This window comes from Cellulomonas xylanilytica (assembly GCF_007989805.1).
GTDB lineage: Bacteria > Actinomycetota > Actinomycetes > Actinomycetales > Cellulomonadaceae > Cellulomonas > Cellulomonas xylanilytica.
On sequence record NZ_BJUB01000001.1, the window covers coordinates 171,937 to 286,207 of the forward strand.

Annotated in this window: 102 protein-coding genes and 1 other RNA gene (2 of these 103 running past the window's edge); 51 read left to right on the forward strand and 52 right to left on the reverse strand. The window is 72.3% G+C overall.

Going from position 1 to position 114,271, the window contains the following annotated elements; genetic code table 11:
* Together CXY01_RS00755 and CXY01_RS00760 are read right to left on the reverse strand one after the other, a co-directional pair.
* On the reverse strand, positions 1–947 hold the 5' portion of the coding sequence (locus tag CXY01_RS00755) for an SLC13 family permease (protein WP_146925159.1). Its footprint begins 223 nt before the window's first position; 947 of the gene's 1,170 nt are visible here — the first part of the coding sequence; its start codon is at positions 945–947; its stop codon lies off the left edge, out of view.
* On the reverse strand, positions 948–1,727 hold the full coding sequence (locus tag CXY01_RS00760) for a YaaA family protein (RefSeq protein WP_146925160.1): 780 nt from the start codon (positions 1,725–1,727) through the stop codon (positions 948–950).
* Positions 1,728–1,775: 48 nt separating this feature from the next.
* On the opposite strand from CXY01_RS00760, the gene CXY01_RS00765 reads away from it, so the two are divergent.
* Positions 1,776–2,159, forward strand: a complete 384-nt coding sequence (locus CXY01_RS00765) for a tautomerase family protein (RefSeq protein WP_146925161.1) — start codon at positions 1,776–1,778, stop codon at positions 2,157–2,159.
* On the opposite strand, the gene CXY01_RS21365 is transcribed toward CXY01_RS00765, so the two are convergent.
* Positions 2,141–2,431: a LuxR C-terminal-related transcriptional regulator gene (locus CXY01_RS21365; RefSeq protein ID WP_146925162.1), complete on the reverse strand. Its 291-nt coding sequence runs from the start codon at positions 2,429–2,431 to the stop codon at positions 2,141–2,143. The genes CXY01_RS00765 and CXY01_RS21365 overlap by 19 nt on opposite strands.
* Before the next feature lie 67 nt (positions 2,432–2,498).
* Here CXY01_RS21365 and rnpB point away from each other — a divergent pair.
* The 5 genes from rnpB to CXY01_RS00800 all read left to right on the forward strand — a co-directional run bounded on the left by rnpB (position 2,499) and on the right by CXY01_RS00800 (position 6,274).
* An RNA gene (gene rnpB / locus CXY01_RS00775) (RNase P RNA component class A) lies at positions 2,499–2,880 on the forward strand.
* A 417-nt stretch (positions 2,881–3,297) separates the two neighbouring features.
* Positions 3,298–3,765 (forward strand): ParB/RepB/Spo0J family partition protein, encoded by a 468-nt coding sequence (locus CXY01_RS00785; protein WP_146925163.1) that lies wholly within the window; start codon positions 3,298–3,300, stop codon positions 3,763–3,765.
* A 72-nt stretch (positions 3,766–3,837) separates the two neighbouring features.
* A complete protein-coding gene (locus tag CXY01_RS00790; protein ID WP_146925164.1) occupies positions 3,838–4,527 on the forward strand; it encodes a hypothetical protein in 690 nt (229 codons plus the stop codon).
* A gap of 546 nt (positions 4,528–5,073) precedes the next feature.
* Positions 5,074–5,769 carry an excalibur calcium-binding domain-containing protein gene (locus CXY01_RS20730; RefSeq protein ID WP_186813245.1) on the forward strand — a complete coding sequence of 232 codons (696 nt, stop codon included), beginning with the start codon at positions 5,074–5,076 and terminating at the stop codon, positions 5,767–5,769.
* A gap of 55 nt (positions 5,770–5,824) precedes the next feature.
* Complete coding sequence (locus CXY01_RS00800; protein WP_146925165.1) at positions 5,825–6,274, forward strand: GatB/YqeY domain-containing protein; 450 nt, start codon at positions 5,825–5,827, stop codon at positions 6,272–6,274.
* Here CXY01_RS00800 and CXY01_RS00805 read toward each other — a convergent pair.
* The 6 genes from CXY01_RS00805 to map form a co-directional block, all read right to left on the reverse strand.
* Complete coding sequence (locus CXY01_RS00805; protein ID WP_146925166.1) at positions 6,267–7,151, reverse strand: hypothetical protein; 885 nt, start codon at positions 7,149–7,151, stop codon at positions 6,267–6,269. The two genes, CXY01_RS00800 and CXY01_RS00805, sit on opposite strands and share 8 nt — an antisense overlap.
* Before the next feature lie 71 nt (positions 7,152–7,222).
* Positions 7,223–7,633, reverse strand: coding sequence for a VOC family protein (locus CXY01_RS00810; RefSeq protein ID WP_146925167.1), 411 nt, complete (start codon positions 7,631–7,633; stop codon positions 7,223–7,225).
* Positions 7,634–7,673: 40 nt separating this feature from the next.
* Entirely contained in the window at positions 7,674–7,961 is a 288-nt protein-coding gene (locus CXY01_RS00815; protein ID WP_146925168.1) for a DUF6191 domain-containing protein, read from the reverse strand.
* A gap of 5 nt (positions 7,962–7,966) precedes the next feature.
* A complete protein-coding gene (locus CXY01_RS00820; RefSeq protein WP_146925169.1) occupies positions 7,967–8,704 on the reverse strand; it encodes an MBL fold metallo-hydrolase in 738 nt (245 codons plus the stop codon).
* 34 nt (positions 8,705–8,738) lie between these two features.
* Entirely contained in the window at positions 8,739–9,515 is a 777-nt protein-coding gene (gene ppgK, locus CXY01_RS00825) for a polyphosphate--glucose phosphotransferase (protein ID WP_146925170.1), read from the reverse strand.
* A complete protein-coding gene (map, locus tag CXY01_RS00830; protein WP_146925171.1) occupies positions 9,512–10,384 on the reverse strand; it encodes a type I methionyl aminopeptidase in 873 nt (290 codons plus the stop codon). The genes ppgK and map overlap by 4 nt, the downstream gene beginning before the upstream one ends.
* 80 nt (positions 10,385–10,464) lie before the next feature.
* Here map and CXY01_RS00835 point away from each other — a divergent pair, with 80 nt between their 5' ends.
* Together CXY01_RS00835 and CXY01_RS00840 are read left to right on the forward strand one after the other, a co-directional pair.
* Positions 10,465–10,638 carry an SPOR domain-containing protein gene (locus CXY01_RS00835; protein ID WP_146925172.1) on the forward strand — a complete coding sequence of 58 codons (174 nt, stop codon included), beginning with the start codon at positions 10,465–10,467 and terminating at the stop codon, positions 10,636–10,638.
* Between the two features lie 161 nt (positions 10,639–10,799).
* Positions 10,800–14,870: an eCIS core domain-containing protein gene (locus tag CXY01_RS00840; RefSeq protein ID WP_146925173.1), complete on the forward strand. Its 4,071-nt coding sequence runs from the start codon at positions 10,800–10,802 to the stop codon at positions 14,868–14,870.
* A gap of 5 nt (positions 14,871–14,875) precedes the next feature.
* On the opposite strand, the gene CXY01_RS00845 is transcribed toward CXY01_RS00840, so the two are convergent.
* The 3 genes from CXY01_RS00845 to CXY01_RS00855 are packed head-to-tail and all read right to left on the reverse strand — an operon-like array spanning position 14,876 to position 18,386.
* Positions 14,876–15,850, reverse strand: coding sequence for an endonuclease/exonuclease/phosphatase family protein (locus CXY01_RS00845; protein ID WP_146925174.1), 975 nt, complete (start codon positions 15,848–15,850; stop codon positions 14,876–14,878).
* Positions 15,847–16,662 (reverse strand): 3-methyl-2-oxobutanoate hydroxymethyltransferase, encoded by an 816-nt coding sequence (gene panB, locus CXY01_RS00850; RefSeq protein WP_146925175.1) that lies wholly within the window; start codon positions 16,660–16,662, stop codon positions 15,847–15,849. The genes CXY01_RS00845 and panB overlap by 4 nt, the downstream gene beginning before the upstream one ends.
* A 35-nt stretch (positions 16,663–16,697) precedes the next feature.
* Positions 16,698–18,386, reverse strand: a complete 1,689-nt coding sequence (locus tag CXY01_RS00855; RefSeq protein WP_146925176.1) for an NAD+ synthase — start codon at positions 18,384–18,386, stop codon at positions 16,698–16,700.
* 81 nt (positions 18,387–18,467) lie between these two features.
* Here CXY01_RS00855 and glnA (CXY01_RS00860) point away from each other — a divergent pair, with 81 nt between their 5' ends.
* Both glnA (CXY01_RS00860) and CXY01_RS00865 read left to right on the forward strand, forming a co-directional pair.
* The gene (glnA, locus tag CXY01_RS00860; RefSeq protein ID WP_146925177.1) at positions 18,468–19,805 is read left to right on the forward strand and encodes a type I glutamate--ammonia ligase; all 1,338 of its coding nucleotides are present in this window, start codon (positions 18,468–18,470) and stop codon (positions 19,803–19,805) included.
* A 2-nt stretch (positions 19,806–19,807) separates the two neighbouring features.
* On the forward strand, positions 19,808–22,855 hold the full coding sequence (locus tag CXY01_RS00865) for a bifunctional [glutamine synthetase] adenylyltransferase/[glutamine synthetase]-adenylyl-L-tyrosine phosphorylase (RefSeq protein ID WP_146925178.1): 3,048 nt from the start codon (positions 19,808–19,810) through the stop codon (positions 22,853–22,855).
* Here CXY01_RS00865 and CXY01_RS00870 read toward each other — a convergent pair.
* Complete coding sequence (locus CXY01_RS00870; protein WP_246124900.1) at positions 22,846–23,991, reverse strand: AI-2E family transporter; 1,146 nt, start codon at positions 23,989–23,991, stop codon at positions 22,846–22,848. The genes CXY01_RS00865 and CXY01_RS00870 overlap by 10 nt on opposite strands.
* A 222-nt stretch (positions 23,992–24,213) precedes the next feature.
* On the opposite strand from CXY01_RS00870, the gene CXY01_RS00875 reads away from it, so the two are divergent.
* Complete coding sequence (locus CXY01_RS00875; RefSeq protein ID WP_246124902.1) at positions 24,214–25,851, forward strand: hypothetical protein; 1,638 nt, start codon at positions 24,214–24,216, stop codon at positions 25,849–25,851.
* 7 nt (positions 25,852–25,858) lie between these two features.
* On the opposite strand, the gene CXY01_RS00880 is transcribed toward CXY01_RS00875, so the two are convergent.
* The gene (locus CXY01_RS00880; protein ID WP_146925179.1) at positions 25,859–27,403 is read right to left on the reverse strand and encodes a DUF4153 domain-containing protein; all 1,545 of its coding nucleotides are present in this window, start codon (positions 27,401–27,403) and stop codon (positions 25,859–25,861) included.
* Between the two features lie 116 nt (positions 27,404–27,519).
* Positions 27,520–29,502: a pectate lyase family protein gene (locus tag CXY01_RS00885; RefSeq protein ID WP_146925180.1), complete on the reverse strand. Its 1,983-nt coding sequence runs from the start codon at positions 29,500–29,502 to the stop codon at positions 27,520–27,522.
* Between the two features lie 106 nt (positions 29,503–29,608).
* On the opposite strand from CXY01_RS00885, the gene CXY01_RS00890 reads away from it, so the two are divergent.
* Complete coding sequence (locus CXY01_RS00890; RefSeq protein ID WP_146925181.1) at positions 29,609–30,151, forward strand: NUDIX domain-containing protein; 543 nt, start codon at positions 29,609–29,611, stop codon at positions 30,149–30,151.
* A gap of 6 nt (positions 30,152–30,157) precedes the next feature.
* Here the strand turns inward: CXY01_RS00890 and CXY01_RS00895 are convergent, their stop codons facing one another.
* Together CXY01_RS00895 and CXY01_RS00900 are read right to left on the reverse strand one after the other, a co-directional pair.
* Complete coding sequence (locus CXY01_RS00895; RefSeq protein ID WP_146925182.1) at positions 30,158–30,355, reverse strand: chemotaxis protein CheW; 198 nt, start codon at positions 30,353–30,355, stop codon at positions 30,158–30,160.
* Between the two features lie 103 nt (positions 30,356–30,458).
* Entirely contained in the window at positions 30,459–32,792 is a 2,334-nt protein-coding gene (locus CXY01_RS00900; protein ID WP_146925183.1) for a glycoside hydrolase family 43 protein, read from the reverse strand.
* A gap of 223 nt (positions 32,793–33,015) precedes the next feature.
* Between CXY01_RS00900 and CXY01_RS00905 the strand changes: the two genes are divergently transcribed.
* Positions 33,016–33,309 (forward strand): trypco2 family protein, encoded by a 294-nt coding sequence (locus CXY01_RS00905; RefSeq protein ID WP_186813247.1) that lies wholly within the window; start codon positions 33,016–33,018, stop codon positions 33,307–33,309.
* A gap of 25 nt (positions 33,310–33,334) precedes the next feature.
* On the forward strand, positions 33,335–39,844 hold the full coding sequence (locus CXY01_RS00910) for a tetratricopeptide repeat protein (RefSeq protein ID WP_146925184.1): 6,510 nt from the start codon (positions 33,335–33,337) through the stop codon (positions 39,842–39,844).
* Between the two features lie 133 nt (positions 39,845–39,977).
* Here CXY01_RS00910 and glnA (CXY01_RS00915) read toward each other — a convergent pair whose 3' ends face one another.
* The gene (gene glnA, locus CXY01_RS00915) at positions 39,978–41,402 is read right to left on the reverse strand and encodes a type I glutamate--ammonia ligase (RefSeq protein WP_146925185.1); all 1,425 of its coding nucleotides are present in this window, start codon (positions 41,400–41,402) and stop codon (positions 39,978–39,980) included.
* Between the two features lie 197 nt (positions 41,403–41,599).
* On the opposite strand from glnA (CXY01_RS00915), the gene CXY01_RS00920 reads away from it, so the two are divergent.
* The gene (locus CXY01_RS00920; RefSeq protein ID WP_146925186.1) at positions 41,600–42,100 is read left to right on the forward strand and encodes an RDD family protein; all 501 of its coding nucleotides are present in this window, start codon (positions 41,600–41,602) and stop codon (positions 42,098–42,100) included.
* 4 nt (positions 42,101–42,104) lie between these two features.
* Here the strand turns inward: CXY01_RS00920 and CXY01_RS00925 are convergent, their stop codons facing one another.
* From CXY01_RS00925 to CXY01_RS00945, 5 genes are read right to left on the reverse strand one after another with little or no spacing between them, the layout of a single operon-like run.
* Positions 42,105–42,698 (reverse strand): class I SAM-dependent methyltransferase, encoded by a 594-nt coding sequence (locus CXY01_RS00925; RefSeq protein WP_146925187.1) that lies wholly within the window; start codon positions 42,696–42,698, stop codon positions 42,105–42,107.
* Complete coding sequence (locus CXY01_RS00930; RefSeq protein ID WP_146925188.1) at positions 42,699–43,415, reverse strand: DUF4191 domain-containing protein; 717 nt, start codon at positions 43,413–43,415, stop codon at positions 42,699–42,701.
* Between the two features lie 41 nt (positions 43,416–43,456).
* A complete protein-coding gene (lipA, locus tag CXY01_RS00935) occupies positions 43,457–44,458 on the reverse strand; it encodes a lipoyl synthase (RefSeq protein ID WP_146925189.1) in 1,002 nt (333 codons plus the stop codon).
* A gap of 51 nt (positions 44,459–44,509) precedes the next feature.
* On the reverse strand, positions 44,510–45,175 hold the full coding sequence (gene lipB, locus CXY01_RS00940) for a lipoyl(octanoyl) transferase LipB (RefSeq protein WP_146925190.1): 666 nt from the start codon (positions 45,173–45,175) through the stop codon (positions 44,510–44,512).
* 9 nt (positions 45,176–45,184) lie between these two features.
* Positions 45,185–45,694 (reverse strand): MarR family winged helix-turn-helix transcriptional regulator, encoded by a 510-nt coding sequence (locus tag CXY01_RS00945; RefSeq protein ID WP_246124903.1) that lies wholly within the window; start codon positions 45,692–45,694, stop codon positions 45,185–45,187.
* Between the two features lie 51 nt (positions 45,695–45,745).
* Between CXY01_RS00945 and CXY01_RS00950 the strand changes: the two genes are divergently transcribed.
* Genes CXY01_RS00950 through CXY01_RS20735 form a run of 3 tightly spaced genes read left to right on the forward strand, consistent with a single transcriptional unit; the run spans position 45,746 to position 50,395 of the window.
* On the forward strand, positions 45,746–48,037 hold the full coding sequence (locus CXY01_RS00950; protein ID WP_246124904.1) for an MMPL family transporter: 2,292 nt from the start codon (positions 45,746–45,748) through the stop codon (positions 48,035–48,037).
* Positions 48,038–48,042: 5 nt separating this feature from the next.
* Positions 48,043–49,068, forward strand: coding sequence for a Gfo/Idh/MocA family protein (locus tag CXY01_RS00955; protein WP_146925192.1), 1,026 nt, complete (start codon positions 48,043–48,045; stop codon positions 49,066–49,068).
* A 55-nt stretch (positions 49,069–49,123) separates the two neighbouring features.
* On the forward strand, positions 49,124–50,395 hold the full coding sequence (locus CXY01_RS20735; RefSeq protein WP_186813248.1) for a protein kinase family protein: 1,272 nt from the start codon (positions 49,124–49,126) through the stop codon (positions 50,393–50,395).
* Positions 50,396–50,397: 2 nt separating this feature from the next.
* On the opposite strand, the gene CXY01_RS00965 is transcribed toward CXY01_RS20735, so the two are convergent.
* From CXY01_RS00965 to lpdA, 3 genes are all read right to left on the reverse strand, one after another.
* On the reverse strand, positions 50,398–51,288 hold the full coding sequence (locus tag CXY01_RS00965; RefSeq protein WP_146925193.1) for a TIGR01777 family oxidoreductase: 891 nt from the start codon (positions 51,286–51,288) through the stop codon (positions 50,398–50,400).
* 216 nt (positions 51,289–51,504) lie between these two features.
* Positions 51,505–53,382 (reverse strand): 2-oxoglutarate dehydrogenase, E2 component, dihydrolipoamide succinyltransferase, encoded by a 1,878-nt coding sequence (sucB, locus tag CXY01_RS00970; RefSeq protein ID WP_146925194.1) that lies wholly within the window; start codon positions 53,380–53,382, stop codon positions 51,505–51,507.
* Positions 53,383–53,412: 30 nt separating this feature from the next.
* Positions 53,413–54,798: a dihydrolipoyl dehydrogenase gene (gene lpdA / locus CXY01_RS00975; RefSeq protein WP_146925195.1), complete on the reverse strand. Its 1,386-nt coding sequence runs from the start codon at positions 54,796–54,798 to the stop codon at positions 53,413–53,415.
* A 201-nt stretch (positions 54,799–54,999) separates the two neighbouring features.
* Here lpdA and CXY01_RS00980 point away from each other — a divergent pair, with 201 nt between their 5' ends.
* Complete coding sequence (locus CXY01_RS00980) at positions 55,000–55,338, forward strand: oxidoreductase (RefSeq protein ID WP_146925196.1); 339 nt, start codon at positions 55,000–55,002, stop codon at positions 55,336–55,338.
* 5 nt (positions 55,339–55,343) lie between these two features.
* Here the strand turns inward: CXY01_RS00980 and CXY01_RS00985 are convergent, their stop codons facing one another.
* Positions 55,344–56,828 (reverse strand): leucyl aminopeptidase, encoded by a 1,485-nt coding sequence (locus CXY01_RS00985; RefSeq protein WP_146925197.1) that lies wholly within the window; start codon positions 56,826–56,828, stop codon positions 55,344–55,346.
* 72 nt (positions 56,829–56,900) lie between these two features.
* Here CXY01_RS00985 and CXY01_RS00990 point away from each other — a divergent pair, with 72 nt between their 5' ends.
* The 4 genes from CXY01_RS00990 to CXY01_RS01005 are packed head-to-tail and all read left to right on the forward strand — an operon-like array spanning position 56,901 to position 58,973.
* Positions 56,901–57,260: a hypothetical protein gene (locus CXY01_RS00990; RefSeq protein ID WP_146925198.1), complete on the forward strand. Its 360-nt coding sequence runs from the start codon at positions 56,901–56,903 to the stop codon at positions 57,258–57,260.
* Positions 57,245–57,691 (forward strand): hypothetical protein, encoded by a 447-nt coding sequence (locus CXY01_RS00995; protein ID WP_371862744.1) that lies wholly within the window; start codon positions 57,245–57,247, stop codon positions 57,689–57,691. Before CXY01_RS00990 ends, CXY01_RS00995 begins: the two co-directional genes overlap by 16 nt.
* Before the next feature lie 5 nt (positions 57,692–57,696).
* Complete coding sequence (locus CXY01_RS01000) at positions 57,697–58,761, forward strand: quinone-dependent dihydroorotate dehydrogenase (protein WP_146925200.1); 1,065 nt, start codon at positions 57,697–57,699, stop codon at positions 58,759–58,761.
* Positions 58,761–58,973 carry a hypothetical protein gene (locus tag CXY01_RS01005; RefSeq protein ID WP_146925201.1) on the forward strand — a complete coding sequence of 71 codons (213 nt, stop codon included), beginning with the start codon at positions 58,761–58,763 and terminating at the stop codon, positions 58,971–58,973. Before CXY01_RS01000 ends, CXY01_RS01005 begins: the two co-directional genes overlap by 1 nt.
* Before the next feature lie 3 nt (positions 58,974–58,976).
* Here the strand turns inward: CXY01_RS01005 and yczR are convergent, their stop codons facing one another.
* A complete protein-coding gene (gene yczR, locus CXY01_RS01010) occupies positions 58,977–60,437 on the reverse strand; it encodes a MocR-like transcription factor YczR (RefSeq protein ID WP_146925202.1) in 1,461 nt (486 codons plus the stop codon).
* Between the two features lie 64 nt (positions 60,438–60,501).
* Here yczR and CXY01_RS20740 point away from each other — a divergent pair, with 64 nt between their 5' ends.
* Both CXY01_RS20740 and yczE read left to right on the forward strand, forming a co-directional pair.
* Entirely contained in the window at positions 60,502–60,651 is a 150-nt protein-coding gene (locus CXY01_RS20740) for a hypothetical protein (RefSeq protein WP_186813276.1), read from the forward strand.
* Positions 60,652–60,695: 44 nt separating this feature from the next.
* A complete protein-coding gene (gene yczE, locus CXY01_RS01015) occupies positions 60,696–61,316 on the forward strand; it encodes a membrane protein YczE (protein WP_146925529.1) in 621 nt (206 codons plus the stop codon).
* 18 nt (positions 61,317–61,334) lie between these two features.
* Here the strand turns inward: yczE and CXY01_RS01020 are convergent, their stop codons facing one another.
* Both CXY01_RS01020 and CXY01_RS01025 read right to left on the reverse strand, forming a co-directional pair.
* Complete coding sequence (locus CXY01_RS01020) at positions 61,335–62,345, reverse strand: aldo/keto reductase family protein (RefSeq protein ID WP_146925203.1); 1,011 nt, start codon at positions 62,343–62,345, stop codon at positions 61,335–61,337.
* Between the two features lie 21 nt (positions 62,346–62,366).
* The gene (locus CXY01_RS01025) at positions 62,367–62,948 is read right to left on the reverse strand and encodes a DUF3043 domain-containing protein (protein WP_146925204.1); all 582 of its coding nucleotides are present in this window, start codon (positions 62,946–62,948) and stop codon (positions 62,367–62,369) included.
* 26 nt (positions 62,949–62,974) lie between these two features.
* On the opposite strand from CXY01_RS01025, the gene CXY01_RS01030 reads away from it, so the two are divergent.
* A complete protein-coding gene (locus CXY01_RS01030; RefSeq protein WP_371862740.1) occupies positions 62,975–64,363 on the forward strand; it encodes a dipeptidase in 1,389 nt (462 codons plus the stop codon).
* Positions 64,364–64,381: 18 nt separating this feature from the next.
* Here CXY01_RS01030 and CXY01_RS01035 read toward each other — a convergent pair whose 3' ends face one another.
* From CXY01_RS01035 to nadA, 4 genes are read right to left on the reverse strand one after another with little or no spacing between them, the layout of a single operon-like run.
* On the reverse strand, positions 64,382–64,924 hold the full coding sequence (locus CXY01_RS01035) for an acyl-CoA thioesterase (protein WP_146925206.1): 543 nt from the start codon (positions 64,922–64,924) through the stop codon (positions 64,382–64,384).
* A 10-nt stretch (positions 64,925–64,934) separates the two neighbouring features.
* Positions 64,935–65,264: an antibiotic biosynthesis monooxygenase family protein gene (locus tag CXY01_RS01040; protein ID WP_146925207.1), complete on the reverse strand. Its 330-nt coding sequence runs from the start codon at positions 65,262–65,264 to the stop codon at positions 64,935–64,937.
* On the reverse strand, positions 65,261–65,860 hold the full coding sequence (locus CXY01_RS01045; RefSeq protein WP_146925208.1) for a DJ-1/PfpI family protein: 600 nt from the start codon (positions 65,858–65,860) through the stop codon (positions 65,261–65,263). The genes CXY01_RS01040 and CXY01_RS01045 overlap by 4 nt, the downstream gene beginning before the upstream one ends.
* Before the next feature lie 2 nt (positions 65,861–65,862).
* A complete protein-coding gene (gene nadA / locus CXY01_RS01050) occupies positions 65,863–67,053 on the reverse strand; it encodes a quinolinate synthase NadA (protein ID WP_146925209.1) in 1,191 nt (396 codons plus the stop codon).
* Positions 67,054–67,116: 63 nt separating this feature from the next.
* Between nadA and CXY01_RS01055 the strand changes: the two genes are divergently transcribed.
* Positions 67,117–68,298, forward strand: coding sequence for a glycerate kinase family protein (locus CXY01_RS01055; RefSeq protein ID WP_186813250.1), 1,182 nt, complete (start codon positions 67,117–67,119; stop codon positions 68,296–68,298).
* Between the two features lie 103 nt (positions 68,299–68,401).
* Positions 68,402–68,764, forward strand: coding sequence for an iron-sulfur cluster insertion protein ErpA (gene erpA / locus CXY01_RS01060; RefSeq protein WP_146925210.1), 363 nt, complete (start codon positions 68,402–68,404; stop codon positions 68,762–68,764).
* Positions 68,765–68,809: 45 nt separating this feature from the next.
* Here erpA and CXY01_RS01065 read toward each other — a convergent pair whose 3' ends face one another.
* Both CXY01_RS01065 and CXY01_RS01070 read right to left on the reverse strand, forming a co-directional pair.
* Positions 68,810–69,031 (reverse strand): sulfurtransferase TusA family protein, encoded by a 222-nt coding sequence (locus CXY01_RS01065; RefSeq protein WP_246124906.1) that lies wholly within the window; start codon positions 69,029–69,031, stop codon positions 68,810–68,812.
* Complete coding sequence (locus CXY01_RS01070; protein ID WP_307724377.1) at positions 69,028–70,221, reverse strand: cysteine desulfurase family protein; 1,194 nt, start codon at positions 70,219–70,221, stop codon at positions 69,028–69,030. The genes CXY01_RS01065 and CXY01_RS01070 overlap by 4 nt, the downstream gene beginning before the upstream one ends.
* Before the next feature lie 247 nt (positions 70,222–70,468).
* Between CXY01_RS01070 and ctaC the strand changes: the two genes are divergently transcribed.
* The 5 genes from ctaC (at position 70,469) to CXY01_RS01095 (ending at position 74,404) form a co-directional block, all read left to right on the forward strand.
* Positions 70,469–71,350 (forward strand): aa3-type cytochrome oxidase subunit II, encoded by an 882-nt coding sequence (gene ctaC / locus CXY01_RS01075; RefSeq protein ID WP_146925211.1) that lies wholly within the window; start codon positions 70,469–70,471, stop codon positions 71,348–71,350.
* Positions 71,350–73,158 carry an aa3-type cytochrome oxidase subunit I gene (ctaD, locus tag CXY01_RS01080; protein WP_146925212.1) on the forward strand — a complete coding sequence of 603 codons (1,809 nt, stop codon included), beginning with the start codon at positions 71,350–71,352 and terminating at the stop codon, positions 73,156–73,158. The genes ctaC and ctaD overlap by 1 nt, the downstream gene beginning before the upstream one ends.
* Entirely contained in the window at positions 73,155–73,553 is a 399-nt protein-coding gene (locus CXY01_RS01085) for a cytochrome c oxidase subunit 4 (protein WP_146925213.1), read from the forward strand. Before ctaD ends, CXY01_RS01085 begins: the two co-directional genes overlap by 4 nt.
* A 69-nt stretch (positions 73,554–73,622) precedes the next feature.
* The gene (locus CXY01_RS01090) at positions 73,623–74,021 is read left to right on the forward strand and encodes an META domain-containing protein (protein WP_146925214.1); all 399 of its coding nucleotides are present in this window, start codon (positions 73,623–73,625) and stop codon (positions 74,019–74,021) included.
* Complete coding sequence (locus CXY01_RS01095) at positions 74,018–74,404, forward strand: META domain-containing protein (protein ID WP_146925215.1); 387 nt, start codon at positions 74,018–74,020, stop codon at positions 74,402–74,404. Before CXY01_RS01090 ends, CXY01_RS01095 begins: the two co-directional genes overlap by 4 nt.
* Positions 74,405–74,506: 102 nt before the next feature.
* Here CXY01_RS01095 and CXY01_RS01100 read toward each other — a convergent pair whose 3' ends face one another.
* The 5 genes from CXY01_RS01100 to ctaE form a co-directional block, all read right to left on the reverse strand.
* Positions 74,507–75,133, reverse strand: a complete 627-nt coding sequence (locus CXY01_RS01100) for a superoxide dismutase (RefSeq protein WP_146925216.1) — start codon at positions 75,131–75,133, stop codon at positions 74,507–74,509.
* Positions 75,134–75,250: 117 nt separating this feature from the next.
* Positions 75,251–77,002, reverse strand: a complete 1,752-nt coding sequence (qcrB, locus tag CXY01_RS01105) for a cytochrome bc1 complex cytochrome b subunit (protein ID WP_146925217.1) — start codon at positions 77,000–77,002, stop codon at positions 75,251–75,253.
* Entirely contained in the window at positions 76,999–78,039 is a 1,041-nt protein-coding gene (gene qcrA, locus CXY01_RS01110; RefSeq protein ID WP_146925218.1) for a cytochrome bc1 complex Rieske iron-sulfur subunit, read from the reverse strand. The genes qcrB and qcrA overlap by 4 nt, the downstream gene beginning before the upstream one ends.
* A complete protein-coding gene (gene qcrC, locus CXY01_RS01115; protein WP_146925219.1) occupies positions 78,036–78,821 on the reverse strand; it encodes a cytochrome bc1 complex diheme cytochrome c subunit in 786 nt (261 codons plus the stop codon). The genes qcrA and qcrC overlap by 4 nt, the downstream gene beginning before the upstream one ends.
* Positions 78,822–78,888: 67 nt before the next feature.
* Complete coding sequence (ctaE, locus tag CXY01_RS01120; protein WP_146925533.1) at positions 78,889–79,536, reverse strand: aa3-type cytochrome oxidase subunit III; 648 nt, start codon at positions 79,534–79,536, stop codon at positions 78,889–78,891.
* A gap of 300 nt (positions 79,537–79,836) precedes the next feature.
* Here ctaE and CXY01_RS01125 point away from each other — a divergent pair, with 300 nt between their 5' ends.
* Positions 79,837–80,268, forward strand: a complete 432-nt coding sequence (locus CXY01_RS01125) for a response regulator transcription factor (RefSeq protein WP_146925220.1) — start codon at positions 79,837–79,839, stop codon at positions 80,266–80,268.
* Complete coding sequence (trpD, locus tag CXY01_RS01130; RefSeq protein WP_146925221.1) at positions 80,265–81,332, forward strand: anthranilate phosphoribosyltransferase; 1,068 nt, start codon at positions 80,265–80,267, stop codon at positions 81,330–81,332. The genes CXY01_RS01125 and trpD overlap by 4 nt, the downstream gene beginning before the upstream one ends.
* A gap of 75 nt (positions 81,333–81,407) precedes the next feature.
* Here the strand turns inward: trpD and CXY01_RS01135 are convergent, their stop codons facing one another.
* On the reverse strand, positions 81,408–81,689 hold the full coding sequence (locus CXY01_RS01135; protein WP_146925222.1) for an Lrp/AsnC family transcriptional regulator: 282 nt from the start codon (positions 81,687–81,689) through the stop codon (positions 81,408–81,410).
* Between the two features lie 8 nt (positions 81,690–81,697).
* Positions 81,698–83,623 (reverse strand): DEDD exonuclease domain-containing protein, encoded by a 1,926-nt coding sequence (locus tag CXY01_RS01140; RefSeq protein WP_146925223.1) that lies wholly within the window; start codon positions 83,621–83,623, stop codon positions 81,698–81,700.
* Between the two features lie 97 nt (positions 83,624–83,720).
* Here CXY01_RS01140 and CXY01_RS01145 point away from each other — a divergent pair, with 97 nt between their 5' ends.
* From CXY01_RS01145 to CXY01_RS01160, 4 genes are all read left to right on the forward strand, one after another.
* On the forward strand, positions 83,721–84,659 hold the full coding sequence (locus CXY01_RS01145; RefSeq protein ID WP_146925224.1) for a LysR family transcriptional regulator: 939 nt from the start codon (positions 83,721–83,723) through the stop codon (positions 84,657–84,659).
* A gap of 102 nt (positions 84,660–84,761) precedes the next feature.
* Entirely contained in the window at positions 84,762–86,258 is a 1,497-nt protein-coding gene (locus tag CXY01_RS01150; protein WP_146925225.1) for a S1 family peptidase, read from the forward strand.
* Positions 86,259–86,348: 90 nt separating this feature from the next.
* Complete coding sequence (locus CXY01_RS01155; protein ID WP_146925226.1) at positions 86,349–87,653, forward strand: NYN domain-containing protein; 1,305 nt, start codon at positions 86,349–86,351, stop codon at positions 87,651–87,653.
* Positions 87,654–87,688: 35 nt separating this feature from the next.
* Positions 87,689–87,943, forward strand: coding sequence for a hypothetical protein (locus CXY01_RS01160; RefSeq protein WP_146925227.1), 255 nt, complete (start codon positions 87,689–87,691; stop codon positions 87,941–87,943).
* Between the two features lie 4 nt (positions 87,944–87,947).
* Here the strand turns inward: CXY01_RS01160 and CXY01_RS01165 are convergent, their stop codons facing one another.
* The gene (locus CXY01_RS01165; protein ID WP_146925228.1) at positions 87,948–89,762 is read right to left on the reverse strand and encodes an AMP-dependent synthetase/ligase; all 1,815 of its coding nucleotides are present in this window, start codon (positions 89,760–89,762) and stop codon (positions 87,948–87,950) included.
* 209 nt (positions 89,763–89,971) lie between these two features.
* Between CXY01_RS01165 and CXY01_RS01170 the strand changes: the two genes are divergently transcribed.
* A complete protein-coding gene (locus tag CXY01_RS01170; protein ID WP_146925229.1) occupies positions 89,972–90,919 on the forward strand; it encodes an ROK family glucokinase in 948 nt (315 codons plus the stop codon).
* A gap of 36 nt (positions 90,920–90,955) precedes the next feature.
* Here the strand turns inward: CXY01_RS01170 and CXY01_RS01175 are convergent, their stop codons facing one another.
* Positions 90,956–91,582, reverse strand: coding sequence for a hypothetical protein (locus tag CXY01_RS01175; RefSeq protein ID WP_146925230.1), 627 nt, complete (start codon positions 91,580–91,582; stop codon positions 90,956–90,958).
* A gap of 133 nt (positions 91,583–91,715) precedes the next feature.
* Between CXY01_RS01175 and CXY01_RS01180 the strand changes: the two genes are divergently transcribed.
* From CXY01_RS01180 to CXY01_RS01190, 3 genes are all read left to right on the forward strand, one after another.
* Positions 91,716–92,516: a lysophospholipid acyltransferase family protein gene (locus tag CXY01_RS01180; RefSeq protein WP_246124908.1), complete on the forward strand. Its 801-nt coding sequence runs from the start codon at positions 91,716–91,718 to the stop codon at positions 92,514–92,516.
* Between the two features lie 80 nt (positions 92,517–92,596).
* On the forward strand, positions 92,597–93,817 hold the full coding sequence (locus CXY01_RS01185) for a pyrophosphate--fructose-6-phosphate 1-phosphotransferase (protein ID WP_146925231.1): 1,221 nt from the start codon (positions 92,597–92,599) through the stop codon (positions 93,815–93,817).
* Positions 93,814–95,166 carry a class II 3-deoxy-7-phosphoheptulonate synthase gene (locus CXY01_RS01190; RefSeq protein WP_146925232.1) on the forward strand — a complete coding sequence of 451 codons (1,353 nt, stop codon included), beginning with the start codon at positions 93,814–93,816 and terminating at the stop codon, positions 95,164–95,166. The genes CXY01_RS01185 and CXY01_RS01190 overlap by 4 nt, the downstream gene beginning before the upstream one ends.
* 67 nt (positions 95,167–95,233) lie before the next feature.
* Here the strand turns inward: CXY01_RS01190 and pknB are convergent, their stop codons facing one another.
* Both pknB and CXY01_RS01200 read right to left on the reverse strand, forming a co-directional pair.
* Positions 95,234–97,264, reverse strand: coding sequence for a Stk1 family PASTA domain-containing Ser/Thr kinase (gene pknB, locus CXY01_RS01195; protein ID WP_146925233.1), 2,031 nt, complete (start codon positions 97,262–97,264; stop codon positions 95,234–95,236).
* 48 nt (positions 97,265–97,312) lie between these two features.
* On the reverse strand, positions 97,313–98,458 hold the full coding sequence (locus CXY01_RS01200; protein ID WP_146925234.1) for a LysM peptidoglycan-binding domain-containing protein: 1,146 nt from the start codon (positions 98,456–98,458) through the stop codon (positions 97,313–97,315).
* A 144-nt stretch (positions 98,459–98,602) separates the two neighbouring features.
* On the opposite strand from CXY01_RS01200, the gene CXY01_RS01205 reads away from it, so the two are divergent.
* On the forward strand, positions 98,603–99,016 hold the full coding sequence (locus tag CXY01_RS01205; protein ID WP_146925235.1) for an Rv2175c family DNA-binding protein: 414 nt from the start codon (positions 98,603–98,605) through the stop codon (positions 99,014–99,016).
* A gap of 35 nt (positions 99,017–99,051) precedes the next feature.
* Here CXY01_RS01205 and CXY01_RS01210 read toward each other — a convergent pair whose 3' ends face one another.
* The gene (locus CXY01_RS01210; protein WP_246124910.1) at positions 99,052–100,173 is read right to left on the reverse strand and encodes a polyprenyl synthetase family protein; all 1,122 of its coding nucleotides are present in this window, start codon (positions 100,171–100,173) and stop codon (positions 99,052–99,054) included.
* Between the two features lie 9 nt (positions 100,174–100,182).
* Positions 100,183–100,737 carry a hypothetical protein gene (locus tag CXY01_RS01215; protein WP_146925236.1) on the reverse strand — a complete coding sequence of 185 codons (555 nt, stop codon included), beginning with the start codon at positions 100,735–100,737 and terminating at the stop codon, positions 100,183–100,185.
* A 122-nt stretch (positions 100,738–100,859) separates the two neighbouring features.
* Here CXY01_RS01215 and CXY01_RS01220 point away from each other — a divergent pair, with 122 nt between their 5' ends.
* From CXY01_RS01220 to CXY01_RS01230, 3 genes are all read left to right on the forward strand, one after another.
* Positions 100,860–101,990: a DUF4192 domain-containing protein gene (locus CXY01_RS01220; protein WP_146925237.1), complete on the forward strand. Its 1,131-nt coding sequence runs from the start codon at positions 100,860–100,862 to the stop codon at positions 101,988–101,990.
* A 95-nt stretch (positions 101,991–102,085) separates the two neighbouring features.
* Positions 102,086–102,481 (forward strand): universal stress protein, encoded by a 396-nt coding sequence (locus CXY01_RS01225; protein ID WP_146925238.1) that lies wholly within the window; start codon positions 102,086–102,088, stop codon positions 102,479–102,481.
* 261 nt (positions 102,482–102,742) lie between these two features.
* Positions 102,743–104,317 carry an RNA polymerase sigma factor gene (locus CXY01_RS01230; RefSeq protein ID WP_146925239.1) on the forward strand — a complete coding sequence of 525 codons (1,575 nt, stop codon included), beginning with the start codon at positions 102,743–102,745 and terminating at the stop codon, positions 104,315–104,317.
* A 67-nt stretch (positions 104,318–104,384) separates the two neighbouring features.
* On the opposite strand, the gene CXY01_RS01235 is transcribed toward CXY01_RS01230, so the two are convergent.
* Both CXY01_RS01235 and CXY01_RS01240 read right to left on the reverse strand, forming a co-directional pair.
* Entirely contained in the window at positions 104,385–104,750 is a 366-nt protein-coding gene (locus tag CXY01_RS01235) for a PH domain-containing protein (RefSeq protein WP_146925240.1), read from the reverse strand.
* Between the two features lie 134 nt (positions 104,751–104,884).
* Entirely contained in the window at positions 104,885–105,094 is a 210-nt protein-coding gene (locus CXY01_RS01240) for a DUF7455 domain-containing protein (RefSeq protein WP_055915761.1), read from the reverse strand.
* 164 nt (positions 105,095–105,258) lie between these two features.
* Between CXY01_RS01240 and CXY01_RS01245 the strand changes: the two genes are divergently transcribed.
* From CXY01_RS01245 to CXY01_RS01255, 3 genes are all read left to right on the forward strand, one after another.
* Complete coding sequence (locus CXY01_RS01245) at positions 105,259–107,385, forward strand: DNA gyrase/topoisomerase IV subunit B (RefSeq protein ID WP_146925241.1); 2,127 nt, start codon at positions 105,259–105,261, stop codon at positions 107,383–107,385.
* Between the two features lie 46 nt (positions 107,386–107,431).
* Positions 107,432–108,463 carry a GNAT family N-acetyltransferase gene (locus CXY01_RS01250; protein WP_146925242.1) on the forward strand — a complete coding sequence of 344 codons (1,032 nt, stop codon included), beginning with the start codon at positions 107,432–107,434 and terminating at the stop codon, positions 108,461–108,463.
* 119 nt (positions 108,464–108,582) lie between these two features.
* A complete protein-coding gene (locus tag CXY01_RS01255; protein ID WP_246124912.1) occupies positions 108,583–109,329 on the forward strand; it encodes a lysoplasmalogenase in 747 nt (248 codons plus the stop codon).
* Between the two features lie 3 nt (positions 109,330–109,332).
* Here the strand turns inward: CXY01_RS01255 and CXY01_RS01260 are convergent, their stop codons facing one another.
* Positions 109,333–111,807, reverse strand: coding sequence for a DNA gyrase/topoisomerase IV subunit A (locus CXY01_RS01260; RefSeq protein WP_146925243.1), 2,475 nt, complete (start codon positions 111,805–111,807; stop codon positions 109,333–109,335).
* 125 nt (positions 111,808–111,932) lie between these two features.
* Between CXY01_RS01260 and CXY01_RS01265 the strand changes: the two genes are divergently transcribed.
* Positions 111,933–114,271, forward strand: the 5' portion of a protein-coding gene (locus CXY01_RS01265; protein ID WP_146925244.1) for a GNAT family N-acetyltransferase. Its footprint extends 406 nt past the window's final position; 2,339 of the gene's 2,745 nt are visible here — the first part of the coding sequence; it begins with the start codon at positions 111,933–111,935; its stop codon lies beyond the right edge, outside the window.

Genomic DNA, 114,271 nt, shown 5'->3' on the forward strand with positions numbered 1-114,271 from the left:
TCCAGCGCCAGGTACGCGGGCAGGTTGTTCATCGCGTTCGACGCGAGGGCACCCGTCGCGGCCAGCTGAAGGAGCGCCGCCGGACCGTTCCCGGTGCCGGCCGCCTGCCCGAGCAGCGCGCCGAGCCCTTGGGCGTGGGCGGTCGCGACGACGACGAAGAGGCCCAGGACGACGAGCAGCGTCCGCCACGGCACCAGGTCGCGCGCGGCCACGGGGAGCTTCTGGTGCCGGGCCAGCGTCACCGCCAGCAGCACGACGGCCACGACGATCGCGGTGGGAGCGGTCGGTGCGCCGACGACGAACGCGATGGCGAGCACGCCGACCGTGACCGCGCACACGACGAGCAGTGTCCGGTCGCGAGCCGGGTGCGTCGGGCCCGGCTCGTACGTGCCGCCCAGCGACCGCCGGTCACGGATCGCCAGGACCGCCACGGTGACCACGACCGCCGCGACGGCCGGCGCCCACATCAGGCCCAGGTACCCGACACCGGCCGCGCGCAGGGTGTGGTCGGCCAGCAGGTTGGTCAGGTTGGACACCGGCAGGACGAGCGAGGCGGTGTTGGCCAGCGCCAGGACCGCGAGCGCGAACGGCAGCGGTGGCGTGCGGGTGCGCCGGGCAAGAGCGATGACGACCGGCGTGAGCAGCACCGCGGTCGTGTCCAGGGACAGGACGGCGGTGCTCACGGTCGCCAGCACCACGACGAGGGCCCAGAGCGCCCAGCGATGCCCGCGCGCGACCCGGGACGCCAGCCCCGCGGCCGCGTCGAACAGCCCCGCGCCCGCACACATCTCGGCGACCACGGTCAGCGCCGCGACGAAGACGAGGACGGGCAGGGTCCGCTCGGCCAGCTCGCGGGCGTCCTGCGCGGGCAGCGCGCCGCTGACGAGCACGAGCACGGTCACCACGACCGCGACCAGCCACCACGGGACGGCCCGCCGGCGCGCCACTCAGGCCACGACGAGCTCGAGCGTGCGCGCGCCGCGCGTGGGCGGGCCGAGCTCCACCGCGAGGAGCGCGGACCCGACGAGCTCCCGGGCGACACGTGCCAGACCCTCGGCGTCCTGCGGGGCGCGACCACGTCGGGTCAGCAGGTGACGGGTGAGCACCCCGCGCGTGTGCTTCGCGTTGTGCGAGACCACCGACCGGCTCCCGTCGAGCTCGCGCAGGACACGCACCTGCACCCAGTCGGCGGACCGCGGCGGGTGCCACGCGGCGAGGTACGTCGCGGACCGGCAGTCGACCACGAGCTCACCGTCGGCCCGCGCCTCGAGCTCGACGCCGAGCGCGCCTCGCCACGCCCCCGCCAGCGGTCCGATCCCCGGCAGGTCCGTGCCCATGGACAGCCGGTAGGCGGGGATCCGGTCGTCGGGTGCGACCAGGCCCCACAGGCCTGAGACGATCCGCAGGCTCTCGCTCGCCCGTGCCCGCCCGGTCGGCGTCAGCCGGTCGAGCCCGGCCGCGGCGTACAGCACACCCGTGTAGACGTGCTTCGCCGCCCCCGTCGGCAGGCTGCGCAGGTGCACGTTGCGCGCCACCTCGGCATCGAGGCTCGCCCCGACCCCCAGCACCCGCATGGCGTCCGGCGACGCGCTGGCCTCGACCAGTGCGTCGAGGACCTTCTCCCGCACCGGGTTCAGGCCTGGGGAGGAGAGGCTGTCGAGGTCGAGCTGGGGGCCGCGGGCGCGCGGCGGCGTCTTGCCCTCGGAGGGCGGCAGGAGCACGAGCACGCCTGAACTGTAGGCTCCGCGCGACGGTGCAGCGCGAGGAGGACCCCCATGGCGCACGTGAAGATCTACGGCCGGCGCGACGTCTGGCAGGACCGCCGGGGATCCGTGTCCGACGCGGTCCACCGCGCGGTCGTCGGCACCTGGGGACTCCCCGAGGACAAGCGGTTCCACCGCTTCCTGCTCCTCGACGCCGACGACCTCGTGGCCCCCCGGGGCAAGGACTACCTCGTCGTGGAGATCCTCTGCTTCACCGGACGGTCGCGCGAGGCGAGGCGCGCTCTCATCGCAGCGTTCTACGACGACGTCGCCCCCACCCTCGGCCTGGCCGCCGACGACCTCGAGGTCATCATCATCGAGAGCCCGCCGGAGAACTGGGGGATTCGTGGCGTGTCCGGCGACGAGCTGTCCCTGACCTACCGCGTGGACGTCTGAACCGACGGGCGCGGCACCTCCATCAGCCGCCGGCGCGGCTGCTCCGCCTCGGGCAGCGCCAGGTCCGCAGGGACCAGCCCACGCTCGCGACCGGCCGCCAGCGCCGACTCGCGGTCGGTGGTGCCGAGCTTCTGGTAGATCGAGCGGACCTGCGACTTCACGGTGTTCCGTGTGACGAAGAGCGACGCGGCGATCTCCCCGAGCGTCAGCGGCAGGGCCAGGTGCGCGAGGATCACTCGCTCGCGACGGGTCAGTGATTCCGTGATCTCCATGCCGGTGGTTCGACGCCGACCAGCAGACGGATGGGTGGCGATCGGGCGACTATGCTGGCGCCGCGGATGAGTCAGTCAGGCGGCCGCGTCGAGCCTCCGGGCTCGCCGAGGAACGTCCGGGCTCCGCAGAGCAGGGTGGTGGGTAACACCCACCCGGGGTGACCCGCGGGACAGTGCCACAGAGAACAGACCGCCCGACCGGTCCGCCGGTCGGGTAAGGGTGAAACGGTGGTGTAAGAGACCACCAGCGTGCCGGGCGACCGGTGCGGCTAGGTAAACCCCACCCGGAGCAAGGTCAGACAGGGAGCGTTCGAGGGCTGCTCGCCCGAGCTCCCGGGTAGGCCGCTGGAGGCGTACGGCAACGTGCGTCGTAGAGGGATGGCCGCCACTCGCGCAGTGCGGGCAACCGCGCGCGAGGACAGAACCCGGCGTATCGACTGACTCATCCGCTTTCAACGCTTTGACCAGCACAAACGCTCTGCGACTAGGTCGCTAGTCCGCGGTTGGTCCGCAAGACGTTTCGCGTCATCGCGGCATCGACGGCCTCACGGGTCCGACTGTCAGAATCCGGCCACAGGTGCGAGTACGTGTCGAGCGTCTCGACCGCCGACGCATGCATGTGCCCGCTCGGGCACATGTGCCGACGTCGGCACTTGCGCCGGATCGTGAGGGTGCCGACGTCGGCACCCTGCAGGGTGCGCTTGGAGTCGGGTCGCAGTCTATGCAGCCGCATACATTGCCCGACGTCGTGATGCGCCGCAGGGTGGGGAGTTCCCCACCCTGCACGGTCCGATCGGTGAGGGTCCGAACGCCAGGCATGTGCTACCGGTCGCACGTCCGTCAGGGTGCTGACGTGAGCACCCTCGATCGAGCGGTTCGGCGTGCTCGTGCCCGTGCTCATCGACCAGCACGGGCGCATCATCGACGGGCACCACCGCTCGCGCATCGCCGACGAGCTCGGCGTTCGATACCAGCCCGTCGTGCACGTCGTGGACGACGACGAGCACGCCGCCGCGATCGCTCGCGAGGTCAATCTGCACCGCCGGCACATGGACCCCGAACAGCGGCGAGCCGTCGTCGTGGCGCTCGCCGAACAGGGTCACTCGCAGGTCGCGATCGCCGAGGCCCTGAAGATCGGACGCGGCACGCTGCAGCGGGACATCGAGGGTGCCCACGTGGGCACCCTGCCGGACTACGTGACCGCGAAGGATGGCAAGTCGTACCCGCGCACGCTGCGACCGCTGACGCCGCACGAGGCCCGCACGGAGATGCGGCGTGCCGAACTGGCGGCGCAGCGGCTCGACTACGAGCCCGTTCCATCGATCTCGCGCTGACCGACGAACGGGAGGCACGCTGCCGGAGTGTCGATCGTTCGGCTTCCCTGCGCGTCCCTACCGTTGGAGAACATGAACCGAGTGGTGCACGTCGCGGTCGAGGACAGTTTCTGGGACGTCGCGACGGCGATCGGAACCGTGTTGGCGGTACTGGTCGCAGTTTGGCTCGGGGCGTCCGCGCAGCGTTCTGTTGCACGCGATCGACACGAACGCGAGCGGCACGATCTGTGGAAGCAAGCCCATCGAGTCTGGGTGTGGGCCGAACGAGTCGGCGAACTGGTCGACACCGCCGCCACTGCTGCGGGCGGGCCGCTGCTTCCCAAACAGCCCATGTATCGAATCGTTTTCCACAACGCCAGCAACAAGCCCATCTACGGGGCCCGGGTCGAATACCATATGTACGAACGCACCCCGGAGGGTGCACCAAACCAGCCTCCACCCGGTGAGGGTGAGTCGCGTGATCTCGGGCTGATCCCGCCCCGGACCCGGCGGCACGTCGACATTCCGATCAATCGTGCATTGTGGATTGAGCCATACGAGCAGGCGAACGGCGACCTTAACGCCACCTTCGCCGATGCCGAACACAACTCTTGGAAGATCGCTGGCAACCAGCCCCTTGAGTTGATGCGCACGCGGGTCGAGATGATTGCCCAGAGGAAGCTGATCGAGCGGCGGATCCCGAAGAAGCCTGACGGCGGCCCCGGTGAGTGGTGTGTCTGGGCGTGGCGGCGATACAACGTGTGGCGGATGGGTCAGGGCTAGCCCGATCTAACGCGCCGTGACGCGCTCGGCTGGCACCCACGCGAACCAGTGCCGCTCATGCCCGAGCGTCTGCCGGACGCACAACCACTCCGCAGGGGACGGGGGTGCGGGTGCGCGCGAGACGACGACCACGGGGATCCCGACGGTCTCGCCCGAGTAGAGATCGCTGCGCACAGTCGCGGACCGGTACGGCTCGATCGGGGTCTGCCCGGGTGGGTCACCGTGCATGCGTATCCACCGCGAGTAATCCATGCCGGGGACGGTACGGGGGAGTGGTGACATGCGGCCGTATGTGGGCTGTCAGAAAAACTGAACGCGCGTTTAGTCCGCGGTTAGTCCGCAAGATCTCGTGAAACCGCCTGATCTGGCGTGAGACAACGTGAGACGTTTGTGCAGGTCAGAGCCAGATTCCGGAGCATCGGCGCTGGTCAGAATAAGGCCAGAATAGAACCCGGCGTATCGACTGACTCATCCGCACCGTCTCGTGTGACCGCAGACACCGCGCCCGACGGTCAAGACCGCGGCCGGACCTGCCGTTGCAGGAGGGTGATCACCCGCCTCGCCCGTGTCGTGCTCGTCGCCGTGTCCGCCGCAGCCGTCGTCCTGCCGGCCTCCGCCGCGTCGGCCGTGTCGACCGACGTCGACTGCGTCGACTTCTCCTACCAGGAGGACGCGCAGGACCACCTCGACGGGCAGATCGGCGACCCGGACCGGCTCGACGCCGACGGCGACGGGATCGCGTGCGAGACACTGCCGCACCGCCCGGTCTCCGCGGCCCCGGCGCTCTCGTCGACGTCCGTGTACCGGTTCTGGAACCCCAGCCTCAGCAACGCGCACCTCTTCACGATGAGCGCCCTCGAGCGGGACACGATCAACTCGACCTACCCGAGCTGGATCGACGAGGGCCGGGCGTTCGCGGCGTGGCAGCCGGTCGGCGGCGAGTGCCCGGGGGCGACCCCGGTGTACCGCTTCTACTCCGCTCGGTACCTGCACCACTTCTACACGGCCAGCGATGCCGAGAAGCTGCACATCATCGCGACCGATCCCGACTGGACCTTCGAGGGCGTGGCGTACTGCGCGTCGACGTCGCCCGTGACCGGGTCGGTGCCCATGTACCGGTTCTGGAGCCCGCGGTTCGGTCAGCACCACTTCACCGCGAACCGGGCCGAGTCGCGCCAGCTGCGGACCACGGACACCGCGAACTGGCAGTACGAGGGGATCGCGTACTACGTCCTGCCGTGACCCGGCGGCCGTATTCCGCCTGCCTCATCTGGACGCGCAGGGCACGATGGCTCTCATGAGCACCCTCGACCAGCTGACGTCCGACCTGACCACCGCCATGAAGGCCCGGGACACCGAGCGCACGGGCGTCCTGCGCCAGATCATCGGTGCGGTGCGCTTCGAGGCCAAGGCGGGCACGGTCGAGAAGGACCTCTCGGACGACGAGGTGCTGAGGATCCTGGCGCGCGAGGTCAAGAAGCGCCGCGACTCGGCGCAGATCTACACGGACGCGGGTGCGCCCGAGCGTGCCGCGACCGAGACGGCCGAGGCGGACCTCATCGAGACGTACCTGCCCGCGCAGCTGTCCGACGACGAGCTGCAGGCACTGGTGACCGCGGTCGTCGCCGACGTCGGCGCGACCTCGGTGCGGGACATGGGTGCGGTGATGAAGGAGGCGACGGCGCGCGCCGGTGCGTCCGCGGACGGCAAGAAGCTGTCGACGCTCGTGCGGGCCGCGCTCAGCTGACGGAGGCGGGCAGCGACTCGTAGGTGCGACCGGTCAGCATCGACGCGACGTCGGAGGTCCACGGCAGGGGCGGCTCGGGCATGACGACGAGCCATGCGCCGTCGCGGTCGAAGAACCGCAGGTCGCCGTCGAACGCGTACGTGTCGCGCACGTGCACGCCGAGGTCGGTCACCGTGAACGTGAGGTTGAACAGCCACGCGGCCGGGTCCTGGATGCGTGCGTCGCTGTCGAGGTCCCGGGACGTCCACAGCCGCATCCACGTGACGCTGCGGGACTCCCGTGCGGGGACGACCAGCGGGTGCCCCGGCAGCAGGTCCAGCTCGCCGCCGGCGGGCTCGATGACGTTGACCTGGGCCACGCCGTCGGACACGTTCTCGAACCAGATCGTCAGCGCGGTGCGGAACGCGTACGTCTCGTCGCGGCCCACCTGCAGCTGCCCGGTGAGCTGCCGCCACCGGTCCTGACCGCCGGTGGTGAGCTGGCAGTACTCGAGCGTGGGACGGCCGGGCGTGCCGTTCCCTTCCGGGAACGCCCGGGCGACGATCGTCGGGGCCAGCACGTCGAGCCGCGCCTCCTCGAGCATGCGGCGCATCCGGTCGGCCTCGGCGCGTTGCCGGTCGGCGTCGGTGCGTGCGCTCTGCGCCTCCTGGCGCGCGAGAGCGACAGCGTCGCGGGCGATCGCGACCTGCTCGTCGAACACCCTGGTCTGCTTGATCGTCGCCTCGGCCTGCCGCTTCGAGCGGCGGGCGGCGCGGCCCGCGACGATCCAGGCGCCGAGGGCGGCGACGAGCGTGAGGACGGAGACGGCGAGCGGGGCCCACTGCTCCCAGTCGTGCCAGGCGACGTCGCCCAGGACCGGTAGTGCGGCGCTGATCATCCCCGGAAGGTACCGACCGATTCGTCCGAATTCGACCCTCGCGCGCCTCCGTCACCCGTGCGGGGGAACGATCAGGTGCCGGACGCCTCGGCAGCGAGGGCCGCAGCGAGCTGGTCCGGGGTGCGGCGCAGCAGGCAGAACTCGTTGCCCTCGGGGTCCGCGAGCACGTGCCACGGCACGTCGCCCTGCCCGATGTCGACGCGGGTGGCGCCGAGCGAGAGCAGGCGCTCGAGCTCGGTGGCCTGGTCGGAGCCGTTGGGCGGACGCAGGTCGGCGTGCAGGCGGTTCTTGGCCGCCTTGACGTCGGGCACCTTGATGAACAGCCAGCCGGTCGCCCCGCCGTCAGGGGGCTCGATGGCGATCTCGTCGTCGTCCTCGGCCGGCTCCCAGACGTAGGTCCAGCCCAGGACGTCCCGCCACCAGCGGGCGAGGACGTGCGGGTCGGCGGCGTCGATCGTCAGGTGGGAGACCACAGGCGTCATCCACCGCACGCTAGGGGGGAGCACCGACGCGCGCGAGCGGTTACCTCGGTGACGGTCCCCGGTCCAGCCGGACCACGCCCGCGTCGAGGTCGAGCCGCCCGTCGCCGGTCTGCTTGATCTCGAGCTGCTGGCGGTCCTGCTCGGCGGTCAGGTACTCGCGGTTGGGCTGGAAGACGTCGACGAGCGCGCCGAACGCCCCGGACCCGGCCACGCCCCCGGTGGGTCGCCGCTCGCGGGGTCGGCGGCGGTCGAACCAGCCGCGAGCCACCATCCGGTCGACCGCGACGAGCAGGAGGGCGAGCATCACGACCGCGATGAGCCATCCCATGCCGGTCATGGTGCCACGGCGGCCTGCTGGGCGGCGTCGGCTGCTGCCGTCCACGGCAGGTCGGCACGCGGGTCCGTGGCCGGGACCCCGGCGACGAGCCCTGCGAGGTAGGCGCGGTCGGCGGCGAGCCGCCGGTCGAGGTCGCGCCCGACGTGGCCGTGGCCGGGGACGACGACGTCGGCACCGGTGGCCTCCAGCAGGTCGAGCGCCCGGACGTGGTCGCCGACGGGGTCCTCCGCGGACAGGTCCAGCAACGGGATCTCGACGTCGGAGAGCAGGTCGCCCGCCACGAGCACGCCGGAGCCGGGCAGGAAGAGGGCGGTGGCCGGCCGGGAGTGGGCGGCGTGGACGAGGACCTGGACGGTCGGGCCCGGCCAGTCGAGGACGCCGGGTGACCTGGCGGGGTACTGCGTCGCGACCGCGCCGACCGGCGCCGCGGGCTCCCCGCTCCGGGCGAGCTCCGGATCGGCGTCCCGTTCCGCGGCGAGCGTCTCGCGGTCCGTGCCCGGGACCCCGGCGGACCAGCGGGGCAGGTGCGCGAGCCCGGGGCCGTCGAGCACGTGGTCCCAGTGCGCGTGCGTCGACCAGACGGCCACGGGCGTCCAGCCCCGCGCGCGGATGGTCGCGGCCAGACCGTCCACCTCGCGAGCCGTCACTGCCGGGTCAACGACCAGGCACGTCCCGCCGGCGCCCACGACGACGGTCGACGTGGTCGTGTAGACGGCGCTCGTCGCGACGTGGATCCCGGGCGCGACCTCGACGAGGTCGCGCGGACCGTCAGCCGTGAGCCTGCGCCGCCAGCGCCGCCGCCCCGACGATGCCCGCCGCGTTGCGCAGCTGCGCGGGGACGATCTTGGTGCGGATGTCGAGCAGGGGCAGGAACTTCTCGTGGTGCTTGCTGACGCCGCCGCCGACGACGAACAGGTCGGGCCAGAACAGGTTCTCCACCACCGTGAAGTAGCGCTGCAGGCGCTCGCCCCACTGCTCCCAGTCGAGGTTCTCCCGGTCGCGCACGCTCTCGGCGGCTCGCGACTCGGCGTCGTACCCGTCGATCTCCAGGTGCCCGAGCTCGGTGTTCGGCACCAGGTGCCCGTCCACGATCAGGGCCGAGCCGATGCCGGTGCCGAGCGTCACGACGAGGACGACGCCCTCGACGCCCTTGGCGGCGCCGTAGTGCACCTCGGCGAACCCGGCCGCGTCCGCGTCGTTCACGGCGAGCACCCGGCGTCCCGTTGCGTCGTGCACCGCCTTCTCGACGTCGGTGCCGATCCACGACTTGTCCACGTTCGCCGCGGACTGCGCGACGCCGTGCAGGATCACCGCGGGGAACGTGACACCGATCGGCACGTCCTTGCCGAGGTGGAACGAGTCGACGACCTGCGCGACGGTCGCCGCGACGGCGTCGGGGGTGGACGGCTGCGGCGTGGGGATGCGCAGCCGGTCGGCCGCGAACTGCCCGTCGGACAGGGACACCGGGGCGCCCTTGATCCCGCTCCCGCCGATGTCGACGCCGAACGCCGTCTGGTCGCTGTTCTTCTGCTTGTGGTGGCTCATGGCAGGGTCAGGATCTCCGCTCCGGTGTCGGTGACCAGCAGGGTGTGCTCGAACTGCGCGCTGCGCCGGCCGTCGGCGGTCACGACGGTCCAGTCGTCGTCCCACATCACCCAGTCGGGCGTGCCGAGGTTGAGCATGGGCTCGATGGTGAACACCATCCCCGGCTCGATGAGGGTGTCGTAGGCGGGTGCTGCGTCGTAGTGGGGGACGACGAGGCCGGTGTGGAACGCCGGACCGACGCCGTGGCCGGTGTAGTCGCGGACCACGCCGTACCCGAAGCGGGCCGCGTACTTCTCGATCACGCGGCCGACGACGTTGATCTCCCGCCCGGGAACGACCGCCTTGATCGCCCGCGCGAGCGCCTCGCGCGTGCGCTCGACGAGCAGCCGCGACTCCTCGTCCACGTCACCGGCGAGGAACGTCGCGTTGTTGTCGCCGTGCACCCCGCCGATGTAGGCGGTGACGTCGATGTTCACGATGTCGCCGTCCTCGACCACCGTCGAGTCGGGGATGCCGTGGCAGATGACCTCGTTGACCGAGGTGCACAGCGACTTGGGGAAGTCGCGGTAGCCGAGCGTCGACGGGTACGCGCCGTGCTCGACCAGGAAGTCGTGGCCGATGGCGTCCAGCTCGTCGGTGGTGACCCCGGGGGCCACGTGGCTGCCGACGAGCTCGAGCGCCTGGGCGGCGATCCTCGCGGCGACGCGGACGCGCTCGATCATGTCGGCGTCGAGCACGTCGCTGCCGGTCCAGCGCGCCGGGCCCGGTCGACCGACGTACTCGGGACGGGCGATCCCTGACGGGACGGACCGGCGGGGGCTGAGCGTGCCCGGGACCAAGGCGGATCGTGGCGCGTGGACGGGCGGCATACCTGGCAGTCTACGGACAGGAGGGCATCGCGGCCGGTCAGCAGCCATCGGCACCGGCGCCCCGACGAAGGGAGACCACCGTGGCGGACAAGTACTGGTTCAACATCGAGACCCACCAGGTCGAGGAGGGCCGGCAGAGCGACTGGACCAAGCTCATGGGGCCCTACACGACCCGTGAGGAGGCGGCCCAGGCGCTCGAGAAGGCGCGCCGGCGCAACCAGGACTGGGACGCGCAGGACGAGGCGCAGTCCTGAGCCGGGTGCCCGTGTGCGCACCGTGAGCTGCCCCGACGGGCAGCCGCTCGGGCCGTGATGCTCGTCGGCCCGCCGCTCCCGGGGGTCGATGGGCTATGACGGGTGGATGACGGGACAGCCTCGCGCTGGCGCCGGCAGCGGCTCGCCGGGCGGGTGAGGCCGTGCCGACGACGCTCGCGCGCGACGTGGTCCAGGAGCCGGAGCGGCGGCACCGGGCTGCAGCGACCGGCAGCTCCGCCGCCCGCCAGCCGGTCGGGCCGGTGCACTCCAACGGGCAGGTCGCACGTCTGGCACGCGCCGGGGGCCCGGCACCCACCGCCGCGCTGAACGCGTGGAGCAACAGGGTCGCGCGGGCGAGCCTGGCCGTCACGCACCCCGACGACCCGGTGGAGCGCGAGGCGGAGCGCGTCGCGTCCGACGTCGTGCACCGCCGGACGGTCGCAGAGCCGGCGGCCGCCCCCGCGGTCCCGCCGGCCGGCCGGGCCCGGACCGACGCCGTGCCCCGGCCACGCGCCGCCCGTGACAGCGACACCGCAGCACCGCCTCCGTCGCCGCCGGCGGACGCCGGGTCCGTCGCCGAGCACGTCGAGGAGGTCGCCGAGGGCGGTCAGGTCGAGGTGCCGCAGAGCGTCGCGTCCCTCATCGCGAGCCCGGGGACGGGCGTCCCGCTCGACCCAGGCGTCCAGGCCCGCGTCGCCCCGGTCCTCGGGGCCGACCTCGGCGGCGTCCGCGTCCACCAGGGTCCCGACGCGAGCGCGGCCACCGCGGCGCTGCAGGCGCGCGCGTTCACCGTGGGCGCCGACATCTTCCTCGGCGAGGGCGAGTCGCCGACGGACCTCGAGCTCATGGCGCACGAGTCCACCCACGTGGTGCAGCAGCAGGCCGTCGGCGTCCTGCGCGCGGAGGTGGCCCGCCTCTCGCTCGGCACCGTCATGCCCGACTGGCTGATCCAGGACATCCAGTCCATCCCCGGGTACTCCGTCGTGAGCACGGTCATCGGCAGCGACCCGATCACCGGGGAGTCGGCGACGGAGAGCCGCCAGGGCTTCGTCGAGAAGCTCCTCACCTTCGGCCCGTTCGGCGCCGCGTCGGGGCCGGTCCTGCAGGCCGCCAAGGTGCTCGACGACGTCTTCACGATGCTGAGCGAGGGGCTGGAGCGCCACAACCTGACGTTCGCGCGGGTGCTGGCCGACCTCGACAGCGCCTGGGAGGAGATGTCGATCACGGAGGGCGTCGAGTTCAACCTGGCGATCGCCCGCCGGTACCTCTCGGCGATCGTCAACGACGTCAAGGCGTTCCTGGGGGAGGTGGCCGACGCCGTCATCGCGAAGGTCCGCTCCGTGCTCGCGGCCGTCGCCGAGCCGTTGCTGGAGAAGGACAGCATCGCGCCGTACTGGAGCCTCGCGAAGAAGGTGCTGCACACCAACCCGCTGACGGGTGAGGCGGTACCGGCCACCACGGTCGAGATCCTCACCGACTTCCTCACGGTCATCGGCCAGCAGAAGGTGCTGGACCAGATGGTCGAGCGGGGCACGCTGCAGAAGACCGCCGACTGGGTCGACTCGAAGATCGACCAGTTCAAGGGCATCGTCGGCCAGGTCGGCGCCCTGCTCGAGCAGGCCGGGGCGGCGCTGAGCCCGGCGAACCTGCCGAACCTGCTCGACACCCTGCCGGCGCTGGCGGACCAGGCGTTCTCGATCATCAAGCAGATCGGCGACTTCGCCCAGGACGTGATCGCCCAGGTCCTGGTGCTGGTCAAGGACTCGTTGCTGGCCTGGCTCTCGTCGTACGCGAAGAAGATCCCCGGCTACGAGCTGCTCACGGTGATCCTGGAGAAGGACCCGTTCACCGGCGACGTGGTGCCGCGCACGGCCGAGAACCTCATCAAGGGGTTCATCCTCCTGCTGCCCGGCGGCGAGGAGATGTACGCCAAGCTGGCCGAGTCCGGCGTCATCGCGAACGCCGCCGGCCGGATCACCTCGGCGATGACCGAGCTGAACATCTCGTGGGCGCTGGTCACCGACACGTTCCTGGGCATCTGGAACCTCGTCACGCTCGAGTCCCTGCTGTCGCCGCTGCAGACGTTCGACAAGATCCTCGACCAGTTCGGCGGGCCGCTCGAGCGGATCATCCGGTTCGCGGCCGTCGTGGTCCAGGTGGTCGTCGAGCTGATCCTGCGGCTGATGAACTTCCCGCCCGAGATCTTCGGCCACATCCTCGGGCAGGTCGAGTCGGCGATCGACGACATCAAGCGCGACCCGGTCGAGTTCCTGCTGAACGTCGTGGAGGCGATGAAGCAGGGGTTCAGCCGGTTCTTCGACAACATCCTCGAGCACCTGCTCAAGGGGCTTGCCGCGTGGATGTTCCGCGGCCTGAAGTCGCTCGGCATCGAGACCCCGACCGAGCTGACGCTCGAGGCCGCCATCACCCTGGTGATCCAGGTGTCCGGCGTGACGGTCGAGCTCCTCTGGCAGCGGCTCGCGGCGAAGATCGGCCAGGAGAAGGTCGACAAGATCCGGGAGGCGATCGAGCTGGCCGGTCAGGCGTTCTCCTTCATCAAGGACGTCCAGGAACGCGGCATCGAGGCGATCTGGGACAAGATCAGCGAGCAGCTCAGCAACCTGTGGGACCTGATCTTCGACGCGGCGAAGTCCTGGATCATGAAGGAGATCGTCAACAAGGCGATCGCGAAGGTCCTGTCGATGCTCGACCCCACCGGCATCATGGCGGTCGTCAACTCCTGCATCGCCTTCTTCAAGGCCGTCCAGTCGGTGCTCGACTACATGCGCGAGCTGCTCGAGCTCATCGACTCCTACGTCTCGACCGTCGCGCAGATCGCCAAGGGCAACGTCGGGCCCGGCGCCGCGATGCTGGAGACCGGGCTGGCCAACGCCGTCCCGGTCGCCATCGGCTTCCTCGCCAACCAGGCCGGCCTCGGCGACGTCCCGGAGCAGGTCAAGCAGATCATCATCGACCTGCGCGCCAAGATCGTGGAGGCCATCGACTGGCTGATCGACAAGGCGATTTCCCTGGCGCAGTCGGCGCTCGACGCGCTGTTCGGCGGCGAGGAGGACGAGGAGGACGTGCCGCCCGTCTGGGACGGGACGTTCAAGGTCGGCGCCGAGGACCACCAGCTGTACTTCGAGAACGACGCGATGCTCGTCGCGTCGGAGAAGAAGCACCCGATCCCACCGGAGGTCACCGAGGCCCGCGCGCTGCTCGACCAGATCCGCGTGGCGTTCCACCAGAAGACCGGGCGGAAGAAGGGCGAGACGACGATCAAGCAGCGCGACGAGCAGATCCAGAAGCTCGTCGACCAGGTCAAGGCGCTCCTCATCGCCCACCCGGACCTGTGGGACAAGCTCAAGACCGGTGTCGGGCACGCCCCGAACATCGGGAACGTCGCGCCGCACGGATCGCAGGACACCGGCTGGCAGCCACCCAAGGGCCAGGAGCAGTTCATGCCGTACTGGGCGCTCGAGTCGGAGCACGTGATCCCGGACAACCACGTGACCGCGCTGTTCGAGGAGCTGGTCATCCCGCCCACGACAGCCGTCGAGTACTCGCAGATGACGACGGTGATGCTCTACATCGGGGCCAGCGCGCTCAAGACGGCGACCGACGCGGCGGCACGCGCGACGCTGAAGGCGAAGCTGACGGCGGTGCTCGACAAGGGCGTGCAGACCTTGATCGCGATCTTCGAGGCGGACTCCGACGAGGAGTCGGAGCCGAGGTCGTTCGAGGACGCGGTGTCCAAGGTGGAGCAGGAGGTCTGGTCCGCCTTCGAGACGTTCGAGACCAGCGACGCCGTCAAGCGGACCGCCGACGCCGTCCCGGCGGAAGGCAAGAAGGATCGCCCCGAGCAGCCGGGCACCGAGAGCAAGGTGGTGCGAGGCGGCGACGACAGACCCGCTGCGGACAAGGTCGCGCAGGCGGCCGCGGCGCAGCTGGTCGTGATCAAGGGTCTCGCGATGGCGGAGGACCAAGGGGCACGCCAGAAGGCCTTCGAGGCGTTCAACGGCGTGGACGTGCTGCGCAAGGCGCTCGTCAACGCGAAGAAGCGACTCCGGACGGCCAAGAACAATGTCGCGGCTGCGACGTCGACCGATCCCGCAGAGCTGCAGAAGCTCCAGGACGCTCTTGCCGTGGCGACGCAGGAGGAGAAGGACGCGCGGCTGGCGCGCGACACCGCGACCGCGAAGGCCAAGGCCGAGGCGAAGCTCTCGAGCTGACCGCGTCAGCGGCGCGTGAGCGTCGCGACGATCGGGCGGTGGTCGCTGGCGCCGGTCGGCGGGAGGACCTCGAAGCCGGTCACGCGCCAGACGCGACCGTCGACGAGGACGTGGTCGATGGGTGCGGCGACCAGCGTGGGGACGGTCGCCGGCCACGTGCCGGACGACGCGACGCCGGCTGCGCGGGCGGCGTCCACGCACGGCCCGAGCTCCCGGAGACCGGGATGGTCGAGGGTGGCGTTCAGGTCGCCCGCGACGATCGCGCCGGGTGTCGTCACGCACTCGGCTGCGACGAGCCGCGTCTCCGTCCGCCAGGCCGGCATGGACGCGCGGCTGATGGGCGCCATCGGGTGCGCAGCGACGAGGACCGGCGAGCCGGCACCCTCGGTGGGTTCCGCGCGCAGCGAGCCGAGCCGGGTGGGCAGCGGCTCGGCGACGGCGTAGGTGCCCACGTCGGGCGAGACGAGCAACGCCGTCCCGGCGATGAACGAGGTGTTCCCGTCCGCGGTCAGCACCTGCATCGGCCTGCCCGCGGCGCCGAGCCGCTCGGCCGTCGACCGCGCCACCGTGGCCGAGGTCTCGGGCAGCACCACGACGTCCGCGCGGTGCGCGAGGACGAGGTCGGCGAGCACCTCGGCCCCCACGGTGTCGAGGGTGTTGAACGACAGCACCACGACGTCGTCCCCGGCACCCGTCGCCGCCGCAGGCTCGTGCGGCCACGACCGCACCACGAGCACGGCCGCCTGGGCAGCGGCACCCAGCGCGAACGCGAGGGCGACCGGCAGCAGCCGACGGCGCGACCACGGGACCGCCAGCAGCACGGCTGCCGCCGTGGTGGCGCCCACGCCGAGCACGGCACGGAACGAGACGACCTGCGCCACCGGGTAGGTCCCCGAGGCGAGCGGGACCGCCAGCGCGACGAGCACACCGCCGACGACCGTCGCGAGGACCCAGACGAGGACGCGGGCCCTTCTGCTCACGCGTCGAACTGGTGGTCCGCGTCCGGGAACGTGCCGCCACGCACCTCGTCCGCGTACGCCGACGCGGCCGCCTTGAGCGCCGCCCCGACCTCACCGAACCGCTTGGCGAAGCGCGGCGACCAGTCCGTCATGCCTGCCATGTCGACCCAGACCAGCACCTGGCCGTCGCACTGCGTCCCGGCGCCGATGCCGATCGTCGGGATGTGCAGGATCTCCGTGACGCGTGCTGCCACCGGGGCCGGCACCATCTCGAGGACCACGGCGACCGCACCGGCCTCCTGGATGGCCACCGCGTCCTCGCACAGCAGCTCGGCCGCGAGGTCACCGCGGCCCTGCACGCGCGGACCGCCGAGCAGGTTCTCCGACTGGGGCGTGTAGCCCAGGTGCCCGACGACCGGGATGCCGGCGTCGGTGATCGCCCGGATCTGCGCGGCGACCCGCTTGCCGCCCTCGAACTTCACGGCGGCGACGCCGGTCTCCTTCATCATGCGCACGGAGGTGGCGAGCGCCTGCTCGGGCCCGGCCTCGTAGGAGCCGAACGGCAGGTCGGCGACGACGAACGCCCGCCTGGCCGCCCCGGCGACGGCCCGTGCCGGGGGGATCAGGTCGTCGACCGTCACCGGCAGCGTCGTCGTGTGCCCGTGCATGGTGTTCCCGATCGAGTCGCCCACCAGCAGCATGTCGATGCCGGCCTCGTCGAAGATGCGTGCGGTGACGGCGTCGTAGGCGGTGAGCATGGTCAGCCGCTCGCCGCGCTCCTTCGCCTCGCGCAGGTGGTGCACGCGCACACGCTTCGGGGTGGTGGGGGTCATGCCGGCGGCTCCTGTCGGGGTTCCTGTCGGGGTGGTCACGGCTCGCGCCAGCGGGTGGTGATGGGCAGCCGACGGTCACGGCCGAACGCCAGCGCGGTCACCTTGGTGCCCGGCGGGTACTGGCGGCGCTTCCACTCGGCCCGGTCGACGAGCGTCACGACCTTGTCGACGACGGCGGGGTCGAACCCGCGCGCCAGCAGCTCGGCGCGGCCCTCGGCGTGCTCGACGTAGGCGTCGAGCACCTCGTCGAGCAGGTCGTACGGCGGGAGCGAGTCCTGGTCGACCTGGCCGGGGCGCAGCTCCGCCGACGGCGGCTTGGTGATGGACGACTCCGGGATCGGGGGGATCTCACCAGGGCCGAACACGCCGTCGAGCGCGGCGTTGTTGCGCCAGCGGGCCAGCGCCCAGACACGCGACTTGTCGACGTCCTTGATGGGCGCGAACCCGCCGATGCTGCCGGCGTCGTAGATCGTCGTGTAGCCGACCGCGAGCTCGGACTTGTTGCCCGGTGCGATCACCAGATGGCCCTCGCGGTTCGAGATCGCCATGAGGATGACCCCTCGGACGCGGGCCTGCAGGTTCTCCGCGGCCACGCCCTCGAGCGGGATCTCCGCCTCGAACGCGTCGACCATCGCCTTGATCGGCTGGACGCGGAAGTCGGCACCGATCCGCTTGGCCAGGTCCTGCGCGTCGTCCTTGCTGTGGTCGGAGGAGTACACGGACGGCATCGAGACGCCGACGACGTTCTCACCCCCGAGCGCGTCCGCGGCGATGGTGGCCACCAGCGCCGAGTCGATGCCTCCGGACATGCCCAGGACGACCGACCGGAACCCGTTCTTGGTCACGTACCCGTGCAGTCCCATGACGAGCGCGCGGTAGACCTCCTCGTCCGGCTCGAGCGGCGGGGCGATCGGGCCCGTCGCGGGGGCGTCGTCGTCGCCGAGCAGGTCCCACACGAGCAGGTGCTCGACGAACTGCGGCGCGCTGGTCAGCACGGTCCCGTCGGTGGCGATCACGAACGACCCGCCGTCGAACACCAGGTCGTCCTGCGCGCCCACCAGGTTCACGTACGCGACGGGCGCCTCGACCTCGTGCGCGCGCCGCGCAGCCAGCTCGACGCGCTGGTGGCCCTTGCCCTCCTCGTACGGCGAGGCGTTCAGGACGACGAGCAGCGAGACCTCGTTCTCGTCCATCTGCGAGACGGGTCCGCCGTCCTGCCAGATGTCCTCGCACACGACGACCCCGACGCGGCGGCCCAGCACGTCGATCACGCAGACGTCGTCGCCGGCCGCGAAGATCCGGTACTCGTCGAAGACCCCGTAGTTGGGCAGGTGGTGCTTGTCGTAGCGCACCTGCACCTGGCCGTGCTGGAGCAGGACCGCCTGGTTGGTGGGGCGCCTCGGCCCCTCGGGCGCGCCCGGCTCGTGCACCGGCGTCACCGACTTCTCCCCGACGGTCCCGACCAGGACGGCCAGGTCACCGAGACCCTCGTCGGCCAGCGCCCGCGCGGTGCGCTGCAGCGCGGCCTCGGCGCCGCGGCGGAAGGACGCCCGCAGCGCGAGGTCCTCGATGGGGTAGCCGGTGAGGGTCATCTCGGGGAAGACCACCAGGTGGGCGCCCGCCTGCGCGGCCGTCCGGGCCCAGTCCAGGACGGCCTGGGCGTTCGCGTCGACGTCGCCCACGCGCGTGTCGATCTGCGCCAGGGCGATGCGGGGGAAAGGCATGTGGCCGAGCCTAACCACCTCGTGCGACCCACCCCGGACACTGGCCCTGCGACGGACCGTTCATCAGGCAGGATGTACCGCATGGACAGGCAGCAGGAGTTCGTGCTCCGCACGGTCGAGGAGCGGGACATCCGCTTCATCCGTCTCTGGTTCACCGACGTGCTCGGGATCCTGAAGTCGGTCGCGGTGGCACCGGCCGAGCTGGAGGCCGCCTTCTCCGAGGGGATCGGCTTCGACGGCAGCGCCATCGAGGGCCTGACCCGGGTGTACGAGGCGGACATGATCGCCAAGCCCGACCCCTCGACGTTCCAGATCCTGCCCTGGCGGGGGGAGCGGCACGGCACGGCCCGCATGTTCTGCGACCTGCTGACGCCCGACGGCGAGCCGTCGCTCGCGGACTCCCGGACCGTGCTCAAGCGCGCGCTGTCGAAGGCGGCCGACCAGGGGTTCACCTTCTACACGCACCCCGAGGTCGAGTTCTACCTCTTCGACGCGCCCGCGGACCCGACCCTCCCGCTGGTGCCCGTCGACCAGGGCGGCTACTTCGACCACGTCCCGCGTGGCACCGCGCACGACTTCCGCCGCGCCGCCATCACGATGCTCGAGTCGATGGGCATCTCGGTGGAGTTCTCGCACCACGAGGCCGGACCCGGCCAGAACGAGATCGACCTGCGCTACGCCGACGCCCTGACCACCGCGGACAACATCATGACGTTCCGCACCGTGGTCAAGGAGGTCGCGCTCGAGCAGGGCGTCTTCGCCAGCTTCATGCCCAAGCCGCTGGCCGACCAGCCCGGCTCCGGCATGCACACGCACCTGTCGCTCTTCCAGGGCGACCGCAACGCGTTCCACGAGCCCGGCGGGCACCTGGAGCTGTCCAAGACGGCGCGCTCGTTCATCGCGGGCCTGCTCAGGCACGCCGCCGAGATCACCGCGGTCACCAACCAGTTCGTCAACTCCTACAAGCGGCTCTGGGGCGGCGCCGAGGCGCCGAGCTACGTCTGCTGGGGTCACAACAACCGCTCCGCACTGGTCCGCGTGCCCATGTACAAGCCCGGCAAGGGCAACTCGAGCCGCATCGAGTACCGCGCGGTCGACTCCGCCACCAACCCGTACCTCGCCTACGCGCTCCTGCTCACCGCGGGGCTCAAGGGCGTCGAGGAGGGCTACGAGCTGCCCGAGGGCGCCGAGGACGACGTCTGGGAGCTCACCGACGCCGAGCGCCGCGCGCTCGGGATCGAGCCGCTGCCCACGTCGCTGGACGCCGCGATCTCGCTCATGGAGAAGTCCGAGCTGGTGGCGGAGACGCTGGGCGAGCACGTGTTCGACTACTTCTTGCGCAACAAGCGCCAGGAGTGGGAGGCCTACCGCTCGCAGGTGACGCCGTACGAGCTGCGGCGGTTCCTCCCGGTGCTGTGAGCGTGAGCGCGAGCTCGACCTCTGCCGGCCGCGGGTCGTCGCTGGCCGGTCGGCTGACGCGGGTCGGTGTGTCCGACGCGGGGCGCGCCGAGCGGCTGCTCGACGACGCGGCCCTGGTGCAGGTGGTCGGGGCGCCCGCCGACGTGCTCATCCCGCCGCTCGCCGACGTGGCGGACCCCGACCAGGCGCTGCTCGCGCTGGCGAAGCTCGCCGGCGCGGTCGTGGGGGACCCGGACCTGCTGGGGCTGCTCCGGGGCGTCCTCGAGGACGACGGTCCGCCCCGTTCGCGGCTGCTCGCGGTCGTCGGTGCATCGGTGGCGCTGGGCGACACGCTCGTCGCGCACCCCGAGACGCTGCGGGTGCTGCTCGACGACGCGCCGGGGACGGGAGTGCCCGTCTCGCAGGTCCGGGCCGAGCTCCTGCGCGCCGTCGGGGCCGACGCCGAGGCCGAGGTGCCGGTGGCGACGCTCACCGGTGCCGCGGGGACGGACGCGATGCGGCTGGCCTACCGGACGCGGCTGCTGCGGATCGCGGCGACGGACCTCACCAGCACCGACCCGCTGAGCCGTCTGCCCGGGGTCGCGGCCGCGCTGGCCGACCTCGCGGCTGCCGCGCTGGAGTCGGCCCTGGCGCTGGCTCGCGCCGACCTGGACGACCACGGCCTCGGTGTCCGGCTCGCCGTCATCGGCATGGGCAAGGGCGGAGGACGCGAGCTCAACTACGTGAGCGACGTGGACGTCATCTACGTGGCGGAGCCCGCGGACGGTGTCGACGAGGCCGAGGCGCTCGCCGCGGCGTCACGGCTCGCGGCGGGCCTGGCGCGGGTGTGCTCGACGCCGTCAGGCGAGCCGGCGCTGTGGCCCGTCGACGCTGCGCTGCGTCCCGAGGGCAAGGACGGGCCGCTGGTCCGCACGATCGCGAGCCACAAGGCGTACTACGAGCGCTGGGCCAAGACCTGGGAGTTCCAGGCGCTGCTCAAGGCACGCCCGCTGGCGGGGGACGAGGCGCTCGGGCTCGAGTACGTCGCGATGACGCAGCCGTTCGTGTGGAGCGCCGTGACGCGCGAGCACTTCGTGGAGGACTCGCAGGCGATGCGTCGGCGGGTCGAGGGGCACGTGCCCGCCGCGGAGGCGGACCGGCAGCTCAAGCTCGGGGTCGGCGGCCTGCGGGACGTCGAGTTCACCGTGCAGCTGCTGCAGCTCGTGCACGGACGCGCGGACGAGTCGATCCGCAGCCCGAGCACCCTGACCGCGCTCGCCGCGCTGGCGGCGGGCGGGTACGTCGGGCGGTCGCACGCGGCTCAGCTGGCCGTCTGCTACCGGCTGCTGCGCGTCCTGGAGCACCGGATCCAGCTCCACCGGCTGCGTCGCACGCACCTGATGCCGACCGCGGAGCCCGACCTGCGCCGGCTCGCGCGCTCGATCGGCATGCGCGCCGAGGGTGCGGACGGTCTGCGCGACCGCTGGCGCACCACGCGTCGCGAGGTGCGGGGTCTGCACGAGGAGCTGTTCTACCGGCCACTCCTGCCCGCCACCGCCCAGCTGTCCACCGCGGAGGCCAGCCTCGCCCCGGACGCCGCCAAGGCGCGGCTCGCCGCCATCGGCTACACCGACCCGGCGGGCGCGATGAGGCACATCGCGGCGCTGACCGAGGGGGTGTCGCGCCGGGCGTCGATCCAGCGCCAGCTGCTCCCGGTGATGCTCGGGTGGTTCGCGGACGGGGCCGACCCCGACGGTGGCCTGCTGGCGTTCCGGCGGCTCTCCGACGAGCTGGGCACCACCCACTGGTACCTCAAGCTGCTCCGCGACTCGGGGACGGCCGCCCGCCGGCTCGCGCAGGTGCTCTCGACGTCGCGCTACGTCGCCGACGCACTGACCAGGTCGCCGGAGTCGGTCACGTGGCTCGCCGACGACGCCGACCTGGTGCCGCGCACCTTCGAGCGCCTGACCGCCGAGGCCGACGCGATCCTCACGCGGTCGGACGAGCCCGTCCCGGCGGTGACCGCGCTGCGCGGTTTGCGTCGGCGGGAGCTGGCGCGCACCGCAGCCGCCGACGTGCTCGGTGTCGTCACGGGGGAGCGGGCGTCGCGCAGCCTGAGCGTCGCCGCCGACGTCGTCCTGGTCGGCGCCCTGCGCGTGGCGGAGTGGGAGGCGCGTACGGACAAGGGGCTGGAGACCAGCCCGACCCGGCTGCTCGTCGTCGCGATGGGTCGGTGGGGCGGCGCCGAGATGGGGTACTCCTCCGACGCCGACGTGCTGTTCGTGCACGACCCGGTCGAGGGCGCGGACCCGCGGGTCGCGCAGGAGTTCGCTCTCCTGGTGACGACGAAGCTGCGCACGCTGCTGGGGACCGTCGGGCCCGAGCCGACCCTCGAGGTGGACGCGGACCTGCGTCCGGAGGGCCGCAACGGGCCGCTGGTCCGGTCGTTCGACTCCTACGCCGAGTACTACCAGCGCTGGTCGTCACCCTGGGAGAGCCAGGCGCTGCTGCGCGCCCGCCCGGTTGCCGGCGACGACGACCTCGGTGAGCGGTTCCTGCGCTTGATCGACCCGTTGCGGTACCCCGTCGGGGGTGTCGAGCCGGCGGTCGAGCGCGAGGTGCGGCGCATCAAGGCCCGGGTCGAGTCCGAGCGGCTGCCCCGCGGGGTGGAGCCCGCGCGGCACCTCAAGCTGGGGCGCGGCGGCATCGCGGACGTCGAGTGGACCGCCCAGCTCCTCCAGCTCCAGCACGCCCACGAGGTGCCCGCGCTGCGCACCACGGCGACGCTCGCCGCGCTCGAGGCCGCCACCACGGCGGGGCTCCTCGACGCCGACGACGCGCGGGTGCTGACCGAGGCGTGGCTGCTGGCCAGCAGGTTGCGGGACGCCAACGTGCTGTGGAGCGGGCGTGGCGGAGCGCACGCCGACGTCCTGCCCCACGACCGGCAGGCGCTCGCCGGGCTCGCCCGTGTCGTCGGGTACCCCGCGGGGTCCGGCGGTGAGCTGGAGCAGGACTACCTGCGGACCGCCCGCCGGGCGCGTGCCGTGGTGGAGCGCGTCTTCTACGGCTGATCCGCCGGACGGTCCGGCGCGTCGGCCGCCTCGTCCTCGGGCACGTCGACCCAGCCGCGCTCCTGCCGTGCCCGCTCGTCCTCCCGGAGCAGCTCGTCGTCCACCAGGTCGTGCCGGCGGATGTACGTCGAGGAGACCGCCTGGATCGTCGCGGCGACGGGCAGCGCGAGGAACGCACCGATCGGGCCGAAGACCGCACCGAACGCGATCACGGCGAGGAACGAGATCGCCGGGTTGATCTCGAGCGACCGCGCCGAGACCTTGGGTGAGAACAGCAGGTTCTCCACCTGCTGGTACCCGACGATGAACGCCAGCGTCAGCAGACCCTTGACCGGGTCCACGGCGAGTGCCACGGCGATGGGCAGCGCGCCGCCGATGTACGTGCCGATGGTGGGGACGAACTGCGAGACCACGCCGGTGAAGGCCGCCAGCGGGAGCGCGTACGGGATGCTCAGGGCCGTCAGGAAGACGAACGTGAAGAACGTCGAGAGGGCCGCCAGGACGATCCGTGAGTTGATGAAGTCGGCGACCTTCTCCTGGGACACCTCCCAGAGGCGCAGCACCTCGCGCTGCCGGGCGGGGGCCAGCATCCGGCAGATCGCCGCGCGGAGCTTCGGGCCGGCGCTCGCCATGTAGTAGACGACGAGCAGGACGGCGCTGGTGGTGAAGAGCCCGCCGAGGATCGACGAGCCGAGCCCGATGAGGCCGGGGGCCAGCTGCTGCCAGTTCTCGCCGAGCCCGATGAGCAGGTCGTCGGCCTCGGGCATCTCGACCGGGAACCGCTGCGTGACCCAGTCGGCGAGCTGCGCGTAGTACTCCGGCAGCGACTGGACCAGCTCGATGACCTGCGTGACGAACAGGCCGCCGAACAGGGCGATCACCGCGAGGATCACCACCAGCGAGGTGATCATCACCAGCCCGGTGGCTCGCGTGCGCCGCAGACCGCGGGCCACCAGCCAGCGGATGGGCGGCTCCATCGCGAGCGCGAGGAACCACGAGATGACCACGATGAAGATGACGTTGCCCAGCAGGGACAGCGCCCGCCACGTCGCGAGCCCGAGGAACACGGCGATGCCGGTCATCAGCAGCGCGCGGGGGAGCCACGCGGGAGGCCTGCGGGGATCGGGGCGGCTCACGCCGATCGGGCGTGTCGCAGGGCGGTTCGGCATCGGTTCCCCCGTGCGGGCGGGCGAGCGGGCTCGCGGGCGGCGTTCGTCTCGGGTGGCACGGTACCGGGCCGCTCGCACCCGGTGGCGGTCCCGCGCCCGAGCCGGTCATGGCATGCCTCTCGCGCTCTGAGCAGCGCAACTGCCATGCTCGGCAGGTCGCACCATGTCCGACATGCCGGGAGGGCCTCCGTGGTCGAGAACAAGCCGTCGCCCCGCAAGCCGCGCCGAACGGGCGCCCAGCCGCCGACGGCAGATCCCTTGGTGGGGACGCCCGCCACCGACGACGCGACGGCGACGCCGGACACGGAGTCGCCCTATGTGACGCCCGACGAGGAGGTCCCGGACGACACCGGGCCGTCGGACGCCGTGGCAGCGCCGCAGGACCAGGACGACACGGCCGAGATCCCGACCGGTTCCCTGCACGACACCGCGGAGATCCCGACGAGCATCGACGTCGAGGTCCCCGCGTCGTCCGCGACGGAGGACCGCGCCGTCCTGCTGGCCCGCCTGCAGCTGCTGGAGACGGAGAACGCGCGCCTCCGGGCGGCGACGGCGACCGCCCCACCGCCCACCGCGGTGCCGCCGCGGCCCCGTCGCGGGGCGGGGCGCGCGACCGCGGCGGTCGTCCTGATCCTGGTCGGCGCCCTGCTGGCCCCGGTCGCGGTCGTCGGCAGCTGGGCGCGCGGGCTCGTCGTGGACACCGACCGCTACGTCGACACGGTGGCGCCGATCGCCGAGGACCCGCTCGTGCAGTCCGCGGTGTCCAACCGGATCACCGTCGCGGTGGTGGACGCGCTGAACGTCGAGCAGCTGACCACGCAGGCCACCGACGCTGTCGCCGGGCTGGACCTGCCCCCGCTGGTGGGCCAGGCGGTCACCTCGTTGCAGGCACCGCTGCAGGAGGCGATCACCGGGTTCATCCGCAAGAACGTCACCAAGATCGTCAGCTCCGAGCAGTTCGAGAACGTCTGGGAGGAAGCCAACCGGGCCGCCCACCAGCAGATCGTCGCGACCCTGCGCGGCGATCCCGACGCGCTCGCGCAGATCAGCGACACCGGCGCCCTCACGATCGACGTCACGCCGATCATCGAGGACGTCAAGACGTCGCTGGAGCAGGCCGGGTTCACCCTGGTGAGCCGGATCCCCACGATCAACGTGACGTTCCCGATCGCGTCCAGCGCGGACCTGGTGCGGCTGCAGAGCGCCTACCGGTTGATCGACATCGTGGGCGGGATCCTCCCGTACCTGTCCCTGGCCCTGCTCGCTGCGGGCGTGCTCGCCGCGCGGCACCGGTCGCGGGCGCTGGTCGTGGCCGGCCTGTCCCTGGCCGGTGCGATGCTCCTGCTCGGGCTCGCCCTGGCCGTCGGCAGATCCCTGTACGCCAACGCGCTGCCACCGACGGTGCAACGCGTCGACACCGCGGTCGCGATCTACGACCAGTTCGTCTCGTTGCTGCGCATCGAGCTGCGGGTGGGGCTGGTGCTCGGGCTGCTGCTAGCCATCATCGCGTTCGTCGCGGGCGGCACCACCGCGGCCCGCCAGCTGCGCGCGTCCTCCTCGCACGCCTCAGCGTGGCTGCGCACGGCGGGGGAGCGCCGGGGCATCAGCACGGGACCGGTGGGCGTCTGGCTCGACCAGCAACGCACGCTGGTCCGCGTCGTCGTGATCGCCCTGGCCGCCCTCGCCCTCGTCCTGGCCGACCGGCTCACCCCCGCCTACGTGATCGGGGTGTTCGTCGTCGCGCTGGTCGTGCTCGGGCTGGTGACCCTGGCGGCACGACCGCGAGGTGCGGAGCCCGTGGAGGAGGAGGACGTCGTCCTCGTCTGACCGGAGATCACCGGTCCGACGTGCACCGCGCGTCGGTGGCGGGCTGCGCGGTGCCCAGCACCTGCACGGCGCGCTCCCGGCCGAGGTTCCAGTCGCCGATGCCCGTGGCAGGCGAGACGCTCGCCGCGGCGAGCAGGCACCGGCGCAGCGCCGGCTCGCCCTCGATCTGGTCGTAGGCCGGGACCGCGTCCGCGGAGAGGCCCGCGAGGTAGTCGACGTCGAGGGTGGACTCGAGGTCGGCCGTGGTGTTGTGCCGGACGATCTGCGCGTCGGGGTTCACGAGCGCGAGGCAGAGCATCGCGACCGCCACCACCTGGAGCACGGCTCGGGGCAGCCACCCCCCGCGCCAGCGGATCCCCGCGACCAGCAGCAGCACGAAGACCGCGGCGAGGACGACCTCCGTGACGGTCACGAAGATCCGGAGCCGCGTGAGGCCGAACGCCTCGACGTACAGGTCCATCCGGCGCAGCGCGGACGCCACGACGCCGAGGGTGCCCAGGCACAGCGCGCCGAGGGCGAGCCGGGACAGCAGGCGGTCCTGCTCGGACTCGCGGGGAGCGCGTCGGGCGGCGACCGCGACGACGACGAGCGTGAGGGCCGTGACCACGACGAGCTGGGCGAACCCCTCCCGCGCGTACTCCGCGTAGGTGAGGCCCTCGGTCTCCAGCACGTGGCGGTGCCCGCCGAGCAGGGCGCCCACCTGCACCGTCACGAACAGCAGGACCAACGCGTCGAGCGCGAGCACCGGGAGGAGCCACTCGCCGCGCTTGGCGGGTGCCCTCGGAGCGAGCCGCACGTCGGACCAGCTGGGCGGCGCCAGCGCGAGGTGCGCGAGCGCCGCAGCGACGACGGCCACGAGCACGCCGACGACGACCTGGCCCGGCAGCAGGTCCGCCTGCACCCGCGGCATGAGGTTGGCAAAGACGCGGTCGGCGCTGGCGAACAGGAACCCGAACACCAGCAGCAGGCCGACTGTGATCCCGACGCTCCGCAGCGCGACCAGCAGCTGCCCCCGGCGCGAGCCGGCGAGGGTCTCGAGGCCCTTCGCCACCCACGGCAGCGCGCGGACGGTGCCGGCCGCCCAGGTCAGCGGCGCGAGCAGGGCGGCCGGTGCCGACCGGGCCGACGTCACGGCGACCACCCCGGTCCAGACGGCGACGAGCGCGCAGAGCGCGACGACCCACCCCGCGTCGCGGACGGCCACCACGGCGAACAGCACGATCGACAGGACGGCGGTGACGGCGTCGTTCACGTCGCGCCGACGGACCAGCGCGGGGGCGGCCGCCGCCCAGACGAGCAGCCCGATGAGCGCAGCCCCGAGCCCGGGAGCATGCCCCACGAGGAGGACGCCACCGGCCACCCCGACCACGCCGCACAGGATCAGTGTGCTGGCGGGGACGGGCCGGCGTCGCTCCGCCCAGAAGGCCGTGAGCGTCCGGGCGAGCGGGCCGGGCTCGCGCAGGACGAGACCGCCCCGGCCCGCCACCCAGGAGGGCGGCGGGCCGGGGAGAGCAGGGGGAGTCGGGGGCGTCGGTGCTCCGGTGTCGCTCATGGACGACACCGTAGGACCGGGCGTACCCGCACGTCAGAGAGTTGGGCGAGGGACCCGTGCACGTTGTGTGCACTGTCGGCAGGTCCCTGCACAACTGACTCCCAGCGCGCGCACAGTCAGCGCCGCACGGTCACCACCCGCTCGGCCGTCGACGTGCTCCCGGCGTCGTTGCTGAGCACCGCGACGAACCGGTAGGTGCCGGGCTCGAGGCCGGTCACCGCCGTCCGGACGGTCTGGCGCCGGGGCGTCGCTGCCGTGAGGTCCTGCTCGTCGACGAGCACGCCGTCGCGGTACAGCGCGTAGTGCGTCGCGTTGGTGCCCCACCACAGGTTGGTCGTGACGGTGAACGAACCGTCGCCGTCGCGGTTGTCGTCGGACAGGACCGCGAGCGCGGGGGAGGCGTCCTTCACGACCACGGTGTGCGGGCGTGACGTGCTGGTGCCGTACGGGTTGAGCAGCTCCACCACGTAGGTGTACGACCCGTTCACCTTGCCGGTGATCGGGAACGCGACGGTCTGGCGGCGGGGCGTCGTGCCCGTGAGCCACTGCGAGTCGACGAGCACGCCGTTCTCGTACAGCTGGGCGACCGTGGCGTTCTGGCCCCAGTACAGGTTCGCCGTGATCGTGTAGGCGCCGTCGAACAGGCCCGTGCCCTGGCCGTTGTCGTCGGAGAGCACCGCGACGCCGGGTGCGGCGGTCGCCACCGGGGTGCCGGAGGGGAGCACGCCTGCTCCCGCCTGGGCACGGACGGTCGCGGGGACGTCCTCGACCGGGTCCAGCGTGTAGGCGTACACGTCGGCCGGGTCCCACCGGGCGGTCGGGGCCAGCGGGACCGGCGCCGTCGCGTTGAAGGCGGCGAGGATGTCGGCCGGCTCCCCGTTGACGGTCGAGCCGGTCTCGAACAGCTGGGTGCCGGACCAGCGCGTGATGATGCGAGCCGGGTCGACGCCGGGCGCCAGCTCGAAGGCGTTGTTCTCCGCGTAGATGCTCGACTCGATGCCGGCGCCCCAGTAGTACTGGAACAGGCCCTCGGTGGTCTGCGTGTAGAGGTTGTCGTAGAGGTGCACGTCACCGAACCGCACACGCGGTGCCCGCTGGCCGATGTCGATCCAGTGGTTGTGGTGCAGCGTCACGCGGTGCTGGCCGCGGTCCTGGGGGCGGGAGTCCGACGAGCCGATGAGCTCGGTCTTGTCGTGCTCCTCGAGCCGGTTGTAGCTGACCGTCACCAGGTCCGAGCCGTGCGTGATGTCGAGGAGACCGTCGTGCGTCTCGAACGGCCGACCGAAGACGACCGGCAGCGCGGAGTGCGGGTGGGCGCCGTCGTTGAACGTGTTGTGGTCCACCCAGACGCTCGTCGACGTCCACACCGAGACGTTGTCGTACGCGGAGTTCCAGTTGCCGACGGCCGTGTCGGTCGGGTCCCACACGGGGAAGCAGTCGTACGCGTCCGCGATCGTCAGGTTGCGGACGATGACGTTGCTCGCGTCCCGGATCCGCATGCTGGCGCCGACGATCTGTGCGTCGTCACCGACGCCGACCAGCGTGACGTTGGAGCCGACGTGCTGCAGGGTCGAGGCCGCCTGGATGGCCGCGGCGGCGAGACGGGCGGTCTCCAGCGGGCCGCTGGGCTTGACCTTGCCCCAGGGGCCGCTCGGGTCGTAGTAGGCGATGTAGTCGGCCATGCTGAACGGCTGCCCGGTGTCGGACACCGTGACCTGGCCGGCGAACTCGTCGCAGGTCGCCGGGTCGAACGCGGTGATGGTCCCCGTGACGTAGATGATGCGGGGCACGGTGTTCGTGCGCGCGTCCGTCTGGCTGCCGCCCGCCTTGCCGGCCAGGGCGTCGCGCAGCTCCTGCCAGGTGTCGACGACGTAGACCTGCGAGGGGTCGGCGGCAGCGCCGCCGGTGGTGCCCGCGGCGACCCGGGGCTTCCCGTCCGGCACGGTGGGGCCCTCGTAGGAGGCCCACCCGCCGCCGGGCGGGTGGACCTCGCGGCCGAGGTCGACGGCAGGGGGCGGGGGAGCGGCGCTGGCGGTCGTCGTGGGGAGGAGGAGCGCTCCTGCCGCGAGGGTGACGACGAGGGTACGACGAGCTCTCATGAGACGTCCTTGTCTCCGAAACGTGGGGTGAGAAACCGGTTTCCGTACCGTGCCACACGATGCGCGGTAAGCGCAATCCCTCCGGGTCCTCTGGCAGGGTTCTCGCATGACGCTCTGGCGCACGCGCACCTCGACGACCGTGTACGAGAACCCCTGGATCCGGGTGCGGGAGGACGCCGTCGACCGCCCCGACGGGACTGCGGGGATCTACGGCGTGGTGGAGGTGCGCAACCCCGCCGTCTTCGTCGTGCCGCTCACCGACGCGGACGAGGTGGTGCTGGTCGAGGTCGACCGCTACACGACCGGGATCTCGCTCGAGGTTCCGGCCGGTGGCTCCGACGGCGAGGACCTGCTGCTCGCCGCGCAGCGGGAGCTGCGGGAGGAGACCGGCCTCGTCGCGGAATCCTGGGAGCGCATCGGCTCGATGTTCGCGCTGAACGGGATCAGCAACGCGCCGGAGCACGTCTTCCTCGCGCGTGGCCTGCGACCCTCCGGCGAGCCGACCGAGCACGCGGTGGAGGGCATCACGGCGATCCGCTCCGTGCCGTGGGCCGAGGTCCTGACCCTGGTCGCGGACGGCACCATCACCGACGGGGAGACGGTCGCCGCGCTGATGTACGCGGCCATCGCCCTGCGCCGGATCGTCTGACGACGGTCAGACCAGGAGCCCGATCAGCGCGGCCACCACCAGGCCGGCCGCGACCCACGCCAGCATGCTGCCCGCCAGGTAGACCGCGAACCGTGTGTGCTCACCCGCCGACAGCCCCCAGACGGGCGCTGGTGCCCACCGGACGGTCTCCACCAGGTGCCGGGCTCGCTCACGCGTGGGGAGGGGGGTGTCGAGGGTGGTCATGGTGGCTCCTTGTGGGTGCGCGGACGGGCTGCCGGAGGTGCCGGCACACCATCGTCCCCCGCCACGTCCCCGTGGAGGAGGGCCCTTGGTCCCGTCCTCCCGCTCAACGCCCCGAGCGGTAGACCCGCAGGTAGTCGAACTCCGCCGTCGCCCCCGCGCCGCCGTGCGAGACCAGGCCCACGCGCAGGTCCGATCCGGCGGGGAACGTCCACACGCCACCGGCCACCCAGGTCCGGCCGTCGGTGCTCGTGAACGCCTGCACCTCGTGCTCGCCGGCGTCGTCCGTCCGGTGCGCGAGCCGGAGCCACGTGGTCTCGGCCGGTGGTCCGACGATGGTGCCGCCGTACTGCAGCCGGCCGGCGTACGGCCGCTCGGTGCCGAGCTCGGTCTGCCGCGTGTTCCAGATCGCGACGTGCGACAGTCGCGCCCACAGGTCGTCGTCGACGTACGCGACCAGCCCGCCCTGCTGGTAGTTGCGGACCGTGTCCGTGCCGAGGTCGATGGTCAGCCGGGTCTCGGCGACCCAGTCCGTCTCGGGGACGTCGCGCAGGAGCAGCCCGGCGTCGTTGCCGGTGCCGACGAGGTCGGTGGCCTCCGTCGGCCATCGGAGGACCCCACCGCCGAGCGTGACCTGCGGACTGCGGACGACGGCCCAGCCCGGGGCCAGCTCCTCGGAGTCGAACTCGTCGCCGAGAGCGGGGTCGAGGGCCCCGACCCGCGGCTGGCGGAGCGGCTTCGTCACCAGCCGGGAGGCGGGCAGCGCGCTCAGGTTGTCCACGTGGACCCCCGCGCCGCCGGCGACCACGCCGGCCCCGCCAACCGTCGCCGCACCGCGCGGGAGCTCGAGGCGCACCGCCGCGAGCGGGTCACCGAGCCGCGCGTGCGTCAGCTCCGCGGTCGCGACGCCATCGCGGATCGTCAGCGCGAGGGCGTGCCACGTGGTCAGGTCCACGGTCGAGGGCAGCGGTGCGGTCGTGCGCACGGCAGCCCGGCCACGTCCCGCCTCCAGCACCAGCTCGCGAGCGACCGGGTCCAGGCTCGCCGTCACCCCGTGCTGTCCGCGACTGTCGCCAGCTTGGCCACCCCGGGAGTGGTGGCCGGAGACCAGACCGAACGACGGCGTGGCCCCCGGGTCGACGCGCAGGTCCGCCTCGACCCGCAGGTCCCGGCCGCCGGCCGACCGCGTGAGCGTCACGGGCCCGTCGGACACGAGGCTGCCGCCCGCATCCGGCTCCTCGGCGGACGTCCACCGGCCCGTCGTTGTCCACGCGCGCGGGACTCCCTGCTCGAAGTCGGTCGCGCCCGCTGTGACCGGTGCCCGCTCGGGGCCCTCCGACGCCCAGGCGCCGGCACGTGCCGTCGGCCAGCCGTCGATCCAGTCCAGACGGTCGATGAGCATCGGGCGCTCGTTGATGCCGTCGGTCCCGTCGAGGTACGGGTCCGCCCGGTCGATCGCGTGGTAGACGATCCAGTCCTGCCCGCCGAGGTCGGTCACCACGGCGTTGTGCCCGGTGCCCACCCACCGGTTGCCGTTCGGCGCGAGCACCGGCGTGCCACCCGCCCGCGACTGGTTCAGCGGCACCCCCTCGCGGTCCACGTACGGCCCGGTCAGGTCGCGCGAGCGCCCGACGTGCACGCTGTACCCGGTCGTGGGCCCGGCGCAGCAGTTCGCCGACGACGCGAACAGGTACCACCAGCCGTCACGCTGCACCACGTAGGCGCCCTCGTACTTGTTGTCGATCGCCACCTGCACCGGCGCACCGACCGCCGCCGTGCCGTCGTCGGACAGCTCCGTCACCCAGATCCCGCCGTAGTACGACCCGTAGAACAGGTGCTCGCGCCCGTCGGGTCCGACGACGTGCGACGGGTCGAACGTCCACAGGAAGTCACCCGACCCCCCGCTCCCGTGCCGCGGACCGACCACGGGCTCGTCCGTCGGCGTCCACGGTCCCGTGGGGGTCGGCGCCGTCGCGACGCCGATCGCGTTGTCGTTCGGCTCGGCGGTCACCGTGGTCTCCGTGACGACGAAGTACATCCGGTACTGACCGTCGACGTACCGGATGTCCGGAGCCCACAGCGCGGCACCTCGCTCACGGTCCGCCCACGCCGGGCGTGTGTCCTCCGTGAACGCGTCACCCACGTACTCCCAGCTGACCAGGTCCGCAGACCGCGAGATCGGCAGCAGATGACGCGTCCCCTCGCCCTCCCGCAACGGGTCGGTGGTGCCGTACGCGTACCACCAGCCGTCCTTGCCGCGGATCACCGCCGGGTCGGCGTACGTGTCGGCGAACGCCGCGCTGACCGGGTTGGCGTAGACCGTCGACCCTGGTCCGCCTCGTGCCGGGTCGTCGGCGGCGGCCGGTGTGGTCGCCAGGACGCCCGCGGTCAGGGCGAGAGACAGCACGGTGGGAGCGGTCAGGACGCTGAACGTGCGCATCGGGACCTGCCGATCGTCGTCGAGTGACGGGTCTACCGTTCTACGCCCCTCGCTCCTCTCGGGCTACCGCGCGCGTCCCCTCTCGCATCCGTCCTGTCACGCGTGAGGGTGTTTTCATCACCTTTCGCCCGGTATAGGCGTGGACCGGCCTGTCTGTCGGTGCCATGCTGCGAAGTGCGCAGCAGGCGAACGAGGGGGCAGTGTCGCCATGACGGAGATCGCGTTGGCAGACGCCATCGAGGCGGTGCGGGACGAGCTGCGGCGAGCGCAGGACGCTGGCGCCGGCTCGGACGTGAGGTTCGCGGTCGGTGCCGTAGAGATCGAGTTCGCCGTCGAGGTCGAGCGATCGGCAGGCGGCGAGGCATCCATCAAGGTGCTCAGCCTTCTCTCGCTCGGGGCGACGGCGGCCCGCAGCACGGCCGACACGCACCGCGTCACCGTGACGCTCGCTCCCGTGGCACGCGACGGCAAGCCGTTCGAGGTCTCCTCGTCGGCGGGGCGCCGCCCCGGCGGTTGACGGAGCGCAGGGGGAGGTGACCGCCATGGCGGTCGGCGCAGTGGAGATCTGGGCCGCGGGCGGTGACGGGTCCGGACGGTCCGGGAGCGGCTGGGCGGTCGGCACGGGAGGCGTGCTGACCTGTCGTCACGTGCTCGACGACTATCTCGCGCGACCGGGCGGTGTTGCCACCCTGCAGGTGCGACCCGCCAGTCTCGCCGCACCTTCGGACTGGGTGAACGCCACGCCCGTGTGGCAGCACCCGACGCTCGATGTTGCGCTGCTGCAGGTCGCTCCGGACTCGGGCCAGCACTGGGATGCCACCCTGGGCCGCGGGGCCACGTTGGCGGGCGTGGGGTCGGCACCGGCGGACTGCACGGTGATCGGCTTCGCGGACGCCGAGGTGAAGCCCGATGGGCTCCGGGAGACCGACCAGGTGCACGGTGTCCTGCTGGTCGGTGGGGGAGCCCGGGACGCCGCCGGTCTGGTGCCGTTCGACGTGGGTGCGAGCGTGCCCGACGACCACGCGCTGTGGTCCGGCATGTCTGGCGCTGCGGTGCTGGATGCGCGGCAGCGCGTCGTCGGCGTCGTGGTGCAGGCACGGCCAGACCGGCAGCGTCGCCGGCTCCTCGTCCTGCCGAGCTCCAGGTTCGGCGGCGATATCCCGCCGCACGACACCGGCTTCGACGCCGTCCTGCGCGACCCGCACGAGCACCTGTGGCGCAGCGCCGTCGACCCGGCGTCGCTGACGCCGTCGGGCGAGCCGGGGCCGCTCTCGGGGTTCGGCTCGCTGCGCGTCTTCGGGGTACGCGGACGGACAGCGGGCGGAGCCCGCGGGGGGGATCTCGGCTACGTCGTCCGGCGGGAGCCGGACCGTGCGCTGGACGCTGCCCTCGACGTCGCCGCACGTCCCGGCGGTCCGATGGTGCTCGTCGTCGGTGACTCCGCGTCCGGCAAGAGCAGGATCGCGGCTGAGGCGGTCCGGCGGCACCCCGCGATGCGGGACCGGCGGCTGCTGGTGCCACAGATGCGTGGCGGCCTCGCCCGGATCCTCGACTCGGGGCTGGCCCTGGACAGTGACGTGCTGTGGCTCGACGACCTGGACAAGTACCTCGGTGACGGCCTCGACGTCCACGTCCTGGAGCGGGTTCGCATCGAGCATCCGAGTGTCACGTGCGTGGCGACCATCCGGGCCAACCAGCTGCTGTCGCGCCAAGGGGAGCTGGCAGACCCGGCCTGGACCTTCCTCACGGACCCCGCGAACGTGACGCAGGTCAGGATCCCGTCCCGGCTCACCACGGCCGAGCTGACGGACGTCGAGGCGATGGACGTCGACGAGTCCCTGCTGCGCGCGCTGCGGGGCGGCACGGGACTCGGCGAGTGGATGGTGGCCGGTCCGGAGCTCCTGCAGCGTCTGGATCACGCTCCGGTGCACGAGGCCGCGCTGGTGCACACGGTGGTCGGCTGGTACCGCACAGGGTTGCAGCAGCCGCTCGACGTGGAGACCGCGCAGGAGCTCTGGCTCGAGGCGCTCCCCGCCCAGGACGCCCGACGGGTTGCCGACCTTCCCGTGGCGGACCGGAAAAAGCTGTTCAAGCGGGCCTTGGCGTGGGCGCGCGAGCCCGTCCTGGACCAGGACCTGTACGAGCAGGCCCTCGTCCAGGTGCGGACGTCCGGACTCGTGCCGCACGACTACGTGGTCGACCACGTGTCCCGGGTCCCGCAGGAGCATCCCATCAGCAGTGAGACCTGGAACCACGCGTTCGAGGTCGTGGCGACGATGGACGAGGACGAGCGGTCGTCGAGCCTGTGGGAGGTGGGCGCGCGCGCGTTCGGTCAGATGGCGCCCGAGCACGCCCTGCGAGCCATGCACGACCTCGCCGACGAGGGCTCGGGTCTCGCCCGGCTCAACTGCGGAGCCGTGCTCCGCACCCTCCACCGCGAGCGCGACGCCCTGGCCGAGTACGACGAGATCGTCGCGACGGCTGACTCCACAGGTGCTGCCCTCGTGGCGCGAGCCCTGGTGAACCGGGGCGACGTCCTCGTCGGCCTGGGGGACCTGGCGGGCGCGCTCGAGGCCTACGACGCGGTACTGACGCGGTTCGCCGAGGCCACCGACGAGGAGGTGCTGCAGGGTGTCGCCACCGCGCTCAACCACAAGGGCGCTGCCCTCGGTCGGCTCGGCCGGTTCGCCGACGAGCTCGCGGTCTACGACATGGTGCTGCAGCGATTCGGCGCCGCGACCGCACCAGGTCTGCGCCGCCAGCTGGCCAAGGCCCTGGCTGCCAAGGGCGCTGCCGTCTCCCTCCTGGGTGAGAGCGAGTGGTCCCTCAGCGTCTACGACGAGCTCGTGGCGCGGTTCCGCCACGACGACGACCCCGTCATCGGCAGAGAGGTGGCTGTCGCCCGGCTCCACGACACCCGTCCGGACTCCGCCCCCGAGACGGCGGAAGCGCGGCGTGCCGTCTACGAGCGGCTGGCCGCGAGTCTCGACGCCGACGGCACACATGGCCTCGTGCTCGCGGGCACCCCCGACGACCCGAAGGCCGTCGGAGCGGTCTCGACGGAGCCTGCTGCCAAAGCCGTGCTCTTCGACGCGGGCGCCGACGAGGCGGACGGCAGCCGGAGCAGCAGCCACCAGATGGTGACCCGGCTCGTCCGGATGGCCCTGGACGACCAGCGTGACCCCGACGAGGGGCCGTCCTGGTGCTACGACGAGCTGATGCTCCGCTACGCCGACGACCCGGACGTCACCGTCCGAGCGCGGGTCGCCGACGCCCTCGTCGACAAGGCGCTCTGGGTCGGGAAGAACCTGAGCCCCGAGGCGGAGATCGGGGTGTACGACGACCTCGTCGCGCGCTTCGACACGGAAGTGGCACCGCCCGTCCGGGCGCAGGTCTCTCGTGCGCTGCTCTACAAGGCCATCACGCTGGGCCAGCTCGGCCGCGACGACGCGGCTGCGGAGTGCTACGACGACATCGTCGTGCGCTACGGGCATGACGACGACCCCGAGGTGCGCGCGAACGTCGCTCGCGCACTCTCCAACAAGGGAGTGACGGTCGGTCGGTTGCACTCGCCGACGAGCGAGCTCGCCGTGTACGCCGAGCTGCTGTCCCGGTTCGCCGACGACGACACCCCTGCCATCCGTGAACAGGTTGCCGGCGCGATGGTCAACCTGGCGGTGGCGGTCGGCATCACGCAGACCGTAGAGGCCGAGCTCGAGGTGTACGCCGACCTGCTCACGCGCTTTCCGGAGCGCGGCGCCGGGGTCGATCAGCACGTGGCGCGAGCCATGCTGTTCCAAGGGATCACGTTGGGGCAGCTGGGCCGCGAGAGCGACGCGCTCGCGACCTACGACGCGTTGGTGGAAAGGTTCGGGCGGGACCGGACGCCTGCCGTTCGGGCCATGGTGGCCGCGGGGCATCTCAGCAGAGCCGCGACGCTGGTCTCGACAGCGGGCGCGGACGAGGCGATGCACAGCTACGAGACGCTCGTCGAGACGTTCTTCGATGACGTCAACCCGGCCGTCCGCCTCCGTGTGGTCGAGGCGTTCGTGGCGATCGGCGCACTGCGGGAGCAGCTCGGCTCGTTGGACGGCGCCATCGCGGTCTACGACAGCCTCGTGGATGCGTTCGGCGACGACACCGACACGACCGTCCGGACCCATGTCGTCCGGGCACTCGTCGACAAGACCGCGGCACTCGGCAAGCTCGGGCGCTACCGGCACGCGGTCCGCGCGTGTGACGAGATCGTCGCCCGGTCGGTGGACGACCTGGACATCCCCGCCCTGCGCGAGAACGTCGTCCTCGCGATGATCAACAAGGCGAGCGCCCTACGCATGCTGCAGGACAGGCGGGCGGAGCTCGCGGCCTACGACGAGGTCGCGGCACGCTTCGGGTCGGACGACGTCCCGGGGGTACGCGCCATGGTCGCCGGCGCGCTGCTGGACAAGTCGATCGCCGTCACCCAGCTCGAGGGATGGGAGGCCGGCCTCGAGGTTCTCCGAGACCTCGTGGCACGGTTCCAGGATGACGGCGCACCCGAGGTGCGCGTCGTGGTCGCGAACACCTACGCACAGATCGCCATCGTGCTGGCCGGTCAGGAGCAGTACGCCGCCGCGATGAGGAGCGTGGACCAGCTCGTCGACCTCGTCAATGACGACGACGACCCCGGCGTCCGGGTGGCCGTCGCGCACGCCCTGGCCCAGAAGGCTCACACTGCCGCGGTCTCGCAGCCACCGGAACAAGCCATTGAGGCATACGCCGACTTCGTCGAGCGCTGCGGTGCGGACCCGAGTGCGTACGTGCGTGGGCTCGTCGTCAGCGCGCTGCTCGACAAGGCCGTCCTGGTGGGCAAGGTCGACGGACCGGATGCGGAGATCGCGGCCTATGACGAGCTCATCGCCCGCTACGAGAACGACGACGACCCTGACGTGCGCAGCCAGGTGGCGCGAGCGATCAGGTACAAGGCGCTGACACTCCTCCCGGCGGGCCGCGACGACGAAGCCCTGAGCCTCTACGACGACCTCGTGGAGCGCCTGGGTGACGACTCCAACGCGCAGACGCGGGTCGAGGTCGTGCTCGGTCTCGGCGGCAAGGCGGCAGCCCTGACCGAGCACGGAGACGTCGAAGCAGCGATGGCGACCTACGACGACATCGCCGCGCGGTTCGGCAGGGACGAGGCGGTCGAGGTCCGGGTGGCCGTCGCGGAGGCGTGGTTCGTCAAGGCCTCCGCCGTCGGTGGGCTTCGTGGCGAGGGTGAGGCGGTCCTGGTCTACGACGCCATCGACGACCTGTACGGCCAGGACCCGCGACCCGAGCTACGGGGGATCGTCGCCTGCGCGGCGTTCGAGCGCGCCCTGGTTCTGGCGGAGGCCGAGTCGCCGGCCGCGGAGCTCGTCGCCTACGGGGACCTGGTGACGCGGTTCCGGGACGACGAGGAGCCGGGGGTCCGGGAGTACGTGGCCAAGGCCATGGCGAACGCCGCCATCGTGCTGGACGGGCTCGGCTCGTGGGACCAGTCGTTGGCGACGGCTGACGAGGTCGTCGCGAGGTACGGAGACGACCCGGACCCGGGCATGCGTGCCACCGTCGCCCGGGTCCTCGTCTCCAAGGCGTCCACCCTCCGACGCCTGGGAGCGACCCGCTCGGAGATCGCCACGTACGACGACATCATCGACGCCTACCGCGACGACGTCGCCGCGCGCCCCCACGTGGCGCGCGCTCTGTTCAACAAGGGGGTGGCGCAGGGCTCGCTGGGCGCGACGGCGCTCGAGCTCGCGGCTTACGACGAGCTCGTCATCGGCTTCGGTGACGCCGAGGATCTCGAGGTGCGTGAGTCGGTCGCGATGGGGATGGTCAACGCCGCCATCACGGTGGACGACGCGGGCGAGCACGAGGCGGCCGTGCAGCGGTATGACGACCTCGTGAGCCGGTTCCACGACGACCCCGAGCCCGAGATCCGCCTCCAGGTGGCCGGTGCGCTGCTCAACCGTGGCGTCGTCCTCGGGCGTCTCGAGTCCAGTGCCGTCGAGATCGCCGTGTACGACGAGCTGGTGGCGCTGTACGGGGACGACCCGGCCCCCGCCATGCGTCTGTGCGTGATCAGGGCCTTGGTCAACAAGGCCGTCGCCCTGGGTCGCTCCGACCGGTCCGAGCTCATGCTGGAGACGTACGGCTCCGCCATCGAACGGTTCGAGGAGGACATCGACCCTCAGATGCGTGACCAGGTGGCGCATGCTGCTCTCAACCGCGCGGTCACCCTGGCGCGGCTCGGTCGTGACGAGGAAGCGGTCGTCCAGTTCGGCGAGCTGGTCGACAGGTTCGGGCCCGACGCGGGGCCGAGCATCCGAGCCGTCGTCGCCGCCGCGATGGTGGGCGGCGGTGACGCCCGCGAGCGGCTCGGGCGACCAGATGAGGCGCGCGCGATGTACCAGGACGTCGCGTCCAGGTATGGAGACGCTGACGACGAGCCGACGCAGGCCCAGGTCGCCGCTGCCCGGCTGAACATCGCACGGTCGCTCGCCGCAGCCGACCGGACCGTCGAGGCGGCCACGGCCTACGACGAGCTCGTGGAAGGGTGGCGCGATGCGGGCACCGAGACGCTCCCGATCCTCCTGACGGCGATCGTCGACCGCGCGGTCCTTCGAGGTCGCGACGGTTCCCCGCAGGAGGAGATCGACCTGCTCGACGAGCTCGCGGACCTGTCCGGTGCGCGTCGCCCGGAGGTCCGAGGGCAGCTCGCTCGCGCCGAGGTGTGCAAGGCCGAGGCGGCCGGCGCCCTGGGGCAGACCGAGCGCCGGATCTGGCTGTGCGGGCAGCTGGCTCGCAACGCCGCCGACGACCCCGAGCCGGAGGTGCGGATCTGGGTAGCGAGGGCGATGCTCGACAAGGGGGACGTCCTGGGAGAGACAGAGCAGCGCGACCGCCAGATCGCCGCGTACGACAAGCTGATCGCCCGGTATGCGGACGATGAGGACGCGGATGTCGCCGAGCTCGTCGCCCGCGCACGGCGGCAGCGGGATGCGCTGCTCGTCGATGGTCTCGTCCGGCTGTAGGACACCGGCCGGCTCCGGCCGTTGTCATGCACTCCATTGCTCTGGGCGTGCGACACCCCCGCCGCCACGAGGGCGACGGGGGTGCCGGTACTGCAGGTCACCGCCTCACGGGAGCAGCCGCGAGGCGGGACGATCACACGTCGTAGTAGAGCTCGAACTCGTGCGGGTGCGGCCGCAGACGGATCGGGTCGACCTCGGCGTTGCGCTTGTAGTCGATCCACGTCGCGATCAGGTCGGGCGTGAAGACGTTGCCCGCCGTGAGGAAGTCGTGGTCGGCCTCGAGGTGGTCGAGCACCTCGCCGAGCGAGCCCGGGACCTGCTGGATCGCGGCGTGCTCCTCGGGGGGCAGCTCGTAGAGGTCCTTGTCCACCGGGTCCGGCGGCTCGATCCGGTTCTGGATGCCGTCGATGCCGGCCATGAGCATGGCCGCGAACGCCAGGTACGGGTTCGACGACGGGTCCGGCACGCGGAACTCGATGCGCTTGGCCTTCGGGTTCGACCCGGTGACCGGGATGCGGATGCACGCGGAGCGGTTGCGGGCCGAGTAGACCAGGTTGACCGGGGCCTCGAAGCCGGGGACCAGGCGGTGGTAGGAGTTCACCGTCGGGTTGGTGAACGCCAGCAGCGAGGGCGCGTGCTTGAGCAGGCCACCGATGTACCAGCGCGCGACGTCGGACAGGCCGCCGTAGCCCTTCTCGTCGAAGAACAGCGGCTCGCCGTCCTTCCAGAGGGACTGGTGGACGTGCATGCCGGAGCCGTTGTCTCCGAAGAGCGGCTTCGGCATGAAGGTCGCCGTCTTGCCGTTCTCGTGGGCCACGTTCTTCACGACGTACTTGAAGAGCATGACCTTGTCGCCCGAGATGGCGAGCTTGTCGAACCGGTAGTTGATCTCCTGCTGGCCGGCGGTGCCGACCTCGTGGTGGGCGCGCTCGACACCGAGGCCGAGGGCGTCCAGCTGCAGGCTGATCTGGTCGCGGATGTCCGAGAAGCCGTCGACCGGAGGGACGGGGAAGTAGCCGCCCTTGTAGGGGATCTTGTGGCCGAGGTTGCCACCCTCCTCCTCACGGCCGGTGTTCCAGGCCGCCTCGAACGAGTCGATCGAGTAGAACGACTCGTTCTGCTTCGTGTGGAAGCGGACGTCGTCGAAGATGTAGAACTCGGCCTCGGGGGCGAAGAACGCCGTGTCCGCGATGCCGGTCGACTTGAGGTACGCCTCGGCCTTCGCGGCGACCTGACGCGGGTCGCGGCTGTAGGGCTCGTCGGTGTACGGGTCCACGATGTGGAAGTTGATGTTCAGCGTCTTCTCGACCCGGAAGGGGTCCAGGTACGCGGTGCTGATGTCGGGGATGAGCTTCATGTCCGACTCGTGGATCGCCTGGAAGCCGCGGATCGAGGACCCGTCGAACATCTGGCCCTCGGTGAAGAAGTCCAGCTCCAGGGAGTAGGCCGGGACGTTGAAGTGCTGCATCGTGCCGGGCAGGTCACAGAACCGGACGTCGACGAACTTCACGTCCTCGCTCTTGATGAACGCCAGGACTTCCTCTGGCTTGCTGAACATCCGCTGCTCCTCGGTCGGTGGTACCCGTGGGGTCGGGCAAGGCGAGGCTACGAGCGCCTGGTTTCTCTGTCGTGTACCAAGTGTTTCGACAGCGTTACGGGGCCGTCCCTCGTGTAACGAATGTTGACCTTAGCCCTGGGCAGGGCGCGGCCGGTGCGTGTCTCACCGGTGGGCCGGGCGTCGCCTACCCTTCTGGGGTGGCAGATCGCGGTGACCTCAGCTCCTGGCTCGGCGGCGGGCCCGCACCCGACCCCAGCAGCAGCCGGGGTGCACGGCTCGGCCTGCCGGCCTCCGGGTCGGGCGCGCTCGCACCCCTCGGCCGACGTGTGGCCGCGCTCGTCATCGACTGGGTGGCGTGCCTGGCGATCTCGGGTGCGTTCTTCGCGAACGTCCCCGACGCCTTCCTGCTGAGCCGTGGCAACCCGATGGCGACCCTCGGCATCTTCGCCCTGGAGAACGTGCTCCTGGTGGGCTCCATCGGGCACACCCTCGGGCACCGGCTCCTCGGGCTGCGCGTCCGCCGGGTGTTCCCGGGCCGGACGGGCGACGACGCGGCCTGGGCCACGATGGCGCCCGGCTTCCTCAGCGCCCTGACCCGCACCGTGCTCCTGTGCCTCGTGATCCCGGCGGTCGTCTGGGACTTCGACGGCCGGGGGATGCACGACCGGGTGGCCGGGACGGCGATCGTCCGCCGGTGACCGATCAGGCGGGCGCCCGCCAGACGAGGCTGTACCGCCAGTAGAGGTGCCGACGCCAGCGCACCCCCGGCAGGATCGACCGCGCGGCCGTCCGCACCTCGCCGTAGCTGTGCTCCGGGTCCCGCACGGGTGCCCCGTGCTCCCAGACACCACGGGCCCGGTCGGCGACCATCGCCGCCGGGACGGCCGCCAGGCTGAGCGCCGCGTCCGTGGGGGTGCGGACGCTCGCGAGCCCGACGACGACCAGCCGCCCGCCGGGCGCGACGAGGTCGCGCAGCCGGCGCAGGCCCTCGTCGAGGTCGAGGTGGTGGAGCGTCGCGAAGCACGTCACGAGGTCGAACCGCTCCGCGCGTGGCAGCTCCAGGACGTCGCCGGCCAGGTACCGCAGACCGTCGTCACCCGCGGCCAGGGACCGGGCACGCGCCACCTGGTCCGGATCGAGGTCGAGCCCGGTCACCGCCGGCACCCCGGCCGCGCGCAGCTCGCGCGTGAGCATCCCCTCGCCGCACCCGACGTCCAGCGCGCTGTCCGCGCCGGCCGCGAGGTCGAGGGGGAGCCGGTGGTAGTGGGTGTTGTGGTTCCAGCGGCGGTCGCTCACCTAGCGGCCGCGCATGCCCTTGCGGTCGGGGCGTGCGCGCATCGGGTCGACGCCCTTCGGCACGGGGAGCCGGACGCCACCGAGGGCGGTCAGCCGCTTGTTCACCTCGGCGACCTCCTGCTTGCTCAGCTTCGGGCGGAGCTTCTGCACGGCGCGGGGGAGCTTGCGCAGCGGCACCTGGCCCTCGTCGTTGCCCACCTGGATGAGCGTGATCGGCGCACCGGAGATGACGCGGGCGGTGCGCTTGCGCTCCGACTCCAGCAGCTTCGCGATGCGGGGTGCCGGGCCCTCGCCGACGAGCACGACACCCGGGCGGCCCACGCCCCGGAACACGAGGTCCTGCGAGCGGGGGTCGATGGCGACCGGCTCCTGCGTGAACGTCCAGCCACGCCGGATGGTGCCGAGCGCGGCGTAGGCGGCGCCGGGCTGCCCCTCGATCTGCGTGTACGCGGCCGTCTCCGCGCGGCGGGCGAGGACGAACATCGCCGCGAGCAGCGCGAACGGGATGCTGAGCAGCAGCACGTAGACGAGCGCGTTGACCAGGAACCCGATGACGACGCCGAGCGCGATGATCCCGACGAACACCGCCAGGATGATCCAGGTGACCGCCGGGTCGTTCTTCCGGGTCATCTGGTACGCCTGCCACACCTGGTGGTACCAGCGGGTCTTCTTCACCTTGGGCGTCGGTGCAGCGTCGGAGGTCTTGTCGCGGGCCATGGGCCCGAAGTCTACCGACGGATCGGTGCGGTCCGGACGCCTCAGCGGGCGAGCAGGCTCGCGGCCTCCTGGCGCGACGTCGTCGGCTCCGCGAGGTGCGCGAGCGCCTCTGGGATCGGCCGCCCGTAGCGGCGCATCGCCTGCCCCCACAGCCGTCCCGCCCGGTACGACGACCGCACGAGGGGCCCGGACATGACGCCCAGGAACCCGAGGCGCTCGGCCTCGGCGGACAGCTCGACGAACTCCTCGGGACGGACCCAGCGCGACACGGGGTGGTGCCGCACGGACGGGCGCAGGTACTGCGTGATCGTGATGAGGTCGCAGCCGGCCTCGTGCAGCTCGGCCAGCGCCTCGACGACCTCCTCGGTGGTCTCGCCCATGCCGAGGATGAGGTTCGACTTGGTGACGAGCCCCTGCTCGTGCGCCCGGGTGATCACCGAGAGCGAGCGGTCGTAGCGGAAGCCGGGGCGGATCGTCTTGAAGATCCGGGGGACGGTCTCGAGGTTGTGGGCGAGGACCTCGGGCTGCGACGAGAAGACCTCGTCGAGCAGCTCGGGCGTCGCGTTGAAGTCCGGGATGAGCAGCTCGACGCCGGTGCCGGGGTTGACCGCGTGGATCTGGCGGACCGTCTCGGCGTAGAGCCAGGCGCCACCGTCGGGCAGGTCGTCGCGCGCGACACCGGTCACGGTCGAGTACTTCAGGCCCATCGCCTGGACGGAGGCCGCGACGCGACGCGGCTCGTCGGCGTCGAAGGCCGCCGGCTTGCCGGTGTCGATCTGGCAGAAGTCGCAGCGCCGGGTGCACTGGTCGCCGCCGATGAGGAACGTCGCCTCACGGTCTTCCCAGCACTCGAAGATGTTGGGGCAGCCGGCCTCCTCGCACACCGTGTTGAGGCCCTCGCGCTTCACCAGGCCCTTGAGCTCGGTGTACTCGGGGCCCATCGTCGCGCGCGTGCGGATCCACTCGGGCTTGCGCTCGATGGGGGTCTCGGAGTTGCGCGCCTCGATGCGGAGCATGCGTCGGCCATCGGCTGCGATCGTCACGTCGGTCAGACTAACCCGCCGTCGCGGCGGCGGCTGCGGGGGAGTCGAGCGTCACACGCCTGCCACGGTGACGTGCGCGTCGAGGATCGGTACCAGCGTGTCGACCAGGTGCGCCCGGACGAGCGGCAGCACCTCGGCGATGGTCACCTGCCGCCCCGTCTCCACCGACAGCGAGGTGACGTCGGCGTCCTCGATCCCGCAGGGCACGATGCGGTCGAACGCCGTCAGGTCCGGCTCGCAGTTCAGCGCGAAGCCGTGCATCGTGACGCCCCGGGAGACGCGCACGCCGATCGCGGCCACCTTGCGCTCGCGACGGTGGTCGTCGGCCGCGAACCACACGCCGCTGCGCCCGTCGACGCGGACGGCGGTCAGCCCGAGGTCGGCGCAGGTCCGGATGAGCGCCTCCTCGAGGGCGCGCACGTAGCGGACGACGTCGATGGGTGTGGCCAGCCTCACGATGGGGTAGCCGACGAGCTGGCCGGGGCCGTGCCACGTGATGCGACCGCCGCGGTCGACGTCGACCACGGGGGTGCCGTCGACCGGCCGGTCCCACGACGCCGTGCGCTTGCCCGCGGTGTACACGTCCTCGTGCTCGCACAGCAGGACGACGTCCTCGCGCGTGCCGTCGGCGACCGCGGCGTGCACGTCGCGCTGCAGCTGCCACGTCGGCTCGTAGGGGAGCAGGCGCGTGCCGAGGTCGAGCTCGTCGAACCGCATGCGGTCAGGCTAACCCGCGGAACGGTCGGAACCGTCGGGGTCGTCGGGGTCGGAGACCGTGCCCGGCTCGCCCGCCACGACGACGAGCAGCCGTCGCAGCTGCTCCGCCTGCTCGGGCGTCAGCCCGCGGGTGACCATCGTCTCGGCGAGCTCGCGGTCCGACGCGACGAAGAAGGCGGACCGTCCCTCGTCGGTGATCGTGATCACGTGCCGGCGCCGGTCGTCGTCATGAGGCGCCCGCGTGACGTAGCCGCTGCGCTCCATGCGAGCCAGGACGCGGCTCATCGTCTGCTCGGTCACGCCGCTGGCGGTGGCGAGCTCGCGCTGCGACATGGGCGCGCGCAGGAGGTGCGCGAGCACGGCCTGGCTGGCGTGGTTGAGATCCCAGGCGGCGAGGTGGGCGTTCCAGTCCCGCTCGACGCGGCGCGCGGCGGACGACAGGAGCCGGCCGACGGGCCAGTGCGCAGGGTCGGGCGAGGCTGGGTCGAGCGTGTCGCTCGGACGGCTCTCCTGCACCACGTCCCACCCCTCCGTTTGCTGTTTCGACGAACAGCCCCAATGATACTCAGCATGCTGAGTAATCGCCGGTCCACCGTTCTTCGCGCCGTGCTCGTCGGCGTCGCCCTGGTCGTGTGGCTCGGCATCGGGTCGGTCGGCGGGATGGCGCAGGGCAAGCTGTCGCAGGTCCAGACGAACGACGCCTCCGCGTTCCTGCCGTCGTCGGCCGAGTCCACCCGGGCCGCCGAGGAGAGCAAGGGCTTCGTCGACACCGAGACACTACCTGCGCTCGTCGTGCTCCAGCCCGCCGACGGCAGCGACGTCACCCCCGACCAGCTGGCGGCGGTGCAGGAGTGGGCGGAGGCGTTCCCGGACGAGGCGCTGCCGCCGGGGAACGAGGGCACCTGGTCCGACTACCTCGTCGGCGAGGTGGCCGTCGTGCCGTCGCAGGACGGTGAGGCGATCCTCGTCGCGTACTCGCTCGACGGTGCGAAGTCCGAGGAGCTGCTGGCCGACGACGAGGGCGTCACCGACTCGTTCGTGCTCGCCCTCCGGGAGTCCCTCGAGTCGGAGCTGGGCGCCACCGCGACCTCGGCCGGCGACCTGGGTCTGCAGGCGTGGGTCACCGGTCCCGCCGGGTTCGTCGCCGACCTGGTCACCGCGTTCGGCGGCATCGACGGCGTCCTCCTGCTCGTCGCCCTCGGCGCCGTGCTGCTCATCCTCGTGCTGGTCTACCGCTCGCCGTTCCTGCCGTTCGTCGTCATCCTCACCGCGGTCTTCGCGCTCTGCCTCGCGGGCCTGGTCGTGTACAACCTCGCCGCGAACGGCACCCTCGTGCTCAACGGGCAGTCGCAGGGGATCCTCTCGATCCTCGTGGTCGGCGCATCCGTCGACTACGCGTTGCTCCTCGTGGCCCGCTACCGGGAGGAGCTCGCGCACGTCGAGCACCCCGCGGACGCCATGAAGCGCGCGCTGCGGGCGTGCGTCGAGCCGATCGCCGCCAGCGCGGGCACGGTCATCGCCGGTGTCCTGTGCCTCCTGCTCTCGGACCTGGGGTCGAACCGCAGCCTCGGCCCGGTCGCCGCCATCGGCATCGCCTCGGCGCTGCTCGGCGCCCTCACGCTGCTGCCGGCGCTGCTCCTCGTCTTCGGCAAGCGCTCGCGCATCCTGTTCTGGCCGCGTGCGCCGCGGCCGGTGCCCGTCGTCGCGCACGACCCCGCGGACGGGACCGTGCACGCGCACGTCGACACCACGGTCGAGCCCGACCCGGCCGACGGCACGGGCCTGTGGCCCCGGCTGGCGCGCTTCGTCGGTCGCAAGGCCCGGCCGGTGTGGATCGTCACGGCCCTCGCGCTGGCCGTCGGTGCGGCGTTCCTGCCCACCCTGAACGCGTCCGGGACCAACCAGGTGGACATCTTCCTCACCGACGTGGACGCCGTCGCCGGCGAGGAGGTGCTGGCCGAGCACTTCCCGGCCGGGTCCGTCCAGCCCGCGATCCTCATCGTCGACGAGGCCGACGTGGACGCGGTCACGACGGCGGCGGAGGGCGTCGACGGTGTGGAGTCCGTGACGCCGTACACCGGTGCGCCCGCGGGCGCGGGTGCACCTGCCGGTGACGCCCCGCCCGTCGTCGTCGACGGTCGCGTCCGGCTCGACGTCGTCACGACGGCGTCGGCCGACACCCAGGACGCCGTCGCCACGGTCGAGGACCTGCGCACGGCCGTGACCGAGGTCAGCCCGACCGCCGTCGTCGGTGGCGCCGCGGCGGAGACGCTGGACACCAACCTGGCGAGCGAGCGGGACCTGCGCGTCATCGTGCCGGTCGTGCTCCTGGTCATCGGCGTGATCCTGATGTTCCTGCTGCGGTCGGTCGCCGCAGCCGCCCTCCTGCTCGCCGCCAACGTGCTCTCGTTCGCCGCCGCGCTCGGTGTCTCGGCGATCGTCTTCAACCACGTCCTGGGCTACGCCGGAGCCGACCCCGTGGTCCCGCTGTTCGCCTTCGTGTTCCTCGTCGCCCTCGGTGTCGACTACTCGATCTTCCTCATGACCCGCGTCCGCGAGGAGTCGCTGAAGGTGGGGACGCGTGCGGGCGTGGTCCGTGGGCTCGCCGTGACGGGCGGCGTCATCACGTCGGCCGGGGTGGTGCTGGCCACGACGTTCGCGGCGCTCGGGGTCATCCCGCTGCTGTTCCTCGCGCAGATCGCGTTCATCGTCGCGTTCGGCGTCCTGCTCGACACGCTCGTCGTCCGCAGCCTGCTCGTGCCCGCCCTGGTGCACGACCTCGGACGCCGGACGTGGTGGCCGAGCGCACTGTCCCGGCCCCACGAGCACGGGCTGCACAAGGTGTCGCCCGACCTAGAGTGAGGCGCATGGATTCGCTGCGGGTCGGGCTGGTCGGGTACGGGGGAGCGGGCCGGGGGATCCACGGCCGTCTGCTGCGGGAGGCCGGTCAGCAGGTGACGTGCGTGGTGACCCGCAGCCGCGCGCTGCAGGTCGAGGAGGACTGGCCGGGAGCGCTCGTCGTCCCCGACGTCGACGCCCTCCTCGAGCACGCCGACGAGCTCGACCTCGTGGTCGTCGCGAGCCCGACCGGGGAGCACGTGGCCCACGTGCTGGCGGCGCTCGACGCGGGGGTGCACGTGCTCGTCGACAAGCCGCTGGCCACCACCGCCGACGACGCCGAGCTGCTCGCCGCGCGCGGCGACGGGCGCCTCACCGTCTTCCAGAACCGCCGCTGGGACCCCGAGCAGCTCACCCTGCTCGAGGTGCTCGCCGGCGGGGAGCTGGGCACGGTGCACCGGTTCGAGCGGCGCTGGGAGAGGTTCCGGCCCGTGCCCCAGGACCGCTGGAAGGAGAACGACCCCGACTCCGGCGGACTCCTGCTCGACCTCGGTGCCCACCTGGTCGACTCCGCCGTGCAGCTGTTCGGGCCTGTCGCGCAGGTGTACGCGGAGCTGCACGCGCGCAGCACGCCGGCCGTCGACGACGTCTTCCTCGCCCTCGTGCACGCGGGCACCGGCGTCGTGAGCCACCTGCAGGCCGGCGCGGTCGTGGGCGCACCCGGACCGCGCACGCGTGTGCTCGGCGACGGCGGCGCGTACCTCGTGACCAGCTTCGAGGGCGAACCGAGCCCGTTCTCCGCGCTGGACGGCACGTACGAGGAGACGCGACGGCCGGGCGAGCCCGTGCACGAGGGGTGGATGGTCCGGGGGTCGGACCGCCGTCCGGTGCCGCGGGCCGCCGGGGGTCACGTCGACCTGTACCGCGCGGTCGTGCGGTGGGTCGTCGACGGAGGACCGCCGCCGGTCGAGCCCGCCGACGCCGCACGCACCGCACGCGTGCTCGACGCCGCGCTGCTGTCGGCGGCCGAGCGACGGGTGGTCACGCTGCCCTGACCGGGCCTGTGGACGACCGCCGACGGGACCGCGCCGGCCGGGCTTGGATGACCCGATGGACAGGTTCGTCGTGCCGACCGATGTCGAGACCGCCCTGGCCGGGGCAGGGTTCCACCCGGTCGAGGTGGCCGGTTCCGGGTGGCTCGCGGTCGCGCTCGACGGCTCCGACCGCCGGGTCGAGCTCCACGTGGTCCCCGCCGTCGCCGACGCCGGGCTCGCGGACCGTGCCGCACGGCTCTGCGCGGTCCGGCACGAGCACCTGCCGCAGGTCATGGACGTCGTCGAGCTGTCGTCCGGGCGGCTCGGGCTCGTGATGGAGCACGTCGACGGGCTGTCCCTCGCGCAGATCCGTGCGTCCCGGGCACCGCTGGCCGACGGCGAGGCGGCCACCGTGGCCATCCCGGTGGCCGGTGCACTGGCGGCGCTGCACGACGCAGGACTCGCCCACGGGGCAGTGAGCGAGTCGACGATCCTCGTCCGCCCCGACGGCCGTCCGGTGCTCACCGACCTCCGCGGAACCCTCGTGGGTGGCGTCGACGACGAGGCGGACGTGCGGCGGCTGGTCGCCACGGTGCTCGACCAGATGCCCGGCGCGGACGTGCACCTGGTCTCCGACCAGCCGGACGAGGCGAGTTTGCGGATGGCGCTCGCCCGACTGCTGGCCGTCCCGGCGCTCGACGCCGGCCGCGTGGTCGACGCCTGCTACGCCACGACGGAGCCCGAGCCCGTGCGGCTCCCCGACGCCGGCGCCCGGGCGTCCTCGGCGCTGGCGGCCATGGCGCGCGCGGTCGACCCCGCGCAGGGCGCGACCCGCCGCGAGGACCGGGCCCGGCGTCGGCGGCGGACGGCCCGCGCCTCGGTGGGTCTGGTGACGGCGGTGGTCGTCCTCGCGGTCGCCGTGGGCGTGTGGCGTCTCCTGGGCGACCCGGAGCCCGTCCCGGTCGCTGACGACCCGGTGCGTGCCGCTGTCGAGCTCACCCGCGCGCGGGCCGCGGTCATCGGGTCGGGGGACGTGACCCTGCTCGGGACGGTCGACGTGCCCGGCGGCCCGGCTGCCGAGGCGGATGCGCAGTTGCTCGCCGGCCTGGACGGCGCGCGGGTCGACGGGTTGTCCGTCGACGTGCAGGACGCCGAGCTCGTGGTCGAGGACGGCAGTCGCGGCGGGACGACGGACGTCGCCGTCACGTCCGCGATGTCCGCGCACTCCCGCGTCCCCGCCGACGGCAGCGCCACGGTGGAGGTGACGGCTGCCGGACCGCGGACGGTCGTGCTCGGCCTGCGGTGGACCGACGACGGCTGGCGCGTCTGGGACGTGGTCGACCCGTGAGGTCAGTCGCGCTGCGCGACCCACCGGGCAGCGGCGGGGAGCGTCCCGTGCACCGGTGCGAACCCGCTGGCGTCGAGCACCGCCGGGATCGCGCGGATCGACCCCAGCACCTCCGACGAGAAGTCTCCGAGCAGGGTTCGCAGGGCGAACGCGGGCACCGGGACGACGGCGGGCCGGTGCATCGCCCGGGCGAGCTCGGCGACCACCTCGGCGTTGCGCGCCGGGGCCGTGACCACGTTGACCGGACCGTGCACCGGCGCGGTCAGCAGGTGCTCCGTCGCGCGCACGTGGTCCAGCAGCGTGATCCACGGCCAGAACTGCCGTCCCGACCCCAGCCGTCCGCCGAGGCCCAGCCGGATCAGCGGCAGCAGCCGCCCGAGGGCGCCGCCGCCCGTGCCCAGCACGATGCCCGTCCGCAGGTGCACGACCCGTACCCCCGCGTCCTGCGCGGGGGCCGTCGCCGCCTCCCAGTGCCGTACGACGTTGGCGAAGAACGTGGTGCCGATCGGCTCGTCCTCGTCCAGCACGTCGTCGCCGCGGGACCCGTACGCGCCGATGCCGGACGCCTGGAGCAGCACCTGCGGTCCGTCGCCCAGGGCGGCGAGCGTCCGCGACAGCAGCCCCGTCGTGTTCAGCCGGGAGGAGAGGACCTCCCGCTTGCGTGCCGTCGTCAGCGGCCGGGATCCGGGGTTGACCCCCGCGAGGTTGATGACGGCATCGGCGCCGGCCAGGGCGTCCGGGTCCAGCCGTCCCGCGTCGGGGTCCCAGGAGATCTGGGTACGGCCCTGCGCCGGACCACGGACCAGCACGCGGACGTCGTGGCCGCCGTCGCGGAGGTGGGGGACGAGCGCGGACCCGATGAAGCCGTGCGACCCGGCGATGACGACCTGCATGGCGCTCACCCTACGGTCGGGCCGCCTCCCCGGCCCGGCGGGGGCTGAGGCGCCGGTCCGGTGGCGCTGGTGCGCGGTCCTGGGGCGCTGACGCGCGGTCCTGGGGCGCTGACGCGCGGTCCCGTGGCGCTGACGCGCGGTCCCGTGGCGCTGACGCGCGGCGACCCGGCACCCCGTGAGGGGTACCGGGTCGCCGTGTGCGTCAGGTCGTGCGGGTCAGAGGCCGACCTCGGACTCAAAAGAGCCCTCCTCGATGCGGTTCTTGACCGCGGTGAGGTAGCGCGACGCGTCGGCGCCGTCGACCAGGCGGTGGTCGTACGACAGCGACAGGTAGCACATCGACCGGATCGCGATGACCTCGGCGCCGTCGGCGTCCTGGATGACGACCGGACGCTTGACGATCGCGCCGGTGCCCAGGATCGCGGACGTACCACCCGGGACGATCGGGGTATCGATGATCGCACCGCCGGATCCCGTGTTGGTCACGGTGAAGGTCGCACCGCTGAGCTCGTCGGGCGTGACCTTGTTCTGGCGGGTGCGTCCCGCCAGGTCGACGATCTTGCGCGAGATGCCGGCGAGGTTCAGGTCTCCCGCGTCACGGATCACCGGGACGAGGAGGCCCTTCTCGGTGTCGACCGCGATGCCGACGTTCTCCTGGGCGTGGTACGTGATCTGGTTGCCCTCGAGCACACCGTTGATCTTCGGGAACGCCTTGAGCGCCTCGACGGCGGCCAGCACGAAGAACGGCAGGAACGTGAGGTTGACACCTTCGCGTGCCTTGAAGTCCTCCTTCGCCCGGGCGCGCAGCCGGGCGACGCGGGTCACGTCGACCTCGACGACCGTGGTGAGCTGCGCCTGCGAGTGCAGGGCGTCGACCATGCGCTCGGCGATGATCTGCCGCAGCCGGCTGGCCTTCTCCGTCGTGCCGCGCAGCGGCGAGACCGCCGGGACGGCGGCGGGCTTGCTCGGTGCCGCAGGTGCTGCGGCGGCCGGCTGGGCCTTGGCGGACTCGGCGGCCGCCTTCTCGGCCTCGGCCTTCGCGGCGGCGTCGAGGACGTCCTCCTTGCGGATCCGACCGCCGACACCGGTGCCGACGAGGGATGCCACGTCCACACCCTTATCCGCCGCCAGCTTGCGGACGAGCGGGGTCAGGTAGGTGCCGGACGCCGACGGGGTCGGCGCCGGGGTGGCGGGGACCGGCGCGGGCGTCGGAGGGGTGGCCGGGACCGGGGCAGGGGTCGACGCGGCCGACTCCTGGTCGGCGGACGGCTCCGGTGCGCTCTGCGGCTCGGGCTTCTGCTCCTGCGCCGGTGCGGGCTCGGGCGCCTGCTGCGGGGCGGGTGCGGGCTCGGCTGCCTTCTCCTCGGCGGGAGCCGGCTCCTGCGCCGGGGCAGGCGCGGAACCGGAGCCGATGACGGCGAGCACGGCACCGACCTCGACGGTCTCGTCCTCCTGCACCAGGATCTGCTGCAGCGTTCCGGCGATGGGTGACGGGATCTCCGTGTCGACCTTGTCGGTCGAGATCTCGAGGAGCGGCTCGTCGACCGCGACCTCGTCGCCCACGGCCTTGAGCCAGCGGGTGACGGTGCCCTCGGTGACGGACTCGCCCAGCGCGGGGAGCGTCACGTTCTCGCCCGAACCCGAACCCGAGTCGGACGCCGAGCCCTCGGAGGGGGCGGCGGCCGCAGGGGCCGGCTCCTCGTGCGCCTCGACGGGCTGCTGCGCGGGAGCGGACTCGGCAGCCGACTCCTCGACCGGAGCCTGCTCGGCTGCGGGCTCGGGAGCCGACTCCTGCGCCTGCTCCTGAGCGGGCTGGTCCTGCGCGGGGGCGGCCTCGCCCTGCGAGGACGACCCGTCTCCGGACCCGATGACGGCGAGCGTGGCGCCCACCTCGACGGTCTCGTCCTCCTGGACCAGGATCTGCTCCAGGACGCCGGCGAACGGCGACGGGATCTCGGTGTCGACCTTGTCGGTCGAGATCTCGAGCAGCGGCTCGTCGACCTCCACCGTGTCGCCCACGTTCTTCAGCCAGCGGGTGACGGTCCCCTCGGTGACGGACTCACCGAGTGCGGGCAGCTGCACGTTGTCGGACATGACCGCTCGTGTCTCCTTCGATTCGTGAGGTCAGTTGTGGGCGTGCAGCGGCTTGCCGGCGAGCGCGAGGTGCGCCTCCCCGAGGGCCTCGTTCTGCGTGGGGTGGGCGTGCACGAGGGAGGCGACGTCCTCGGGGTAGGCCTCCCAGTTCACGATGAGCTGGCCCTCGCCGATGAGCTCGCCGACGCGGGCGCCGATCATGTGGACGCCGACGACCGGGCCGTCCTTCTGGCGGACGAGCTTGATGAAGCCCTGCGTGCCGAGGATCTGGCTCTTGCCGTTGCCGCCGAGGTTGTACTCGAGCGTCTCGACGCCGTCGGCCCCGTGGACCTCCTTGGCGCGCGCCTCGGTGAGCCCGACGGACGCGACCTCGGGCTCGGAGTACGTGACGCGCGGGATGCCGGACTCGACGATGGCCGCCGGCTTGAGGCCGGCGATCTCCTCGGCGACGAAGATGCCCTGGGCGAACCCGCGGTGCGCGAGCTGCAGGCCGGGGACGATGTCGCCGACCGCGTAGATGTTGCCGACGCCGGTGTGCAGGCGCTCGTCGGTGATGACGAACCCGCGGTCGAGCGTCAGGCCCTGCTCCTCGAAGCCGACGCCGGAGGTGCGGGGGCCGCGACCGACGGCGACGAGCAGGAGGTCGGCGTCGAACGTCTTGCCGTCCTCGAGCGAGACGTGCACGCCGTTGTCGTCCTGCGTCACGCCGGCGAACCGGACGCCCAGGTTGAAGTTGATGCCGCGCTTGCGGAACGCGCGCTCGAACGCCTTCGACAGCGCCTCGTCCTCGTTGGGGACCAGGTGGGGGAGCGCCTCGATGATCGTGACGTCGGCGCCGAAGGACTTCCAGACGCTGGCGAACTCCGACCCGATGACGCCGCCGCCCAGGATGATGGCCGACTTGGGCACCCAGTCGAGCTGGAGCGCCTGGTCGGACGTGATGACGCGGCCACCGATCTCGAGGCCGGGCAGGGAGCGCGCGTACGAGCCGGTGGCGACGACGATGTGCCCGCCGGTGATGCGCTGGCCGTTCACCTCGACCGCGTCCGGTCCGACGAGCTTGCCGAAGCCCTCGAAGACCGTGATCTTGCGCGACTTGATCAGGCCCTGCAGGCCCTTGTAGAGCCGACCGATCACCGTGGACTTGTACTCGTTCACGCCGTTCATGTCGATGTGGTCGAGAGTCGTGTGCACGCCGAAGTGCGCGCCCTCACGGGCGTTGTCGGCGAGCTCGGCGGCGTGCAGGAGCGCCTTGGTCGGGATGCACCCGTAGTGCAGGCAGGTGCCGCCGACCTTGTCGGCCTCGATGAGGGCGACGGTCTTGCCCAGCTGTGCGGCGCGCAGTGCGGCTGCATAGCCGCCGCTGCCTCCGCCCAGGACGACGATGTCGAAAGCGGTGCCGTTCGTGTCGGCCACGTGCAGACTCCTCATACGCAGACTTGGTGGTCTCGAGCTCGCCGACCATCCTGTCATCCCGGCAGGCATGGAACGACCTGGACGACGCGCGCGACCGTGTGACACTCGGAACAGTCGTCCCATGACTGCTGTTCCGTCTCGTGCGTCACGCGTGCTGCACGCCCCGCGGATCGACAGGTTCGCAGGTTACTCTCGTGCGCCATGGGCCTGTTCTCACGCCGCAAGCCGGCCGCCACCGACGCGCCGACGGACCGGGCTGCGCGCGAGGCGACGGTCGCTCACCTCAAGGACTTCGTCACGACGCGCGTCGGGGTCGAGGCCTACGTCGAGCCGCAGACCAACTCCACGCCGACGACGATGATGCTCGTCGCCACCGACGGTGAGTGGACGCGCCGGCGGGTGCCGGACCCGAAGACGGCCTGGGAGCTGGCACGCGACCTGGGCATCCCCGTGTACGACGTGCAGCGCACCGGCTACCCGCAGCGCGTGCGTGACTGGAACTCGCGGCAGCGCCTCGCGCGCAAGCGCAAGCACGCCTAGCCGGCCTAGGAGGCCGGCGCCCGACCCTCCAGCAGGGCGAGCAGCGTCCGCACGCCGACGCCGGTGCCGCCCACGGGCGTGTAGCCGTGCGCGGTCCGCTCGTTGTACGCGGGACCGGCGATGTCGAGGTGCGCCCACGGCGTCTGGCCGACGAACTCCTGCAGGAAGATCCCCGCGGTCAGCATGCCGCCGAACCGGTCGCCGATGTTCGCGATGTCGGCCACCTTCGACTTGAGCCCCGCCCGCAGGTCGGCGGGCAGCGGCATCGGCCAGAACTGCTCGCCGCTGGCCTCGGCAGCGGCGACGACCTCGCCGCGCACGTCGTCGGTGCCCATCACGGCGGACACGCGGTGCCCGAGCGCGACCACCTGGGCTCCCGTGAGGGTGGCGATGTCGATGACGACGTCGGGCTTCTCCTCGATCGCGGCGACGAGCCCGTCGGCCATGACGAGCCGGCCCTCGGCATCGGTGTTCAGCACCTCGACGGTCTTCCCACCCCGGATCGTCAGCACGTCGGACGGGCGCTGCGCCGTGCCGGACGGCATGTTCTCCGCCAAGCAAAGCCAGCCCGTGACCGCGACGGGCAGCTCGAGCCGTGCGGCGGCGACGACGGTGTGCAGCACGGCCGCGGCGCCGGCCATGTCGGACTTCATGGCCTCCATGCCCGCGGCGGGCTTGATCGAGATGCCGCCCGAGTCGAACGTGATGCCCTTGCCCACGAGCGCGACCTTCACCTTGGCGCGCGACGGCGAGTACGAGACCTTGACCAGCCGCGGGCCGCGCACCGAGCCCTGACCGACGCCGATCAGCCCGCCGTAGCCGCCGGCGGCGAGCGCCTTGTCGTCCAGCACGGTCACCTTGAGGCCCTTCGCCCCGGCGTCCTTCACGGCGGCCTTCGCGGCGTCCGCGAACGCTGCGGGGTACAGGTCGTTGGGCGCGGCGTTGACCAGGTCGCGCGTACCGTGCACGGCCGCGGCGACGACCTCGGCGCGGGCGACCGCCGCCAGGGCCTCACGGTCGCGCGGGTGTGCGGTGACGACCTGGATCGCGCTGACGGGCGCCTGCTTGGCGGCCTCCGAGGCGCGGTACCTCGTGTAGGAGTACGCCCCGAGGAGGGCGCCCTCCGCGACGGCGGCGACGGACTCCGTGTCGTCGGCCGGCAGTGCGAGACCCACGCTCGCCGTGCCGGCGAGCTCGCGGGTGGCGGCACCGGCCGCCCGGCGCAGGGTCTCGGAGGTGATCCGGTCCGCCGGTCCGACGCCGGTCAGCACGAGCACCGTGGCGGCCAGCCCGGTGCCGGGGAGCCGACGGACCTCGTCGGCCGCACCGGTGACGCCGAGCGCGGCGACGTCGGCCAGCTGGGTGCGCAGCTCGGCAGGGAGGCGGTCGGCCCCGAGGACGGACGGTGCGCCGTCCTGCTGGGCGACCGCGACGACGAGGGCGTCGACGGCGAGGCGGGCAGGGTCCTGGGAGGTCAGCGAGACGGTCACGCGTCGATGATAGGCACGGGCCCGTGCCGGGTCGGTCTGCGCCGTCGTCGTCCGCCGGTACGGTGGGGCATCGTGATCGTCCCCCTCGCGCTGCTCGTCGGCGCCCTCTGCCTGGCGCTCGGTGCGTGGGCCGCCTGGTTCGTCGTCAGGGACCGCGCCGTCGTGCTGCGGCAGCTGTGGGGTGCGGCCGCGATCGAGGGGGCGCTCGTGCTGCAGGCGGCGATCGCCGGGGTGCTCGCCGCGACCGGCTCGCCCGACGTCGACGGCGTGCTGCTCTGGGGCTACGTCCTGACGCAGGCGCTCGTCCTGCCCATCGCCGCCGCCTGGGCGTTCGCCGAGCGCACCCGGTGGAGCTCGGTGGTGCTGCTGGTCGCGGCAGTGACGGTGGCGTTCCTCGAGTTCCGACTGCTCCAGATCTGGGGGACCGTGTGACCGACACATCCAGACGGACGGGGAGCGGCCCCGGTCGCCTCCTCGTGGCCGTGTACGGGATCCTCGCGCTCGCCGCGACGGCCCGGGGGATCTACCAGGTGGCCACCAAGCTCGACGAGGCGCCGGTCGCGTACCTGCTCTCCCTGGGCGCCGGTCTCGTGTACGTCGTCGCCACCGTCGCGCTGGCCACCGACCGCCGCAGGCTCGCCTGGTGGACGGTGTCGATCGAGATGGTCGGCGTGCTGACGGTCGGCGTGCTGTCGCTGGTCGACGTGGGTGACTTCCCCGACGAGACCGTGTGGTCGGCGTTCGGGCAGGGCTACGGCTACGTCCCGCTGGTGCTGCCGTTCCTGGGGCTGGTGTGGCTGTGGCGCACGGGGTCGAGGGCGCGGACGCAGGACGTGCCGGCCACGTCCGACGACCTAGGGTGAAGAACGTGTACCGACTGCTCTTCGACCTGGTGTTCCGTCGCATGGATCCCGAGCGCGCGCACGAGCTCGCGTTCCGGCTCATCCGTGTGGTCGGCCAGGTCCCGGTCCTGCGGGGTGCCGTGCACCGGGTCTTCCGGGCCTCGGACGAGGGCGCGGTGGAGGTCTGGGGCCGGAGGTTCCCGTCGCGGTTCGGGCTGGCGGCCGGCTTCGACAAGAACGCCGTCGGGGTGGCCGGCCTGACGATGCTCGGGTTCGGCTTCGTGGAGGTCGGCACCGTCACGGCGCACCCCCAGCCGGGCAACGAGCCGCCGCGGCTCTGGCGGGTCCTGGAGCAGCGGGCGCTGCGCAACCGGATGGGCTTCAACAACGAGGGGTCGGCCGCGGTCGCGGACCGGCTCCGGCGCCTGCGTGCCACGCCGGCGGGCCGGCGGCTGGTGGTCGGGGTGAACATCGGCAAGACCAAGGTGACCCCTGCGGAGCACGCGCCGACGGACTACGCCACCAGCGCGCGCCGGCTCGCGCCGTACGCCGACTACCTGGTGGTGAACGTGTCGTCCCCGAACACCCCGGGGCTGCGCGACCTGCAGTCGGTCGAGGCTCTGCGACCCATCCTGGAGGCGACCCGGGTGGCGGCCGACGAGGCCACGGCTTCCGCCGGACTGGCTGCCGTGCCGCTGCTGGTCAAGATCGCCCCCGACCTGTCCGACGACGACGTGGACGCGGTGGCCGAGCTGGCTGCCGAGCTCGGCCTCGACGGCATCGTCGCGGTGAACACCACCATCGGGCACGACCTCGGCCCCGGGGGCCTGTCCGGCCCGCCCGTGCTGGCGCGCGGGCTCGACGTCGTGGCTCGGCTGCGCAGCGAGCTGGGACCGGACGCGGTGATCATCGGCGTCGGGGGCATCACGACCGCGGCCGACGCGCGCGAGTACGTCGCCGTCGGTGCGACTCTCGTGCAGGGCTACACCGGTCTGGTCTACGAGGGTCCGGCGTACGCGTCCCGGATCGCCAAGGCCCTCGCGGCCGACGAGGCGTTGCGTCGCCCGGACCGGCGCAGGGCGGTCGCGTGATGGTGGTGCGTCCGCAGTGGGAGTGGCGCTTCGACGGAGCCGAGGGGTCCGTGCTGAGCCGGCCGGTGAGTCCCGTGTTCACCACGCAGTACGACGCCGAGCAGTGGCTCGGGGAGCACTGGCGCACGCTGGCCGCCCAGGGCGTGCAGGCGGTCGGGCTGCTGCACGAGGGGGTCCAGGCGACGCCGACCCTCACGCTGCCGCTGATCTGACCGTCAGACCAGCGCGTGCACCCGGTCCGGGCCCGTGACGGGCGCCGTGACGCCCAGCCCGGCCCACGCGGCCGCGAGCCCGGCGACGGCTCGGCGCAGCTCGTCGGGTGACGTGGTGAAGGGGAGCCGCAGGTTGCGCTCGAAGCTCCCGTCCACACCGAACGCCGTGCCGGGGACGACGCGGACCCCGTGCCGGGACGAGATCGCGGCGAGCGCGCTGGAGACCGGTGCGCCGAGGTCCGCCCACAGCGCGAGCCCGCCCGCGGGCACCTCGAAGCGCCACGACGGCAGCTGGTCGAGGACGAGGCCGACGAGCAGGTCGCGTCGGCTACGCAGCTCCGCGCGCCGGCGGGGCAGCAGGTCGGTCGACCGCGCGAGCAGCTCGGCCACGACCAGCTGCTCCAGCACGGCGGTGCCGATGTCGGTGTGCGCGCGCGTCGTGGCCAGCCGGCCGACGAGGTCCGGGTGCGCGCGGACCCAGCCCACGCGCAGGCCGCCCCAGTAGCTCTTGGACGCGGACCCGATGGACACGACGTAGGCCGACGCCGTGCCGTCGCCCGCGAACGAGCCGGGCGCCGGGCCGTCCAGGGTCAGCTCGGTGAGGACCTCGTCGCCGACGATCGTGGTGCGGTAGCGGCGGGCCAGGGCGCGGACCTGGGCGCGGTCCTCGTCGTCGAGGCTGGTCCCGGTGGGGTTGCGGTGGTCGGGGATGAGGTAGACCAGCCGGGGCGACACCTGCCGCAGCGTCGACTCCAGCAGGTCGATGTCCAGACCGTCCCGACCCGAGGGGACCGGGACCGGGCGCGCGCCGACGCTCCGCACGACGTCGATCGCGTGCGGGTAGGTGGGGTGCTCCACCACCACGCGGTCGGCGGGGCCCGCGTGGGCCGTGACGAGCAGGTGGATCGCCTGCTGGGCGCCCGTGGTGATCAGCACCTGGTCCGGGCTGGTCGGGGTGCCGCGCTCGGTGTACCAGCGGGCGACGGCCTCTCGCAGGACCGGGAGCCCGAGCGGGGAGTACCCGGTGCCGGACAGGTGGCGGGGGAGCGCGTCGAGCGCTGCGAGGTAGGCGCCGTGCAGCGACGAGGGTGCGGACGGAGCCGCCATCGCGAGGTCGACGACGCCCGGCTCGTGCTCGACCGACTCCGCCATGGAGACCCGGGCGCCGGGGCCGGACGGGAGGGTGGTGACCGTGCCGGAGCCGCGTCGGCTCACCAGGTAGCCCTCGTCGCGCAGGAGGTCGTAGGTGGCGGTGGTGGTCGTGCGGGAGACCCCGGCGGCGTCGGCCAGCTCGCGCTCGCTCGGCAGCCGCGTGCTCAGGGGGACGGCACCCGACAGGATCGCCGCCCGGAGGGCGTCGGCGAGGGCGACGTACGCCGGGCCGGGACGCTGCCAGGCGCCGAGCACGGCGTGGAGCCGCAGCCCGCTGATCCGGCGGTCGGCGGGCAGGTCGTCGATGCTCATGCAGGCCACTATGCCAGAAGTGGCTATTCTAAGAAATACCACTTGCCGACCAGAGTGGCGTCCCATGGAGATGTGGCTGTGGTTCGGGATAGTGGTAGCGGTGCTCGCTGGGCTCGTCGTGCCCCTGTGGCGGGTGGTCCGCGAGGACGGGCTGGGCCACAGGCCGCCGCCGGCGACGCGCCACGAGCGGCCCGAGTCCGGGCCCCTGACGTGAGCGCACCGGAGGAGCGGACGTATGCTCGCGCGGTGCCGTCCTGGATGCGCCCCGACGAGCGCCCCGTGCGCCGGGCTGTCCAGCTGCTGACCGGCCTGGTCCTGTACGCGGCGTCGATCGCGATGCTGGTGGACGCGGGGCTGGGCAGCATGCCGTGGGACGTGCTGACCCAGGGGATCGTGCGGCGCACGGACCTGTCCTTCGGTCTGGTCACGCTGCTGACGGGCCTCGTCGTCCTCGCCTGCTGGATCCCTCTGCGCCAGCGACCGGGCATCGGCACGGTCGCGAACGTCGTCGTGATCAGCGCCCTCGTCGACCCGTTCCTCACGCTGCTCGCCGAGCTGCCCGACGCGATCGGCGTCCGCATCGCCCTGGCCGTCACCGGCATCGTGCTCAACGGCCTGGCGACGGGCCTGTACGTGGGAGCCCGCCTCGGGCCGGGTCCCCGCGACGGGCTGATGACGGGGCTCGTCCGGCGCACCGGACGGTCCGTGCGGCTCGTCCGCACGAGCATCGAGGTGACGGTCGTGTCGCTCGGCTGGGCTCTGGGCGGGACCGTCGGGTTCGCCACGTTGGCCTACGCACTCGCGATCGGGCCGCTCGTGCACCTCTTCCTGCCCCGCCTGACGGTGCCCGTCGTGGTGGAGGACCGCGTCGTGGTGTGACGCGATCCTCCACCGGGGTCACCGGGCGGGCGGTGCGTTCCTGGCCGTCTCGCCCGGGTCCGACACGACGGCGTCGCCGAGGATCGAGTCGATCCGCTCCAGGAGCTCGGCGGGGATGGTCACGCCGGACGCCTTGACGTTCTCGGTGACCTGCTCGGGCCGGGAGGCGCCGATGATCGCCGCGGCGACGTTGTCGTTCTGCAGCACCCACGCCACCGCCAGCTGGGCCAGTGACAGGCCCAGCTCGTCGGCCACCGGCGTGAGGTCCTGCACCCGCTGCAGCACGTCCGGCTGCTCGAGGAACCGGCCGATGAACCGGGCGCCGCCCTTGTCGTCCGTCGCGCGCGACCCGGGGGGCGGTGCCTCGCCCGGCTTGTACTTGCCGGTGAGCACGCCCTGCGCCACGGGGGACCAGACGATCTGCGACACCCCGAGCTCGGCGGACGTCGGGACGACGTCGCCCTCGATCACGCGCCACAGGGCCGAGTACTGCGGCTGGTTCGAGATCAGCTGGATGCCCAGGTCCTTGGCGAGAGCGTGCCCCGCGCGGATCTGGTCCGCTGTCCACTCGCTCACGCCGATGTAGAGCGCCTTGCCCGAGCGCACGACGTCCGCGAACGCCTGCATCGTCTCCTCGAGCGGCGTGGACTGGTCGTAGCGGTGGGCCTGGTACAGGTCGACGTAGTCCGTCTGCAGGCGCTGCAGCGAGCCGTCGATCGACTCGAGGATGTGCTTTCGCGAGAGGCCGGAGTCGTTGGGGCCGCCGGGCCCGGTGGGCCAGTAGACCTTGGTGAAGATCTCGAGCGACTGCCGGCGCTCGCCCTTCAGCGCCTCGCCCAGGACGGTCTCGGCCTTGGTGTTGGCGTAGACGTCGGCGGTGTCGAAGCTGGTGATGCCGGCGTCGAGCGCGGCCCGGACGCAGGCCTTCGCGGTGTCGTTCTCGACCTGCGAACCGTGCGTGAGCCAGTTGCCGTAGGTGATCTCGGTGATCTTGAGGCCGGAGCGGCCGAGGTAGCGCGTAGAAACCATGTCCGCCACCCTACGGCGGGGTCAGACGGGCCGCTGCCCGTGCTTGACCTGAGCCTTGGGCATGCGCGACGGGCGGATCTGGAACGCCCTCAGGACGGCGTACATCGCGGCGCCGCGGGGGATCTGCTCGATCCCGAACTTGGCGACGAGGCGCTTCTTCAGCCCCCGCCACATGAGCCAGCCGTCGATGACCGCCGCGATGATGTAGACGTACAGCGCCAGGATGGCGAACACGGCGAGGCCGGTCTGCGCCAGTGCGAACTGGATGACCAGGAAGACCGCCGCCATCGGCAGGAAGAACTCGCCGAGGTTCCAGCGCGCGTCGACCGAGTCGCGGATGAAGCGACGGACGGGACCGCGGTCCTTGGCCGGCATGTTGCGCTCGTCGCCGGTCTGCATCGCCCGGTACTCGAGGTCGCGCTGTGCCTTGGCCCGCTCGCGGCTCGCCTTCTTGGTGGCCGGTGCCACGAGAGGGCGCTTGTTCGCCGCCTCGGCGACCTTGCGCTTCGGCGTCGGGCGGCCCTTGCCCGGGTCCGAGGTCGGCGGCGTGCTCTCCGTCAGCGCGGGAGACACGTTCTGGGGGTCGTTGCTGCGTCCGAACACCCCGTCAGGGTAGTCGAGTAGCGTGCTTGTCCGTGACCGACGCTGCCCCCTCCTCGTCCATCCTCCCCGGCGACCGGACCGAGGCGCTGCGCGCGCGGACCGCCGCCGCGTTCGGCGCCCTGCGTGCCGACCTCGAAGCCCTGGTGCGGATACCGAGCGTGTCGAACGCGGAGTTCGACCAGGCACACGTCGCGGCGAGCGCGGACGCCGTCGTGGCGCTGCTGCGCGGCGCGGGCCTCGACGACGTCCAGGTGCTGTCCGTGCCCTCGGGGGCGCCCGCGGTCGTCGGGCGCCGGGCTGCTCCGGAGGGTGCCCCGACGGTCCTGCTGTACGCGCACCACGACGTCCAGCCGCCGGGTGCCGACGCCGACTGGGACAGCCCACCCTTCGAGCCGACCGAGCGCGGCGGACGCCTGTACGGGCGCGGTGCCGCGGACGACAAGGCGGGCGTGATCGCGCACGTGGGCGCGCTGCGGGTGCTGGGCGACGAGCTGGGGGTCGGCGTCACGGTGTTCGTCGAGGGCGAGGAGGAGATCGGCTCGCCGACCTTCACGCAGTTCCTGCACACGTACCAGGACCTGCTCCGTGCGGACGTCATCGTGGTCGCCGACTCCTCGAACTGGGCGATCGGCGTCCCCGGCCTGACGACGTCGCTGCGCGGCCTCGTGGACTGCGTGGTCGAGGTGGCCGTGCTGGCGCACGCCGTGCACTCGGGCATGTACGGGGGGGCCGTCCTCGACGCGCCCACGCTGCTGGCCCGCCTCGTCGCGACGCTGCACGACGACGAGGGCGACGTCGCCGTCGACGGGCTCGTGCGGGCGCCGGACCCGACGGTCGACTACGACGAGGCCACGTTCCGCGCCGACGCGAGCGTGCTCGACGGCGTCCGCCTCGCGGGCACCGGACCCATCACGGCCCGGCTGTGGACGCGGCCGGCGATCGGCGTGATCGGCTTCGACGCCCCGCGGGTGGCGAGCGCGTCCAACACGCTCACGCCGCGGGCGTCGGCCAAGCTCTCCGTCCGGCTGGCTCCGGGACAGGACCCGGACGCCGCGATGGAGGCGCTGCGCACGCACCTCCTCGGGCACGCGCCCTTCGGCGCCCGGGTGACCGTGACGGACGGCGAGAAGGGCAAGCCGTTCCAGGCGCCGGCCGACTCGACGGCGATGCAGGCGGCGCGGTGGGCCTTCGCGCAGTCGTGGGGGACCGACCCGGTGGACATCGGCATCGGCGGGTCCATCCCGTTCATCGCCGACCTGCTGGAGGTCTATCCCGACGCGGCGATCCTGGTCACCGGGGTGGAGGATCCCGACGGCCGCGCGCACGGCGCCAACGAGTCGGTGCACCTGGGGGAGCTGGAGAAGGTCGTGCTCGCCGAGGCCCTCCTGCTCGAGCGGCTGGCGTCGGGCAGCTAGAGGTCCGCCGTCAGGGAGTCAGGCGGCGGGCTGCTCCCGGTGCGCGACGCCGACGGCCTCGGCCCATGCCTGCACCTCGGCAGGAAGCTCCGGCGACGGGCCCTCGTGCGTGCCCATCAGGTCGATGACGTCGGGGGCGGGCACGCGCGACCCGTCCCGGCCCAGGAACCGGCCGGCGATCACGCCGCGCGCGACGTGCTGGCCGCCGCGCGTGAAGACCTGCTCGAGGTAGGCGCAGCGCGGGTCCCAGCCGAGCAGGCGCGTCGTGATCTCGAACCGCTGGCCAAGGGTCAGCGACCGGCGGTAGGACATGGTCGACGAGGCGACGACGGGGTACCACCCGCGCTCGTTGAGCAGCGCGAACGCGCCGAGGTCCGCGAGGAAGTTGCTCCGTGCGACGTCCATCATCTGCAGGTACACGCCGTTGTTCACGTGGCGGTAGAAGTCGAGGTCGCCGATGCGCACACGCATCTGCGTGACCGACGGGTCGAGCACACCACGGCCGGGGACGGCACGGCGCGGGCGGGTCGTGGCCAGCGCGAGCTGGATCATCCGGGTCATTCCCGCGATGTTACTCGCGAGTAGGTTCGGCCGGAACCGGGACGAAGTGCTCGACCACCGGGAACGGCTCGTAGAAGTGGTGCAGGAGCTCACGCCACCGCGCGTACTGCGGCGACCCGCGGAACCCCACCTCGTGCGCCTCGACCGAGTCCCACCCGATCAGCAGCAGGTACGTCCCCGGCTGCTCGACCCCGCGCGAGACCCGGATCCCGCGGAACCCCGGGAACTCCGAGAGGAGCGGCACCGCCTCGGCCATCGCCGCCTCGAACGCGTCCTGCTCGCCGGGCCGGACCGGCAGGAGCGCGTGCTCGAGCACGGGCGCGTCGAGCGGTCCGGTCATACCGGGGGCTCGGGGTCGTACTGGATCTCACGCCGCACGGCGCGTGCGGCGTCCACCGACTCCAGGCGGGCGACCAGGTGCAGCGCCATGTCGATCCCGGCCGAGACGCCCGCGGACGTGACCACGTCACCGTCGTCGACGAACCGCGTCTCGGTGTCGGCGAGGACGCTCGGGTCCAGGACGGCGAGCTCGTCGAACGCGCTCCAGTGCGTGGTCGCCGGACGGCCCGACAGCAGGCCCGCGGCCGCGTACACGAGCGAGCCGGTGCAGACGCTCGTCATGAGGGGCGTCGAGGCGCGCATCGTCCGGACCCACTCGAGGTGCTCCGAGTCACGCAGCAGCCGGCGGGTGCCGGCACCGCCCGGGTAGACCAGGACGTGCACCGGGCCCAGGCCGTCCAGGCCGACGTCCGGGACGATCCGCAGCCCCTTGGCGCACCGGATCCCGCTCCCGTCGAGCGAGAAGGTGACCACCTCGGGTCGCAGGTCGGACAGGAGAGACCAGGCCGACAGCACCTCGTACGGGCCGACGACGTCGAGCTCCTCGGCGTCGTCGAAGACGAAGATGCCCACCCGCAGGTGGTGTCCCGTCGGCATGCTCAGTACCCCGGCAGCGCGAGCATCTGGTCGAGCGCGACGCGGGCCCAGTGGGCGTCGTCGGCGTCCACGACGATCCGGTTGACCGGCCTGCCCGCCACGAGCGACTCCATCGCCCACACCAGGTGGGGCAGGTCGATGCGGTTCATGGTCGAGCAGAAGCACACCGTCGAGTCGAGGTAGTGGATGTTCTTGTCCGGGTGCGCGGCGGCGAGCCGGCGGACCAGGTTGAGCTCGGTGCCGACGGCCCAGGAGCTGCCCGGCTCGGCGGCGTCGAGCGCCTTGACGATGTACTCGGTCGAGCCCACGAGATCCGCCGCGAGGACCACCTCGTGCTGGCACTCCGGGTGCACGATCACGGTCACGTCGGGGACGGCCGCGCGGATGTCGGTGACGTTCCGGACGGAGAACCGCCCGTGCACCGAGCAGTGCCCGCGCCACAGGATCATGCGCGCATCCCGCAGCTGCTCCGTGGTCAGACCGCCGCCGGGCTTGCGCGGGTCGAAGACGACGCAGTCGTCGAGCGACAGGCCCAGCTGCTGGACAGCGGTGTTGCGGCCGAGGTGCTGGTCCGGCATGAAGAGCACCTTGCCGGTCCCGCCGAGACCGCCGACCTTGTCGAACGCCCAGCGCAGCGCCACGTGCGCGTTGGACGACGTACAGATCGTCCCGCCGTGCCGTCCGGTGAACGCCTTGATCGACGCCGCGGAGTTCATGTACGTCACCGGCACGGTCGACTCCGCGACGCCGGCGTCGACGAGCACGTCCCACGCGTCCTCGACCTGGTCGATCGCCGCCATGTCCGCCATGGAGCAGCCGGCTGCGAGGTCGGGCAGGATCACCTGCTGGTGGTCCGACGTGAGGATGTCCGCGGACTCGGCCATGAAGTGGACGCCGCAGAAGATGATGAACTCGGCCTCGGGCCGGGCGGCCGCCTCGCGCGCGAGCTTGAACGAGTCGCCCGTGACGTCGGCGAACTCGATGACCTCGTCGCGCTGGTAGTGGTGGCCCAGCACGAACGCGCGGGACCCGAGGGCGGCGCGCGCGGCGCGTGCCCGCTCGACGAGGTCCGGGTCGCTCGGGGCGGGCAGACCGCCGACGCACTCGACGCCGCGCTCGGAGGCCAGGTCGACACCGCGTCCCAGCAGCAGGAGGGCCGACGGGGCGGGCTCGGAGAAGGTGCTCACGCTCACGCGGCGATCCTCGCACACAGCAGGCTGCACGCTCGCGGTCCGGGACCGTGCCACGATGCGGCCGTGCGCGTGCTCATCGCCCCCGACAGCTTCGGCTCCAGCCTGACGGCGGCCGAGGCCGCCGAGACCATCGCCAGTGCCTGGCGGACCACCGCCCCGGACGACGACGTCACCGTGTGCCCGCTCTCGGACGGCGGTCCCGGGTTCCTCGCCACGCTGCAGTCGGCGCTCGGCGGTGAGCTCGTCCCTGTCAATGTCACCTCGCCGGTCGGTGCGGCGACGCCTGCACTGCTCCTGCTCGTGGGGACGACCGTCTACCTCGAGTCGGCGCAGGCGGTCGGCCTCCCGCTCGTCCCGGACGGCCTGCGGGACCCCACCCGCACGTCGAGCCGTGGGGTGGGGGAGCTGCTCGCCGCTGCGCTCGACGCAGGTGCGCGGCGCGTCGTCGTCGGGCTCGGCGGTTCCGCGACGAACGACGCCGGTGCCGGCGCGCTGGTCGGGCTGGCCCGCGCGCTCGGGCTGCCCGGACCGGCGGACGTCCTCGCGGCCGGCGGCGGCTCCCTCGGCGACGTGACCGCCGACGACCTCGTCGGGCTGCGCGAGCTGCGCGACCGGCTGCGCGGCACCGAGCTCGTCGTCGCCACCGACGTCGACGTCCCGCTGCTGGGTCTGCACGGTGCGAGCGCCGGGTTCGCCGCGCAGAAGGGAGCGACGCCCGAGCAGGCGCAGGACCTCGAACGGGCGCTCGGTCACTTCGCGCACGCCGCCACGGCCGCGCTCGGCGACGCAGTGCGCCCGGACCTGCTCGCCGGCGCCCGTCCGTCGTCGACGGCGTCCCGGCTGACGGCAGCACCGGGCGCCGGTGCGGCCGGCGGGCTGGGCTTCGGGCTCGCCCTGCTCGGCGCCCGGCTGGTGCCGGGCGCGGCGTTCGTCGCGGACGCCGTCGGCCTGGGCGACCTCATCGCCGACCACGACGTCGTCGTCACCGGGGAGGGCCGGTTCGACTGGCAGTCCCTGCACGGGAAGGTCGTGTCCGAGGTCGCCTCGCGTGCGCTCGCCCACGCGGTCCCCACCGTCGTCGTCGCGGGGGAGGTGCTCGTCGGGCGCCGGGAGCTCTCCGCCGCCGGGATCACGGCCGCCTACGCAGTCGGTGAGAGCCCCGACCAGGTGGCTGCCGCGCTCGCCGCTCCCGCGCCGACCCTCGCCGCCCGCGCCGCCCGCGTCGCGAGAACCTGGTCACGTTGAGCGGAACCCCGGCGCAGGAGTCGTACCCTGGACGGGAACAACCTCGGGTCCGGTGCTGTTGCCCGTGGTTGAGCCACGAACCAGCGAGCACCCAGGAGAGACCATGAGCGAGACCACCGCGACGCAGGACGTGACCGAGACGCACGGCGTCCTCCTCACCGACTTCGCCGCCTCGAAGGTCCGCAGCCTGCTCGAGCAGGAGGGCCGCGACGACCTTCGTCTCCGCGTCGCCGTCCAGCCCGGCGGCTGCTCCGGGCTCATCTACCAGCTCTACTTCGACGAGCGGGTCCTCGACGGCGACGTCGTCAAGGACTACGACGGTGTCGAGGTCGTCGTCGACCGGATGAGCGTCCCCTACCTCGAGGGCGCGACGATCGACTTCGCGGACTCGATCGAGAAGCAGGGCTTCACCATCGACAACCCGAACGCCGGCAGCGCGTGCGCGTGCGGCGGCTCGTTCAGCTGACCTGAGCCACGACGGCCCGGTCTCCCTCGGGAGGCCGGGCCGTCGTCATGCGCGCGTGCGGACGGTGAGTGCGTGCACGCCGTCGTGCTCCGTCGCACCGACCATCTCGTGCCCACGCATGCGGGCCCACGCGGGCACGTCGTGCACCGCCGCGGGGTCGGTGGCCAGCACGGTGAGCTCGGACCCCGGCGGCGCGTCGGCGGCGGCCCGCGCGAGACGGATCACCGGTGCCGGGCAGCGCAGCCCGCGCGCGTCCACGGTCGTCACAGCCCGCCGACCCCCCAGGCCTCCCGGACGGCGGCGACGATCCCGGGCAGCTCGGCCAGGAAGCGCTCGACGTCGGTCGCGGACGTGCCGCGGGGGAGCGCGAGGCGGATGTTCCCGTGCGTCAGAGCTCCCATGGCAGCCAGCACGTGGCTCGGCTCCAGCGCGCTCGACGTGCACGCCGAGCCCGAGCCCACCGCGAAGCCGCGCGCGTCCAGGGCCGCCAGGAGCGCCTCGCCCTCGACGTACAGGCACGAGAACGTCAGGACGTGCGGCAGCCGGTCGACGCCGTGACCGACCACGTCCACGTCCGGGACGTCGCTGGTGACCCGCGTCCGCACGACGTCGACGAGCCGGCGGCGCGCCGTGTCGTCAGCGGACCTCGTCGCGACCGCCACCTGGAGCGCGACCGCCGCCGCGAGCGCTGCGGGCACGCTGACCCCGCCGGGGAACCACCGGTCCTCGTCCTCCGGCCAGTCGGGCGAGCGTCGGACGCCGCTCCGCGTCACCAGCACGCCCAGCCCGGACGGGCCGCCCCAGTCGCCCGCGTCCGCCGCCAGCAGGTCCCACGCGTCGCCGACGTCCACGTGGCCGAGGCTCGACCCTGCGTCCACCAGCAGAGGAACTCCCGCGGCCCGTGCGGCGTCGTGCACCGGGCCGACGGGCTGCAGGGTGCCCACCTCGCCGTTCGCGTGCTGGAGGGCTGCGAGCGCCACGCCCGGGCGGGCCACCGCGGCGCAGAGCTCCTGCGCGTCGACCCGGCCGTCCCGGTCGACCGCGACGGTCACGCGGTCCCCGGCGAAGTCCGCCGCGTTCAGCACCGCGGCTCGCTCGACGGCGCTGACGACGACCTGCGACCCCGTCCGCCGTCGGCCCCGGACGACCGACCGGACCGCGCCGTGCAGGGACGCGGTGTGCGACGGGGCCAGGTCGACCTCGGGCGTCCGTGCGCCGACGGACGCGGCGATCGCCTCACGCGCCCCGTCCAGCAGCATCCGCGCCCGACGACCTTCGGCGTGCAGCCGTCGCGGGTCCGCCCAGCCCTGGTCGAGCGCCTCGAGGAACGCGGTGCGCGCCTCGGGCAGGAGGGGCGCCCGGCCGCCCGCGTCGAGGATCACGCGGGCAGCAGTGGCGTGCGTCACACGGTCGCCCGCCGCGCTGTCGACGGGATCGTGGTCGGACGGGCTGCTCACCCGGGCACCGTAACCCTCCCGAGGCCGCCATCAGGCGCGGGACCACCGGGAACTGCTCCCTCGCGACGGTCGGTCCCGGTGAAGGAGTCGCGGTGTGATGGTGCTGACACGGTGTCGTCATCGGGTGTCGTCAGCACGAAAGGATCTGGACGGCGCGCTAGGCTGCACAGGTCGAGGACGAAGGTTCCGCACGGCGCCCTCCTGCAATGCGGGGTCGCCGACGGGACGCGAGTGAGAGGTCCCCCCGTTGCACCCGGACACCCCCCGTCGCACGCGGCGACCAGCCGTGCTGCTGGCCGGTCTGCTTGGCGTCGTCGCCGTCGTACTCAGCGGTTGTTCCGCCGAGGTACAGCGCGGCTGGCTGCCCGGCAACTCCGACGCCGAGATCACCGACCAGACCGGTCGCATCACCAGCCTCTGGGTCGGCTCGTGGATCGCCGCGCTCCTCGTCGGCCTCATCACCTGGGGACTGATCCTGTGGTGCGTCGCGGTCTACCGGAAGCGCAAGGGTGACGACACGCTGCCCGTTCAGCTGCGGTACCACGTGCCCCTCGAGGTCATGTACGTGATCCTGCCGATCATCATGGTCGGGGTGCTCTTCTACTACACCAACCGCGACACCAACGCGATCGTCGACGTCCAGGGGGACGCGGACGTCCACGTGCAGGCGATCGGCAAGCAGTGGAGCTGGGACTTCAACTACCTCGACGACAACGCCTACGACACCGGCCAGCACGCGCAGGACGTCGGCTCCGCCGGCACGGGCGTGCTCCGCGACCAGGTGACGCTCTACCTGCCCGTCAACGAGCGCGTGGAGTTCACTCTCGAGTCCCGCGACGTCATCCACTCCTTCTGGGTCCCCGCGTTCCTCTTCAAGCTGGACATGATCCCCGGCAAGACGAACACGTTCCAGGTCACCCCTACCCAGGAGGGCGAGTACCTCGGCAAGTGCGCCGAGCTCTGCGGCGAGTACCACTCGTCGATGCTGTTCAACGTGAAGGTGGTGTCGCGCGAGGAGTACGACGCGCACATCGAGGAGCTCAAGGCCAAGGGTCAGGAGGGCTTCCTCGGTCTCGAGTACAGCCGCCAGCAGGACCTGGACAGCACTCCTCAGGAAGGTGAGAACTGATGGCCGCCGTCGCGGAGCGCATCCCCGGACTGGCGCCCTCGCGTCAGACCCTCGGCCGCACGGTGATCAAGTGGATCACCTCGACCGACCACAAGACGATCGGCTACCTGTACCTGATCACGTCGTTCGTCTGGTTCGCCATCGGCGGCATCCTGGCGCTGCTCATCCGCGCCGAGCTGTTCGCGCCGGGCATGGACGTCTTCCAGTCGCGTGAGCAGTACAACCAGGCCTTCACCATGCACGGCACGATCATGCTGCTGCTGTTCGCGACGCCGCTGTTCGCGGGGTTCGCCAACGTCATCATGCCGCTGCAGATCGGCGCGCCCGACGTGGCTTTCCCGCGGCTCAACATGCTCGCGTACTGGATGTTCTTCTTCGGTGGCTCGATCGCCGGCGCGGGGTTCTTCACGCCGCAGGGTGCCGCATCGTTCGGCTGGTTCGCCTACGCACCGTTGTCGAACACCGTGTACTCGCCAGGGCTCGGCGGTGACCTGTGGGTGTTCGGTCTCGCGCTCGCCGGCTTCGGCACGATCCTCGGTGCCGTCAACTTCATCACCACGATCGTGACCATGCGGGCGCCCGGCATGACCATGTTCCGGATGCCGATCTTCACCTGGAACACGCTGGTGACGTCGCTCCTGGTGCTCATGGCGTTCCCGCCGCTGGCCGCCGCCCTGTTCGCGCTCGGCGCGGACCGCAGGCTCGGCGCGCAGGTGTTCAACCCCGAGAACGGGGGAGCCATCCTGTGGCAGCACCTGTTCTGGTTCTTCGGGCACCCCGAGGTCTACATCATCGCGCTGCCGTTCTTCGGCATCATCACCGAGATCCTGCCGGTCTTCAGCCGCAAGCCGATCTTCGGCTACAAGGGCCTGGTGTACGCCACGATCGCGATCGCAGCCCTGTCCGTGACCGTGTGGGCGCACCACATGTACGTCACCGGCTCGGTGCTGCTGCCGTTCTTCGCGTTCATGACGATGCTCATCGCCGTCCCGACCGGAGTGAAGTTCTTCAACTGGATCGGCACGATGTGGCGCGGCAAGCTCACGTTCGAGACGCCGATGCTGTGGACGATCGGGTTCCTCGTCACCTTCCTGTTCGGCGGCCTGACGGGCATCATCCTGTCCAGCCCGGCGCTCGACTTCCCGCTGTCCGACTCGTACTTCGTCGTGGCGCACTTCCACTACGTCGTCTTCGGCACCGTGGTGTTCGCGATGTTCGCGGGCTTCTACTTCTGGTGGCCCAAGATGACGGGCCGGATGCTCGACGAGAAGCTCGGCAAGATCCACTTCTGGATGCTGTTCATCGGCTTCCACACCACGTTCCTCATCCAGCACTGGCTGGGCGTCAAGGGCATGCCCCGTCGGTACGCGGACTACTCGCCGGACGACGGCTTCACGTGGATGAACCAGCTGTCCACCGTCGGTGCCGTCATCCTCGCCGCATCGACGCTGCCGTTCCTCTGGAACGTCTACACGACGTGGCGCAACGCACCCCTCGTCACGGTGGACGACCCGTGGGGCTACGGTGCGTCCCTCGAGTGGGCCACCAGCTGCCCGCCGCCGCGGCACAACTTCACGTCGCTGCCCCGCATCCGCTCGGAGCGCCCCGCGTTCGACCTGCACCACCCCGAGGTCGCCGCCATGGACTACGTGGAGCCGAACCCCGGACCGCTGGACTGGGAGGCGGACCGTCGGGGCGAGAGCGAGGTCGCGGCCGACCGCGTCGTCAACGACAAGGGTGAGCAGGAGCAGTCGTCGGCGACGATCGTCGAGGAGCGCCCGGGCACCGACGAGGAGGGCACCCGATGAAGCTCGAGACCAAGCTCTTCCTCTACGGCGTGCTCTTCTTCGTCCCTGTCGGACTCATCTACGCCGCGTGGAGCGGTGGCGAGCCGGTCGGCATGATCGGGATCCCGCTGGTCGGTGGCCTGGTCGGCATGATCGGCGCCTACTTCGCTCTGCTGTCGCGCCGGATCGACGCCCGGCCGGAAGACGATCCGCTGGGCGAGATCGAGCAGGGCGCCGGGGACCAGGGCGTGTTCAGCCCGTGGAGCTGGTGGCCGCTGGTGCTCGGCATCTCGGGCGCGATCACGTTCGCCGGCCTCGCCATCGGCTGGTGGCTGTCGTACATCGGCATCGCGCTCGGCGTGATCGGCCTGGTCGGCTGGGTGTTCGAGTTCTCCCGCGGACAGCACGCGCACTGACGGACACACCGAGAAACCCCCGCCGACAGGTGGGGGTTTTCTCGCGTCCACTGCGCTAGCGTCGCCGGTATGAGGCCTTCGCGTGGATCTGCCGTCCGCACCGTCGTCCTGGTCGTCGCGGTCGGAGGTGTGCTCGCAGGATGCGCGAGCGACTCCGGCTCGGGCGCCGAGCTCTCGTCGACGGATGTCGCCGGCGAGTGGACCGAGGTCGACTCGGACCCGCCGGTCTACCTGGAGCTAGGCGACGACAACGCCCTCAGCGGCAGCGACGGCTGCAACCAGCTCTCGGGCACGTGGGAGGTCGACGGCACCGAGGTCGACTTCAGCGACCTGGCGGCGACCATGATGGCGTGCGAGGACGTCGAGACCTGGCTCAACGGTGCCGAGTCGGCCACCATCGACGGCGGCACCATGACGGTCCTCGGAGACGGTGACAAGGAGCTGGGCACCTTGGAGAAGTCTGAGTGAACCGATCCCGGCTGACCGCCTCGATCGCGTCGGTCGTCCTCGCGGGGGCGGCGCTGACGGCATGCGCCGGCGGCACCCCGCAGGGCGCCCCGGTCGAGGACGTCGCCGGCTTGTGGGGCATGCAGGACACCGAGGGCATCGCGTCCCTGGACCTCGCGGAGGACGGTACGGCGACCGGCACCGACGGGTGCAACCGGATGGTCGGCACGTGGGAGCAGAACGGCACCCAGGTGGCCTTCGGGCAGTGGACGACCACCCGGATGGCCTGCCAGAGCGTCGACACCTGGCTGTCGCTGTCCGTGAAGGCCACGCTCGAGGGCGACAACCTCATCTTCGCCGACGAGAACGGCCTCGAGATCGGCACGCTGCAGCCGAACTCCTGATCTCGTCGCCCCGGAGAGCCCCGGGATCGGTGCGCAAATGCGCCTCTGACGCGCCTGAGGGTCGCCTCCCGGCTGGGAGGCGACCCTCAGGCGTCAGGACGGTCAGACGGGGACGATGAGGCCCGCGGTCTGCGTGCGTGCGCGGTCGAAGCGGGCGGCGGCGTCAGCCCAGCTGACGATGTTCCACCAGGCCTTGACGTAGTCGGCCTTGACGTTGACGTAGTCGAGGTAGAAGGCGTGCTCCCACATGTCGAGGACGACGACGGGCACGAGGCCGAGCGCGATGTTGCTCTGCTGGTCGTAGAGCTGGACGATCACGAGCTTCTGGCCGATCGAGTCCCACGCGAGGATGGACCAGCCGGAGCCCTGGATGCCGATGGCGTTGGCGGCGAAGTGCTTCTGGAACGCCTCGAACGAGCCGAAGAACTCGTCGATCGCAGCACCCAGCTCGCCGGTCGGCTTGTCGCCGCCGTCGGGGGAGAGGTTCTGCCAGAAGACGGAGTGGTTGACGTGACCGCCGAGGTTGAACGCGAGGTTCTTCTCGTGCAGGTTCACAGCGGCGAAGTCGTCGGACGCACGGGCGGCCGCCAGCTTCTCGAGCGCGGTGTTCGCGCCCGTCACGTACGCGGCGTGGTGCTTGTCATGGTGCAGCTCCATGATCCGGCCCGAGATGTGCGGCTCGAGCGCCGCGTAGTCGTAGGGCAGATCCGGAAGCGAGTAGTCAGCCATGCGTGAGTACACCTCTCCTGCGTCGGTCTGGGACCACGTGTCGCGGCCCGCTCTCTACAAAGGAAACGGGCGGCCCGCCGTTACGGCGAGCCGCCCGACTCCACGGTCAACTCTTGCTCAGGATCGGCGATTCCGCCCGTCGGGCGCCGTCTCATCCTGCGGATCCACGAGGTTGCGGCCGCCACCGATCGGGTCCATCGCCAGCTGGGCCGGCGACTCCTCCTGCTCGGTCCGCGACTCGATCTCGTCGTGACTGCCGTGCGAGTGTGACGCGGCCAGCTCGGCCGGTGTCACGGGCTCGACGCGGTCCTCGTAGAACGTCTGCGACAGGCGCTGACGCATCCGGTCCAGCGCGTAGCCCTTGCGGCGGACACCGCGCGAGTCCTCCGCCGGCTCGATCTCCAGCGGACGGTCCGCGACGTGCTGCACCCGCAGCCAGCGCTCGTGAGCATCCAGGGGCTTGTGCACCTCGATGTACTCACCGTTGGCGAACCGGACGATCCGGCCCGTCTCGTGGCCGTGCAGGACCAGCTCGCGGTCCTTGCGCTGGAGGCCGAGGCAGATCCGCTTGGTCACCCAGAAGGCGAACCACGGGCCCAGGAAGATCAAGACGCGGAACGCCCAGGTGATGTCGTTGAGCGACATGTGGAAGTGCGTGGCGATCAGGTCGTTGGAGCCCGCGAGCACCAGGATGAAGAACGCCGTGAGGATGGAGACGCCGAACGCGGTCCGGAACGGACGGTTGCGCGGGCGGTCGAGGACGTGGTGCTCGCCCTTGTCACCGGTCGCGAAGGCCTCGATGAACGGGTAGGCAGCCAGCAGCGTGAACAGGATCCCCGGCACGACCATCGCCGGGATGATCACGTTCAGCGACAGGGTGTAGTGCCCGATCACGACCTCGGTGAACCCTGGCATGAGGCGCAGGGATCCCTCGAGGAACAGCATGTACCAGTCCGGTTGAGCTCCGGCCGAGATCGGCGACGGGTCGTACGGTCCGTAGTTCCAGACCGGGTTGATCGACATCGTCCCCGCCATGAGCGCGATGATGCCGAACACCGTGAAGAAGTAGCCGCCGGCCTTCGCCACGTAGATCGGGAACAGCGGGTACCCGACGACGTTCTTGTCGGACTTGCCGGAGCCCGGGTACTGCGTGTGCTTGTGCAGGACGACGAAGAACAGGTGCAGCCCGATGAGCGCCAGGATGATGCCCGGCACCAGCAGGATGTGCACGGTGAACAGCCGGGGGATGAGGTCCTGGCCCGGGAACTCGCCGCCGAAGATGTAGTACGACGTGTAGCTGCCGATGACCGGGATGGACCGCACGACGCCGTCGGTGATCCGCAGACCGTTGCCCGACAGGACGTCGTCGGGGAGGGAGTAGCCCGAGAAGCCCGCCGCCAGGCCGAGGATGAGCAGCAGGAAGCCCACCACCCAGTTGACCTCGCGGGGCTTGCGGAACGCACCCGTGAAGAACACGCGCATCATGTGCGTGACGATCGCGGCCATGAAGATGAGCGCTGCCCAGTGGTGGATCTGCCGCATGAGCAGACCGCCGCGCACCTCGAACGACAGGCGCAGCGTCGAGGCGAACGCCTCGGACATCTCCACGCCGTTCATGGCGGCCCAGGGGCCCTCGTAGTGGACCTCGTTCATGCTCGGCACGAAGAACAGCGTGAGGAAGACGCCGGAGATCAGGATCGTGATGAAGCTGAACAGGGCGATCTCACCGAGCAGGAACGACCAGTGGTCCGGGAAGATCTTGCGGGCGAACGTCTTGACGAACGTCCCGATTCCGGTGCGCTGGTCGAGGTAGTCCGCTGTTCCAGCGGCGACCTTCTCGACGGGGGTGGGGGTGGCTGTGGTCGTCATCTGGCCAGACGCTCCCAGTAGCTCGGGCCGACGGGCTCGTTGAAGTCGCTCTGAGCGATCAGGTAGCCCTCGTCATCGACGGTGATCGGCAGCTGCGGCAGGGGCCGCTTCGCCGGTCCGAACACGACCTTCGCACCGTCCGCCACGTCGAACGTCGACTGGTGGCACGGGCAGAGGAGGTGGTGGGTCTGCTGCTCGTACAGCGCGACCGGACAACCCACGTGGGTGCAGATCTTGGAGTAGGCGACGATCCCGTCGTAGGACCAGCCCTTGCGGTCCTCGGCCTCGGTGAGGTCGGCGGGGTCGAGACGAACGAGCAGGACGACGGCCTTGGCCTTCTCGTCGAGCGGGTGCTCGGCCTGGTCGAGGTCCTCGGGGATCACGTGGAACACCGAGCCGATGGTCACGTCGGCGGCCTTGATCGGCCGGCCCGTCGGGTCCGTCGCGAGCTTGGTGCCCTTCTTCCACATCGTGTGCCTGAACTTCGAGACGTTCCAGTCACCGCCCGTGTTGCCCACGAACGGCACGATGATCGCGAGCGGGAACAGCGCCAGGGCGGAGATCATCGCTCCCTGGAGCACGCCGCGGCGGCCGATGGCCGAGTCGGTGGCGCCGTCCTTCAGCACGGTGACCGCGGCAGCGCGGTTCTCGTCCGAGCTGCGCTGCAGGTGCCGGTCCTCGGACTTCTCGTGGTCGTTCATGAGCGCCTTGGCCCAGTGGACGGCGGCGAAGCCGATGCCCAGGAGGCTCAGTGCGAGCCCGAGACCCAGCGCGAGGTTCGACCGGAGCATCGACTCCGGCGTGTCACCGGGCGGGAGGGCGAAGTAGGCGACCAGGAAGCCGATCGTGGCGAGCACGGAGACGGCGAAGAGCGCGACGACCTGCAGCTCGGCCTTCTTGTTCGCCTTGGGGTCGTTGTCGCCGAGGCGGTCGTGGTGCTCCGGGTGACCCGGGTCCTCGAACCTGTCGGGCAGCGCGCCCGGCTCGTGCGTGACGAGCTCGTTGCTGGCCTCGTGGCCGGTGTCGTGGTTGGTCACGAGGACTTCGCTCCGATCCAGACTGCTGCGCCGATGAGCAGACCCATGCCGACGACCCAGGCCCACAGGCCCTCGCTCACCGGGCCGAGGGAGCCGAGGTCGAGCCCACCGGGGGACGTGCCGCCCTGCTGGTCGATGAACGCGATGATGTCGCGCTTCTCCTCGGGAGTGATGTTCGCGTCGTTGAACACGGGCATCGACTGCGGGCCGGTCAGCATGGCCTCGTACAGGTGCGTGGGCGTGGTCTCCCACAGGTTGGGCGCGAACTTGCCCTGGGACAGCGCACCGCCCGCGCCGACGGCGTTGTGGCACATCGCGCAGTTGGTGCGGAAGATGAGCATGCCGTTCGCCACGTCACCGAGGGCCGGGTCGACCTGCTCCGCGGTCGGGATGGCGGGACCGGCGCCCAGCGAGGCGACGAAGGCCGCGAGGGCGTTGATCTGCTCCTGGTCGAACTGGACCGGCTTCTGCAACGCCTGCGGACCGCTCATCTGCATGGGCATCCGGCCGGTGCCGACCTGGAAGTCGACCGCCGCGGCGCCCACACCGATGAGGGACGGGCCGCTCGCCGTGCCGGACGCGGCCGGTCCGTGGCAGGAGGCGCAGTTGGCCTGGAACAGCTTCTCGCCGGTCGCGATGTCGTTCGTGCTCGCCTGCACGGGCGCCGCGTCGGCCGACGTCGGTGCCAGCACCGCGTACAGGCCACCGGTGAGCAGCAGCGCCAGCAGGAGCAGCACGATCGGCGCACGCCGATCCTGCCTGCGGGCTGCGAGTGCCTTCACGGATCGATCCTCGTCTCGCACATGGGGGATAGGGACTGCGGGCGGCGGGCGGGGGCGCCCACCGCCGCTACTTCAAGAGGTAGATGACGGCGAAGAGCGCGATCCAGACGACGTCGACGAAGTGCCAGTAGTACGACGTCACGATCGCGGTGGTGGCCTCGTGGTGGCCGAACCGCTTGGCGCTGAACGAGCGGCCGAGCAGGAACAGGAAGGCGAGCAGACCGCCGACGACGTGCAGACCGTGGAACCCGGTCGTCAGGTAGAACACCGAGCCGTACGGGCTCGACGAGATCGTCAGGCCCTCGTGGACGAGCTCGGCGTACTCGTAGATCTGGCCGCCGATGAAGAAGGCGCCCATGAGGTAGGTGAGGGCCATCCACTCGTTCATGCCCCACCGGTTCACCTGGAACAGCGAACCCGTGCGCACGGGCTGGAAGCGCTCCGCGGCCCACACGCCCATCTGGCACGTGACCGACGACAGCACCAGCACCGTCGTGTTGATCGCGGCGAACGTGATGTTGAGCTTGGGCGTGTTCTCCGCCCAGGCCTCCGGGTCTGCGCCACGCAGCGTGAAGTACATGGCGAAGAGGCCGGCGAAGAACATGAGCTCGCTGGCCAGCCAGACGATCGTCCCTACCGACACGGGGTTCGGTCGGTTGACGCTCACGTGGGGGCTGGTGCGCGGGGCAGCCGTTGCGGTCGACACGATCGCCATTATGGCTGATGACACCGGCACATGGGACGTCGGACCCTCAGCGTGGCCACAGGGAAATGTCACACCGTCACGATCCCGCGACTCGCGCGCGAGGAGGAGCCCGGAGATCACGCGGATCCGGGCAGCTCCAGAGGGCACACGGGCGTGCTGCGGCGAGTTCGTCGGACCGGGCCCTGCGGGCGCGTCGCACGTCGCGTGCTATGCGTCCGGACGACCCGTCCGCGGTCCTGCCCCCGCCCGCCGGACGAGCCGTGCCAGAATCCCCAACGGACGCACGTCGACGACGAGTGAGGACCTTCCATGAGCACGGCGCAGCCCGAGAACGCAGGAGCCGCCACCCCCGGCCCGCGGATCCTTCTGTACAGCGACGACGTGGACGCCCGGGCGCAGGTGCGTCTCGCGGTCGGCCGTCGGCTCCGGCGCGGCGCCCCCGACATCGAGTGGGTCGAGGTGGCCACCGCCGCCGCCGTCATCGCCCAGGCCGAGTCGGGTGGCCTGGACCTCCTGATCCTCGACGGCGAGGCCGACAAGGTCGGCGGGCTCGGGCTCGCACGTCAGCTCAAGGACGAGATCTTCCGGTGCCCTCCGACCCTGGTCCTCACCGGGCGCCCGCAGGACGCCTGGCTCGCGTCCTGGTCCAACGCCGACGCGGTCGTGAGCCGCCCCCTCGACCCGGTCGAGCTGCACGCGGCCGTCGCGGCGATCGTCGAGTCCCCGGCCGTCACCCGATGACGGACGGCCCCACCGCACCGGCCCCGCCCACGTGGCCGGACCTGTTCGCGACGCTGGCGTCGCGTCAGGACCTCTCGATCGACCAGACGTCGTGGGCCATGTCCGAGATCATGAGCGGCGCCGCCTCGACGCCCAAGGTCGCCGCGTTCCTGCTCGGGCTCAAGACCAAGGGCGAGTCCGTCGACGAGCTCACGGCACTGGCCGACACGATGCTCGCGCACGCCGTCCGCATCGACGTCCCCGGCCGGACCCTGGACATCGTCGGTACCGGCGGCGACCGGTCCCACACCGTCAACATCTCGACGATGTCCGCCCTCGTCATCGCCGGCGCGGGCATCACGGTGGTCAAGCACGGCAACCGGGCCGCGTCGTCGTCCTCCGGCTCGGCGGACGTGCTCGAGGAGCTCGGCATCCGGCTCGACCACCCGCCCGAGCGCGTGGCCGCGCTCGCCACCGAGGTCGGGATCACCTTCTGCTTCGCGCAGGTGTTCCACCCCTCGTTCCGGCACACCGCCGCGGCGCGCACCGAGCTGGGCATCGGCACGGCCTTCAACTTCCTCGGGCCGCTGACCAACCCGGCGCAGCCGCGGTCCGCCGCGATCGGTGTCGCCGAGGCGCGGATGGCACCGCTCCTGGCCGGTGTGCTCGCCGGGCGCGGAGCCAGCGCGCTCGTGTTCCGCGGTGAGGACGGACTGGACGAGATCGCCCCGACCGGGCCGACCCGCATCTGGGAGGTCCGGGACGGCGGGGTGGCGGAGTCGGTCATCGACTGGCAGCGGGACCTCGGGGTCGCGCGGATCACGCTCGAGTCGCTGCGGGGGGCCAAGGCCGACTACAACGCCGACGTCGCGCGGCGCCTGCTGGACGGCGAGACCGGGCCCGTGCGCGAGACGGTCGTGCTCAACACCGCCGCGGCGCTCGTCGCGGACGGCACCCTGCCCGGCACCGTGGAGGGCACGCTCGTCGAGCGGCTCGCCGCCGGCAGCGAGCATGCGCGCGCTGCGCTGGACAGCGGGGCAGCGGCCGCGGCACTGGCGCGATGGCGGGAAGCGAGCGCCCGCTGACGGCGTCGGACTGTCCTTGCGCTCCGCTGCGGCCGAGTGACGCTCCGCGCCCCTCGGCCTGAGCTGCGCTCCAGGTCAGTCCTCCAGCCCGAGGGCGAACGCCTGCTCCAGGTCGTGCTGCGAGTACGTGCGGAACGCGATGTAGGTCTGGGTGCGCGCGACGCCCTCGATCTTGCTCACCTTGTCCGCGATGACGTCGGCGAGGTCGTCGTGCTCGCGCACGCGGACCATGGCGATCAGGTCGACCTCTCCGGTCACGGAGTAGACCTCGCTGACGCCGGGCAGGTCGGCGATCGCGGCAGCGACCTCCGGGATCCGCGCGGCGTCGCAGTCGATGAGCACGATGGCGGTCAGCATGCTCGTCATCATGCCGTGCGCGGTGGGCGGGCGCTGAGCGGGATGACCCGCGCGTCGTCCAGGTCGAGCGTCACCGGCCGTGCTTCCGCGATGTCGAGCTCGCGCTCCCCGGGGGCGCCGTCCGACGCCGGCACGAGCTGGACGACCCGGCCGTCCTCGTCGGTGGCGAGGCGCGGACGGACGACGGTGGCCACGGCCGCGGCGGGGTCGCCGAGCGCCTGGGCCGACCGCACCGGGTACGCCCACGGCACGTCGACGGCGACGAGCCGCACGCCAGGCTTCTCGAGCCACGCGAGGATCAGGTCCGTCTCCTCCGGGTGAGCCGCCGTCGCGGGTGCCACGGCGGGCTCGACCTGCTCGCCGGTGGACTGCAGGGTCGCGATGGTCGGGCGGGGGTCGGTGCGACGGTCGACGCGAGCGGTGCCGGCGAGGCGTCCGTACCGCACCAGCACGATCTCCCAGCCGCCGTCGTCGCAGCGGCGCGCGGCGACCAGCTCCGGGCACGCGGCGAGCGGCGCGAAGCGCTGGGCCCGGGCCGCACCCCGGAGGAACCCGCCGAGTCGGTCCCGGACGGTCGCGGCCTCCTCGAACCGCTCCTGCGCCGCGAGCCAGGCGATCCGGTCGGCGTGGGCCTCGACCACGGGCGCCGCGTCCGCGAGCATCGCGTGGCGGACACGGTCCACGACGGCGGAGTAGTCCGGCGCGCTCTGGTGGCCGGTGCAGGGGGCCCCGCACCGGCCGAGCTCGGCGAGCACGCACGCGGAGGAGCCCGCGAGAGCGACCAGGGGGAGCCGGCGGGTGCACTGGCGGATGGGAAAGCTCTCGTGGAGAGCTTCGACGGCCAGCTGCGCGGTGGACGCGGAGGGGAACGGGCCGATGTAGGTGGCTCCGTCCTCGTCCTTGACCTCGCGGACCACGGACAGGCGCGGGTACGGCTCCGAGGTGAGCCGGACCCACGGCATGCGCTCGGGGAACCGGGAGCGGCGGTTGTACCGCGGGGAGTGCGCGGCGATGAGCCGCAGCTCGCGGATCCGCGCCTCGAGAGGGGTGGCGCACGGGATCGGGTCGACCCGGTGCGCGACCCGGACCATCTCGATCATCCGGGTGCGCTTCTCGGCGGACGTGAAGTAGGACCGCACGCGCTGGCGCAGGGACGTGGTCGACGTGCCGACGTACAGCACCTCGTCGCCGGGCCCGCGGAACAGGTACACGCCGGGGCTGTCCGGCAGCCCGTCGGCCAGGGTGCGCTTGCGGCGGACGTCCTGCGGCACGGGGTCCGTCGCGGTGGCGAGGTCCTCCAGGTGCGTGACGCCGAGCGGGGCGAGCCGCGACAGGAGGGCGTGCAGCACGTCGACGGTCGCCCGCGCGTCCGACAGTGCCCGGTGGTTGGGCGTGACGGTGGCGTGGAACAGGCCGGCGAGGGTGGAGAGCTTGTGGTTCGGTGCCTCGTCCCGGGTGACGACGCGGCGGGCGAGCCGGACGGTGTCGACGACGTGGTTGCCCTGCCAGGCGTGGCCCGTCCGTGCCGCTGCGGCCTTGAGGAAGCCGATGTCGAACGGGGCGTTGTGCGCGACGAGCACGGCCCCGCGCGAGAACTCGAGGAAGCTGGGCAGCACCTGCTCGATGGGCGGGGCGCCGATGAGCATCGTGGTGGTGATCCCGGTGAGCACCTGGATGAACGGCGGGACCGGTCCGCCGGGGTCCACGAGCGTCTGGAACTCGCCGAGCACCTCACCGCCGCGCACCTTGACCGCCCCGATCTCGGTGATCGCGCAGTCCGCGGGGGTGCCGCCGGTGGTCTCCAGGTCCACGACGACGAACGTCACGTCGGACAGCGGCGTCCCCAGATCGTCCAGGCTGAGCTGGACCGGACGGCCGACCGGGTGGGGGACGGCGTCCGCCCGCACGGGGCGCAGGGGGCGGACGGTCGACATGACGGGGACGCTACCCACGCCCACCGACACGACCGGGATCTCCGCGCGGTGCGTCGCCCCCGCGCGGGGCAGCACCGCAGGTCGATAGTTTCGACCGATGGAGCTCGAGCTGCGTCACCTGCGTCTCATCGTCACGGTCGCCGAGCAGGGCTCGGTGACGCGCGCGGCGATCGCCCTCGGGCTCACGCAGCCGGCGCTGACGGCCCAGCTCAACCGGATCGACAAGACGTTCGGCGCCGCGGTGTTCACGCGCGACCAGCGCGGGGCGCGCCCGACGGCGCTGGGCGAGTTCGTCCTCGGCCGGGCCAAGGTGCTGCTCCCTGCGATGTCGGCGCTGGTCGAGGACGCGCACCGGTTCGTGGCCGGTGCCGACGTGCGGACGCGCTCGGTGCGGGTGGGCACCGCGAGCACCGCGCTCGGTGGCCTGTTCGTCAACCGGCTGATCTCCGAGCTCGAGGTCGAGGTGACGAGCGTGACCCTGCCCGACGTCGAGGGCGTCACGGACCAGCTGGCGTCGGGCGCTCTCGACGTCGCGCTCGTCGGCCTGTGCGGGAACGCCGAGCCGCCGGCCGCGGACGGGGTCCGGTGGTCGCGGGTCAGCACCGATCCCGTGTTCCTGCTGGTCCCCGACGAGCACCCGCTCGCGGGGCGGCCCGTGGTCACGCTGGCCGACCTCGCGGAGGCCGAGTGGTTCGGCGTGTCCGGAGCGGGCTGCTTCCAGCGCTGCTTCGTCACCGCGTGCGCCCGGGCGGGCTTCACGCCGGGCAAGGTGAGCGAGGCCGACCGGGCGGCGTGCGTCGACCTGGTGCGTGCCGGGCACGGGGTGGCGCTGGTGCAGCCCACCTTCCCGGACACCCCGGGCGTGTCCGTCGTGCCGCTCGCGGACGTCCCGTTGCAGTGGGCGCACCACGTGGGCTGGCACGACGAGAGCACGACGCTGCCCGTCGAGGGCGTCGTCGATGCCGCGGTGGGCGCGCACGCAGAGGCGGTCAGCCGGAGCAGCCCACGCTTCGTCGACTGGTTGGCCAAGGCATAACCGCGGTGCTATGCCCCGGGAGTGATCTGGTGCTCGACAGCTGTCATCCCTATCGTGACAACCGGCCTACCCGGCCGATGTGACGACGGAGGGACGACAGACATGACGCGACACACCTGGAGGGCGGTAGCCACGGCCTGTGCGGCCGGTGCGCTCGTCGTCGGGCCGCTGGCGGTCGGATCGACTGCCGCAGCACCCGACTCCGGATCGACCAGCCCGCACGACCTCGGCATCGAGCAGAAGGTCGACCCTGCGATCGCCGGTGCCCTCGAGCGGGACCTGGGCATCAGCCGAGGCGACGCAGCCACCCGGCTGACGTTCCAGGCGCGGGCGGCCGGGATCGAGGACGCCCTCGAGCGACGGCTCGGCGCCTCCTTCGCCGGCGCGTGGGTCGATCCCACCAAGAACGTGCTGTACGTCGGTGTCGCCGACGACGCTGCCGCGGCCGCGGTCCAGGCGGCGGGCGCCAAGGCGGTCGTGGTCGACGACACGCTGGCCGAGCTCCAGGGCTGGCAGGCGTCGCTCGACGCGGCGAGCCCCGACGCCCCCGACCAGGTGCCCAGCTGGTACGTGGACGTCGCCACCAACTCCGTCGTGGTGTCGGTGCGTGCCGGCGGTGAGGCGGCGGCGCAGGCCCTCGTCGAGCGCGCCGGCGTGCCGGCCGGGTCGGTGTCGTTCGAGGCCACGCAGGAGACCCCCCAGACGTACATCGACATCGTGGGCGGCAACGCGTACTACATCGGGAGCGGCTCACGCTGCTCCGTCGGGTTCGCCGTGACGGGCGGCTTCGTGACCGCCGGCCACTGCGGACGGTCCGGCGCGACGACGACGTCGCCGAGCGGCACGTTCGCCGGGTCCAGCTTTCCCGGCAACGACTACGCCTGGGTCCGCGCGGCCTCGGGCAACACGCCGGTCGGTGCGGTGAACCGCTACGACGGCAGCCGGGTGACCGTGGCCGGGTCCACCGACGCGGCCGTCGGTGCCGCGGTCTGCCGGTCGGGGTCGACGACCGGCTGGCGCTGCGGCACGATCCAGTCCCGCGGCGCGAGCGTCACGTACGCCCAGGGCACCGTCAGCGGGCTCATCCGCACCAACGTGTGCGCCGAGCCGGGTGACTCCGGGGGGTCGCTGATCGCGGGCACCCAGGCGCAGGGCGTGACGTCCGGCGGCTCCGGCAACTGCTCCTCGGGCGGCACGACGTACTTCCAGCCGGTGAACGAGATCCTCTCGGCCTACGGCCTCACGCTGACCACCGGAGGTGGTGGCACGACGCCGCCTCCGACGACCGCGTGCACCGGGTACGGGAGCACGTACCAGGGATCGGTGAGCTCCGGCGCGGCGGTCGCGCAGCCGTCCGGTGGGTCGGTGTCCGTGACACGCAGCGGCACCATCCGGCTCTGCCTGGCAGGCCCGTCGGGCAGCGACTTCGACCTCTACCTGCAGAAGCGGAGCGGGTCGACGTGGTCGACGGTCGCGCAGGCCACGACGTCGTCGCCCAACGAGTCGATCACGTACAACGGCACGTCCGGCACCTACCGGTACGTCGTGCTGGCGTACTCCGGCTCCGGCTCCTACGTCCTGGGTGCGACGACCCCCTGACGTCACGGTGACGGGCGCGGCCCGACGCTCACCCTCGCCGGGGTGGCCGTCGGGCCGCGTCATGCCGTGGGGCGACCTAGGGTGCAGGGCATGGGTGGTGCGGGCGGGACCGGCGACGACGCCGGTGAGGTGCCGGCCGCTCTGCGGGTCGCGCTGGTGCAGGTCGCCGCCGACGTGCTGGGCTCCGCCGAACCGGCCGAGGTGCCCCCGACGCTGCGCGCGGTGCACAGGTTCGCACCCCGACGCCGCGCCACGGCCGGCGCCGGACCGCTGTGGACGGCGCTGCAGGACGACGCGTTCCGGGCACGAGTCGCTCGGGCGTGGGCGCAGTCCCACCCGGAGCTCGCTGCAGCCGTCGCGGCGGACGCCACGGAACCGGCGACGCCGTCCCTGCCGGCGGCCGTCGGTGCGTGGCTCCTCGCGACCGGCACGTGGCGGGACCTGCTGCCGGCCGGTGACCCTCCCGATCCGACGGGCCCGGCGCAGGCGGAGGTGCAGGCACGGCTCGAACGCGCCCAGGGCGAGTCGGAACGCCTCCGGGCCGAGGCCGCCGCAGCCCGCGAGGAGGCACGGTCCGCCCAGGACCAGCTCGTCGCCCTGCAGCGCGAGCTGCGACGGCTCCGGTCCGACGCGGACCGCGCGCGCAGCGAGGGCCGCCGGGCCGCCGACGACGCCCGCGCGTCGCTCGACGCCGCCGAGCTCGCGCGGTCGCGCGCGCAGGAGGACCTGCGACAGGCGGTGGACGAGCGACGCGCCGCGAACGCGGAGCGCACCGCCGCCCGCGCCGAGCTGCGGGCTGCCCGCAAGCTCGCGGACGTCCGTGTCCGCCTCCTGCTCGACACCATCGTCGACGCGGCGAGCGGGCTGCGCTCCGAGCTGGCACTGCCGCCGGTCGCGGACCTGCCCGCCGACCTCGTCAGCCCGCCGACCGAGCGTCCGGCGGTGCGCCCCGGGTCGCGTGGACGCTCGGTGGACGACCCGGCGCTCCTCGACGAGCTGCTGCGCCAGCCGTGGGCGCACCTGCTGGTCGACGGCTACAACGTCTCCAAGTCGGGGTTCGGTGAGCTGTCCCTGGCCGATCAGCGGCGGCGGCTCGTCGACGGGCTGGCGGGGGTCGCTGCCCGCACCGGTGCCGAGGTGACGTGCTGCTTCGACGGCCAGGAGGGCCAGACGCAGGCGCCCGGTGGGCCCGGCGGGTACGCGCGCGGCGTCCGGGTGCTGTTCGCGGTGGGGGAGATCGCCGACGACCTCATCCGCCGGCTCGTCCAGGCGGAGCCGCCGGGACGGGTCCTCGTCGTGGTCACCAGCGACCGGGAGGTCGCCCGGGACGTCGAGGGCGCGGGCGCCTGGGTGGTCCCGTCGAGCACGCTGGTCGCCCGTCTGCAGCGCCTCTGACGTCGTTGTCGGTGCCTCTGGCTAGCGTGCGACGCATGATCATCGACTGCGACACCTGCCGGGCGCCCGCCACCGCGTGCGCGGACTGCGTCGTGACCTTCCTGACCATCCCGGTGCGCGCGTCTCCGCCGGCATCGTCGTACGCCACGACGGCCGGCAGGGACGCCGCCGCGACGACGACGGGAACGGCCGCAGGGGCGGTCGAGCTCGACGCCGCGGAGCAGCACGCCATCGGCGTGCTCGCGGCCTCGGGTCTCGTCCCGCCCCTGCGTCTGGTGCGCGCGGTGTGAGCCGTCAGTCCTGCGCGGGCCCCTCGTAGAGGGCGTCGACCTCGCCCGCGTAGTCCTTCAGCACCTCGTTGCGACGGATGCTGAGCTTGGGGGTCAGGTAGCCGTTCGCGATGGTGAGATCGGTGTCCAGGATCCGGTACTTGCGCACCGACTCCGCGCGGGACACCGCCTTGTTGGCCTTCTCGACGGCCTTGTCCAGCGACGCCAGCACGTCGGCGTCCTTGCTGGCCTCGGCGAGCGTCATCTCCGGCTTGCCGTGCGCGGCGAGCCACCCGGGCACGCCCTCGGGGTCGAGCGTGATGAGGGCACCGATGTACGGGCGCTGGTCACCGACGACCACCACCTGGCTGACCAGCGGGTGCGCCCGGATACGGTCCTCGAGCACCGCGGGCGCGACGTTCTTCCCGCCGGCCGTGACGATGATCTCTTTCTTGCGCCCGGTGATCCGCAGGTAGCCGTCGTCGTCGAGGGACCCGAGGTCACCCGTGCGGAACCATCCGTCGTGCATGGCCTCGGCGGTCGCCGCGTCGTTGTTGTGGTAGCCGCGGAACACCTGGACGCCCTGCAGCTCGATCTCGCCGTCCGCCGCGATCCGCACCCCGCTGCCCGGCAGGGGGAGCCCGACCGTGCCGATCTTGGTGCCGCGGCCGGGCCGGTTGACCGTCGCCGGCGCGGTGGTCTCGGTCAGGCCGTAGCCCTCGAGCACGTTCAGGCCGAGGCCGCGGTAGAAGTGACCCAGACGCTCACCGAGCGGCGCGCCGCCCGAGACGGCCCAGCGCGCCTGACCGCCGAGCGCGTTGCGGAGCTTGTGCAGGACGAGCGCGTCGGCCACCTTGTGCTGCAGGCGGAGCCAGGGGCTGGGTCCGCGCGGGTTGTCGAGGGCACGCGAGTAGACGATCGAGGTCTTGGCGGCGCGCTGGAAGATCGAGCCCTTGCCGGCGGCGGCCGCCTTCTGCTCGGCGGAGTTGTAGACCTTCTCGAAGACGCGGGGGACCGCGAGGATGAACGTCGGCCGGAAGGTGCCGAGGTCCTCCAGCAGCGTGACGGTGCTGGGGCTGTGCCCGAGGACCGCACCGGCGGGGATGCACAGCACCTCGATGAACCGCGCGAAGACGTGCGCGAGCGGCATGAAGAGCAGCGTGCGTGCGCCGGGCTCGCTGAAGACCTCGTGCAGGTCCGCGACGGCGTTGACGGTCAGCTCGTAGAAGTTGCCGTGCGAGAGCTCGACGCCCTTGGGCCGGCCCGTGGTGCCCGACGTGTAGATGATCGTCGCGACGTCCGTCAGCGACGCCAGGCCCCGGCGACGTGCGATCTCGTCGTCGCCCACCGCGGCACCCGCCGTGACGAGCGCGTCGATCGCTGCGTCGTCGATGGTGAGGACCTCGCGCAGGTGGGGCGTGTCCGCGCGGACCTCGTCGACGACGGCCGCGTGCGCGGCGGACTCGACGACGAGGAGCGAGACGTCCGCGTCGGTGAGGATCCACAGGACCTGCTCGGCCGACGACGTCTCGTAGAGCGGGACCGGGACGGCGCCGGCGGCCCAGACGGCCCAGTCGAGGAGCGACCACTCGTAGCGGGTGCGCGACATGATGCCGACCCGGTCACCCGGCTGCACGCCACGGGCGACGAGGCCCTTGGCGACGGCGACGACCTCGGCGTCGAACTCCCGCGCGGTCAGCGGGATCCAGGGACCGTCCTGCTGCGTCTTGTGCTCGACGAGGACCCCGTCGGGCGTGGTGGCGACGCGCTCGGCGAACAGGTCGTTGAGATTCTTCGAGGGGTCGACCTCGACGCGCAACGGGAGGTGGAACTCGTCCATGCTGGCTCCAGTGACAGAGGGGCGAAGTGTGCCCTGAGGATACGGGACGTGCAGTCCGGCGCAGCGAGCACCCGAATGGGTACGCTCTGCGGCGGACAGATGGCGGTGTCGTCGGACGTGTGAGCCCGGGGCCGCACGGACGGATAGCGTGGGAGCCCGCACCGGACGGTAGCGAGCACGGGGACGAGCACGTAGGAGCACACACGAACATGCACGCCATCGGTGTGGACATCGGCGGGACCAAGATCGCTGCCGGCGTCGTCGACGAGGACGGCACGATCCTTGCCAAGACGCGCCGCGACACGTCGCCCGACGACGTGGCGGGCATCGACAAGGCGATCGCCGAGGTCTACCTGGAGCTGAGCGGGTCGTACGAGATCGGCGCCGTCGGTGTGGCGGCGGCCGGCTTCGTGTCCGCCGATCGTTCCTCCGTGCTCTTCGCGCCGAACATCGCGTGGCGGGACTACCCGCTGCGCCAGAAGGTCCAGGCGATCCTGGGCGACGAGGACGTCGTGATCGTCGTCGAGAACGACGCCAACGCGGCCGGCTGGGCCGAGTTCCGGTTCGGTGCCGCGCGCGACGTCGACGACATGCTCATGCTCACGGTGGGCACGGGTCTGGGCGGTGCGATCGTCTCCAACGGCAAGCTCGTCCGCGGCGCGTGGGGCGTGGCCGCCGAGATCGGGCACATGCGCGTCGTCCCCGGCGGGCACTACTGCGGCTGCGGCCACGAGGGCTGCTGGGAGCAGTACGCGTCGGGCAGCGCCCTGGTCCGGGACGCACAGGCCACCGTCATCATCCAGCCCGAGCGTGCCGCGCGGCTGCTCGAGCTCGCGGGCGGCGACGCCGACAAGCTGACCGGTCCGCAGGTCACCAGGGCGGCGCAGGAGGGTGACCCGCTGGCCGTCGAGCTGCTCACCGAGCTCGGCCGGTGGGTCGGCGAGGGCGCGGCGTCCGTGACCGCCCTGCTCGACCCCGCGCTCATCGTCGTCGGCGGTGGCGTCGCGGACGCCGGGGACCTGCTTCTCGCCCCAGCGCGCAAGGCCTTCGGCGAACAGCTCTCGGCCCGAGGCCACCGTCCTGAGGCCTCGATCGTCGTCGCGGCGATGGGCAACGACGCCGGGCTGGTCGGTGCGGCCGACCTCGCCCGCGACTGACGGCGGGGTGCCGATCACTGCGCTCACCCGCGCCCGTCAGACCACCGCGCCGGTGTCGTCGTCGTCGGGGTCCCGCCGGTGCGGCATCCGCCAGAGCAGCACGCCCACCCCGACGACGAACAGCGCCGCAGCGGCCTGCACGAGCGCCGTCGGGGCGTCGCGCCAGACCACGAGCACGACCAGCAGGAATATCGGCACCCCCGCGGCGGCGCACCACGCCATCGTGAGCAGCGGGTCGCCGCCCAGGACGGGGCCCGGGTCGGGAGGCACGAAGTGCTCCTCCTCGTCGATGCTCGCCTCGGCGTCGTCGATCTGCGAGGTGCCGTCCCAGTCGCGTCCGCTCAGCTCCGGCGTCGCGTCCGCGGCGGGACGGATGACCCGACGGTCCGCGACCCACGGCGCGACGGGGAAGGACAGGCCCGAGGTCGGCTCCGTGCTCGCCGCCGTCGGCGGGACGCTCTCGGGCTCCGGGGACTGCTCGGTGCTGCCGTACCCGTCGAGCTCGCCCAGCTCGGCGACGATCGCGGCCCAGACCTCGTCGTCGGTCGGCTCCGGGGGTGCGGCATGATCGGGCAGCTCGCCGGAGGCGTCCGACGAGGGCGGCGGGTCGTCCGCGCCCGTCGGCTGGACGCCGTCGTCGGAGTCGTCAGGGCGAGGTGCCATAGGAGCACTCTAGAGTCGGACCGAGCAGTCGGGGTGGTTCGCGCTCGTCCCCGGTTGCTGCAGGAGGTCGTCGGGAGCGAGCGCCAGGCTCGGGTGGACGGACAGTCCGTGTGTCGGGTCGAGAGGTGAGCCGTTGTTCTACTGGTTGATGAAGCGGGTGTTCGTGGGCCCGCTGCTGCACCTGGTCTACCGACCGTGGGTGCGTGGCGCCGAGAACGTGCCGGAGGAGGGTGCTGCCATCCTGGCGAGCAACCACCTCGCGGTGATCGACTCGTTCTTCCTGCCCCTGGTCCTCGACCGTGAGCTCGTGTTCATCGGCAAGCAGGAGTACTTCACCGGCGCCGGGATCAAGGGCCGGCTGACCGCGGGGTTCATGCGCGGCGTCGGGACGATCCCCGTGGACCGTGGGGGCGGCAAGGCCAGCGAGGCCGCGTTGCGGACGGGTCTGCGCCGTCTGGCGGACGGGGACCTCTTCGGCATCTACCCGGAGGGCACGCGCAGCCCCGACGGCCGGCTGTACCGCGGCAAGACGGGCATCGCGCGTCTGGCGCTGGAGTCCGGCGCTCCCGTGATCCCGGTCGCGATGGTCGGCACGGACGAGGCGCAGCCCCCCGGCCGACGGATCCCCAAGGTCATGCGCATCGGCGTCGTGATCGGCGAGCCGCTCGACTTCAGCCGCTACAAGGGCATGGAGAACGACAGGTTCATCCTTCGGTCCGTCACCGACGAGATCATGTACGCGGTGATGAGCCTGTCGGGCCAGGAGTACGTCGACGTCTACGCGGCGACGCAGAAGGCCCGGATCGCGACCGGTCACCCGGCGGTCGCCGGCGACCCGGCCGACCACCTGCCGGCCGCTCCGGGCGGGCGTCCGGTGCCGGACGTCCAGGTTCCGGTACCGCCGCAGGACGAACCCGGGACGTCAGTAGGATGACGCGGTCGGCCTGAGCGCCGGCACGCTGGGCGCGCCGCCGATGCGGGAGCGCCGAAGGTTGTCTACGAGAGGTGTGTCTCATGTCGGTTCGTCGCGTCGCCCTCCTGACCGCAGGTGGCTTCGCCCCGTGCCTGTCGTCCGCCGTCGGCGGGCTCATCGAGCGGTACACGGAGATCGCTCCCGACATCGAGATCATCGCGTACCAGCACGGGTACTACGGCCTGCTGCGCGGCGACAAGGTCGTCGTCGACGACGAGACGCGCGCCAAGGCCGGCATCCTGCACAAGTTCGGCGGCTCGCCGATCGGCAACTCACGCGTCAAGCTCACCAACGCGAAGGACTGCGTGAAGCGCGGCCTGGTCCAGGAGGGCCAGGACCCGCTGCAGGTGGCGGCCGAGCAGCTGAAGGCCGACGGCGTCGACGTGCTGCACACCATCGGTGGCGACGACACGAACACGACGGCCGCGGACCTCGCCGCCTACCTGCACGAGAACGGCTACGACCTCACCGTCGTCGGCCTGCCCAAGACGATCGACAACGACGTGGTGCCGATCAGGCAGTCGCTGGGTGCCTGGACCGCCGCCGAGGAGGCCGCGGGCTTCGCGGCGAACATCATCGGTGAGCACCGCTCCGGGCCGCGCATGCTCATCGTGCACGAGGTCATGGGCCGGCACTGCGGGTGGCTGACCGCCGCCGCCGCGGTCGAGTACCGCAAGTGGCTCGACGCCCAGGAGTGGGTGCCCGGCATCGGTCTGACGCGCGAGCGCTGGGACATCCACGCCGTCTTCGTGCCCGAGCTCGCGCTCGACATCGACGCCGAGGCCGAGCGCCTCAAGGCGGTCATGGACGAGCAGGGCAACGTCAACATCTTCCTGTCCGAGGGCGCGGGCATGCACGAGATCGTCGAGCAGCTCGAGGCCGCCGGCACGCCTGTGGAGCGGGACCCGTTCGGGCACGTGAAGCTGGACACCGTGAACCCGGGGCAGTGGTTCGCCAAGCAGTTCGGCGAGAAGCTGGGCGCCGAGAAGACGATGGTGCAGAAGTCCGGGTACTACTCGCGCGCCGCGGCCGCGAACGCCGAGGACCTGCGGCTCATCAAGTCGATGACCGACCTGGCCGTCGAGTCGGCGCTGCGCGGGGAGTCCGGTGTGATCGGCCACGACGAGGAGCAGGGCGACGTGCTGCGTGCCATCGAGTTCCCCCGCATCGCAGGCGGCAAGGCGTTCGACGTCTCGCAGCCGTGGTTCGGTGCGCTGCTCGAGGACATCGGCCAGCCGCTGGTCCCTGCGAGCCACTCATGAGCGTCGAGCCGGACCCGCAGGTCGTCGCCGGGCTGGACGCCTGGCGGTCGATGGGGGCGCTCCAGCAGCCGCAGTGGCCGGACGCGACCGCTCTCGACGCCGTGACGTCCCGCCTGTCCACGCTGCCTCCGCTCGTCTTCGCTGGCGAGGCCGACCACCTGCGGGCGCAGCTCGCGGCAGCCGGTCGCGGCGAGGCGTTCCTGCTCCAGGGCGGGGACTGCGCGGAGACGTTCGGCACCGCGACCGCGGACAACATCCGCAACAAGATCAAGACGATCCTGCAGATGGCCGTCGTGCTGACCTACGGCGCGAGCCTGCCCGTCATCAAGATGGGCCGGATGGCCGGGCAGTACGCCAAGCCGCGCAGCTCCGACACCGAGACCCGCGACGGGGTGACGTTGCCGGCGTTCCGCGGTGACATCATCAACGACTACGAGTTCACGCCCGAGGCCCGTACGCCCGACCCGCAGCGGCTGCTCGAGGCGTACCACACGTCCGCCTCGACGCTGAACCTGATCCGGGCGTTCACCACGGGCGGCTTCGCGTCGCTGCTGCGCGTGCACGAGTGGAACCGCGGCTTCATGGCCAACCCGTCGTACTCCCGGTACGAGGAGATCGCGGCGGAGATCGACCGCGCCATCCGCTTCATGGCGGCGTGCGGTGCCGACTTCGACGCGCTGCGGTCCGTCGACTTCTTCTCCAGCCACGAGGGTCTGCTGCTCGACTACGAGCGCCCGCTGACCCGCATCGACTCGCGCACCGGGCTGCCGTACGACTGCTCGGCGCACTTCGTGTGGATCGGGGAGCGCACCCGTCAGCTCGACGGCGCGCACGTCGACTACTTCTCGCGCGTGCAGAACCCGCTGGGCATCAAGCTCGGCCCGACGACGTCCGGCGACGACGCGCTCGCGCTCATCGACAAGCTGAACCCGCAGGGCGAGGCCGGCCGCATCACGTTCATCACGCGGATGGGCGCCGGCAAGGTCCGTGACCTGCTGCCGGCGCTCGTCGAGAAGGTGACGGCCGACGGCCGGCCGGTCACCTGGGTGTGCGACCCGATGCACGGCAACGGGATCACGTCCGCGTCCGGCTACAAGACCCGCCGCTTCTCCGACGTGATGGACGAGGTCGCCGGCTTCTTCGAGGTGCACCGCGGCCTCGGCACCGTGCCCGGCGGGCTGCACATCGAGCTCACCGGTGACGACGTCACCGAGGTGCTGGGTGGCTCCGAGGAGATCGACGACGAGGGTCTGGCACGCCGGTACGAGACGCTCGTCGACCCTCGGCTGAACCACCAGCAGTCGCTGGAGATGGCCTTCCAGGTGGTCGAGCTGCTCCGCGCCTCCTGAGCACCTGACGACGCTGCCGTCCTGATCCGCTGACGCGGGCAGGGCGGCAGCGCTGTCGGGGCAGCGGTCAGACGACCGTGAGGATGATCTCCGAGCCGACCTTCACCGGCTGCCCCGCCGGTGCGCTCTGCTCCCGGACGGTGCCGAAGAAGCCGCCGAGCACGTTCTCACGCTTCACGACGAGGCCGAGCTTCTCCAGCTGGGTCTTGGCGGCGTCGAACTGCTTGCTGACCACGTTGGGCATCTCGACGTTCTCGGGGCCCTTGGAGACGTTGACCGCGATCGTGTCCCCGCGGTGGCCCTCGGCACCGGCGACCGGGCTCTGCTCGACGATCAGGCCGGCGGCGACGGTGTCGCTGAAGACCTCGGTCGGCGCGAGCGTGAGGTTGTCCGGCTCGAGCTGACCGGTGGCGTCCGCGACGGTCATCCCGACGACGGACGTGATGGTGACCGGCTCCGGGCCCTTGGACACCGTGAGCCGGACCTCGGTGCCCCGGATCGTCTGCGCACCGTCCTCGACGGCGCTCCCGTCCGGGAGCGTCGCGCTGATGACCGCGGTGTCCGGGACCGTGTCGCTGTACTCGGGGTCGGCGTAGGTGGCCGTGAGGCCCGCTGCGACGAGCGCCGCCTCGGCGTCGGTCTGCGACGCGCCCACGATCCCGCCGGGGAACGCCACGTAGTCGGGCCCCTTCGAGATCGTGAACGCGACGGTCCCGTCCTTGCGGATGCGCTCGCCCTGGCCGGGGTCCGTCGCGAAGACCTCGCCCGCCGGCGCCTCGCCGTCGAACGCGGAGGACGGCTCGGCAGCGAGGCCCGCCCTGTCGAGGATCGCGGTCGCCTCGGCCTCGTCCTGCCCGATGATCGTCGGGACCGTCGTGTAGGCGCCAGGCCCGACCTGGAGGAACCACCAGATGCCGCCGGCGACGACCGCGGCGAGGGCGACGAGCAGGACGGCCCAGCGGGCGCGGTGGCGGTTCGGCGGCGGCTCGGCCGGGGGAGACGTGAGCACCTCGACGCCGACACCGAGCCCGATCGGCAGGGCGACCGTCGTGCCGCGGGCGTCCCCGGTCTCGATGAGGGTGGTCTCGGCGGCGTCGACCGTCGCGGTCTCCTCGACGGGCTCGTCGGTCTCGTCGACGTCCGGCTGGTCACCGTCCGCGTCGAGGTCGGTCTCGTCCGGGTCGGTCGCCGTCGGCAGCACGATGGAGGGAGCGACGTCGGCGTGGCGTGCCAGGGTCTCGTCGTCGAGGGCGGCGCGGGTGCGTCGCAGCAGCGCGAGGGCGGCCGCGGCGTCGATCGGCCGGTCGTCGGGATCGCGCGCGGCGAGCGCACGCACGGTGTCGTCGATCTCGATGGGCAGCCAGCTGACCAGCTCCGACGGAGCCGGGACGTCGTTGTTGACGTGCTGGAACGCCACCTGGATCGGCGTCTCGCCCGTGAACGGCTGGCGCCCCGTGAGCATCTCGTACAGCAGGATCCCGCAGGCGTAGACGTCGGTGCGGGCGTCGCTGACGCCACGGACGACCAGCTCGGGGGCGAGGTAGGCGACGGTGCCGAGGACGGTTCCCGTCGTGGTGGACGTGACCTCGGTGACCGCACGGGCCAGCCCGAAGTCCGCCAGCTTCACGCGACCGTCCGACGCGAGCAGCACGTTCTCCGGCTTGATGTCCCGGTGCACCAGGCCGACCCGGTGCGCGGCGGCCAGCGCGTCCAGCACGCGCTCCCCGATGCGCAGCGCGTCGTCGACGGTCAGCGCCCCGCGCTCGCCGATGTGCCGGCGCAGGTTGCAGCCGTCGATGTACTCCATGGTCAGGTAGCTGGTCTCGCCGTCGACACCCTGGTCGTACACGGCGACGAGGCCGGGGTGCGTGAGGCGGGCGGCGGTCCTGGCCTCGCGCCGGAACCGCGCGACGAAGTCGGATCCGGACGTGCCCTCGGCCAGGTGGGCGTGCATCACCTTCAGGGCGACGTCCCGGTCCAGGCGCCGGTCGACGGCGAGGTAGACGGTGGCCATGCCGCCACGGGCGATGCGGGACACGACCTCGTACCGGCTGTCGACCAGGCGGCCGACGAACGGATCGGTGATAGTGGCTCCCACGCCACGGAGTCTACGGTCGCGGGTGCCGCGGACGCGGCAGGCAGGGCCTCAGGCGAAGCGCGTCATGTGCGTCTGGACGTTGGCGACGTAGCGCCGGGTGTCCGCGAACATCCCGTTCCTCTTCACGGACGAGGCGCCCTGGTAGTACCCCGCGATGGCCGTGGGCAGGTCCGGGGCGTTGCCGACGAGGGCGCGCAGGATGGCGACGCCCGCGGTGACGTTGTCGTCCGGGTCGACGAGGTTGAGCGGACGGCCCACGAGCTCGGACGCCCACTGCCCGGACGTCGGGATGACCTGCATGGTGCCGATCGCGTTGGCGGGGGAGACGACGGCGTGGTTGAACCCGGACTCCTGGAAGGCGACCGCCTGGGCGAGGGAGGGGTCGACGCCCATCGCGCGCGCCGTGGCGACGATCTTGGCCTGCATCTGCGCCTTGGTCGGCGTCGGCGCGCTGCGCAGCGCGGCGAGGTTCGCGTTGGCAGCGGCCACGACCGAGTCGGCGTAGGTGCGTCCGGCGAACGTGTTGCCCACCGTGGCGGTCGGCGCTGCCGCGGCCGCAGCGACGGGGACGGTCAGCGTCTGGCCGATCCGGATGAACGCGCGCGAGTCCAGCCCGTTGGCGGCCACCACGGCGGCGACGGTGGCGCCGTGCTGGGCGGCGATGCCCGTGACGGTCTCCCCTGAGCGCACCGTGTGCGAGACGGAGCCGGACGCGGGTGCGGCGGCTGCCGGGGCGGGGGCGGCTGTCGTCGCGGCGGCACCCGGGATGGTGAGCGACTGCCCGATGCGGATGAACGCGCGGGAGTCGAGCCCGTTGGCGGCGACCACCGCGGCCACCGTCGTGCCGTGCTTCGCGGCGATGCGGCTGACGGTGTCACCGGGGACGACCGTGTACGCGGCAGGTGCGGGCGCCGCGGCCGGCGCGGGAGCTGCCGCGGTCGACGCGCTCGGGATGGTCAGCACCTGACCGATGCGGATCCGGGACGCGTCCGCCAGGGCGTTGGCGCGGGCGATCGCCGTCACCGTGGTCCCGGTGCGCGTGGCGATGTGGCTGACGGTGTCACCGGTGCGGACCGTGTACGAGTCGTCGGCCTGGGCCGTGCCTGCGGTCGCGGTCACACCGACGACGGCCAGGGCGAGCGTGGCCCCGGTCCCGGTGGCGAGGCGGCGGGCGGTGGCGTGGTGCTGCGACATGGTGCCTACCTCGTGGTGCGAAAGTGAACGGATGGTGCCCGTGTGACTGGAGTGACAGAATGCGAACGTATCCGAATATGGAAGACGGGGAAAGCGCGCGGGGGAATTGCGCAGGTGTAATTCATCGATGCGTACTCTTGTCGGGTGAACGATTCCGCACAGACCCTCGACCGCCTGGTCGACGAGTGGCTCACCGTCCCTGACGTCGCCGACCGGCTCGGCCTCGACGCCTCGAAGGTGCGTCGGCTGGTGCAGGAGCGCCGCATCATCGGCGTCCGCCGCGGCGACCCGCGCATCTTCATGGTCCCGGCCGCGTTCCTCGTGCCGGGCCACCTCGCCAACCCGGCTCAGCCCACCACGCCCACCGCGGACGAGCCGTGGACCGTCCTGGCCTCGCTGCAGGGCACGCTGACGGTCCTGTCCGACGCGGGATTCTCGGACGAGGCGGCGATCGAGTGGCTCTTCACGCCGGACGACTCCCTGCCCGGCACACCGATCGAGGCACTGCGCACGGGCCGCAAGACCGAGATCCGGCGGCGGGCGGCAGCCGAGCTCTGAGGCGGGCGTCGACCGGGTCGCGCGACCCGGGACGTTCAGGCGTGCCGGTCGACCGCCGCGTGCGCGAGCCCGATCAGCTGCGTGCGGGCCGGCTCTGTCCACGGGCGCTCGTGCATGAGCGCGAAGGCCTTGCCGGCCAGGTCCTCGATGAGCGCCTCCACGTCGTCGGGGGCGCCGGTGGCTCCGATGGCCGTGGCGAGGGTGGTGACGTCGGCGTCCGTGAGCGCGCCGTCGCCCAGACGGGTGCGCAGCAGCTCGACGGTGGCCTCGTCGGACGCCGCCCGGGCACGGGCCACGGCTCGGGCCGTCAGGATCGTCCGCTTGCCCTCGCGCAGGTCGTCCCCGGCGGGCTTGCCCGTCGTCTGCGGGTCGCCGAACACCCCGAGCAGGTCGTCACGGAGCTGGAACGCCTCACCGAGCGGGAGGCCGAGCGCCCGGCAGACCTCGAGCTCAGCCTCGTCGGCGTCGGCGAGCGAGGCACCGAGGACGATCGGGTGCTCGACGCTGTACCGCGCGGCCTTCGCACGGATGACCTCGCGGGCGCGCGCCTCGTCGGCGGTCGGGTCGTCGCCCCAGGGCAACGCCTGCGCCAGCACGTCCAGGTACTGCCCGACGGTGACCTCCGTCCGCATGAGGTCGAACACGGCTCGTGTGCGCTCGGCCCGCGCGAGCGGCTGCAGGGCGAGGGCGCCCGCGAACTCCTGCTCGCTCGCGATCAGGGTCAGGTCGCCGAGCAGGATCGCGGCGGACATGCCGAAGCGCTCGGGGTCACCGGTCAGACCGTGCTGGGTGTGCAGCGACGCGAACGCCCGGTGCGCGGCGGGGAAGCCACGACGGGTGTCGGAGTCGTCCATCACGTCGTCGTGGAACAGCGCGGCCGCCTGGAAGAGCTCGAGCGCTGCGCCCACGCGCAGCACGGCGTCCGCCTCGGCGGTCCCGGCCTGGCCCCCGTGCGCGCGCCAGGACCAGTAGCAGAACGCCGCCCGCAGGCGCTTGCCGCCCGTCAGGATCTGGGCCACCGCGTCGGCGAGGACGTCCGCGTCGTCGCTCGCTGCTGCCAGCATCGAGCGCAGCTGGGCGACGTGCCTGGTCAGCAGCTCGTCGATGCGGGACCGGACATCCTCGACGTCGACGAGCGACGGGCTGGTTGGGCTCACGCGGGCAGCCTACGGCGCGGTCGCGCGGACCCGCCCACCGAGCGTCAGGGTCCGCTCGTCGGCACGCTCCAGGACGCCGACGACGAGCAGCTCGGAGCCGTCGCCGCGCGAGAACGTGGACTGCGCGGCCAGTCCTGCCTCGGCGGCGGGGAGGACGTTCTCGGCGAAGCCGGCTGCGACGAGCGGCGCGCGGACCGCCTCGAGCAGGCCCGCGGTGTCCTGGGCCGTCCGCAGGTTGAGGCTGACCTCCGTGAGGTCGGTGCCGTCGACGGGGGAGGCCGACGAGAGGAGCACCTCGGCACCGTCCGGCACCGGGATGAGCGTGGCGGGGAAGCCGGCGACGAGCTCGCCGACCGCGGAGTGCGCGTCCGTGCCCGCCTCGGGCAGCAGCGTCTCCGAGGGGGTCGGCTCGGCCGTGGCCACCGCGACGGCGCTCCCGGTGGGGGAGGCCTGGCCCGGGGCGCTCGTCGAGCAGGCTGCCGCGGACACGCCGACGGCCAGCGCGACGACGGTGGCGGCGAGGCCGGACCGCGCGCGCACGCAGGAGGGCGCAGGACGGGGCATCGCGACAGGGTAGCCGTACGCGCACCGCACCGAGACGCCCACATCCCCCTCGCCCGGCGACGGCGTGCACAGATCCGCCGAGCGGTGGTCCGGGTCGTTCGCCGGTCGGGTGGGCTGGCGCCATGCAGACCACAACCACCACGCTCCGGGTGAGCGAACCCCGGGAGATCCTCGCGCTCGTCCCTCATCGGCTCGGCTTCCGGCCGCGGGACAGTGCGGTCGCCGTGAGCCTTCGGCCCCCGCGGGGAGAGGTCGGCCTCGTCGTGCGTGTGGACCTGCCGCACCTCGCCGACGAGGTCGACGGCCCCCTGCTCGCACGGACGCTCGTCGCCCATCTCGGACGCGACGGGGCCCGGCGCGGCATCCTCGTGCTCTACACCGACCACGACCCGCGCGACGAGGAGGGCGGCGCGCAGCTCGCCGCCCAGCACGTCCGCGAGGCTGCCGATGACGCGCTCGGCGAGGTGCAGGTGTGGGTGGTGACGGCCACGGGCTACCTGTCCCTCGACTGCGTGGAGGACTGCTGCCCGCCGGGCGGCAGGCCCCTGCGCGACCTCGACTCGACCCAGGTGGGTGCGACCCTCGTGCTGGCGGGGTCCGCGGTCGCCGACTCGCGGGAGGACATCGCCCGGATCCGCCCGGAGAGCGGGGACGTCCGCCGGTCCGCCGCGCGCGTCCGGCGACGGTGGCAGCTCCGGTGGGAGGAGGCTCAGGTCGCCGGCGCGGACGCCGTGGTCCGCTGGCGCGAGGACTCCCTCGCGGCATGGCGGGACGCGGTGGCGATCGTGGAGGCCGGTCCGCCCGGTCCCGGCGGGACGCCGTGGGGGCGCATCGAGGCGGGTCTGGCCGACCGTGCCGTGCGCGACGGCGTGCTGGTCGCGCTGGTCCCGGGTACCGCCGACCTGCCCGAGCGATGCGTCCGCACCGTGCCGTCGACCCCGGAGCTGGACGCGGCGATGTGCGCGGCGATGGCCCTGATCCTCGACCCGAGCCGCGGCGTGGTGCCTCCCGTCCGCGCCAGCGCGGTGCACGAGGCGGTCCTCGAGGCCGTCGTGGCCCGGGGGAGGGCCGGTGCACAGGCCCCTGCCCTCACTCTCCTGGCGCTGCTGTCGTGGTGGCGAGGTGACGGCGCGCGGGCGCGGCTGCTGCTGGACGCGGCGCTCGACGCGGACCCGGAGCACCACCTGGCGGAGCTGCTGGACGACGCGTTGACGGCGGCCGTCCCGCCCGGATGGGTCCGACACACCGACTGACCTGCGCGGAGATCCCGCCCCGAGGTCGTCGGCACCCGTCGCCTCCGGTAGCGTCACGGTCACGGCGGTGTTGCCGCGGGACGAGGGGAGGACCGATGGGCATCGTGGTCGGCTATCTGGCCACTCCGGAAGGTCGGGCGGCCCTCGGGGCGGCGATCGAGGAGGCACGGCAGCGCGACACGCGCGTCGTGGTCGTCGTGAGCACACGTCCCGACGCTCCGGAGGAGCAGCGCAGCGATCTGGAGGCGGAGCTCGACCGGGTCCGGGAGGAGCTCGCGTCCGCGGGCGTCGACAGCGAGGTGCGCCTGCTCACCGGCGGCGACGTGGCGGACGACCTCATCCTGACCGCGGAGCAGGTCGGTGCCCAGCTGGTCGTCCTCGGCCTGAGGCGTCGCAGCCCTGTCGGCAAGCTCATCCTCGGGGCCAACGCGCAGCGGGTGCTGTTCGACGCTCCCTGCCCCGTGCTGACGGTCAAGCCCGGGCCTGCCTGATCCGGTCCCGACCGGCCACGAGGCCGCACCGACACACCCGGACGGCTGATCGTCCCCATCTGCGCGCACGGTGACCGAACGGGCCTCGACAGGCGGGAATCTCTGGTGACTCCCGTTCGTTGAGACCAAGAACCCCGTGACCGCCGTCCTCGACGGCCGTGTCGTCGTGCCCGTGATCGCGCCGAGCGGCCCCAGGGGTCGGTACAATATCCATCTACCTCCCGGCCCCGTTCCGGGTGTCGCGCTGCCGAAAGGTCGTTCGTGTCGTCCCAGACCCCGCATCCCGCTCTTCCGCGTGAGTTCGAGCACCCCGCCCTGCAGGACCTCGTCCTGCGCGGCCGCACCCACGGCACCGTGGGCGCCGAGGAGCTGCGCACCGCGTGCGAGCAGGCGGACGTCCAGGACGCCAAGCGCCTGCGCGCCGTCGTCCGCGGCCTGTCCACCGCAGGGATCGGCGTCCGCGAGCCTGCCGCTCCCGCGGCACCCGCTCGCGCCGTCGCCGCGACCAGCGCGAAGGCCCGTCCGTCGACGAAGGCTGTCGTGACCCCCGCGGAGGGTGCCGCCGCGCCCACCACGCGCGCCAAGGCTGCACCGGCCAAGACCACGGCAGCCAAGACCGCCGCGGCCAAGACCGCCGCTGCCAAGCCGGCGGCCAAGTCCGCCGCCGCCAAGAAGGTCGCGACCGACGCCGACGAGGTCGACGTCGTCGAGGGCGACGAGCCCGACATCGAGGCCATCGAGGAGGTCGTCGTCGAGGCCGTGGAGGTCGTCGAGGTCGCCGAGGACGCCACCGACGCGGACGAGGACGACTCCGAGGACGGCGAGAAGAAGCCCGCCGCCAAGGAGGACGAAACCGAGGACAGCGGCTTCGTCTACTCCGACGCCGACGACGACGACGCTCCCGCCCAGCAGGTCGTCACTGCCGGTGCGACGGCGGACCCGGTCAAGGATTACCTGAAGCAGATCGGCAAGGTCGCCCTGCTGAACGCCGAGCAGGAGGTCGACCTCGCCAAGCGCATCGAGGCCGGTCTGTTCGCCGAGGAGCGACTGAACGCGGGCATCACGATGGAGCCCAAGATCAAGCGCGAGCTCGAGTGGATCGCCAACGACGGGCGGCGGGCCAAGAACCACCTGCTCGAGGCCAACCTGCGCCTCGTCGTGTCCCTGGCCAAGCGCTACACCGGCCGCGGCATGCTGTTCCTGGACCTGATCCAGGAGGGCAACCTCGGTCTGATCCGCGCCGTCGAGAAGTTCGACTACACCAAGGGCTACAAGTTCTCGACGTACGCCACGTGGTGGATCCGTCAGGCCATCACGCGCGCCATGGCCGACCAGGCCCGCACCATCCGCATCCCGGTGCACATGGTCGAGGTCATCAACAAGCTCGCGCGCGTCCAGCGCCAGATGCTCCAGGACCTGGGCCGTGAGCCCACGCCGGAGGAGCTGGCCAAGGAGCTCGACATGACGCCCGAGAAGGTCGTCGAGGTCCAGAAGTACGGTCGCGAGCCCATCTCGCTGCACACCCCGCTCGGCGAGGACGGCGACAGCGAGTTCGGCGACCTCATCGAGGACTCCGAGGCGGTCGTCCCCGCGGACGCCGTGAGCTTCACGCTCCTGCAGGAGCAGCTGCACCAGGTCCTGGACACCCTCTCCGAGCGGGAGGCGGGCGTGGTCTCGATGCGGTTCGGCCTCACCGACGGTCAGCCGAAGACGCTCGACGAGATCGGCAAGGTCTACGGCGTGACGCGTGAGCGGATCCGCCAGATCGAGTCCAAGACCATGTCGAAGCTGCGGCACCCGTCGCGGTCCCAGGTCCTGCGCGACTACCTGGACTGATCGGCACCCACCGACGACGAAGGCCCGGAGCGACATGCTCCGGGCCTTCGTCGCGTCGTCGGACGCGTCAGCGGGTGATGTACCAGAGGATCAGGTCGTGGGCCTTGTGCGCCTTCTCGACACCTCGGAAGTCGGCCTCGTGCACCGTCCCGCCGACGTCGATCGCGATGCTGCTGCTCGACGTGAACTTCCCGGCGATGGACGTGTTGCTGACCACCGACACGGACCGCACGTGCCGGTAGGGGATCGAGGTGATCGCGACGCGCTTGCCGACGAAGCTCTTGTCCTGCATGACGATCCGGAGCGTCGTCAGCCCGACGAAGCCGGTGCCGGTCCCGATGCAGTCGTACACCGCGAGCACCTCCTCGCCCTGCAGCAGGCCACGTCTGACCAGCTCGAGCTGCTCGGCCTTGTCGACGTCGGGTTCGGTCACGGGACGGCTCCGCTCGCTCGGGGACGACAGGCGTCCGCCCGTCGCGGCCGAGCATAGGGCTGCGGGTCCCGGACGAGAACGAGGCCCGGACCACCCGGTCCGGGCCTCGCGTCGTCAGGGGGTCGAGCGCTGCGTCAGATCGCCGCGCCGGCTCCGGCGCCGTGCTCGGCGAGGAGGCGGTCGGTCTCGTCCTGCACGTGGGTCGCCAGCTCGGCGAACTTCGGTGCGTGCTCGCGTGCGTGGTGCGCGCAGAACAGCAGCTCTCCCACGGCGAGGACAACTCGGACATAGGCCTGTGCGCCGCAGCGGTCGCAGCGGTCGGCCGCGGTCAGTGGATGCGTCATGGTCCCGGTCACAGATCAATAGAACCATCCCGGCGCCGGATCCATCGCACCGGGAGCGGGTGGTTCGCTCACCGCGTAGCAGACCGTGACACACCTGAAACATGACCGTTGCCGACGGCATGGGTTCCGGCTGACCGTCGGACCCGCGCACTACGATCAGGCCCGTGACGACGACCTCCCCCCAGTCCGGCTACACCGCCCGGCACCTCTCGGTGCTGGAAGGGCTCGAGGCGGTGCGCAAGCGCCCCGGCATGTACATCGGCACGACGGACAGCCGCGGGCTCATGCACTGCCTGTGGGAGATCATCGACAACTCGGTCGACGAGGCCCTCGGCGGCCACGGGGACCGCATCGAGATCGTCCTGCACGCCGACTCCTCGGTGGAGGTGCGGGACAACGGGCGCGGCATCCCGGTGGACATCGAGCCCAAGACGGGCCTGACCGGTGTCGAGGTCGTGTTCACTAAGCTGCACGCCGGTGGCAAGTTCGGTGGCGGCTCCTACGGGGCGTCCGGTGGGCTGCACGGCGTGGGCGCGTCCGTCGTGAACGCCCTGTCCGCGCGTCTGGACGTGGAGGTCGACCGCGGCGGTCGGACGCACCGGATGACGTTCCACCGCGGCGAGCCGGGCACGTTCGACGACCAGGGCGGCATCGCCCCCGACAACCCGTTCGAGCCGTTCGTCTCAGGGTCCGAGCTCAGCGTGGCCGGCAAGGTGGCGCGCGCCCGGACCGGGACCCGCGTGCGGTACTGGGCGGACCCGCAGATCTTCCCCAAGACGGCCGTGTTCGCGTACGACGAGCTGGTCACGCGCGCCCGGCAGACCAGCTTCCTGGTGCCGGGGCTCACGCTGACGGTGCGCGACGAGCGCGGCATCCCGGGGACGCCCGGCGCGGACGGCCCGCACGAGGAGACGTTCTTGCACAGCGGGGGCGTCATCGACTTCGTGGACCACCTGGCGCCCGACACGGCCGTCACCGACACGTGGCACCTGACGGGCTCGGGCGCGTTCACCGAGACGGTGCCGATCCTCGACGAGCGGGGTCACATGACCGCGCAGGAGGTCTCCCGGACCTGCGAGGTCGACATCGCGCTGCGGTGGGGGACCGGGTACGAGACCGAGGTCCGCAGCTTCGTCAACATCATCTCGACGCCCAAGGGCGGGACGCACCTGGCCGGGTTCGAGGCCGGGCTGCTGCGCACCATGCGCAAGGCGGTCGACGCGAACGCCCGGCGGCTGAAGATCTCGTCGCGCGACACCTCCGAGCGGATCGAGAAGGAGGACGTGCTGGCCGGGATGACCGCGGTCGTCACCGTCCGCCTCGCCGAGCCGCAGTTCGAGGGGCAGACCAAGGAGGTGCTGGGCACCGGACCGGTCCGCGCGATCGTCGCCAAGGTCATCGACACGGAGCTGGCCGCGATCTTCGCGTCGCCCAAGCGCGACCACAAGGCGCAGTCGGCTCTGCTGCTGGACAAGGTCGTCGGTGAGATGCGGGCCCGGCTGTCGGCGCGCAAGCAGAAGGAGATCTCGCGCCGCAAGAACGCGCTGGAGACCTCCTCGCTCCCGGCCAAGCTGGCCGACTGCCGCAGCGACGACGTCGAGCGCAGCGAGCTGTTCATCGTCGAGGGGGACAGCGCTCTGGGCACCGCGAAGCTGGCCCGCAGCTCGGACTTCCAGGCGCTCCTGCCCATCCGCGGCAAGATCCTGAACGTCCAGAAGGCGTCCGTCACGGACATGCTGAAGAACGCCGAGTGCGCCGCGATCATCCAGGTGGTCGGGGCCGGGTCGGGCCGCTCGTTCGACCTGGAGGGGGCGCGCTACGGCAAGATCGTGCTGATGACCGACGCCGACGTCGACGGCGCGCACATCCGCACCCTGCTGCTCACGCTCCTGTTCCGGTACATGCGGCCGCTGGTCGAGGCCGGGCGCGTGTACGCCGCGGTCCCGCCGCTGCACCGCGTCGAGGTCATCGGGGGCGGTGGGCGCAAGAACGAGTACGTCTACACGTACTCGGAGGCCGAGCTCGTGGCGACGCTGAAGAAGCTGGACCGCGCGGGCAAGCGGTACAAGGACGACATCCAGCGGTACAAGGGCCTCGGCGAGATGGACGCGGACCAGCTGGCGGAGACCACCATGGATCCTCGGCACCGCACGCTGCGTCGCGTGACGGTCGAGGGTGCGCAGCGCGCCGAGGAGATCTTCGAGCTGCTGATGGGGTCCGACGTGGCGCCGCGCAAGGACTTCATCGTCGCCGGCGCCGACGGGCTGGACCGCAGTCGCATCGACGCCTGACCCATTTCGGTTGCCGCGAGGCGGTCCGAGCGGGGATCGTGGCGCGGTGACCACCACCGATCTCGCACCCCTCGTCGACCGTGTCGCCGCCCCGGCGGACGTGCCCGTGCCGAGCGACGCCGGCGGCCTGACGTGGCGCCCGCTGACGCGTGCCGACGTGCCGGCCCTGACGCGGCTCCTCACCGCCGTGGAGGAGGCCGACGGCATCCCCTACCGGACGTCGGCCGAGGAGGTCGACGAGGAGTTCGACGGCGAGTGGAAGGACCACGCCCGCGACACCCTCGCCGGCGTGGACGCCGACGGCGTCATCCGTGCCTACGCGCGGGTCAACCAGCCGCCCGGCGACGCGCGGGTGGTCCGCGCCTTCCTCGACGGCGCCGTCGACCCGCAGTGGCGCGGCAGGGGGATCGGGCGGCAGGTCCTCGCGTGGCAGGAGGCTCGCGGACGGCAGCTGCTCGCGGCGTCGGGGAAGGAGCTCCCGGCGCGGCTCGCGGCGTTCACCGACGACGCGGCGGCGGCGACGGCCCGGCTTCTCCAGGTGAACGGCTTCACCCCGGTGCGGTTCTACTCCGAGATGCGTCGACCGCTGAACGTCGCGCTGCCGTCCGTCGAGGTCCCCGACGGGCTGAGCATCGTGCCGTGGAGCGCGGAACTGGACGAGCAGGTGAGGCTCGCGCACAACGAGGCGTTCGCCGACCACTGGGGGAGCGAGCCCCGCACGGCCGAGGACTGGAACCAGGGGCGCAGCATGTTCGCGCCGGCGTGGAGCTTCATCGCCGTGGACGACGCCAGCGGCGAGGTCGTCGGCTACCTCCTGTCGGGGCGGTACGAGCACGACTGGCCGGTCATCGGCTACAAGGCGGGGTACACCGACCTGCTCGGGGTGCGACGGGCCTGGCGCGGCCGGCGGCTCGCTCCGGCGCTCCTCGCGACGGTGATGGCGGCGTACCAGGCGGACGGCATGGACTACGCCGAGCTCGGCGTGGACACGGCGAACCAGTCCGGCGCGCACCGGCTCTACGAGGGGCTCGGCTACGCGGTGTTCCACAGCTCGACGATGTACTCGATCGAGCTCTGAGCGTCCGCTCGGAACGTCCTCGCGGGAGCCTGCGCGCGGGTTAGCATCGGCGCGGCAGGACGACGAGGTCCTGCCGTCGCTGTCGGTGGACGAGGACGCCCGCCGTCGAGGAGGTCGTCGTGGGGCGCTCGCTGTCCATGGCCGCGCGGGTGTGGGTCGCGGTCGCCGTCGCATCGGTGCTGGTGCACCTGGGGGCGCAGGTCGCCGGCGCCGACGGGCTCGCCCGCGTCAGCCAGTGGACGCTCATGCCGGCCTTCGCCGCCGTCGTCGTGACCGCCACGCGGTGGCCCCGGGGACACGTCGTGACGTGGACGCTGGTCGCTCTCGGCTTCTCCTGGCTCGGTGACCTGGTGCCGTCGCTCGTCGCCGAGGACACGGCCTTCCTCGTCATGGTCGGGTTCTTCCTGCTCGCGCAGGTCGCGTACGTCGTGGCGTTCGCGCCACTGGTCCGGCGTTCCGTGCTGCACACCCGGCCGGTCCTCCTGCTGCCCTACGCCGCGGTGCTCGCGGCGCTGGTCGGCCTGTGCGCGCCGGGGGCCGACGCCCTGCTCGTGCCGGTGGCCGTGTACGGGGGCGTCCTCGTGGCCATGGCGGTCCTCGCGACGGGCCTGGGACGCCTGGCGACGGTCGGCGGAGCCGTCTTCCTGGTGAGCGACGGCCTCATCGCGCTCGAGGCGTTCGTGCCGTGGTGGGACCTGGCCGGGCAGGGCTTCTGGGTCATGCTCACGTACACGGTCGGGCAGGGTCTGCTCGCCGCCGCGGTGATCGCCCGCAACGTCGCCGACCGCCGCGCACCCGAGCCGCGACCGGTCCGCTCCTACGCCCAACGGCCGCCCGTGCCGGACAACGTGGTCGCCCTCGTCTGACGGTCAGCCGATGGCGTGCACCGGTGCGGACAACGCCGTGCCGGACATGTCACGCCGGGGATCGGTCGGGGGCAGCTCGATCGGCTGACCGGCCGAACCCGTCGCCCACGCCGGCGCCGCACCGACCCATCCGAGCAGCAGCGCGTCCTCGTTGCGCAGGAACCGGTGTGCCCGGACCCCACCGGTCGCGCGTCCCTTGCCCGGGTACGCCTCGAACGGCGTCACCTTGGCGGACCCGGCCTGCGTGCCGGGCAGCGCGCCCGACGCGCCGGCGACGGTGACGACGACCGCCTCGGCGAGCTGGTCGGCGGGGACCGTGCCGAACGCGACCACGCGCTGACCGGCCGCGAGCTTGATGCCCGCCATGCCGCCCGCAGACCGTCCCTGGGGCCGGACGGCCGACGCCGGGAAGTGCAGCAGCGACGCGTCGGACGAGAGCAGGACCAGCTCGTCGTTGTCGCTCACGGCGGCAGCACCGACCACCTCGTCGCCGTCCTTGAGCGAGATCGCCTCCCAGGCGTCACGGTTCCCCGGCACGTCGCCGGAGGTCACGCGCTTGATGGTGCCCTGGACGGTGGCGAGTGCGAGCGTCGGTGCGTCGGCGGCCAGTGACGCCAGGCCCACCACACGCTCGCGCGGCAGGAGCGTCACCACCTCGGCGAGCGGCACACCACCGGACAGGGAGGGTGCCCCGTCGGTCGGCGGCAGGCCGGGCAGGTCCAGCACGGAGACGCGGACGACCCGGCCCTGGGACGTCACGACGCCGATCTCCGCACGCGCGGTCGCGGGGATCGACGCGGCGATGACGTCGTGCTTGGCGCGCCGGGCACCGTCGCCGCGCACGGGCCGGTCGTCGGACGCCGTGCGCGCGAGCAGGCCGGTGCCCGACAGCAGCACCCAGCACGGGGTGTCGGCGATCTCCAGCGGGGCCGCGGCACCGCGCGCCGCGGGCGCTCCGGTGATCGAGGTGCCGCCCGCCGACTCGAGCAGGATCGTGCGGCGCGGCGTGCCGTACGTGGCAGCGACCTCGGCCATCTCGTCGGACACCAGGGCGCGGAGCCGGTCGTCGTCGGCCAGGATCGCCCGGAGCTCGGCGATCTCCTCGACGAGCTGCTGCTGCTCCTTCTCGAGCTCGATGCGGGAGAACCGGGTCAGGCGACGCAGCCGCAGCTCGAGGATGTACTCGGCCTGCGGCTCGGACAGGTCGAACACGCTGCGCAGCCGGGCGCGCGCCGTGTCGGCGTCGTCGGACGTGCGGATCACCTGGATGACCTCGTCGATGTCCAGGATGGCGACGAGCAGGCCCTCGACCAGGTGCAGCCGCTCCAGCCGCTTGGCGAGGCGGTGCTGCGAGCGCCGGCGCACGACGACCAGGCGGTGCTCGACCCAGACGACCAGCAGCTCGCGCAGGCCGAGGGTGCGCGGCTGCCCGTCGACGAGCGCGACGTTGTTGATCGAGAACGAGTCCTCGAGCGGGGTGTAGCGGTAGAGCTGCTCGAGGACGGCCTCCGGCACGAAGCCGGTCTTGATCTCGATGACCAGGCGCAGCCCGTGCGCGCGGTCCGTCAGGTCGACCGCGTCGGAGATGCCCGAGAGCTTCTTGCTCTGCACGCCCTCCTTGATCTTCTCGATGACCTTCTCCGGGCCCACCGTGTACGGCAGCTCGGTGATGACGATGCCCTTGCGCTTGGGCGTGACGTTCTCGATCCGGGCGGTCGCGCGCGTGCGGAACGCCCCGCGGCCGGTGCGGTAGGCGTCGCGGACGCCCTCGAGGCCGACGATCTTGCCGCCCGAGGGCAGGTCCGGACCGGGGACGAAGCGCAGCAGGTCCTCGAGCGTGGCGTCGGGGTGCAGGACGAGGTGCCGCGCCGCGGCGACGACCTCGACGAGGTTGTGCGGCGCCATGTTGGTGGCCATGCCGACCGCGATGCCCGACGCGCCGTTGACCAGCAGGTTCGGGATCGCCGCGGGGAGCACCTCGGGCTGGGTCAGCTTGTTGTCGTAGTTGGGCACGAAGTCGACGACGTCCTCGTCGAGCCCCGTGGTCATCGCGAGTGCGGCCGGCGCCATGCGCGCCTCGGTGTAGCGGGGGGCCGCCGGGCCGTCGTCGAGCGAGCCGAAGTTGCCGTGGCCGTCGACCAGCGGCAGGCGCAGCGAGAACGGCTGGGCCAGCCGGACCATCGCGTCGTAGATGGCCGCGTCACCGTGCGGGTGCAGCTTGCCCATGACCTCGCCGACGACGCGCGCCGACTTCACGTACGGGCGGTCCGGGCGCAGGCCCATGTCCGACATCTGGTAGAGGATCCGGCGCTGCACCGGCTTGAGGCCGTCGCGGGCGTCGGGCAGGGCGCGCGAGTAGATGACGGAGTAGGCGTACTCCAGGAACGAGCCCTCCATCTCGGTCGCCACGTCGATGTCGACGATGCGCTCGACGAGGTCCTCCGGGGGGAGGTCGGGGGTCGCGGGGCGACGCGCCATGCTGCTTGCTCCTCGGGGCCGGTCTGCTGTGCGGCGACCATTGTGGACCGTCCGGACCGTCCGGCGGGCCGCGGCGCGCTGACCAGCGGCGCGCGGGTGCGCCGGACCGGTCTAGCGTGGCGCTCATGGCAGACGTCACCGCTGACGAGCTCCCGCGCCCGGGGCCCGCGTACCCGGTCGCCTGGGAGGCGGACGTCGTGCTGCACGACGGCTCCACCACCCACGTGCGGCCGCTGCGCCCCGACGACGCCGACGCCCTCCAGGCGTTCCACGTCGGGCAGTCGGAACGGTCCACCTACCTGCGGTTCTTCGCCCCGCTGGAGCGGCTCTCCGAGCGGGACCTGGCCCGGCTGGTCAACGTCGACCACGTCGACCGGGTCGCCCTGGTGGCGGTGTCGAGCGGGGACGTGTCCACGGACCCCGGCGGCGCCGACCAGATCATCGGCGTCGCGCGGTACGACCGCATCGGCTCGGACGAGGCCGAGGTCGCCTTCAACATCGCCGACGCGCACCAGGGCCGCGGCCTGGGGTCCGTGCTGCTCGAGCACCTGGCCGCGGCCGCGCGGGAGCGGGGGGTGCGGCGGTTCGTCGCGGAGGTCCTGCCGCAGAACGGCCGCATGATCGCCGTCTTCAAGCAGGCCGGGTACGAGGTCCGGCAGCGCACCGAGGACGGGATCGTGGCGGTCGGGTTCGACATCGACCCGACGGACCGGTCGCTCGCCGTGATGGCGGACCGTGAGCACCGCGCGGAGGCGCTGTCCATGCGGGGCGTCCTGCACGCGTCGTCGGTGGTCGTCGTCGGCCCCGGGACGCAGACCTGGGAGACGCTCGCCGGCCGGCTGGCCTCCCGCGTGCTGGCGGACCTCCTCGTCGGCGACCCGTCGGTCGTCGTGCACGCCGTGGGCGTCCCGGGCGACCCGCCCCTGCCGCTGCACGCACGGCTCGCCGACGTCCCCGGGCCGGTCGAGCTCGCGGTCGTCGCCGTGCCCGCCGGTGCGGCGGCCGACGTCGCCCGGGAGCTCGCGCGCCTGGGGGTGCGCGGGATCGTCCTGCTGTCCGCGGGGTTCGCGGAGGACGGACCCGACGGGCTGGACCGCCAGCGTGCCGTCCTGCGGGCGGCGCACGGGGCCGGGATGCGGGTGGTCGGCCCGAGCTCCTACGGGATCGTCTCGACGCGCGAGGGCGACCTCCAGCTCAACGCGTCGTTGGCGCAGTCCCCGCCGGTGCCCGGCCGGGTCGGGCTCTTCTGCCAGTCCGCACCGCTGTCCGTCGCACTGCTCGCCGGGGTCCGGCGCCGGGGCATCGGCGTCTCGCAGTTCGTGTCCGCCGGTCACCGCGCCGACGTGTCCGGCAACGACCTCATGCAGTTCTGGGCCGACGACGACCGCACCGACGTGGTCGGCCTGTACCTGGAGTCGCTGGGCAACCCGCGCAAGTTCTCCCGCGTCGCCCGGCGCCTGTCGCTGATCAAGCCGGTGATCGTCGTGACGGCCGGCCGCTCCGGACAGGTGGTGCCGCCCGGGCACGCCGTCCGGCCGACGCACGCACCGCCCCGCACGCTCGCCGAGGTGCTGCGCCAGTCCGGGGTGGTGCGCGTCGAGAACACCCACCAGCTGCTCGACGTCGCGCAGGTGCTCGCGCACCAGCCGCTGCCGACCGGGCGCCGCACCGCGATCCTCGCCAGCTCCGCGTCCGTGGCGGCCCTCGTCGCCGAGGCCGTCGCGGCCGCCGGTCTCGTCGTCAGCGGCCACGTGCAGCTCCTCGCCGAGGACGCACCGCCGGACCGTGTCCGTGCGGCGGTCGGTGCGCTCTACGACGACCCGGACAGCGACGTCGTCGTCGTCGTCCGCATCCCGACCGTCGGCGGTCCCGACACGGTCCTGCAGGACACGGTCGCGGAGCGGGCGGCACGATCCCGCCGGACGACCGTGGCCTGCATCTACGACCTGCACGGCGTCACCCCGGAGCTGACCGCCCGCGACGACGACGGCAAGGAGTGGACGGTGCCCGCGTACAGCACGCCCGAGGACGCGGCGCTCGCGCTCGGGCACGCCGCCCGCTACGCGCGGTGGCGGGACGGGGACCGCGGGCAGCCCCTGCACCCCGAGGGCGCCGAGACCCGGGCCGCCCGGCGCCTCGTGGCCGGCTGGCTCGACGCCGAGGCGTCGGGTGACGCCGCGGTGGGGCTCGACCGCGACCGCACCGCCGCGCTGCTCGCCACCGTCGGGGTGGCGGTGGTGCCGTCGACGCGGGTGCACGACGCGGACGAGGCGGTCGCCGCCGCGGAACGGATCGGCTGGCCCGTCGCGCTCAAGACGACCGTGCCCGCGCTGCGCCACCGGGCCGACCTGGGAGGGGTCCGCCTGGACGTCGCGGACGAGGCGGAGCTGCGCGCCGACGTGGCGCAGGTGCTCGCGCTCGCGGCCGGCCTGGAGGCGGCGGACGGCGAGGAGCCGCTCGAGGT

Excerpts from the sequence above, each read along its gene's own strand:
- CXY01_RS00790 (WP_146925164.1), top strand. The coding sequence starts at position 3,838 with ATGAACCGAGTGGTGCACGTCGCGGTCGAGGACAGTTTCTGGGACGTC.
- CXY01_RS00885 (WP_146925180.1), bottom strand. The coding sequence starts at position 29,502 with ATGAGAGCTCGTCGTACCCTCGTCGTCACCCTCGCGGCAGGAGCGCTC.
- map (WP_146925171.1), bottom strand. The coding sequence starts at position 10,384 with ATGCCGCCCGTCCACGCGCCACGATCCGCCTTGGTCCCGGGCACGCTC.
- CXY01_RS01260 (WP_146925243.1), bottom strand. The coding sequence starts at position 111,807 with ATGGCGCGTCGCCCCGCGACCCCCGACCTCCCCCCGGAGGACCTCGTC.
- CXY01_RS00765 (WP_146925161.1), top strand. The coding sequence starts at position 1,776 with ATGGCGCACGTGAAGATCTACGGCCGGCGCGACGTCTGGCAGGACCGC.
- CXY01_RS00810 (WP_146925167.1), bottom strand. The coding sequence starts at position 7,633 with ATGACGCCTGTGGTCTCCCACCTGACGATCGACGCCGCCGACCCGCAC.
- yczR (WP_146925202.1), bottom strand. The coding sequence starts at position 60,437 with ATGAGCATCGACGACCTGCCCGCCGACCGCCGGATCAGCGGGCTGCGG.
- CXY01_RS01085 (WP_146925213.1), top strand. The coding sequence starts at position 73,155 with ATGAAGCTCGAGACCAAGCTCTTCCTCTACGGCGTGCTCTTCTTCGTC.
- CXY01_RS01150 (WP_146925225.1), top strand. The coding sequence starts at position 84,762 with ATGACGCGACACACCTGGAGGGCGGTAGCCACGGCCTGTGCGGCCGGT.
- CXY01_RS20740 (WP_186813276.1), top strand. The coding sequence starts at position 60,502 with ATGGAGATGTGGCTGTGGTTCGGGATAGTGGTAGCGGTGCTCGCTGGG.
- ppgK (WP_146925170.1), bottom strand. The coding sequence starts at position 9,515 with ATGAGCCACCACAAGCAGAAGAACAGCGACCAGACGGCGTTCGGCGTC.
- lipB (WP_146925190.1), bottom strand. The coding sequence starts at position 45,175 with ATGCGGTTCGACGAGCTCGACCTCGGCACGCGCCTGCTCCCCTACGAG.
- CXY01_RS00930 (WP_146925188.1), bottom strand. The coding sequence starts at position 43,415 with ATGGCCCGCGACAAGACCTCCGACGCTGCACCGACGCCCAAGGTGAAG.
- CXY01_RS01005 (WP_146925201.1), top strand. The coding sequence starts at position 58,761 with ATGGTGGTGCGTCCGCAGTGGGAGTGGCGCTTCGACGGAGCCGAGGGG.
- CXY01_RS00815 (WP_146925168.1), bottom strand. The coding sequence starts at position 7,961 with ATGGGATGGCTCATCGCGGTCGTGATGCTCGCCCTCCTGCTCGTCGCG.
- CXY01_RS01190 (WP_146925232.1), top strand. The coding sequence starts at position 93,814 with ATGAGCGTCGAGCCGGACCCGCAGGTCGTCGCCGGGCTGGACGCCTGG.
- CXY01_RS01145 (WP_146925224.1), top strand. The coding sequence starts at position 83,721 with ATGGAGCTCGAGCTGCGTCACCTGCGTCTCATCGTCACGGTCGCCGAG.
- CXY01_RS01200 (WP_146925234.1), bottom strand. The coding sequence starts at position 98,458 with ATGTCGCAGCACCACGCCACCGCCCGCCGCCTCGCCACCGGGACCGGG.
- CXY01_RS00965 (WP_146925193.1), bottom strand. The coding sequence starts at position 51,288 with ATGCAGGTCGTCATCGCCGGGTCGCACGGCTTCATCGGGTCCGCGCTC.
- CXY01_RS01165 (WP_146925228.1), bottom strand. The coding sequence starts at position 89,762 with ATGGACGAGTTCCACCTCCCGTTGCGCGTCGAGGTCGACCCCTCGAAG.
- CXY01_RS01225 (WP_146925238.1), top strand. The coding sequence starts at position 102,086 with ATGGGCATCGTGGTCGGCTATCTGGCCACTCCGGAAGGTCGGGCGGCC.
- CXY01_RS01215 (WP_146925236.1), bottom strand. The coding sequence starts at position 100,737 with ATGCCCCGTCCTGCGCCCTCCTGCGTGCGCGCGCGGTCCGGCCTCGCC.
- CXY01_RS01140 (WP_146925223.1), bottom strand. The coding sequence starts at position 83,623 with ATGTCGACCGTCCGCCCCCTGCGCCCCGTGCGGGCGGACGCCGTCCCC.
- CXY01_RS00855 (WP_146925176.1), bottom strand. The coding sequence starts at position 18,386 with ATGCCTTTCCCCCGCATCGCCCTGGCGCAGATCGACACGCGCGTGGGC.
- glnA (WP_146925177.1), top strand. The coding sequence starts at position 18,468 with ATGGACAGGCAGCAGGAGTTCGTGCTCCGCACGGTCGAGGAGCGGGAC.
- CXY01_RS20735 (WP_186813248.1), top strand. The coding sequence starts at position 49,124 with ATGGACAGGTTCGTCGTGCCGACCGATGTCGAGACCGCCCTGGCCGGG.
- CXY01_RS00805 (WP_146925166.1), bottom strand. The coding sequence starts at position 7,151 with ATGATCAGCGCCGCACTACCGGTCCTGGGCGACGTCGCCTGGCACGAC.
- yczE (WP_146925529.1), top strand. The coding sequence starts at position 60,696 with ATGCGCCCCGACGAGCGCCCCGTGCGCCGGGCTGTCCAGCTGCTGACC.
- CXY01_RS01100 (WP_146925216.1), bottom strand. The coding sequence starts at position 75,133 with ATGGCTGACTACTCGCTTCCGGATCTGCCCTACGACTACGCGGCGCTC.
- sucB (WP_146925194.1), bottom strand. The coding sequence starts at position 53,382 with ATGTCCGACAACGTGCAGCTGCCCGCACTCGGTGAGTCCGTCACCGAG.
- panB (WP_146925175.1), bottom strand. The coding sequence starts at position 16,662 with ATGACCCCCACCACCCCGAAGCGTGTGCGCGTGCACCACCTGCGCGAG.
- CXY01_RS00800 (WP_146925165.1), top strand. The coding sequence starts at position 5,825 with ATGAGCACCCTCGACCAGCTGACGTCCGACCTGACCACCGCCATGAAG.
- CXY01_RS00955 (WP_146925192.1), top strand. The coding sequence starts at position 48,043 with ATGGATTCGCTGCGGGTCGGGCTGGTCGGGTACGGGGGAGCGGGCCGG.
- CXY01_RS01045 (WP_146925208.1), bottom strand. The coding sequence starts at position 65,860 with ATGCCGACGGGACACCACCTGCGGGTGGGCATCTTCGTCTTCGACGAC.
- CXY01_RS01175 (WP_146925230.1), bottom strand. The coding sequence starts at position 91,582 with ATGGCACCTCGCCCTGACGACTCCGACGACGGCGTCCAGCCGACGGGC.
- ctaE (WP_146925533.1), bottom strand. The coding sequence starts at position 79,536 with ATGGCGATCGTGTCGACCGCAACGGCTGCCCCGCGCACCAGCCCCCAC.
- CXY01_RS01170 (WP_146925229.1), top strand. The coding sequence starts at position 89,972 with ATGCACGCCATCGGTGTGGACATCGGCGGGACCAAGATCGCTGCCGGC.
- CXY01_RS01090 (WP_146925214.1), top strand. The coding sequence starts at position 73,623 with ATGAGGCCTTCGCGTGGATCTGCCGTCCGCACCGTCGTCCTGGTCGTC.
- qcrB (WP_146925217.1), bottom strand. The coding sequence starts at position 77,002 with ATGACGACCACAGCCACCCCCACCCCCGTCGAGAAGGTCGCCGCTGGA.
- CXY01_RS21365 (WP_146925162.1), bottom strand. The coding sequence starts at position 2,431 with ATGGAGATCACGGAATCACTGACCCGTCGCGAGCGAGTGATCCTCGCG.
- CXY01_RS01240 (WP_055915761.1), bottom strand. The coding sequence starts at position 105,094 with ATGACGCATCCACTGACCGCGGCCGACCGCTGCGACCGCTGCGGCGCA.
- CXY01_RS00880 (WP_146925179.1), bottom strand. The coding sequence starts at position 27,403 with ATGAGCGACACCGGAGCACCGACGCCCCCGACTCCCCCTGCTCTCCCC.
- CXY01_RS01185 (WP_146925231.1), top strand. The coding sequence starts at position 92,597 with ATGTCGGTTCGTCGCGTCGCCCTCCTGACCGCAGGTGGCTTCGCCCCG.
- CXY01_RS01035 (WP_146925206.1), bottom strand. The coding sequence starts at position 64,924 with ATGACCCGGATGATCCAGCTCGCGCTGGCCACGACCCGCCCGCGCCGT.
- trpD (WP_146925221.1), top strand. The coding sequence starts at position 80,265 with ATGACGGACGGCCCCACCGCACCGGCCCCGCCCACGTGGCCGGACCTG.
- CXY01_RS00950 (WP_246124904.1), top strand. The coding sequence starts at position 45,746 with ATGCTGAGTAATCGCCGGTCCACCGTTCTTCGCGCCGTGCTCGTCGGC.
- ctaD (WP_146925212.1), top strand. The coding sequence starts at position 71,350 with ATGGCCGCCGTCGCGGAGCGCATCCCCGGACTGGCGCCCTCGCGTCAG.
- CXY01_RS01155 (WP_146925226.1), top strand. The coding sequence starts at position 86,349 with ATGGGTGGTGCGGGCGGGACCGGCGACGACGCCGGTGAGGTGCCGGCC.
- CXY01_RS00900 (WP_146925183.1), bottom strand. The coding sequence starts at position 32,792 with ATGCGCACGTTCAGCGTCCTGACCGCTCCCACCGTGCTGTCTCTCGCC.
- CXY01_RS01040 (WP_146925207.1), bottom strand. The coding sequence starts at position 65,264 with ATGACCGGACCGCTCGACGCGCCCGTGCTCGAGCACGCGCTCCTGCCG.
- CXY01_RS00980 (WP_146925196.1), top strand. The coding sequence starts at position 55,000 with ATGGGCCTGTTCTCACGCCGCAAGCCGGCCGCCACCGACGCGCCGACG.
- CXY01_RS01160 (WP_146925227.1), top strand. The coding sequence starts at position 87,689 with ATGATCATCGACTGCGACACCTGCCGGGCGCCCGCCACCGCGTGCGCG.
- CXY01_RS00890 (WP_146925181.1), top strand. The coding sequence starts at position 29,609 with ATGACGCTCTGGCGCACGCGCACCTCGACGACCGTGTACGAGAACCCC.
- erpA (WP_146925210.1), top strand. The coding sequence starts at position 68,402 with ATGAGCGAGACCACCGCGACGCAGGACGTGACCGAGACGCACGGCGTC.
- CXY01_RS01125 (WP_146925220.1), top strand. The coding sequence starts at position 79,837 with ATGAGCACGGCGCAGCCCGAGAACGCAGGAGCCGCCACCCCCGGCCCG.
- CXY01_RS01135 (WP_146925222.1), bottom strand. The coding sequence starts at position 81,689 with ATGCTGACCGCCATCGTGCTCATCGACTGCGACGCCGCGCGGATCCCG.
- CXY01_RS00895 (WP_146925182.1), bottom strand. The coding sequence starts at position 30,355 with ATGACCACCCTCGACACCCCCCTCCCCACGCGTGAGCGAGCCCGGCAC.
- glnA (WP_146925185.1), bottom strand. The coding sequence starts at position 41,402 with ATGTTCAGCAAGCCAGAGGAAGTCCTGGCGTTCATCAAGAGCGAGGAC.
- CXY01_RS00910 (WP_146925184.1), top strand. The coding sequence starts at position 33,335 with ATGGCGGTCGGCGCAGTGGAGATCTGGGCCGCGGGCGGTGACGGGTCC.
- CXY01_RS01020 (WP_146925203.1), bottom strand. The coding sequence starts at position 62,345 with ATGGTTTCTACGCGCTACCTCGGCCGCTCCGGCCTCAAGATCACCGAG.
- CXY01_RS01220 (WP_146925237.1), top strand. The coding sequence starts at position 100,860 with ATGCAGACCACAACCACCACGCTCCGGGTGAGCGAACCCCGGGAGATC.